At 35.2% G+C, this 115,343-nt stretch carries 86 protein-coding genes and 6 tRNA genes (1 of these 92 only partly in view); 55 read left to right on the top strand and 37 right to left on the bottom strand.

Annotated features, from left to right (window positions below):
• Positions 1-420 precede the first annotated feature (420 nt).
• From E0W73_RS09860 to E0W73_RS09855, 3 genes are all read right to left on the bottom strand, one after another.
• Positions 421-600: a hypothetical protein gene (locus tag E0W73_RS09860; RefSeq protein WP_135221906.1), complete on the bottom strand. Its 180-nt coding sequence runs from the start codon at positions 598-600 to the stop codon at positions 421-423.
• 62 nt (positions 601-662) lie between these two features.
• Positions 663-836 carry a hypothetical protein gene (locus E0W73_RS21580; RefSeq protein ID WP_244248463.1) on the bottom strand — a complete coding sequence of 58 codons (174 nt, stop codon included), beginning with the start codon at positions 834-836 and terminating at the stop codon, positions 663-665.
• Positions 837-839: 3 nt separating this feature from the next.
• Positions 840-1,238 carry a hypothetical protein gene (locus E0W73_RS09855; protein ID WP_244248462.1) on the bottom strand — a complete coding sequence of 133 codons (399 nt, stop codon included), beginning with the start codon at positions 1,236-1,238 and terminating at the stop codon, positions 840-842.
• Between the two features lie 284 nt (positions 1,239-1,522).
• On the opposite strand from E0W73_RS09855, the gene E0W73_RS09850 reads away from it, so the two are divergent.
• From E0W73_RS09850 to E0W73_RS09835, 4 genes are all read left to right on the top strand, one after another.
• On the top strand, positions 1,523-2,323 hold the full coding sequence (locus E0W73_RS09850) for an XRE family transcriptional regulator (RefSeq protein WP_135221905.1): 801 nt from the start codon (positions 1,523-1,525) through the stop codon (positions 2,321-2,323).
• Between the two features lie 339 nt (positions 2,324-2,662).
• Positions 2,663-2,914, top strand: a complete 252-nt coding sequence (locus tag E0W73_RS09845; RefSeq protein WP_135221904.1) for a hypothetical protein — start codon at positions 2,663-2,665, stop codon at positions 2,912-2,914.
• A gap of 12 nt (positions 2,915-2,926) precedes the next feature.
• A complete protein-coding gene (locus tag E0W73_RS09840; protein WP_135221903.1) occupies positions 2,927-3,667 on the top strand; it encodes a DUF3667 domain-containing protein in 741 nt (246 codons plus the stop codon).
• Between the two features lie 101 nt (positions 3,668-3,768).
• Positions 3,769-4,512, top strand: a complete 744-nt coding sequence (locus tag E0W73_RS09835; RefSeq protein ID WP_135221902.1) for a hypothetical protein — start codon at positions 3,769-3,771, stop codon at positions 4,510-4,512.
• Positions 4,513-4,579: 67 nt separating this feature from the next.
• Here the strand turns inward: E0W73_RS09835 and E0W73_RS09830 are convergent, their stop codons facing one another.
• Both E0W73_RS09830 and E0W73_RS09825 read right to left on the bottom strand, forming a co-directional pair.
• Entirely contained in the window at positions 4,580-5,671 is a 1,092-nt protein-coding gene (locus tag E0W73_RS09830) for a Ppx/GppA phosphatase family protein (protein WP_135221901.1), read from the bottom strand.
• A 359-nt stretch (positions 5,672-6,030) separates the two neighbouring features.
• Positions 6,031-7,548 (bottom strand): hypothetical protein, encoded by a 1,518-nt coding sequence (locus E0W73_RS09825; RefSeq protein WP_135221900.1) that lies wholly within the window; start codon positions 7,546-7,548, stop codon positions 6,031-6,033.
• A 127-nt stretch (positions 7,549-7,675) separates the two neighbouring features.
• On the opposite strand from E0W73_RS09825, the gene yiaA reads away from it, so the two are divergent.
• Entirely contained in the window at positions 7,676-8,143 is a 468-nt protein-coding gene (gene yiaA / locus E0W73_RS09820) for an inner membrane protein YiaA (RefSeq protein WP_135221899.1), read from the top strand.
• 72 nt (positions 8,144-8,215) lie between these two features.
• On the top strand, positions 8,216-8,533 hold the full coding sequence (locus tag E0W73_RS09815) for a hypothetical protein (protein WP_135221898.1): 318 nt from the start codon (positions 8,216-8,218) through the stop codon (positions 8,531-8,533).
• Between the two features lie 55 nt (positions 8,534-8,588).
• On the opposite strand, the gene E0W73_RS09810 is transcribed toward E0W73_RS09815, so the two are convergent.
• The 7 genes from E0W73_RS09810 to E0W73_RS09780 all read right to left on the bottom strand — a co-directional run bounded on the left by E0W73_RS09810 (position 8,589) and on the right by E0W73_RS09780 (position 24,626).
• Positions 8,589-9,503 carry a PorP/SprF family type IX secretion system membrane protein gene (locus tag E0W73_RS09810; protein WP_135221897.1) on the bottom strand — a complete coding sequence of 305 codons (915 nt, stop codon included), beginning with the start codon at positions 9,501-9,503 and terminating at the stop codon, positions 8,589-8,591.
• A gap of 3 nt (positions 9,504-9,506) precedes the next feature.
• Positions 9,507-16,889, bottom strand: coding sequence for an HYR domain-containing protein (locus E0W73_RS09805; protein WP_135221896.1), 7,383 nt, complete (start codon positions 16,887-16,889; stop codon positions 9,507-9,509).
• Positions 16,890-17,041: 152 nt separating this feature from the next.
• Positions 17,042-17,113 (bottom strand) — tRNA-Glu (locus E0W73_RS09800).
• Between the two features lie 588 nt (positions 17,114-17,701).
• The gene (locus E0W73_RS09795; RefSeq protein ID WP_135221895.1) at positions 17,702-18,271 is read right to left on the bottom strand and encodes a hypothetical protein; all 570 of its coding nucleotides are present in this window, start codon (positions 18,269-18,271) and stop codon (positions 17,702-17,704) included.
• Positions 18,258-18,752: an RNA polymerase sigma factor gene (locus E0W73_RS09790; RefSeq protein ID WP_135221894.1), complete on the bottom strand. Its 495-nt coding sequence runs from the start codon at positions 18,750-18,752 to the stop codon at positions 18,258-18,260. Before E0W73_RS09790 ends, E0W73_RS09795 begins: the two co-directional genes overlap by 14 nt.
• 4 nt (positions 18,753-18,756) lie before the next feature.
• Positions 18,757-19,590 carry an alpha/beta fold hydrolase gene (locus E0W73_RS09785; protein WP_135221893.1) on the bottom strand — a complete coding sequence of 278 codons (834 nt, stop codon included), beginning with the start codon at positions 19,588-19,590 and terminating at the stop codon, positions 18,757-18,759.
• A gap of 185 nt (positions 19,591-19,775) precedes the next feature.
• Entirely contained in the window at positions 19,776-24,626 is a 4,851-nt protein-coding gene (locus E0W73_RS09780; RefSeq protein WP_135221892.1) for a RecQ family ATP-dependent DNA helicase, read from the bottom strand.
• Positions 24,627-24,979: 353 nt separating this feature from the next.
• Between E0W73_RS09780 and E0W73_RS09775 the strand changes: the two genes are divergently transcribed.
• Positions 24,980-26,992: a M13 family metallopeptidase gene (locus tag E0W73_RS09775; protein ID WP_135221891.1), complete on the top strand. Its 2,013-nt coding sequence runs from the start codon at positions 24,980-24,982 to the stop codon at positions 26,990-26,992.
• A gap of 263 nt (positions 26,993-27,255) precedes the next feature.
• Positions 27,256-27,753: a BTB/POZ domain-containing protein gene (locus E0W73_RS09770; protein ID WP_135221890.1), complete on the top strand. Its 498-nt coding sequence runs from the start codon at positions 27,256-27,258 to the stop codon at positions 27,751-27,753.
• Positions 27,754-27,865: 112 nt separating this feature from the next.
• On the opposite strand, the gene E0W73_RS09765 is transcribed toward E0W73_RS09770, so the two are convergent.
• Positions 27,866-27,938, bottom strand: a tRNA-Met gene (locus E0W73_RS09765).
• A 117-nt stretch (positions 27,939-28,055) separates the two neighbouring features.
• On the opposite strand from E0W73_RS09765, the gene era reads away from it, so the two are divergent.
• The 4 genes from era (at position 28,056) to E0W73_RS09745 (ending at position 34,165) form a co-directional block, all read left to right on the top strand.
• Positions 28,056-28,937, top strand: a complete 882-nt coding sequence (gene era / locus E0W73_RS09760; protein WP_135221889.1) for a GTPase Era — start codon at positions 28,056-28,058, stop codon at positions 28,935-28,937.
• A 134-nt stretch (positions 28,938-29,071) separates the two neighbouring features.
• On the top strand, positions 29,072-29,665 hold the full coding sequence (locus E0W73_RS09755) for a CHAP domain-containing protein (RefSeq protein WP_135221888.1): 594 nt from the start codon (positions 29,072-29,074) through the stop codon (positions 29,663-29,665).
• 285 nt (positions 29,666-29,950) lie between these two features.
• The gene (gene der / locus E0W73_RS09750) at positions 29,951-31,264 is read left to right on the top strand and encodes a ribosome biogenesis GTPase Der (RefSeq protein ID WP_135221887.1); all 1,314 of its coding nucleotides are present in this window, start codon (positions 29,951-29,953) and stop codon (positions 31,262-31,264) included.
• A gap of 135 nt (positions 31,265-31,399) precedes the next feature.
• Complete coding sequence (locus E0W73_RS09745) at positions 31,400-34,165, top strand: outer membrane beta-barrel protein (RefSeq protein ID WP_135221886.1); 2,766 nt, start codon at positions 31,400-31,402, stop codon at positions 34,163-34,165.
• 123 nt (positions 34,166-34,288) lie between these two features.
• Here the strand turns inward: E0W73_RS09745 and E0W73_RS09740 are convergent, their stop codons facing one another.
• The 8 genes from E0W73_RS09740 to E0W73_RS09705 all read right to left on the bottom strand — a co-directional run bounded on the left by E0W73_RS09740 (position 34,289) and on the right by E0W73_RS09705 (position 41,809).
• A complete protein-coding gene (locus E0W73_RS09740) occupies positions 34,289-35,032 on the bottom strand; it encodes a DUF2490 domain-containing protein (protein ID WP_244248461.1) in 744 nt (247 codons plus the stop codon).
• Between the two features lie 155 nt (positions 35,033-35,187).
• Complete coding sequence (locus E0W73_RS09735) at positions 35,188-37,734, bottom strand: TonB-dependent receptor (protein ID WP_135221885.1); 2,547 nt, start codon at positions 37,732-37,734, stop codon at positions 35,188-35,190.
• A gap of 248 nt (positions 37,735-37,982) precedes the next feature.
• Positions 37,983-38,396: an RrF2 family transcriptional regulator gene (locus E0W73_RS09730; RefSeq protein ID WP_135221884.1), complete on the bottom strand. Its 414-nt coding sequence runs from the start codon at positions 38,394-38,396 to the stop codon at positions 37,983-37,985.
• Between the two features lie 94 nt (positions 38,397-38,490).
• Entirely contained in the window at positions 38,491-39,318 is an 828-nt protein-coding gene (locus E0W73_RS09725; RefSeq protein WP_135221883.1) for a TPM domain-containing protein, read from the bottom strand.
• A 4-nt stretch (positions 39,319-39,322) separates the two neighbouring features.
• Complete coding sequence (locus tag E0W73_RS09720; protein ID WP_135221882.1) at positions 39,323-39,760, bottom strand: TPM domain-containing protein; 438 nt, start codon at positions 39,758-39,760, stop codon at positions 39,323-39,325.
• Between the two features lie 71 nt (positions 39,761-39,831).
• Positions 39,832-40,416, bottom strand: coding sequence for a LemA family protein (locus E0W73_RS09715; RefSeq protein WP_135221881.1), 585 nt, complete (start codon positions 40,414-40,416; stop codon positions 39,832-39,834).
• A 33-nt stretch (positions 40,417-40,449) separates the two neighbouring features.
• On the bottom strand, positions 40,450-40,782 hold the full coding sequence (locus E0W73_RS09710) for a MerR family transcriptional regulator (RefSeq protein ID WP_091492704.1): 333 nt from the start codon (positions 40,780-40,782) through the stop codon (positions 40,450-40,452).
• Between the two features lie 49 nt (positions 40,783-40,831).
• Positions 40,832-41,809 carry a peptidoglycan DD-metalloendopeptidase family protein gene (locus E0W73_RS09705; RefSeq protein WP_135221880.1) on the bottom strand — a complete coding sequence of 326 codons (978 nt, stop codon included), beginning with the start codon at positions 41,807-41,809 and terminating at the stop codon, positions 40,832-40,834.
• A 277-nt stretch (positions 41,810-42,086) separates the two neighbouring features.
• Here E0W73_RS09705 and alaS point away from each other — a divergent pair, with 277 nt between their 5' ends.
• Entirely contained in the window at positions 42,087-44,723 is a 2,637-nt protein-coding gene (gene alaS / locus E0W73_RS09700; RefSeq protein WP_135221879.1) for an alanine--tRNA ligase, read from the top strand.
• Positions 44,724-45,200: 477 nt separating this feature from the next.
• Here alaS and E0W73_RS09695 read toward each other — a convergent pair whose 3' ends face one another.
• Positions 45,201-46,946 carry an ABC transporter ATP-binding protein gene (locus E0W73_RS09695; RefSeq protein ID WP_135221878.1) on the bottom strand — a complete coding sequence of 582 codons (1,746 nt, stop codon included), beginning with the start codon at positions 46,944-46,946 and terminating at the stop codon, positions 45,201-45,203.
• Between the two features lie 257 nt (positions 46,947-47,203).
• Between E0W73_RS09695 and E0W73_RS09690 the strand changes: the two genes are divergently transcribed.
• From E0W73_RS09690 to E0W73_RS09665, 5 genes are all read left to right on the top strand, one after another.
• Positions 47,204-47,944 (top strand): hypothetical protein, encoded by a 741-nt coding sequence (locus E0W73_RS09690; protein WP_135221877.1) that lies wholly within the window; start codon positions 47,204-47,206, stop codon positions 47,942-47,944.
• An 89-nt stretch (positions 47,945-48,033) separates the two neighbouring features.
• Entirely contained in the window at positions 48,034-48,990 is a 957-nt protein-coding gene (locus E0W73_RS09685) for a GSCFA domain-containing protein (RefSeq protein ID WP_135221876.1), read from the top strand.
• A 286-nt stretch (positions 48,991-49,276) separates the two neighbouring features.
• Positions 49,277-54,376: a translocation/assembly module TamB domain-containing protein gene (locus tag E0W73_RS09675; protein WP_135221875.1), complete on the top strand. Its 5,100-nt coding sequence runs from the start codon at positions 49,277-49,279 to the stop codon at positions 54,374-54,376.
• Positions 54,360-56,678 (top strand): translocation and assembly module lipoprotein TamL, encoded by a 2,319-nt coding sequence (gene tamL / locus E0W73_RS09670; protein ID WP_135221874.1) that lies wholly within the window; start codon positions 54,360-54,362, stop codon positions 56,676-56,678. Before E0W73_RS09675 ends, tamL begins: the two co-directional genes overlap by 17 nt.
• Positions 56,679-56,850: 172 nt before the next feature.
• Positions 56,851-57,480: a DUF4230 domain-containing protein gene (locus E0W73_RS09665; RefSeq protein ID WP_135221873.1), complete on the top strand. Its 630-nt coding sequence runs from the start codon at positions 56,851-56,853 to the stop codon at positions 57,478-57,480.
• A gap of 222 nt (positions 57,481-57,702) precedes the next feature.
• Here E0W73_RS09665 and E0W73_RS09660 read toward each other — a convergent pair whose 3' ends face one another.
• Entirely contained in the window at positions 57,703-59,475 is a 1,773-nt protein-coding gene (locus E0W73_RS09660; protein ID WP_135221872.1) for an aromatic amino acid hydroxylase, read from the bottom strand.
• A gap of 227 nt (positions 59,476-59,702) precedes the next feature.
• On the opposite strand from E0W73_RS09660, the gene E0W73_RS09655 reads away from it, so the two are divergent.
• Complete coding sequence (locus E0W73_RS09655; protein WP_135221871.1) at positions 59,703-60,782, top strand: DKNYY domain-containing protein; 1,080 nt, start codon at positions 59,703-59,705, stop codon at positions 60,780-60,782.
• Here E0W73_RS09655 and E0W73_RS09650 read toward each other — a convergent pair.
• The 5 genes from E0W73_RS09650 to E0W73_RS09630 all read right to left on the bottom strand — a co-directional run bounded on the left by E0W73_RS09650 (position 60,779) and on the right by E0W73_RS09630 (position 66,401).
• The gene (locus tag E0W73_RS09650; protein WP_135221870.1) at positions 60,779-61,162 is read right to left on the bottom strand and encodes a group III truncated hemoglobin; all 384 of its coding nucleotides are present in this window, start codon (positions 61,160-61,162) and stop codon (positions 60,779-60,781) included. The two genes, E0W73_RS09655 and E0W73_RS09650, sit on opposite strands and share 4 nt — an antisense overlap.
• Before the next feature lie 298 nt (positions 61,163-61,460).
• Complete coding sequence (gene ilvA / locus E0W73_RS09645) at positions 61,461-62,705, bottom strand: threonine ammonia-lyase IlvA (RefSeq protein WP_135221869.1); 1,245 nt, start codon at positions 62,703-62,705, stop codon at positions 61,461-61,463.
• Between the two features lie 365 nt (positions 62,706-63,070).
• Entirely contained in the window at positions 63,071-63,607 is a 537-nt protein-coding gene (locus E0W73_RS09640; protein WP_135222011.1) for a DUF4136 domain-containing protein, read from the bottom strand.
• Between the two features lie 30 nt (positions 63,608-63,637).
• On the bottom strand, positions 63,638-65,614 hold the full coding sequence (locus E0W73_RS09635) for a urocanate hydratase (protein ID WP_135221868.1): 1,977 nt from the start codon (positions 65,612-65,614) through the stop codon (positions 63,638-63,640).
• 601 nt (positions 65,615-66,215) lie between these two features.
• Positions 66,216-66,401, bottom strand: coding sequence for a DUF5522 domain-containing protein (locus E0W73_RS09630; protein ID WP_135221867.1), 186 nt, complete (start codon positions 66,399-66,401; stop codon positions 66,216-66,218).
• Between the two features lie 116 nt (positions 66,402-66,517).
• Here E0W73_RS09630 and E0W73_RS09625 point away from each other — a divergent pair, with 116 nt between their 5' ends.
• The 6 genes from E0W73_RS09625 (at position 66,518) to E0W73_RS09600 (ending at position 72,871) form a co-directional block, all read left to right on the top strand.
• Positions 66,518-66,853 (top strand): hypothetical protein, encoded by a 336-nt coding sequence (locus E0W73_RS09625; RefSeq protein WP_135221866.1) that lies wholly within the window; start codon positions 66,518-66,520, stop codon positions 66,851-66,853.
• Complete coding sequence (locus E0W73_RS09620) at positions 66,850-67,758, top strand: 1-aminocyclopropane-1-carboxylate deaminase/D-cysteine desulfhydrase (RefSeq protein WP_135221865.1); 909 nt, start codon at positions 66,850-66,852, stop codon at positions 67,756-67,758. The genes E0W73_RS09625 and E0W73_RS09620 overlap by 4 nt, the downstream gene beginning before the upstream one ends.
• On the top strand, positions 67,751-68,617 hold the full coding sequence (locus E0W73_RS09615; RefSeq protein WP_135221864.1) for a glucosaminidase domain-containing protein: 867 nt from the start codon (positions 67,751-67,753) through the stop codon (positions 68,615-68,617). The genes E0W73_RS09620 and E0W73_RS09615 overlap by 8 nt, the downstream gene beginning before the upstream one ends.
• Positions 68,618-68,658: 41 nt before the next feature.
• On the top strand, positions 68,659-68,910 hold the full coding sequence (locus tag E0W73_RS09610; protein ID WP_135221863.1) for a hypothetical protein: 252 nt from the start codon (positions 68,659-68,661) through the stop codon (positions 68,908-68,910).
• 40 nt (positions 68,911-68,950) lie between these two features.
• A complete protein-coding gene (gene hemL, locus E0W73_RS09605) occupies positions 68,951-70,237 on the top strand; it encodes a glutamate-1-semialdehyde 2,1-aminomutase (RefSeq protein WP_135221862.1) in 1,287 nt (428 codons plus the stop codon).
• Between the two features lie 162 nt (positions 70,238-70,399).
• Complete coding sequence (locus E0W73_RS09600) at positions 70,400-72,871, top strand: zinc-dependent metalloprotease (RefSeq protein ID WP_135221861.1); 2,472 nt, start codon at positions 70,400-70,402, stop codon at positions 72,869-72,871.
• A gap of 148 nt (positions 72,872-73,019) precedes the next feature.
• On the opposite strand, the gene E0W73_RS09595 is transcribed toward E0W73_RS09600, so the two are convergent.
• Positions 73,020-73,433, bottom strand: coding sequence for a hypothetical protein (locus E0W73_RS09595; protein WP_135221860.1), 414 nt, complete (start codon positions 73,431-73,433; stop codon positions 73,020-73,022).
• Positions 73,434-73,630: 197 nt separating this feature from the next.
• Here E0W73_RS09595 and E0W73_RS09590 point away from each other — a divergent pair, with 197 nt between their 5' ends.
• Together E0W73_RS09590 and E0W73_RS09585 are read left to right on the top strand one after the other, a co-directional pair.
• The gene (locus tag E0W73_RS09590; protein ID WP_135221859.1) at positions 73,631-74,632 is read left to right on the top strand and encodes a 2-hydroxyacid dehydrogenase; all 1,002 of its coding nucleotides are present in this window, start codon (positions 73,631-73,633) and stop codon (positions 74,630-74,632) included.
• Between the two features lie 85 nt (positions 74,633-74,717).
• On the top strand, positions 74,718-75,317 hold the full coding sequence (locus E0W73_RS09585) for a hypothetical protein (RefSeq protein ID WP_135221858.1): 600 nt from the start codon (positions 74,718-74,720) through the stop codon (positions 75,315-75,317).
• Positions 75,318-75,531: 214 nt separating this feature from the next.
• Here E0W73_RS09585 and E0W73_RS09580 read toward each other — a convergent pair whose 3' ends face one another.
• From E0W73_RS09580 to lysS, 6 genes are all read right to left on the bottom strand, one after another.
• Positions 75,532-75,762: a DUF433 domain-containing protein gene (locus E0W73_RS09580; protein WP_135221857.1), complete on the bottom strand. Its 231-nt coding sequence runs from the start codon at positions 75,760-75,762 to the stop codon at positions 75,532-75,534.
• Positions 75,763-75,866: 104 nt separating this feature from the next.
• The gene (locus E0W73_RS09575; RefSeq protein WP_135221856.1) at positions 75,867-78,674 is read right to left on the bottom strand and encodes a VIT domain-containing protein; all 2,808 of its coding nucleotides are present in this window, start codon (positions 78,672-78,674) and stop codon (positions 75,867-75,869) included.
• 83 nt (positions 78,675-78,757) lie between these two features.
• Complete coding sequence (locus E0W73_RS09570) at positions 78,758-79,903, bottom strand: S1 family peptidase (RefSeq protein WP_135221855.1); 1,146 nt, start codon at positions 79,901-79,903, stop codon at positions 78,758-78,760.
• A 320-nt stretch (positions 79,904-80,223) separates the two neighbouring features.
• The gene (locus E0W73_RS09565) at positions 80,224-80,718 is read right to left on the bottom strand and encodes a hypothetical protein (RefSeq protein ID WP_135221854.1); all 495 of its coding nucleotides are present in this window, start codon (positions 80,716-80,718) and stop codon (positions 80,224-80,226) included.
• Positions 80,715-82,064, bottom strand: a complete 1,350-nt coding sequence (locus E0W73_RS09560; protein WP_135221853.1) for an AAA family ATPase — start codon at positions 82,062-82,064, stop codon at positions 80,715-80,717. The genes E0W73_RS09565 and E0W73_RS09560 overlap by 4 nt, the downstream gene beginning before the upstream one ends.
• Before the next feature lie 88 nt (positions 82,065-82,152).
• Complete coding sequence (gene lysS / locus E0W73_RS09555) at positions 82,153-83,856, bottom strand: lysine--tRNA ligase (protein ID WP_135221852.1); 1,704 nt, start codon at positions 83,854-83,856, stop codon at positions 82,153-82,155.
• Between the two features lie 280 nt (positions 83,857-84,136).
• Here lysS and E0W73_RS09550 point away from each other — a divergent pair, with 280 nt between their 5' ends.
• From E0W73_RS09550 to E0W73_RS09530, 5 genes are all read left to right on the top strand, one after another.
• Positions 84,137-84,862, top strand: a complete 726-nt coding sequence (locus tag E0W73_RS09550; RefSeq protein WP_135221851.1) for a hypothetical protein — start codon at positions 84,137-84,139, stop codon at positions 84,860-84,862.
• A 94-nt stretch (positions 84,863-84,956) separates the two neighbouring features.
• Positions 84,957-85,709, top strand: a complete 753-nt coding sequence (locus E0W73_RS09545) for a hypothetical protein (RefSeq protein WP_135221850.1) — start codon at positions 84,957-84,959, stop codon at positions 85,707-85,709.
• A 5-nt stretch (positions 85,710-85,714) separates the two neighbouring features.
• Positions 85,715-86,413, top strand: coding sequence for a lipoyl(octanoyl) transferase LipB (gene lipB / locus E0W73_RS09540; RefSeq protein WP_135221849.1), 699 nt, complete (start codon positions 85,715-85,717; stop codon positions 86,411-86,413).
• A 666-nt stretch (positions 86,414-87,079) separates the two neighbouring features.
• Positions 87,080-90,184: a SusC/RagA family TonB-linked outer membrane protein gene (locus E0W73_RS09535; RefSeq protein ID WP_135221848.1), complete on the top strand. Its 3,105-nt coding sequence runs from the start codon at positions 87,080-87,082 to the stop codon at positions 90,182-90,184.
• A gap of 9 nt (positions 90,185-90,193) precedes the next feature.
• Positions 90,194-91,774, top strand: coding sequence for a RagB/SusD family nutrient uptake outer membrane protein (locus E0W73_RS09530; RefSeq protein ID WP_135221847.1), 1,581 nt, complete (start codon positions 90,194-90,196; stop codon positions 91,772-91,774).
• A gap of 86 nt (positions 91,775-91,860) precedes the next feature.
• Here E0W73_RS09530 and E0W73_RS09525 read toward each other — a convergent pair whose 3' ends face one another.
• Entirely contained in the window at positions 91,861-92,529 is a 669-nt protein-coding gene (locus tag E0W73_RS09525) for a ribonuclease HII (protein WP_135221846.1), read from the bottom strand.
• 306 nt (positions 92,530-92,835) lie between these two features.
• On the opposite strand from E0W73_RS09525, the gene E0W73_RS09520 reads away from it, so the two are divergent.
• The 6 genes from E0W73_RS09520 (at position 92,836) to E0W73_RS09495 (ending at position 102,752) form a co-directional block, all read left to right on the top strand.
• Positions 92,836-95,946 carry a SusC/RagA family TonB-linked outer membrane protein gene (locus tag E0W73_RS09520; protein WP_135221845.1) on the top strand — a complete coding sequence of 1,037 codons (3,111 nt, stop codon included), beginning with the start codon at positions 92,836-92,838 and terminating at the stop codon, positions 95,944-95,946.
• 10 nt (positions 95,947-95,956) lie between these two features.
• Complete coding sequence (locus E0W73_RS09515; RefSeq protein WP_135221844.1) at positions 95,957-97,510, top strand: RagB/SusD family nutrient uptake outer membrane protein; 1,554 nt, start codon at positions 95,957-95,959, stop codon at positions 97,508-97,510.
• Between the two features lie 176 nt (positions 97,511-97,686).
• The gene (locus E0W73_RS09510; RefSeq protein ID WP_135221843.1) at positions 97,687-99,651 is read left to right on the top strand and encodes a putative porin; all 1,965 of its coding nucleotides are present in this window, start codon (positions 97,687-97,689) and stop codon (positions 99,649-99,651) included.
• A gap of 40 nt (positions 99,652-99,691) precedes the next feature.
• Positions 99,692-101,053 (top strand): pyridoxal-phosphate dependent enzyme, encoded by a 1,362-nt coding sequence (locus E0W73_RS09505; RefSeq protein WP_135221842.1) that lies wholly within the window; start codon positions 99,692-99,694, stop codon positions 101,051-101,053.
• Positions 101,054-101,185: 132 nt separating this feature from the next.
• Complete coding sequence (locus tag E0W73_RS09500) at positions 101,186-102,457, top strand: DUF2851 family protein (protein ID WP_135221841.1); 1,272 nt, start codon at positions 101,186-101,188, stop codon at positions 102,455-102,457.
• A 67-nt stretch (positions 102,458-102,524) separates the two neighbouring features.
• Entirely contained in the window at positions 102,525-102,752 is a 228-nt protein-coding gene (locus tag E0W73_RS09495) for a PspC family transcriptional regulator (RefSeq protein WP_008466940.1), read from the top strand.
• 43 nt (positions 102,753-102,795) lie between these two features.
• Here E0W73_RS09495 and E0W73_RS09490 read toward each other — a convergent pair whose 3' ends face one another.
• Positions 102,796-104,262, bottom strand: a complete 1,467-nt coding sequence (locus tag E0W73_RS09490; RefSeq protein ID WP_135221840.1) for an APC family permease — start codon at positions 104,260-104,262, stop codon at positions 102,796-102,798.
• 274 nt (positions 104,263-104,536) lie between these two features.
• Here E0W73_RS09490 and E0W73_RS09485 point away from each other — a divergent pair, with 274 nt between their 5' ends.
• From E0W73_RS09485 to rpoB, 17 genes are all read left to right on the top strand, one after another.
• Positions 104,537-105,421: a ComEA family DNA-binding protein gene (locus E0W73_RS09485; protein ID WP_135221839.1), complete on the top strand. Its 885-nt coding sequence runs from the start codon at positions 104,537-104,539 to the stop codon at positions 105,419-105,421.
• A 14-nt stretch (positions 105,422-105,435) separates the two neighbouring features.
• Positions 105,436-106,578: an acyl-CoA dehydrogenase family protein gene (locus tag E0W73_RS09480; RefSeq protein ID WP_135221838.1), complete on the top strand. Its 1,143-nt coding sequence runs from the start codon at positions 105,436-105,438 to the stop codon at positions 106,576-106,578.
• A gap of 137 nt (positions 106,579-106,715) precedes the next feature.
• Positions 106,716-106,910: a 30S ribosomal protein S21 gene (gene rpsU / locus E0W73_RS09475; protein WP_026730435.1), complete on the top strand. Its 195-nt coding sequence runs from the start codon at positions 106,716-106,718 to the stop codon at positions 106,908-106,910.
• A gap of 100 nt (positions 106,911-107,010) precedes the next feature.
• Positions 107,011-107,907, top strand: a complete 897-nt coding sequence (locus E0W73_RS09470; protein WP_135221837.1) for a tyrosine-type recombinase/integrase — start codon at positions 107,011-107,013, stop codon at positions 107,905-107,907.
• Between the two features lie 31 nt (positions 107,908-107,938).
• A complete protein-coding gene (gene hpf, locus E0W73_RS09465; RefSeq protein ID WP_125722466.1) occupies positions 107,939-108,241 on the top strand; it encodes a ribosome hibernation-promoting factor, HPF/YfiA family in 303 nt (100 codons plus the stop codon).
• A gap of 91 nt (positions 108,242-108,332) precedes the next feature.
• Positions 108,333-108,406 (top strand) — tRNA-Thr (locus E0W73_RS09460).
• Positions 108,407-108,518: 112 nt separating this feature from the next.
• A tRNA-Tyr gene (locus E0W73_RS09455) sits at positions 108,519-108,599 on the top strand.
• Between the two features lie 82 nt (positions 108,600-108,681).
• Positions 108,682-108,753: transfer RNA gene (locus E0W73_RS09450), tRNA-Thr, on the top strand.
• Between the two features lie 55 nt (positions 108,754-108,808).
• Complete coding sequence (tuf, locus tag E0W73_RS09445; protein WP_135221836.1) at positions 108,809-109,996, top strand: elongation factor Tu; 1,188 nt, start codon at positions 108,809-108,811, stop codon at positions 109,994-109,996.
• 60 nt (positions 109,997-110,056) lie between these two features.
• Positions 110,057-110,127 (top strand) — tRNA-Trp (locus E0W73_RS09440).
• Positions 110,128-110,145: 18 nt separating this feature from the next.
• On the top strand, positions 110,146-110,343 hold the full coding sequence (gene secE, locus E0W73_RS09435; protein WP_135221835.1) for a preprotein translocase subunit SecE: 198 nt from the start codon (positions 110,146-110,148) through the stop codon (positions 110,341-110,343).
• 9 nt (positions 110,344-110,352) lie between these two features.
• Complete coding sequence (gene nusG / locus E0W73_RS09430) at positions 110,353-110,904, top strand: transcription termination/antitermination protein NusG (RefSeq protein ID WP_135222010.1); 552 nt, start codon at positions 110,353-110,355, stop codon at positions 110,902-110,904.
• Positions 110,905-110,969: 65 nt separating this feature from the next.
• Positions 110,970-111,407, top strand: coding sequence for a 50S ribosomal protein L11 (rplK, locus tag E0W73_RS09425; protein ID WP_008466923.1), 438 nt, complete (start codon positions 110,970-110,972; stop codon positions 111,405-111,407).
• 13 nt (positions 111,408-111,420) lie between these two features.
• A complete protein-coding gene (gene rplA / locus E0W73_RS09420; RefSeq protein ID WP_135221834.1) occupies positions 111,421-112,110 on the top strand; it encodes a 50S ribosomal protein L1 in 690 nt (229 codons plus the stop codon).
• Between the two features lie 22 nt (positions 112,111-112,132).
• A complete protein-coding gene (rplJ, locus tag E0W73_RS09415; protein ID WP_135221833.1) occupies positions 112,133-112,636 on the top strand; it encodes a 50S ribosomal protein L10 in 504 nt (167 codons plus the stop codon).
• A gap of 93 nt (positions 112,637-112,729) precedes the next feature.
• Positions 112,730-113,101 (top strand): 50S ribosomal protein L7/L12, encoded by a 372-nt coding sequence (gene rplL / locus E0W73_RS09410; protein ID WP_135221832.1) that lies wholly within the window; start codon positions 112,730-112,732, stop codon positions 113,099-113,101.
• 266 nt (positions 113,102-113,367) lie between these two features.
• A protein-coding gene (rpoB, locus tag E0W73_RS09405) for a DNA-directed RNA polymerase subunit beta (RefSeq protein ID WP_135221831.1) crosses the window boundary here: on the top strand, positions 113,368-115,343 show its 5' portion. 1,837 nt of this gene lie beyond the right edge of the window; 1,976 of the gene's 3,813 nt are visible here — the first part of the coding sequence; the start codon lies at positions 113,368-113,370; the stop codon falls past the right edge of the window.

The raw sequence follows: 115,343 nt of genomic DNA, 5'->3' as shown, positions 1-115,343 counted from the left end.
TGCGTCTTTTTTTTTGCTCTTCCAGTAAGCAAGCAAATCGAATTCTTCGATAATTTCTGCTAATTTCTTCCCGAACTGAAGGAAAAAGCGAATCAATGTGTTTTTTGTTGTTTGATCTAAGCTGTCTGCATAAATTGTGTGTGTTTTGATTTTGGATTTTTACTCAAAAAAGGGCATAAGTATAGCTGTAACAAATGGTTGAATTTGTTAGTATCGATAGTTTATTTTCGAAATGCGATTTGTGATTTTAGTACAAAATGCAGTATGTTTTTATTTTTTTAGAAATCTTCTTTCCGAAGATTGAGCGTAATTTTACCGCAGGCCTTATGGTAAAATTTTTATTTTTTCCTAGAACAAATTTAGTTCTCAAGGCTGCTTTTTCCAATTTTTCAGAAGGGCAAAAGCTGTAGTTTCAGTCTTTTAAGCTTTGGCTTCCAAAGAAAGACCTTCGCTGATAATAGTATAAATAGTGCGTTCAGTTAAGAACAAACTGTCTGAAAGTTCGGCAACTACGACTTTCATTTGTTTGGCTTGATTTGTATTAATGTAATTTAAAACATAATCTCTCCTTTTTTCTAATAATGTTCTGCTTCTTTTCATGATATGAGGTTTATGAGATGATAAAATTTGTTTAGGTTTTGTTTTTGGTTGTTTGGTTTAGATTAAGGAGCGATGTCTAGATTTATATTTCCTTCCACTTGATTTGTGTTTATGCCGATTATTCCAGAAGTCAGGTTGTATCCAAGTTTTTCTAGTTCTGTATTGCTCATGCCATTGTTGAAGAGAATGTATTTCTTTTTTAACGCATTTTCGATCAGGGTTGTTTTGTACGTCATTTCCTAAATAAAATAATCGTTTTTTGGCCAATACACTTCTTGGTTGCAATATTGTTTTTCTTTTACTTTAAAAGTTGAATTGGTGTCTATAAAAGCGTTACTGTTGTCTCCAGACAAAATGGCTTTATCTATGCGAGAAGCAATTTCGAACGCTTCTTCGTAGTTCAGTATCGAAACATTTCCTACCGGAAGAACAATCGAAAGAGAGAAAGATACATCTGCCTTGTAATTTTTTTCTGAGGACGTTTCCCAGTTTACAGCATCGTACTTAAACATTATTATAGGAGTTTCTATCGCGGTTTTAAAAACGGCATCGCTGTAAAGCTGTACTTTTGGCGCAATCGAAACAAGTTCTGTTTCTATTGCATTTTTTTCCTGGTTATAAAATTCTTTTAAAATCATATGTTGGATTATTTTTAAGCAAATATAAAACATATGTTTGATTATTGCAAACATATTACATATAAAAACGCAGTAATTTCAGTAATATGATTTAAGTATCTGAGCCTGAATCTGTATGATATTTCATAGAAAATGGATTCTTTAAGTGTTGAAAATCAATGATTTTTAAAATAAATCAAGAACAGATGTTGTTATTTCCCATATATTACGTAGCTTTGCAACATATACTTGAAGTTTTGCTTTAAGTAAAACATATTACATAAAAATCGAAACCGAGTTGCAACATGGAAATACACGATAAAATAAAACGCATTATAGACGAAATGAAGTTAAACAATAACTCATTTGCCAAACTAATAGGAGTTACAAGCACAACGATAGATAGTATTACTATTGGAAGATTACAATCTGATGGTGAAAGAAAAAGAACCAAACCAGGTTTTGATCTCCTTCAAAGTATTATTACACATGCTAAGGTTAATCCGGACTATTTTTTTGGAGATAGTGCAGATATTTTCATCAATAAGTCAAACAATGCTGTTAGTCTGCATATACCTAAAATTATAACGGTAAACGAAGAAGGAGATGAAAACATTAACTTTGTTGGAGTAAAGGCCCGCGCCGGTTACCTTGACGGTTATGCTGATCCGGAATATATGGAAAGCCTTCCTTCTTTTAGTATGCCGATGCTGAAAAACGGTACTTATAGATGTTTTGAAATTAAAGGAAACTCGATGTCCACAACAATTCACGACGGAGATTATCTTTTCGGGAAATATGTTGACAATTTTGATGACATTCTCGACGGAAGAATTTATGTAATTGTCAGCAAAAATGATGGAGTAGTAGTAAAAAGGGTTTTAAACAGAATTAGAGAAAGCGGAAAATTAATCCTGAAATCAGATAACCGCGACGGAAATTACCCAATGTATTCTATTTATGCCGAAGATATTCTAGAGGTTTGGTACGCGAGCATGTATGCCTCTAGACAAATGCCCGATCCGGTTAATATTTATGAAAAGATTCACGATCTAGAAAGTAAATTCTATGAAATGGAAGAGACATTGAGAAAGAAATTGAATTAAGTAATTAAAGTTGATTCCAAAAAAAAAAGAGAAAGTCTTATTGTTTAAGGCTTTCTCTTTTTTTGTTTGCATTGTTTTGACCTTTGTCTTTTGTTTGGTTTTGCAGCAACATTATTTCAGATTTATAGTGTTATCTTTTTAGGGGCGCTTTTACCAAAAACATTTAAAGGTAAATTAGCTGTAACTCTTTTAAATCAATCAAAGAAGACCATTTTATTGGTCTTTTTTTATGCGAAAAAATATAGTAGTCATAAAAAAATGACTGCTTGTGAGACACGATTTATTAATTGATTTTTGTTTGCTGTAAATCAAACCAGTTTATAACTTAAATCTTTTTTCATGAAAAAAAAATTAACCGAACTAACTACAGCAGAATTAGATAGAAGAAAAAAACTGCTTACCGGAATTTTAATCGGCACTGCTGTTTTATGGCTGTTTTTAATTGGAGCCGTATTTTTTCTTTTAGTCAGCAAATCAAAAAGTCTGGTTGCTGGATTTGTTCCAATTCTAGTTTTGCCGGTGGTATTGATGCCGCTTTTTATTTATTGGAATCAGTTGAGCGCTGAAATCAAATCCAGAAAAAACGGTTAAAACGGCTGGATTATGACTATCGAATACTGCTTAAACTGCGAGCAAAAAGTTTCTGGAAATTTCTGTTCAAACTGCGGACAGAGTACTCATACGCATCGTTATTCTCTACACCATTTTTTTGTGCATGATTTTATACACGGAATTTTTCATTTTGACAACGGTTTTTTCTATACCATAAAAGAGCTTTTTACAAGGCCCGGCCATAGCATAAGAGAGTTTATTCAAGGAAAAAGAGTAAAGCATTTTAATTTTTTTGCAATGGTAATCATCCTGCTGGCCCTAAACTATTTTCTATCAAAATGGACAAAAACTGAACTGACCGATGTGTTTAATAAAGAAAGCGTTTCGGGGCTTTCTAAAGTTATAAAAGGCTATTCTAAGCTGGCAACTTTTCTCATAATTCCGATTAATGCTTTACTCAGTTTTTTCATTTTTAGAAAAAGCAGACAGAATTACACCGAAAATCTGGTGCTCAATATCTATTTGCTGGCAGGAATCATTAGTTTTCGGGCAATTCTCTATCTGACTATGATTGTCACAAACGATGTTGAGGTGATCAGGGCCACAAATCTGGTAGTTGTCTTTTTAATTTTTGCTTATACAGCAATTTTCTTTTACCAGTATTTTTCGGCTTACAGTTCTAATCGTATCAATCTGGTGTTGAGGGTTCTGCTGATTTCTGTTTTGTTTATTATTACCAAACAAGGAATCAATAATCTGATTAACGAAATCGGAATTAAATACCTGCATTAACCGAGAAGAAAATCAGAAAAGAATTTATTCCAGCAAAACAGCTTCGTTAGATTTTGACTAATTTTAGCCCCCAAGTAAACATGCCCAAATCTAACAACCTTATGAAAACTACTTTTAAAATTGTATTACTGTGTTTTTTGGTTTTCTCTTGTAAAGAAACGCCAACGAATCTGAATCAAAAAACAACTAAAAAAGTTGCGGTTGCACAAAAACAAAACTTAGCAGATGTTCAACCCGTAAGTCAAGATTCTGACAGAGATTTTAGAATAAAATTCCCCGATTTGACACTTATCCTGAAAGATATTGATATGAGCTGTCGGGAAGAATACAATGAAATAGATAAAAGCTACGAAACCACACAAGATACTATTTTCTTTGACCTTTTTGCTGGTGATTGGATGAACGAAAAATCGTTTAAAATTGAACAACCTCAAGTTGCCGAAATAGAATTTTATGGAAGGTATGAAATGAGGATAGGAATAAATACAGAACGAGAAATAGAAGTTCCTTTTTGTGTTTTGGAAGATTGGAAGAAATACACTTCAGAATGGGTAAAAATTGACGTTGATCAGGATGACTTAAGATTCCCGATTACAGATATAGTAGAAAATCATTCTAAAATGCCTAAGAATCCGATAGCTTATACTCTTGACGAATTAAAAGCCGCCGTAAACAAACATTGTGGAGCTGATTGGTATGATGAAATTAAAAACGTCGAATCTGTTGATAAATTGCCGGTTGATTTTTTTGAATATCGATACATTTATAAAATAAAGACAAGAAACATCAAAACCAATAAAGTAATCGAAAAATACCTTGTTTTTTATACTCCGACAAGCTGTTAAGAATTCATTCTAAACAAAAAAGCTTCAGATTTTCTCTGAAGCTTTTTTGTTTGTTTTATATTGATAATTAGAAATTAGTGTTTACCTTTTTAGAACGATCTGCAATGTGCGAAATCAACCAAGTAACTTGTCCTTCTTTTACAAAATAAACTTTCTTTGAAGCTAAATTCGGAATGCTTTCTAACAGCGAAACCAAGATGTTATTTGCCGAAATTAGATATTTCTGATCGTAAGTGCTCAAAACTCTAGCGGCTTCTTTATTGTTTTTGGCCAGCGAATTGTACTTGCTGAAATTGTTTTTCAGAATCGCATCGTAATTGATGACGTCTTCTAAGGTTAAGGTCACGTAATGTTCTTTTACATTTTCGTTATAATACAAAGTCGCAAAAGCCCAAACAGCTCCTCCAGATAAATAGATTTTGTCTTTTTTCTGTAAAAGCGGATTAGAATCCAGCATTTCCTTAATCTTTTTACGAAGGATTTCGTTGTAATTAAAAGACTTTTCCTGAAAGGTCGACATATCATTAATCTGGCTCTGGTTTACAACTGTTTTTTGTACTGCATCTGTAAGCGTCATAGTACCAAAATCAAGTTCTAGCGGAATGAATTCAAGCTTGTTGTCTGGCTCATCGATATAACCGCCTTTTGTAGTTTGTGCTCCGATATCAAGCAAAAGGGCACTAGCATAATCAACCGGCGGAATAGCACCTTTTACTAATGTTTTCGCTTCTTCGTCAACATTCATAACTTCAAAGCTTTTGTTGGTAAGCGTCGTTATTCTGTTTTTCAGGGCATCAATATTTCGTGCAGACGCAAAAACAGGAGCGGCAACGATAATAATATTTTCTTCTAGAATCTTGAATTCTTCTCTAATTCTCTTCAGCTGATCAACAACTACAGCACTAATTTTGTTGATGTCTTCCTGAGGAAGCTCACCTTTTGCGGCTATGTGTTCGGCAAAATTTACTCTGTCTGTAGCAAAAGATAGAATTTTGTAATCGGCTTTTTTGATATTATTCACCTCTAAAACCGAAATTTTAATGGCTCTACGCCCGATTTCGATTCCGGCATAAACATTTTTTTGAGAAAAGGAATTAATAGAAAAAATTAAATTTAAAAGAATAAAAATTAGAACTTGGGGTTTGTTTTTTTTAAGCATTATTTTTAATTGTGGTATTAATAAAATTTGATACGCCTTAAAACGGTCATTATCAATTTAAAGTATGTGAAGTGAAAAATTAATTTGAGGTTGCAAATTTATAAAAACAGATACGAATATGAAATCTGAGACCAGTAAAATCGGGTTATCAAATCATTAAATCGCTTGTGAAAAATAGATTTGTTTTCTTTGCGGTTTGTCGGAAATAATGAAATTTAACATGCCTCCTAAATTATATTAAACAAATGAATAAAAGGATTGTAATACTTCTAGTGTTTTGTGTTGTAGGCTGTAATAATGAGAAAACAACACTTTCTGAAAAAATTAATAAAAAAACTTCAGAAAAGTTCGATTTAGTGCTAAAGGGAATCGGAAGGAAAATAGGTTTTTAAAAGTTTCAAAGTTGTTTCGTAAACGGGCTTTTGTCTTGTTTCGGCCAGCAGCAAAGCCAAAAAGCTCATGATTAAGATGTCTTTTGGTCCGTTTTGTGCGGCAATAATAAAATCTTCAATCGAATTTTGAAATTTTGCTGTCTTAATAATTTCGGGTTTCAGTACATACTGCTCTACAAACGACAGGTAATGCACAACGCGTTCTTCGTTTACCGTTAAAAGATATTTTTTGTAGCGTCGTTTAAAACTTTTTATTCGAGACAAAGCCAATTCGATGTTTTCCTGTTGTACATTCAATAATATTTCGACCAGACATTTTTTTATGGTCCAATCCAGACTCATTTTTTTTTCATACCAGCTATCTGTATGGTTCAGTTTTGCCATTTCTTTTGCAGCATTGCGCACGGCATTTTGCTGAATGTAAAAAACAATCAGCATAAGACGAATGTCATTGTGGTCTCCTGGATCTGTTTTTTTATTTGAGCTTAAAGTTTTTTCGGCGATTTCTATTGCTTTTTGAGGATTTCCAAGATAATTTTCATTAAAAGCCAACAGTAAAAAATACCTCAAACAGAAACGCTGATAGTATTTTCCAGATTGTTTCTGCATTTCCGAAAACATCGAATGTAAATAGGATAACGACTCGGCAAACGCTCCATTCCTAAAATAAAAATTGGCTATAAAATAAAGTATGTAAATGTGGTAATATAAATGTTTATCTCTTAACTCTGTTTTTTTGCTTATAAACCTATAGCTTTTAACCACAAAAGGTTGTATAAGCGAATAATTGTTGTTTATAGAAGCATATTCATTGGCGATAAACAGTATTTGATAGAGCGATTTAAAGGTTAAACCCTGTTTTAGTGATATTCCGTAAGTTTCAATAGTATTTTTTATAAGTGCCTGAAAATCGACTATACGTCCTTCATGATAGATAGCAGCCAGTTCGCGACGCAGTACTGCATAGCCGAGATTGAGCTGTTCTTCGTATTCCAGCTTTTTTTTATTGGCTTTGAATTTCTGAATTGTTTTTTCAATAGGCTGCGACAGATTAAAATGTGCGAACTGCAATTGGGTGCGGTAGATTTCGTTGAGAAGACTAAAATGCTCAATTCCGATTGCGATTTCTTCGGCTTTTGCCAAGCATTTAAAAGCGGTCTTTTCAAGTTTATGTTCAAAAAACAAACGGCTTACTACAATTAGACGCAATATTGCATTTTCTTGAGAAGTATCATTTTCAAAACTTCGATTAGCCATGAACTCAATCATGTTATCGTACAGTCTTTTTCTAAGAGCATGATACGCATCTGCACTTTTTTTGTCTTTATAATTCTTTTCTTTAAACTTTATATCGTCAGTTTTTAAAGAATTGAATAATTGTATATTGCTGGTATCTTTACGTTTGTTTTTTTTGGATAAATACTGTACGAATGCCCTTTTTTCGTTTTCATTCATTATATCCGATAGCTCTTCAAGTGCATTCATAAGGATTTTTTTGAAGTGTAAAAATAGTAAAATGAATTTTTATATCGTCAGTTTTTTAGATAAATTGATTTTTCCAGCTCCTGTATCAGCCTGATATTTGCCTCATAATTCTAAAACATAAAAAATTATGGAACCGCTAAAACCAAATGAATCAAACAACAATTCAGAATCAAAAAATGCAAGATTTACCAATGCATATCCTCTAAAACCGAGTGCCGCTTTCGTTGGCGCATCTTGGATGACATTAATTATCGGAATGACTTCGTACTGTATCGGTCTTTACAATTCTGATATGGCCTATAATGAAAAAGGGTATTATTTTACAATTCTCCTTTTCGGATTATTCTCTGTCATATCTGTACAAAAAAGTGTTCGAGACAGGCTAGAAGGCATACCCGTAACCGATTTGTATTACAGCATAAGCTGGTTCAGCACAATAGCTTCTGTAGCACTGCTGATAATTGGTCTTTGGAATGCCGATTTGCTCTTAAGCGAAAAAGGCTTTTTCGGAATGTCGTTTGTACTAGGATTGTTTTCTGCTCTGGCTGTACAAAAAAATACCCGAGACCTCAAACAATTTGAATCTGCTGTATAACTCTTTAGCGGGCCTCATTACTGTCGCAAATTGCGCAGTTTTGAGGTTTTTTCAACTTTAATCCGAATGATTATGAAATCGAAATACAAATCGTTTATTTACACTATTGGTGTGCTGTTTTTTGCAACTGGCGTTTTGAATATGAGTAGCTGGATGTATATATGTACAAAGCACACTGATTTTGAAGAAACCAAGAAGGCTTATCTCGGTCTTTTTCCCGAATTTCTACAGAATGCTTTTTTGTTAACTGCCATCACTATATTGCTGTTTGCAATAGCTGCATTCATTTTTTACAAATCTAAAAATGCGGGATATTTAAAAAAGACGTCACAAATTTTGATGGTATTCTCTTCAATTTTGTGCGGATGGAATATTTTTTCTTTGATGTAAAATCAAGAAAAGCTTCAGAGAAATCCGAAGCTTTTCTTTTTTAGAAATCCAATTGTCACTCAAATCCGTTTCCGAAACGGTAGTTCAAAACGAGACCGAAAGTATCGGGAAGCACGATTTTTTCCATTGATTTGCTGTAGGTAAAAATCAATCTCGAATTTCTGCCCATATGAAAACCAGCCAATAGGTTTAAATGATTTGAGGTTCGGTAGCCTCCGCCAAGCTCGATTTTATTCTTGTAGTTGATCAAGAGATTCAAATCTGCCTGAAATGGAGCTCCTTCAATATATTTTGCCATAAAACTCGGCGTAATTACGATATCTTCAAACCTATCTGTAAAAAGTCTATAACCAAAATAACCATAATAGACATTTTTTAAATTGGTATTGTTTTTATTGTTAAAGGTGCTGCTCAAGACATTTGGTGCAGACAAACCCAAATAAATACGATTTCGGCTGTACAAAAAACCGATTCCGAGAGTTGGGGTAAAGCTGTCTATGTTTTCCTGAAATTCTGGGTCATTATCTATTCCGAGCTTGGTGAGGTTTTCATTATAAAGCTGCGCTCCAGCTGTTATTCCAAACGAAACAACATTTGGATTGTACGACCACCATCTTCCTTGATTGTAATCGTCAAAAAAAATCTTATACGAATACGAAGCAAAAAAGTTAGTCGTATAGGTTACGCCAATCTGGTTATGCGCGATACCGCCAGCCAATCCCATTTTTTCGGAATTGCTTGGGGTATTAAAAGTAAAATCTGCGTTTCTCGGACTTCCTTCAACCGAATTAAAATATCCGTTTGCGGTTAGAACAAGATCACCATTTTCGTAATAGCCAGCATGAGCCGGATTTATTAGTACAGTATTGTAATTATAACTCGAGAAAACAGGCGTCTGCTGCGCTGAAATGTTGTCTGAGAACAAAGCAGCACTAATCAGTATAAAAACTGCATTTATTTTATTTGTCATGAATTAACGTTTTAAAACTACGTATCCTTTTAGTTTCTTGAAATGATGAGGTTTGTCGACATTGATTTCGAAGAAATAAGTTCCTTCTGGCAATTCATCGGCACCAAGGTTTCGTTTTCTGTTGGCTATACCAGTAAAAACATTTGTAGTATTGTTGTAGCCTTTTGTCTGAAAAACCAAATCTCCCCAGCTGTTGTAAATAGAAACTACGTTTTCAGGATGCTTTTCTATTCCGTCAATATTCCAAAAGTCATTAATGCCATCGTTGTTAGGAGAAAAACCATATTTCGTTTTATCCTCATCGTCTGTCGGAACTACGTTTATCGTAACAGAATCTTCTGCCTCGCAACCATTTTTGTTTTTAAAACGAACGGTATAAGTAGTGGTTTCCAGAGGCGTAACGGTTGGGTTAAATACCAGATTGTTATTCATATAGATTGAAGGTTTCCATTCAAAAGTTCCGCTGCTCGTTGCAATTCCCAATAAATCTACAGATTGGCCTTTTTCGATTTGCAAATCATCTCCAGCGTCGACAAGAACTATTTCAGCATTCACTAAAAAACGGCACGATGCGGTATTGTTGCTTTTGTCCGACGCTTTGATTTCTACAGTCATTCCGTCAACAAAAGCACTTCCCGCAACAGGATGCTGCGTAATTGTCGGATTCAGATCCTTGTTGTCTGTTACGGTCACCAGTTTGGTGTAATCCGGAATCGTCTTGGTGGAGCAATCCAGATTTTGGTCGCTCAGGCAAGTGATTTTTGGCGCTTCGGCATCGGGAACGATGTTCTGATTTATTTTGAATGAACAGCTTTCGGTATTTCCCGATGCGTCTTTTGCCGTGATAGCAACGGTCATTCCGTCCGTAAAGGCAGTTCCTGGAGCTGGATTTTGCGTTACGGATGGCGATGCATCGCAGTTGTCGGAAACAGTCACCAGTTTTGTGTAATCGGGCAAAACGGCTCCAGAAGATAGAGTCTGATTTCCGATGCAGGTGATTACCGGTTTTGCAGCATCCGTGGAAGCGTTGATTTTAAAACTGCATTCGGCGCTGTTGCCTGATGCGTCTTTGGCGGTAATGGTTACAGTCATTCCGTCAACAAAAGCACTTCCTGCTGCAGGATGCTGCATAATTGTCGGATTCAGATCCTTGTTGTCTGTTACGGTCACCAGTCTGGTGTAATCCGGAATCGTCTTGGTGGAGCAATCCAGATTTTGGTCGCTCAGGCAAGTGATTTTTGGCGCTTCGGCATCGGGAACGATGTTCTGATTTATTTTGAACGAACAGCTTTCGGTATTTCCCGATGCGTCTTTTACTGTGATCGCAACGGTCATTCCATTCGTAAAGGCAGTTCCCGCAGCAGGATTTTGCGTTACGATTGGCGATGCATCGCAGTTGTCGGAAACAGTCACCAGTTTTGTATAATCGGGCAAAACGGCTCCAGACGATAAGGTCTGATTTCCGATGCAGGTGATTACCGGTTTTGCAGCATCCGCGGAAGCGTTGATTTTAAAACTGCATTCGGCGCTGTTGCCTGATGCGTCTTTGGCGGTGATCGTAACGGTCATTCCGTCAACAAAAGCACTTCCCGCAACAGGATGCTGCGTAATTGTCGGATTCAGATCCTTGTTGTCTGTTACGGTCACCAGTTTGGTGTAATCCGGAATTGTCTTGGTGGAGCAATCCAGATTTTGGTCGTTCAGGCAGGTGATTTTCGGGGCTTCGGTATCGGGAACGATGTTCTGATTTATTTTGAACGAACAGCTTTCGGTATTTCCAGATGCGTCTTTTGCCGTGATCGTAACGGTCATTCCGTCCGTAAAGGCAGTTCCCGGAGCAGGATGCTGCGTTATAATCGGCGATGCGTCGCAGTTGTCGGAAACAGTCACCAGTTTTGTATAATCGGGCAAAACGGCTCCAGAAGATAGAGTCTGATTTCCGATGCAGGTGATTACCGGTTTTGCAGCATCCGCGGAAGCGTTGATTTTAAAACTGCATTCGGCGCTGTTGCCTGATGCGTCTTTGGCGGTGATCGTAACGGTCATTCCGTCAACAAAAGCACTTCCCGCAACAGGATGCTGCGTAATTGTCGGATTCAGATCCTTGTTGTCTGTTACGGTCACCAGTTTGGTGTAATCCGGAATCGTCTTGGTGGAGCAATCCAGATTTTGGTCGTTCAGGCAAGTGATTTTTGGCGCTTCGGTATCGGGAACAATGTTCTGATTTATTTTGAACGAACAGCTTTCGGTATTTCCCGATGCGTCTTTTGCCGTGATCGTAACGGTCATTCCGTCCGTAAAGGCAGTTCCCGGAGCAGGATGCTGCGTTATAATCGGCGATGCGTCGCAGTTGTCGGAAACAGTCACCAGTTTTGTATAATCGGGCAAAACGGCTCCAGAAGATAGAGTCTGATTTCCGATGCAGGTGATTACCGGTTTTGCAGCATCCGCGGAAGCGTTGATTTTAAAACTGCATTCGGCGCTGTTGCCTGATGCGTCTTTGGCGGTGATCGTAACGGTCATTCCGTCAACAAAAGCACTTCCCGCAACAGGATGCTGCGTAATTGTCGGATTCAGATCCTTGTTGTCTGTTACGGTCACCAGTTTGGTGTAATCCGGAATTGTCTTGGTGGAGCAATCCAGATTTTGGTCGCTCAGACAAGTGATTTTTGGCGCTTCGGTATCTGCATTGGATACTATTTTGAATTCGCAAGTTTGCGTGTTTCCGCTTGCGTCTACAGCAGTGATTTTTACCTGCTGTTCGGTGCCAGAAAAGATTGTTCCTGGCTCGGGAATTTGCGTAATAACAGGATTGGCGTCACAATTGTCAGTTACTGAAACTGTTTTTGTATAATCTGGTATTGGGCTTCCAGAGGCGAGAACTGCATTTGAAGGGCAGTCCTTAAATACTGGTTTTTCTTTATCGCTTGCGTTTCTTCCGAAAACTATGTAAGCTTCACCCGGATTTGTATTTACTTTGAAATTCGAGTGCGATGAATCAAATCCTCTTCCCATAATGATATCGGCTAATCCGTCATTGTTAACATCTCCGGCATAAGCAATATCGGTTTTCCCACCATAGCCTACGGCAACTTCCAATGCTTTTTCAGAACCAAGCGTTGCTGGCCATTCTTTTTTTCCAGTAAATACCAGTATCGTATTAAATGAACTGAGAAAAGCAAAATCATCAATTCCATCGCCATTAAAATCTCCTACATTTGTAAATTTTCCGTCACTCATATAGCTGATTTTAAAACCATTTTTTCCGTCAAGATTGTTTAAATCGACTGTAGAAGTAAATGACGATCGTCCGAATAGAACGTATTCATTGCTAATTGCAATATCTTGAAATCCGTCGCCATTAATGTCTCCCGCATTTCTTATTGGAGTGTAAGTATTTAGAGTAGTAACAGAATCTTCTAATAAAAACCCGTTGGTTCCATTTAGCATATTGATGCTCAAATTTGCGGGAAAATTAGAAGAACGGCCAAAAATTACATACTTGTATTTTTGTTCAGAACTATTATAACTGTTAAGGGCAAAATCGGCAATACCGTCTCCGTTTACATCTCCGAGTCCGAATACTTTTCCTCCTAATTTTCCAATGCCTGTACTGCCGGAAATAGTGAATCCATTAGTTCCATTTAAATCGCCTATTTTTAGTAGAGGGGCAAAACCGTTACGTTTTCCATAAACTACATAACATTCTCCATTTTCTACATCTGGCCTAGATCGCATAATGGCAATATCATCTATTCCGTCTCCATTTATGTCTTTCAAAGACGAAATGCCTCCTCCTAATCCTGTATTTCTTGATTTTCCGGAAATAGCAAAACCATTTGTTCCATTTAAACTAGAAATATTAAGATTTGGGCTAAAACCTGATTTCTTTCCAAAAATTACAAAGACATAACCAGCATAAGTGTTGTCAGGAGAATCCCGTTGATGATCGCTTATCATAAAATCATCTATACCGTCTCCATTGATATCGCCAGCCGTGCTGACATTGTATCCAAAAGGCGAGTGCCTAGTGTCTGATTTGTCATCTCTTACTGCAAAGCCGTTGGTTCCATCCAGTAATCCTAAATCGATATGTGGAGGAAATCCTGACGATTTTCCAAATACAACATACGCAGCACCAGCAATCGCTCTGTATTTTTTAGCATTTCCGTACATGGTGCTGTAGCCACCAAGTGCTCCGATTATAAAATCTGAAATCCCGTCACCGTTTATATCTCCAGCATTGTTGACACTAAAACCAGCTTCTCTTGTAAGCTGTTCGCCATAAATTTTAAAACCTTGTGCCCCGTTAAAATTAGCGACCGCAATTTGCGTGGCATTACAATTTACCGATTGGGAATCTTTTTTCAGTTTTACAGTAAACGAACATGAGCTTGATGCTCCTGAATTATCTGTTGCTGTAATGGTAACCTTTGTATCTGCAGTAAAAAGAGTTCCGTGCGGAGGGTCTTGAGTAAAAATTAAATCAAGATCGTCGGTATAATCATCTGTTACATCAGTCAGAAACGATACATAGTTTGGCAGTCTAGAGCCTGCAAATAATTCCTCATTTGTTGGACAAGATAGTACTGGCGGTAAGGTAGTTCCTGATAAGATTATTTTGAATGAACAAGTCGATGAATTGCCAGATTGGTCTCTTGCCGTAATGGTAACCGTTTCACCATCGGCTGCCGCGGTTCCCGCCACAGGAGTTTGTGTTATTACGGGTGCAGGGTCGCAGTTGTCTGTTACAGTAACCATCGAAACGTAATTGGGTAAAACACTGCCAGGGCTGAGGTTCTGGTTTCCGATACAGGAAATGACTGGCTTCACCGTATCAGGATTTCGATATACTGTAAAAGACTGTGAGTAAGTGTTTCCAGAAGCATCTTTTATCGTAAGGGTCACAGCCATCTCTGGTACAAATGGAGAACCAGGTGCGGGAGTCTGTACAATAGATGGATTAGGATCGCATGATTCGGTTATAATTACTACTTTAGAATAATCAGGCAACATATCGCCACATGATAAATATTGGGAGTTCATATAACTAAAATAAGGACTTGTTGTGTCTGGATTTACCTTTACTGGAATAGTAAGTGATGATTTGTTTCCGCTGTCATCTATAGCAGTTAAAGTGACATTTACAGTTCCTGCCTTCACAATAGTTCCGGGTTCGGGAGTTTGTGTGATTTTTATATCTGAGCTGCATTTGTCTACGGCAATTGCAGCAGGGCCATAAAACGGTAGCGTGGCACCACAATCCAATGTATGTTGGTAGGTAGGATTTGATAAGTAAAATTCAGGTGCTACGGTATCAGGCGCGAATGTTATATTAAAATTGCATGTCGAACTGTTTCCAGAAGCATCTGTTGCAGTAACTGTTACTGGCATACCCGCTGTCAAAGCAGTAAATGCGTTTGGTGTCTGCGTTATTTTTGGCCTTGGGTCACAATTGTCTTTTATCTTTAAGATAGAACTGAAATCAGGCAAATACTTGCTTTCGCATGGTATGGTAACAGTAGAAGAGCATTCGATGACAGGAGGGACAGTGTCACTTCCGTAATTTACCTTAAAATAACAGGCCGGAGTGCTGTTTCCTGAAGCATCTCTTGCCGAAATCCATACTTCCATTCCGGGCACAAAAGGGCTTCCGGGAGCAGGTACCTGCTGAATTTCTGGCGAGGGATCACAATCATCTTTTGCATTAAACAAAGGCCCGTAATCGGGAAGAAGATTGCCGCAAGATAAAATTTGATCTCCGATACAGGTGTATGTTGGCGCCCTCACATCACGTCTTCCATCGATTACCACACTGCACGAAATGCTGTTGCCTGATGAATCGGTAGAAGTAAGTACCACTGTCATTCCAGGTGTAAATGGCGTTCCGGGTGCAGGACTTTGTGTTACTTTCGGATTCAAATCGCATCCTGTGTTGTATAAAAGGGAGGTGTAATCTTTTAAAAGACCACATTCCTGATTTTGATTGGCAGGACAAGTCGAATTTACAATTATGCTGCAGGTAGAGGTGTTGCCTGAAGGATCTGATGCTGCAAATACAACCGTCATTCCAGGTGTAAATTGCGTTCCTGCGGCCGGACTTTGTATTATTTTTACAGTGCTATCACAGTTGTCTGTAGCTCTAACCAAATAAGTGAAATCTTTTAACGAACTGCAATTTTGAGTTTGATTTCCAGGGCAGGATGTTATTACAGGAGGTGTTACATCATTTAAGGCATTTACAACAAAAGTGCAGGTCGTTCGGTTGTAATCTTTATCGGTGGCAGTCAGCTGGATGCTCATGCCGCTTCTAAAAGAGGTTCCCGGTAAAGGATTTTGGGTGATGGTAACAGCTCCTCCACAATCATCTGATGCCGAAGCAAGTTTAGTATAATCTGGAAGTGTAGAACCGCAAGCCAAAGTCTGATTTGGGAGACAATTTAAAACAGGAGGAACATTATCAAATGCCTGCCTCACATTAAAACTGCAACTATTGGTGTTTCCAGATGGATCTGTAGCAGTCATGGTTACGAGCATATTATCGACAAATGCACTTCCGGGTGGAGGCGATTGTGAAATTGTAACCAGCCCTCCACAATTGTCAGAAGCAGTAACAGTAGCTCTATAATCGGGAAGGGCAGCGCCACAGGGCACTCTATCCGGAAAAGAATTACAACGTATTTCTGGTTTCGTAGTATCAGGTTTGTCTAATCTTACGACAAAATCGCAGGAAGATTTGTTTCCGGCCATATCCATATATTCAATATGCACCGGAATGCCATCATAAAACAATGTTCCTGCTGGAGGTGTCATGGTATGGGTGATATAGGCATCTTCGGTGCAGTTATCGCTCATATTGAGCATGCTCAAAGTAGGATAGTATGGCAGTTTTGAACCGCAGCTTAAACGTGCATTTGTCGGGCAGGTAAACGTCGGAGGCTGCACATCAGGAACCGTAGACCTAATCGTGATTTCGCATTCACTTTTATTTCCCGATGGATCAGTAGCCGTAAAAACCACTTTCATTCCGTCGTAGAAATCAGAATTTCTGCCGGGAGTCTGTGTGATTATAATTTCTCCTCCGCTATTGTCCCTAACCGTCAGTAAGTGAAAATAATTGTCAATTTTGCCGCCACAGGGAACTTTTTGGTCAGGAGGACAAATGATAGTGGGCGGTTCTGTATCTGCAGCTTTTTTAGCCGTTTTTGCAGAAGTATTCGAAACAGCATTAAGCGAATTGTCTGAAGGAACAGACGCAATTACAGAGGTATCGGTTGTTTTTTTTTCGGGGCTTCTTTGCTGGCTGTGCAAACTGCTTAAGCCCGATAGCAATATAAAAATGATGTGAAACCATTTTTTTGGTAGCGTAATTTTTAAATTTCCCATTACAGTCTATATGTTTTGAAGCAAAAATAGATTGTGAAGAAATTTCAAACATCACTATAAATAATGATTTAGCTGTAGCCTTGCATTGAAGTAAAAAGATGAAATAAGCACAAATTAAAAAAGCTCCAGATTTCTCTGAAGCTTTGTGTTTGTAGTCCGTGGGGGAATCGAACCCCCCTTACCAGGATGAAAACCTGGCGTCCTAACCGATAGACGAACGGACCTGCTTTGCTATTGCGGGTGCAAAAGTGCAATTATTTTTGGAATGTGCAAAAGAATTCAGGAAAAAGTTTTCTGGAATTTCTTATCAAGGAGCATTTTTATTGATGAGTTTTACCAAATAAAATTAATTAAGAAACACGTATTTGTTTGATTAATAAATGTTTGTTTGAATCGAAAAGAATGCGAAAAAGGACGTTTTATTTGAATAATAAATTTTAAGCAAAAGTGAAGTTTTTGATTTTTGAAAGAATATTCTTTTAAGATTTTGTTCTGTTTTGCCTAGATAGTCTCGCCATAAATTTTACTAGTATCAAGAAGGTACAAGTAAGACCGCAAGCCAATCAGTAAATGGCTGTAGTTTTAGATGCGAATAGTTTAATTTTGTGGTTAACCCGTTAGGTGAAATTATTTTTTTTCAATTCTATTAAATCAGCTTAGATATAAAGCTGTCTTAATCTGTTTGAATCTGCGTGAAAAATTTATAAGCAAAAGGATTTCACACAGATTTTAGCAGATCAAATTAGATTTTAATTCTTGAATGAAGCTATTTTATTCTATTTCACCCAACGGGTTTCAAACAGTAAATCGGTTTAAGAAATGTTTTTCAAGAAATTCAAAAGCTTAATTTCTTTTTTGATTATTCTTATCATAAAAAATCCGAAAACCAATAAAAAAATATAACCGCTTAATAGAATGTAAAGATAAAATCCTCTTGAGAAATTGGCTTTAAAAACAGGTAAAAGCAAGGTAAAACCAGCGGTATAAGTCGCATAAATGATGGGAGTGAGGATGTAATGTATTTTTTTTCTCCATTCGTAAAATCGATGTGCCAGTTTGCTGTATTCCATCAAATTAACATCGGTATTTAGGTTCTCTAATTTTTTTGCGCTGATCCATTCAAGGGCGATGCGAACAAGAAGCATTATGATCATAACGCATAATCCAAAACTAAATAATGTTTGTTTATACGCGCCTACCCAAATGTAATAAGAGATTAATATTATTGAGGTTAAACCTAAAATCGCTTTGGTCCAAAAATGGCTACGTTTAATTTTTTTGGTATGTTCCTCTGCTTTTTTGATGATTGCAGCGGCTGTTGGTTTTGTATCAGATTCTTTCTGCTGATTCCAGATATTTTGTAATTCGTCAAATGTTTTCATTTTGTACGCATTGAGTTAAACTTTTTTTGATTCGGTGGATTCTGACACGAAGGGTTTCTTCGGTTATCCCGATTACTTCTGATATTTCCTGATATTCTACGCCGTCTAAAGTCATTAAGATTATCATTTTGTTTGTTTCTTCAAGCTTTTGTATGCATTGATACATCTGTTGAAGCCGCTCGTCTTTTTCGCTCGAATAGTTTTCGGAAACAGCCTGGGGCAAGACATCTGTCCTGATTTCCTTTTTGGAAGATGATTTTCTTAAATAAAGAAGGCAAGTGTTTACGGCAATCCTGTAGATCCAGGTGCTGATGCTCGAGTCATTTCGAAAAGTGTCTAATTTCTCCCAGACTTTGATAAAGATTTCCTGAGCTGCATCAGAAGCCAATTCAGAATCTCCACAAAAATAACCTTTGCACAAACGAAATACTTTATCGTAATGTTTGTTGTATATCTCGTTAAATTGTTCTTTGCTGGCCACTTTATTATAATTCTGATGTAACTTTTTCCATAAACCACTCTGGCTGATCGTACATTACAAAATGTGCTGATTTTGCCGCGTAATGGATTTTTACAGATGGCAGATTTTCGTACTGAGCTTTATAGGTGTTCTGCACCGTATTTAAATCTGGATTTGTTGCGGCTAAAATTACGACTGGAATCTTAATTTTGGCGATTTCTTTTCTCAGGTCTAAGTTAAGCATATCGATGTAACCGTAAACATACGTTTTTCTGTCGGCAATGCTCATCCATTCATTGATTGATTGTTGTTTTTCTTTGTTCAGGCACATAAATGAAGTCGATTGTGAATTCATTGCATTAAAAGACTTTTGGTCCATAGCCAGCATCATTTTGCTCTGCGGATTATCATACGGAATCGTTTCTCCTTTGTAGTTTGGAATCATTAAAGCTGCACTTGCCGGCAAGGCATCAACTAAAATTATTTTTTTGAATAAATCAGTTTCTTCAGACGCCAGCCACAAACTTAAAGTTCCTCCGAGACTATGACCGATTAAGGTCGCGTTTTTCAGCTTTTTAGTTTTTACATAAGAAATGACCTGATTTTTTATAGTAGACAACCAAGGACTTTCAATTGGAGGAACATTTCCAAATCCAGCAAAAGTAAAAATGTGGCATTCATGATTTTTAGAAAGTTCGGCCACCGTTTCGTTCCACACTTCTCCCGTACAGCCAAAACCAGGGAATAACAGGACAGGAGCTCCTTTTCCTTTAACATCTACCTTAAAGGCAGTTTGAGAAAAAACAGCTTGTGAAATGAGAAGGATGAATGCAATAATTAAAATAGATTTCGTTTTCATAAGATTTAATTTTTTAAGGTTTACCTTTTGATACAGTGCTATTGTAATTGTTACCTCAAAAAAGTATATTTTTTGAAATTATTTTTATAAATATTATTTTGTGTCTGATAAACAGTGGTTTAGTGGAGCGAAAAGAAGCCTATTTTTGTTTTCTGAGAATTAAATGAAAGAAACAAATTCACTATTTAGCTTTCATTTTTGGTCGCAGCCTCAAAATAAAGTTCAGGCAAAATTATTTTGATTTCAGAAGTTCCTTCTTTAAGCCAATACAATATGAAATTCACATTTACACTTTTTAATTCATAGTGTCTAGATCTCATTTCGTCAATTTTTTTAAGGAGTAGTTTTGAAAATTTCAAAACAGATTGGCCATTTGAATTTAAGCATTCGTCACCCGTAAAATGTAATTGTTCCCCAGAAGTTAATTGTGAAATTAAATCCTGTCTGTTGATAAAATAGTCTAACCAGATGTCTCTAAAAGTGGCATGTACAGCAATTTTATCGGGAGCGATGTAAGTTTCAAAATCGTTTTTTTGTTCGAGGTTTTCGGCAGTCAAATGATTGAGATAGTCTGCATTTAGATGAATAGTTAGATTACGTTTAGCTCTGGTCATAGCTACGTACAATTGCCGTTTGGCTTCATCTGCAGCAACATTCAAATTCTCCAGCAATAAAAATATCGTATCAAATTCTTTACCTTTTGCTTTGTGAATGGTCGATACAAAAATGGTTTCGCCGTTTTCATTATAGAAATCTTCCAATTTTGATTCCCGGACTAAAACTTCTAAATCAGATTTGTACTTTTTATGAGGATTAGTGGCTTCAAAATCTTTGATGATATTCAGGCAAATCTCCAATTTATTGCTGTTGCGAAAAGTATTGATTAACTCTCGCTTGGCGTGGTCCCAAACCTCGTCGCTTATCGTGAAAACAGTGTCATCTACATCTACTTTATCGAGTAAAAAACGAACTTCAATAAGATTGCATAAACTAAATTCGTCGTTAGATTGTATAATTTTTGCTTTGATGCCGTTTTTTAAAAGTAAGCCTGTAACTTTTACAGCTTCTTCGTTTGTCTTTGTGAGCACACAGGTAGTTCCAGAAAAATCGGTGTTGACTATATCAGTTACCAATGGTGTGATAAGATTATTGCTTTGATACTTAACAACTTTTATTTTTCCGTTATCGGTTTGATTCGCAATGATAGGCGTTTCTTTTAGTCTATGTCTAATTTGCCTAACAAATTCATTCGTAAAGGCAACCAGATTACTTTTACTGCGGTAATTTTCTACCAATTCATGTTTTATAGCCTTGTTATCATAAATAAACTGTTCCAGATATTTAGAACTTGCTCCTCTAAACTCATAAATATTTTGGTCGTCATCTCCCACAGCAATAACCCTCATTTCTTCATTCTGTTCCATCAATGCATTAACAAGAGCAAACTCATCTGCATTCATGTCTTGGGCCTCGTCAATTACCAAAACAGTTTTGGTGATTTTATTAGGCTCGACGTCGCCGTTTTTAATTCTTTCGACAGTAAGCTTCAAAATATCGGTCGATTTTTCTAAGCTGCCGATTTTGCCTAATAGGTCAAAACAGTAAGAATGGAATGTCTTGATTTCAATAAAGTTTGCCGCATTGCCAATTAACTTCAACAAACGCTTTTTGAATTCGGTCGCTGCGCCCCTCGAAAAGGTCAGCATGAGTAATTGTTCGTGTTTGACATCTTCCATTAAAAGAAGCGATGCCAGTTTATGGACTAACACTTTTGTTTTTCCGCTTCCAGGACCTGCTGCCACGACGATATGCTGCGTTTCATTATCATTGATTATCTTCAATTGTGTAGGAGACAATTCTCCAAAAAGCTGTCTGAATTTTGCTGGTGTAATATTTCGCTTAATCTCATTCTGTCTGCTGCCTTTGAAATATTTGTTCAAAAACGATTCATAATTGAGCTGGAAATAATCTTCTACAAACTGAAGCGCATTTCTGTAATCGTTTATCATTCTTTGGGCATATTCGCCTACAATATGGATTTGCTGCACTTTGCTTTCGTAAAATTGGTTAAGCTTTTGATAATCATCTTTAGTATAGCGCTTTTTATTATCTTGTTCGGTGCGCTCAATGGTCAAGGCATTATACACCACAAGAAAACCGCCTTCTATCTTAATGGCTTCAATTCTTGAAAGATAAAACAGCGTATCCTCAATGTCGTAAATGCTAATTTCCTTTTTGAAAAGGCTGAAGCTATTCTCATATGCGTATTTGAGCTCATTTACTGAAAACTCAACCAAAATTTCATCTTTTTCAGTCTGACCTTTTACTGCCTCCGTGGTGGTTTTGTTATAAAAGAATTCAATAATAAACGCAGCGAGTTCATGGCGTTTTTCGAGTTTGTCTTTTAGAAGCTCTTTGCTTTGAAGGCAGAGTACCGCAATATGGTTTCTCGAATACTCCAAGTACTTTCTTTTAATCCAGTTTTTAATAGACCAAAAGTTGATTATCGTTTTTAGTTTATTGGTATTTATACCTTCACAGCCATTTTTTTCAGCTTCTTCATTCAATTCTTTTAAATGAAAATTACTTTCTTCTTCTTTGAAAGCCAGAAGTAAAAAGTTTTCTATTTTGCTATATGCCTCGACTATGGCAAGAGAACGGTTTTTATTGTCTGTATTCTTTATAAATGCAGTCAAATCTTTGGCATCGGCTAAGATGTTTTCTTCACGCAACAAGTTTATCACATTGATGACCTCTTCTTTTACAATCCCCAAATGGTCGCTAATATAATCCACTCTTGATTCGGCCGTTTCGCTATTGTCCTGTTTTCTGCTTTTACTAGAAAAGAGTTTTTTTATGATACGAATGCCTTGCTCTTTTTGGTTCTCCTCAAATTTTTTAGAAGCATTTATTTTGTTAATAGCTTCTTGCGCATTTTCAGACAAAATGCTGTTTGCAAATATCCTCGGCATATTTTGTCCGCGTTTTAGATATCCTGCATCTTCAAGCGCTGCAATTGCAGTAGTTACACGCGTTTCTATTTCTACAACATTATCATCCCAGCCAGCCTTTCGGGCAATTTCTAAAGCAGAATTAGATACTTTAGAACGAAATCTTGTAATGTTTTTTATCGCTTTCCAAACTTGCTGAATTTCTTTAATGGAAAGTTTGGTTTGATTAAGCAGAATAAAGTGTTTGCTGAGGTCTTCTTCGTTAAAAAGCACAAAACAATCTGCTGAGATATTTTCATCTCTTCCTGCGCGCCCGGCTTCTTGCACATAATTTTCAAGTGAATCTGAAATTTCATAATGAATGACCAAACCAACATCTTTTTTGTCTACGCCCATGCCAAATGCAGAAGTAGCCACCATAATTTGTGTTTCGCCGCTTAAAAAAGAATTCTGATTCTCGGTTTTGTCCTGCTTATCCATTTTTCCATGGTAAGGTTTTGCATTAAAACCGTCTTTGACTAATTGTTCAGAAAGTTTGTAAGCTTTGAGCGTTCTGGACACATAAATGATTGTCGGACAATTTTTCTCTTCAATGAGATTCCGTAAAGCCAAATATTTTTCTTCTTCATTTTGTTTTTCATACACTTTATACTGAAGGTTTGTCCTAGAAGCTTTAGACGAAAATACTTCAAGATCCAACGATAACTTACGGTTGAAATAATCTCGTATATCTTCAATCACTTTTTGTTTGGCAGTTGCGGTAAAGCACGAAACAGGTATGCCGTCTTCAAGGTTTTTCTTTTCCTGAATTTGTTTGATGAAATCGCCAATATACAGATAATCCACCCTAAAATCTTGTCCCCATGACGAAAAACAGTGGGCTTCATCAATTACAAAACGAGCTATTTTCCGGCCGAGAATTAGCTTTTCGATAGTCTTTGAACGCAATGATTCTGGAGAGATATAGAGAATAGAAGCAGAGCCGTCTTCAATTCTTTCCAAAGATTTGGCCCTTTCAATTGGGTCTAATAATCCGTTAAGTGTGACAGCTTCTGTTATTCCGTTTTTTTCAAGATTGTCTACTTGGTCTTTCATCAACGACTGAAGCGGAGAAATTACAACGGTCAAACCCTTAGAATTTTCAGCACTCATAAGCGCCGGAACCTGAAATGTAATTGATTTTCCGCCACCCGTTGGGAAAACCGCCAGAACCGATTTGTTGTTTACGGCCGCCTTGACTGCTTTTTCCTGAAGCGGTTCGCCACCATAAGTTCGATAGGAATCAAAACCAAAGAATTTTTTTAGTCCTTTGTGAATGTCCAAAGCCTGATTGCAATAATTACAGCCCGTTATACAGGGTTTACTTCTCAATAACAACATTATGCGCTCTACTTCGGGATAGTTCCTAAGAACCCATGGAGGCGTAATCGAGTGAACTTTTCTATGGACTATAAAAGAATTGATTAATGATAAGCAATAGGCCAATTCTATTGGATGTTCGGTAATTATTTTGGTTAAGTCAGACTGCTCGCAAATTTCTCCTCTGAACTTTTGTTTAATCTTTGCTTCTGCATCAGAATGGGTATTTCTATAATTTACAAACCGAAAAAAAGCTCCAAATTCTTTGGTATGCTGTAAGAGCAGATAAAATATATCTTTAAGCGTTTCCTCAATCTGCCAGAAAGCGGCGACTTCACTATTAAACAAATCTCGTGCTTTAACAGAATCGTTCAACGGATTATTTCTGTGTTCTGTTTGAAGTTTATCATCCTTGAGCAGCGCATGATAAGGATTTGTTGGAAATAATAACGGAGAAAGATACAAAGTATCGATTATGTTGAAAGGACTAATGCCGGCATCGTAGATCGCTTTTCCGATGTATTTTATATCGTGATTCAGAATATTGTGCCCGCAGATGTACTCACTCCCTTTCAAGAACTGGGTAAAATCTGCCACAGAAGTTCTATGGAAATGATTGCCGTTTTCCTTAGTGGCACCTATATCAAGGATTTTGCCTTTTGTAGGCTCGATTTCGGTGTCAATAAATGTAACTAATCGGGTACTATTTTGTTCCTCTATCAGCATTAAATTCAACGAGATTATGGTTTGGTTTGGCTATCTTAACTGTAAATCAATAAATGGTTAATAGCTAGGATGATAATATGCTAATTTAACATTTAATTCTTACAATTTAAAGTGTTTATCAGAAATCAGGTTTTTAGAGGCTTTTAGCATTACAAATCGCATTTATTCGCTTTTAATTCTATTCTTGAAAACATATTTTTCGTGAATAATTAGAAGTGACTCTAAGAAAAACTTTATAATTTAAAAGCGAATTCATATATTGTTCTGCTAAATTAACGATGCTCAAATATCAATTTTAAAAGAGCTGCCTTCAAAACGTAATCCAGCTCATTTTAATGCAAACCCTCTAGCTTATGAAAAATTCATTAATGCTCTTTATAGCATTCTTAGCTTTGACAGCCTGCTCAAAACATCAAGGAAAAAAAAATGTTGCGATTACAGGAATAGATTCCACATTACGACCGGGTGATGATTTTTTCAGATATGTAAATGGCAAATGGTATGATTCGGTATCAATTCCTGCCTCTCAAGCCGGAGTGGGCGCTTATATGTTTATGAATTTCCCGCAACGAATGAAACTGCAAGGAATATTAGACAGTATTTCAAAAAGCAACAATCCCAAAGGAAGTATAGCGCAAAAAGTAGGAGACTTTTATGCATCGGGTATGGACACTGTAACCATTAACAAACGCGGTTACGAGCCTATCAAACCTTTGCTTGCCAAAATTGAAGCAATCAACGATTTGCCTTCTCTAATGGATTTTGTGAGTAATGAAGTAAAAGCAGAAAATTATTCGATTATAGCTTTTGGCGTATCACCGGATCAAAAAAACAGCAGTATGAATATTGCTGAAATCTATCAAACAGGAGTAGGTTTGCCTGACAGGGATTATTATTTCAAATCAGATTCATCGACTGTTGCCATACAGAAAGCGTATAAAAAATACCTGGCATCATTGTTCCAATTAACAGGCAGCAATGCCGATGAAGCAAAAAAGAATGCTGATTTGGTTTACAGTATTGACAAACAAATAGCCGTTTCGCATAAAACCAAGGTCGAACTTCGAGATGTACAGGCAAATTACAATAAAATCGCTGTTACAAATCTCGTAAAAAGACATCCAAATATCGACTGGACTACTTTCTTAAAAAATGTAGGGGCCAAAACCGATTCTATCAATGTTTGCCAGCCTGCCTATTATGATGCTCTCAATAAGCTTTTGAAAACAATTCCGATTAATAATTGGAAAATTTACCTGAAAGCAAATTCTATAGAAAGATATGCGGAATATTTAAGCAAGCCTTTTGCAGATGCTTCATTTGAATATACTAAAGTGCTTTCTGGTCAAGCTGTTCAAAAATCGCGAGGCGAAAAAATGGCAAATGTGATTGACAATTATTTAGGCGAAGCGCTGGGCGAATTGTATGTAAAGAAATATTTTTCTGAAGATGCCAAAAAACGAATGCTGACTCTTGTGAATAATTTGCAGAAAGCTTATGCCAACAGAATTGATAAATTGGAATGGATGAGTCCTGTGACCAAACAAAAAGCCAAAGAAAAATTGTTTGCCATAACCAAGAAAATAGGATATCCGGATAAATGGAGAGATTACAGTAAGGTACAAATTGCTAGAAATACTTATTTTGAGAATGTGGTTTCGGCCTCTAAAGCTGCTTATCAATTTCAATTGGCAAAAGTGGGCAAAGCAGTCGATAGATCAGAATGGTACACTACAGTTCCAACAGTTACGGCCTATAATAATCCTACCGCAAATGAAATTGTTTTTCCTGCGGGAATTTTGCAGCCTCCGTATTTTGATAATAATGCCGATGATGCTCTTAATTATGGCGGTATCGGAATGGTGATAGGCCACGAAATAACGCATACTTTTGATGATCAAGGGGCGCAATATGACAAGGATGGCAACCTGAAAGACTGGTGGACAAAAGAAGATTATGCACAATTTAAGTCGAGAATACAGCAGGTTATCGATTTGTACAGCACCTATACTGTTTTGAATGATTTACACATTAATGGCGCAATGACGGTTGGCGAAAATACAGCCGATATTGCCGGAATCGCTGTTGCCTACGATGCTTTTAAAATGACCCAACAAGGAAAAGGAAATGAAAAAATTGACGGTTTTACCCCGGATCAACGCTTCTTTATTTCAATAGCCAAAATTTGGAGAGTAAAAATGAAAGACGAATTCCTTCGTTTATGGATTAACAATAACCCGCATTCTCCACCAAATTGGCGTGTAAATGGCCCTTTAATGAACACGACGCCATTTTATGATGCCTTTAATGTGAAACCTGGAGATAAAATGTTTTTACCGAAGAAAGATAGGATAACGATTTGGTAGTATAATTTGCCAAAATCTTCCCATGAAAAACTGCGCAACTGTCTAAGATGGACTTTGCGCATTTTTTTATTTGTTTTGAAATTGTAACAGCCGCAATTGTGGGTATTTGGTTGTTGAGTTTTGCATTCATGTAGGTATGGAATATCAGCAAATTAAAAAACATTTTGATTGTTTATAAGAATTATCTATTACATTTGGTATAAAATCACGATGAGGTTTGTCATGCATATATGTAAGTTGCCACAAATAACAAAAACGACCATATGAAATCAGAAACGAAAATTCAAAACCTATTATTTGCAATTTTAGTTCTCGTAACAGTTTCTTGTAACAGAGACGACGAAAATCAGGCAGAGGACCTCAATTGCAAGCCAACCAGCATATCAATGGTGGTGAACGGCACACCTCAGACTTTCCAAGCCTTAGGCTATGGAATCGATTTAAGGTCAAAAGGATACGAATTACATTTAAATGGCGACAGAAGAAGCAATGATCCTTTAAGAGAACAGGGGATTGCAGTTATTTTGCCGTATAAAAAAACGGGTAAAAATATAATTCAACAATTTCATTACCATCAATATATTGATAAGGTATCATTTGATGGAGATTTTCTTAAAGGGGAATTTACAAGTGATGTCATAATTAATAGAAATTCCTGTTTCTATGCAACATTCTCAGGAAAACTAAGTGATGGCAAACAGGAAATAATTATAACAGACGGTATTATTAGTTACCAATATGATAAGGCTTTTGATGATTAAAATTCAACTTCGCTAGCGCGAACGTCACGCTCGTGAATGCAACGGAATGTTGAGACTAAGAGGTTTGTAAAACAAAAAAACACCAACTTTTTCAAGTGGTGTTTTATCTTAGTAGCGGGAACAGGACTCGAACCTGTGACCTTCGGGTTATGAGCCCGACGAGCTGCCTACTGCTCTATCCCGCGATGTTTCGGGTGCAAAGATACGTCGTTTTTTGAGAAAAACAACGAAAATTTTAAAAAATGTTTTATTTTCTCTATTAACTTGATATGACTACCTTTGCAGAATAAATTATACTCAAAATGTCACACAAAGCAGGGTTCGTAAATATTATCGGAAATCCAAATGTTGGAAAATCAACACTGATGAATGCGTTCGTCGGAGAAAGATTGTCAATCATTACATCAAAAGCACAAACTACTCGTCATAGAATTCTGGGAATCGTAAACGGAGAAGACTTTCAATTGGTTTTATCAGATACTCCAGGAATCATCAAACCAGCTTACGAAATGCAGGAATCGATGATGAACTTTGTAAAATCGGCTTTTGAAGATGCTGATATTTTAATTTATATGGTCGAAATAGGCGAGCAGGACCTTAAAGACGAAGATTTCTTCAAGAAAATCATTCATGCAAAAATTCCAGTTTTATTGCTTTTAAATAAAATCGATAATTCAAATCAAGAACAGTTAGAGCAGCAAGTTACTTTTTGGAAAGAAAAAGTGCCAAATGCAGAAATTTTCCCAATTTCGGCATTGCAGAATTTTAATGTCCCAGAAGTTTTCGGAAGAATTATTGATTTATTGCCAGAATCACCAGCCTATTATCCAAAAGACCAATTAACAGACAAACCAGAACGTTTCTTTGTTAACGAAACCATCCGTGAGAAAATCTTATTGAATTACGCTAAAGAAATTCCATACGCAGTAGAAATTGTAACAGAAGAATTTCATGAAACCGAAAATATCATCAGAATCCGTTCTGTGATTATGGTAGAACGCGATACACAGAAAGGAATTATCATCGGGCATAAAGGTGCAGCGCTTAAAAAAGTAGGAACCGATGCTCGTGCCGACTTAGAGAAATTCTTCGGAAAACAAATTCACATTGAGCTTTACGTAAAAGTGAATAAAAACTGGAGAAGCAATGCCAATATGCTGAAACGATTCGGTTATAATCAGTAAGATGACTTGGACGTGCCCCTCCGGGTCGGGCTTTCGGCTTTATCTTTTGTTCCGTTTCACTTCACAAAAGGATATCGCCTCAATCCCTCACGCAAACAAAACTCAACAAAGATTCGGTTTTTTTAAGAAAGTAAATGAAAATTAAAAAAATTACGCTGGTAATCATTTCAGTTTTTGTTTTGGTATACGCCGGAATAAAAGTGGTTAAAAGATTAAATCTTAACAGCGACTACGAAATAGGACAACCGCTCGACAGTTTAAATGGCGTAAAGGTCTATTATAATGGAGGAGTTGACCATGTTTCTGGCAGAAATATCACAAAAGACAGCTATAATCTAGGGCTGAAATACCAATGTGTTGAATTTGTAAAAAGGTATTATTACCAATATTACAAACACAAAATGCCAGATGCGTACGGCCACGCAAAAGATTTTTTTGATTCGAAAACACCAGATGGCAGTTGGAACAAAAGCAGGGGATTGGTGCAATATAAAAATCCGAGCAACTCAAAACCTCAAGTAGGAGATTTAGTGATTTTTTCAGGTTCGCTGCTAAATAGATTCGGACATGTGGCTATAATTTCTAATGTATCTGAAAACGAAATCCAAATTATACAGCAGAATCCGGGACCTTTCGGCAGTTCAAGAGAGGTTTTTGACCTGAAAAACCAAAACGGAAATTATAAAATAGACAATGAAAGACTGTTAGGTTGGTTGAGAAAAGAATAACGATAAACGTTCTTGAAACCTATAAGCTCTAGCCCAGATAGGAGCGGTATCCTTTTCCTGGTATCGTTTTTTTATAACGAGACCAGGAAAAGATAAAGCGGATAGCTGGAAATTGCTCCTAAAAATAACAATAAAAAACTTAGGTACTTAGAATCTTAGCAACTTAGCGACTTTTTTACATACCTTTGCAAAAAATTTAAACAAAGCATTTTGGATTACAAGCAATTAGATTTTTAGGAAGCTAAGAATCTGAAATCTAAAATCTAAAATCTAAAATTCAAAAAAATGAGTAATAACATTGTTGCGATAGTAGGAAGACCTAATGTGGGGAAATCAACCCTTTTCAATAGGCTGATACAAAGAAGAGAAGCTATTGTAGATTCAGTATCTGGGGTTACCCGCGATAGAAACTATGGTAAAAGCGAGTGGAACGGAAAAGAGTTTTCTGTCATTGATACCGGTGGATACGTACGCGGAAGCGACGACGTATTTGAAGGCGAAATCCGTAAACAGGTAGAACTTGCTATCGATGAAGCCGATGTTATTATTTTTGTAGTTGATGTTGAGGAAGGAATCACTCCAATGGATGAAACCGTGGCGAAATTGCTTCGTAAAGTTACAAAACCAGTTTTATTGGCTGTAAACAAGGTGGATAACGCCATGCGCGAAAAAGACGCTGTAGAGTTTTATAACCTTGGTTTAGGCGATTATTACACTTTTGCAAGTATTTCTGGAAGCGGAACAGGTGATCTATTAGATGCCTTGATAGAAGCTTTCCCAGAAAAACCAGAGCCCGTTGCGCCAGAAACAGAATTGCCTCGTTTTGCAGTTGTAGGAAGACCAAATGCCGGGAAATCTAGTTTTATTAATGCCCTGATTGGTAAAGACCGTTATATTGTTACCGATATTGCAGGAACAACTCGTGATGCTATTGATACCAAATTTGATCGTTTTGGTTTCGAATTTAATTTGGTAGATACTGCAGGAATTCGTCGTAAAGCAAAAGTAAAAGAAGATTTAGAGTTTTATTCTGTAATGCGTTCTGTACGTGCAATTGAGCATGCCGATATCTGTATTCTGGTAATCGATGCAACACGCGGATTTGAAGGTCAGGACCAAAGTATTTTCTGGTTGGCTGAAAAGAATAGAAAAGGAGTTGTAATCTTGGTAAACAAATGGGATTTGGTAGAAAAAGATACCATGTCTACTCGTGATTACGAAGCAAAAATCAAAAAAGAACTACTGCCTTTTACAGATGTACCTATTTTGTTTGTGTCGGCTTTAACAAAACAGCGTCTGCTTAAAGCTCTTGAAACTACAGTTCAGGTTTTTGAAAACAGAAAACAAAGAATTCCAACGTCTAAGTTTAATGACTATATGCTGAAAGTAATCGAGGCTTATCCGCCACCGGCTACAAAAGGGAAATACGTAAAAATTAAATACTGTATGCAATTGCCAACAGCGGTACCACAGTTTGTATTTTTCGCCAATATGCCGCAGTATGTAAAAGAGCCTTACAAGCGTTATTTAGAAAATAAAATCAGAGAAAACTGGGATTTTTCGGGAGTTCCGATTGACATTTATATCAGAGAAAAATAATAAGAATAAGGTCCCCAGATAACGGGGACTTTTTTTTGCTCATTTTTTAATGGCACGTTATTTGAATAAATGTAAAAATTACAATTAAACCTTTTTTGTTTTTTGTAGTCTAACCAGTCTAACTAACCTAATTTTATGACCAAATTTATTTCATTTTTATCGCTTTTTTTTCTTTTCGTTTTTACTGCGAATGCACAGAACGATATTACTGTTAAAGGGACAGTTCTCGATGTAAATACACAATTGCCTTTAGAACTTGCCACCGTTTATTTTACCACCGTAAAAGATTCTACTGTAATAGAATATGCTACTACAGACAAAAACGGTGCTTTCCGTATGAACATCAAAAAGTTCGACAAACCCGTATTTCTAAAAGTGAATTATATGGGATATCAAACCTATTACGAAGAATACAAAGGCCTTACAGAAAGCAAAGACTTCGGGAAATTATACTTAATAGAAAATGTAAATGCATTAAATGATGTTGTAATTAAAACCGAAGCCGCGCCAATTACCATCAAAAAAGATACTTTAGAATTTAATGCTGCTTCTTATAAAGTCCGTCCAGACTCTAATGTTGAAACACTTTTGAAACAGCTTCCCGGCTTTGATGTCGATAATGACGGAAAAATAACTGTCAATGGGCGAGAGGTCAACCAAGTTTTGGTAAACGGGAAAACTTTTTTTGATAAAGACGGAGCTATCGCAATCAAAAATCTTCCCGCAGATATCATCAAGAAAATTCAGGTTTCAGATTTTAAAACTAAAAAAGAAGAACTTTCAAAACAAGAGTCGACTTCCGATTTTTCGAGCATCAATATTACAATCGACGAAAAGAAGAACAAAGGTTATTTTGGTAAAGTTATGGGGGGTTACGGTACCGATGATCGTTATGAAGCCAATATCAATCTGAATTATTTTAATAATCAGCAAAAAATAAGTTTGCTGGCGTCTTCCAATAATATCAATTCAACCGGTTTTTCTATGGATGATGTTTTTGATAATATGGGTGGAGGACGAAATAGCAGCGGAAGAGGAGGAGGTTCAACTTCTGGCGGAAGCGGAAGAGGGATTACGCAATCTAATTTAGTCGGTCTTAATTATTCTGACGACTGGACTAAGAAATTACTGGCGATGGGAAGTTACAATTTTTCGAATACAGTCAATAATAATGATAATAAATCGAATGAAGTTATTTTTCAGCCTACAGGAAATAATATAACACAAAGTGAGTCTAAGTCAAGAAATGAAAATACGGGTAATAATGCCAATTTTGAGTTAGAGTACAAATTAGATGCGAAAACACGAATTGTTTTTGCACCAAAAGTAAATCAGTCAAGAACCAATGGTCGTTCGTCATCTTCAAGTTTTGCTGAAGATGAAAATGGGAATGCCCTAAATAAAAGCGAAGGAAGTTCTTTTTCTGAAGGCACAAATACAAATTTTTCTAATTCGATAAATTTCAATAAAGCTTTTGATAAAAAGGCCCGTAATTTAAGTTTTGTTTTTACCAACAATAATACAGATAGTGATAATAATGCATTGAATATTTCTGAGACAATTTACTACGTCGGAAATAGACCTGATGATTCAAGAAATCAGAACATAAAAAAGAGAGCTGTAAGTGATGCTTATTCGGCAGATATTGAGTATACCGAACCAATAACCGATTCATTACGAATAAGAATTGGTGCCGATTTAGATTGGAGGAGCAATAGTAACGATCAAAAAACGTATAATTTCAATGAAATTTCTCAGGAATATACGGATTATGATTCAAGATTTAGTAATTATACAAGCTCAATTCAAAATTCGGTTACGCCAAAAGTTGGAATTACGTTGCAAAAAAATAAATTTACCATTAATCTAGACAGCCGCACTTCGATTGTAAGGTTTGATAATTATTCATTTTATCAAGATGCAGCGACAGATTTAAGCAAAAAGTATGCACTCCCTTTTGCAACTGCTTTATTAAGATATAAATTCAATCGTTCTAAAAATCTATCATTCAAATATGATTATTCAAATGCATTACCGTCAGCCAATCAGTTAATGCCGATTATAAATTTGAATAATCCATTAAATACCATTACTGGAAATCCAGATTTAAAACCGGTTGAAAAAAACAGCGTTAATTTCCAATTTAGGAATTATGATTTTAGATCTCGTTCAGGTTACAGCTTTAATTTAAAAGGAGATTACTATAATAATGATATTGTTTCTATTTCAAGCTTTGATACAAGCGGACAAAAGTTTACTACCTATACAAATATTTCTGGTGTTTACAATCTTTCTGCAGGAGCAAATTGGAATCAGCAGATTAAAAAAGATGCGCATATATTCCGATATGGTGTTGGTTTAAGCGGAAATTATTCTTTTGATAAAGGATATACCAATGATGTTCTGTATAATTCCAAATCAATCGGAGTGACTCCAAAAGTTTATATGTCTTACGATTATGGAGAAGTATTAACCATTGCGCCATCGTATAATTTGTCATACAGTGAATCTAAATATGAAAATTATTTATTGGGTCAGACATCTAATGTGGTGCATAGAGTTAATGTGCAAACTACAACATACTGGCCGAAAAATTTAGTTTTTGGAAATGACTTTGGATACACATACAATTCAAACATTTCGGATGGCTTTAAAAAGGATTTTTTCCTTTGGAACACTAGTTTGTCTTATGGGTTTTTAGATAAAAAACTTTATGCGAAAGTCAAAGTTTACGATGTTTTGAACCAAAATTTAAGTGCAACAAGAACCATTACCGCAACCTCGATTCGAGATGAAGAAAATACAGTTCTAAGAAGATATGCAATGTTTTCTTTGGCATACAAAATCGGAAACTTTTCTGAAGGGAAAAAGGGAGGAAGAGGAAGACAGAGGGAGTTTTAGGTTTCAAAGTTTTAAAGTCGCAAAGTAGCAAAGGGACAAAGAGACAAAGGGACAAAAAATAAAAAAACGGCAAATCATTTATAATTTGCTGTTTTTTTTATAGTAAAATCTAAAATCTAAAATCTAAAATTTACGATTAATTCTATGATAAACGGTAAATCTGATAATATCTCGATCATAAAAATCGACACCGCTGGCACGTCTTTGGAAGTTTTTGAGATACCCCAATTCTAAACCAAGATTAGGAGTGAAATGATAGCGTAACGCAGCATAGATACGGTTTTGATCAAAAGTATTTCTTTTGTTGTCTTTTCCGTAATTGAATAAAATTTCATCAGAAATAGTGCCTTTTAAACTGTTTTGCTCTTTTTCCCAAAGTGTAAAAGTCGATTGCAGACGGTATCTAAATCGGTATGCAAAGGAGAATTCGTCTAAAAGCCCATTCTTGTCCGCTTTTTGAATAAAGCGTTCTTCCAATTGAAAGCGATTATGAAAGGTAATTTTAGCAATGTCATTAATAAAAGTGATGTCCTGTTGTGTACGGTATTCGGGAATTGAATAATCAGGATCGGCGTCCGGATTCTGTGTATTTACGTTAAAGTAAGCAAATCCGCCTCCGAGTTCTATAATTTTGCTGGTACGATATCGGCCTTGAATTCTGATGACAAAAAGGTTTTCGTGAATTGGATTTACAAAGCTCCTATTGTCAAATTCCGAATGCAGCGCCCACTTTTCGGTCAGCGGCAAAACATTGTAATACCGAATCCAAGTCAAGGTCTGATGGTCGATTTTCTTTTGATTCTGCCCCGCTGAAAATTGGTAGGCAAAGAGAAGTGTAAAAAGAAATAGTTTAAAAGATTTTTTCAACGCTGTAAAATTCAGGTTGCGAATTTATACAAACAAAATTAGTTCCAGATAGTGTAAAAAACTGTTTTAGAATATTTTTTGTGATTTGTTTCAAAAGAAAAACGAGATTCATTAAAAAAATGAATCTCGTTTTCTAACTAAAACTAACCAACCGCTTACAGCGAATACTTAAATGTAATTCCGTACGTTCTTTGATCACCAAGAACACCAGCATACTGTCCAGCATTTCCACCAGCAGGAAGCAACTGCTCATAATAATCTTTATCAAAAAGGTTACGTCCCCAAATGTGAATAGATAAACCTTGCGAAGCGCGGAAACCTAAACGAGCATTAAAGATAGCATATCCTTGAACTACTAAATATTTTGAAGCCGAAGGGCTTGAAGAAAATTCAGAACGCGCATATCCGTCGGCAGCAAAGAAGATTTTTCCTGAGTTTCCAAAAAATCTTGCTCTGTCAGAAAGTTCACCTCCCAAAGATCCTGCCCATCTTGAAGCTCCTGGCAATGCAGACCCTGAAACATCTTTGAAAGATACTGGTGCTCCAGTTTCTTCCAAAGGAAGTGGCGCATTGGTAAATTTATCATATTTACCATCTGTGTAAGTAGCTGCACCGTTGATGGTTAAATGTTCGCTTACATAAAAGCTTGCGTCTAATTCAACTCCTTTTACGCTAACTTTATCAGCATTTGCTAGGTAACCTCGATTTACACCTAATTCTGCAGCCTGAACGTTGGTCTGGAAATCTTTAATTTCTGTGTTAAAGAATGTCAGGTTGAATATTGAGTTTTTGAATGGTGATGTTTTTACTCCCAATTCGTAATGGTATACTTTTTCTGGTTTAATAACCGCCAGTTCAAGCAAGGGTTGACCAGCAGAGTTATTAGGAAGACCAGCTACGTTTACACCCACTGGTTTGTAGCTTTTAGCAAAAGTTCCGTAAATGTTGATTTTATCTGTTGCTTTGTAGTTAACAGTAATGTTTCCTGAAAAGTCTGTGTTATCTGTGCTTGAGTCAAATGCTTGATCAGAATACACCAATTTTTTCAAAGCCAGTAATTGTGGATCGGTCGTCTGCAGACCACCGTATGTTGTACGAGCATAGTGCGCATCCTTTTTGTCAAAATTATATCTCAAACCAGGTAAAATATGCAGGCGTTCTGTAATGGCCCAGTCCAATTGTCCAAACACTGCCGCACTAGAGGCTCTGATTCTTGCATCAGTTTTAATTCCGTATCCTTCAAATAATCCCGGTGTTTTCCATAAGTTGCTTGTTGTGCTTTGAGAAAATCTCCATTGTGCGTTTCCTGATTCTTCTGTACCGTCTGTCTGAGAAGTCTGATCAATAAAGAATACTCCTGCAACACCACTAATTTTTGAAGTTAATTGTCCAGCATAACGAACCTCTTGTGTAACCTGTGTTTGTCTTGTTGGGTTTTGAGATTTTGCCAAAACCTGTAATCCTGTAAAATCTCTATCATTTGATGGATCCCAGTTCCAAAAACGCCATGCAGTTGTCGAGGTAAGGGTACCGCCACCAATTTTAGTGTCGATATTAAGAGAGATACCTCCTAAATCTTGTCCAGAACGCCAAGGAGTATCTTGGTCTATTTTACGATCAAAGGCATTCTGGCTTGGAAGCTGATAGTTTAAATCGGCAATAATTGCGTTAAATTGTCTGTAAGCTGCTCTTTGTGTCGGAGCTACTCCTGCGATTACTTGGGCATATCCGTCAGGACGCTGTGTAGTTAAATCTCCAGAAAAAATGATATTGGTGTTTTGAGTCGGCGTCCAAAGCAATTGTCCTCTAAAACCTTGATTGTTGAGCGTGTTGGTGGCTCTTCCGGTTGCAACGTTGTCAACTAAACCGTCACGCTGTGTGCCTGAAAAAGACAAACGCCCAGCCACTTTTTTTCCTAATGCTCCCGTAACAGAAGCTTTTGCCTGCAGAAAAGCATAGTTACCATAACTCACCTCAAAATCGGCTCCTGATGTAAAACTTGGTTTGCGCGAAGTAATGTTAAAAGCTCCCGAAGTAGTGTTTTTTCCGAATAAAGAACCTTGAGGACCTCTTAAAACCTCGATTTGTTCAACATCGATAAAATCTAATGTGGTTGCAGCCGGACGTGCATAGTAAACTCCGTCTACATAAAATCCAACTCCTGGATCGATACCGTCGTTTGTTAATCCGAAAGGAGAACCCAAACTTCTAATGTTGATTCCGGTATTTCTTGGGTTAGAAGAGTATAATTGTACTGATGGAACTAATTCTTTAATGCGGTTTACGTTAAAAGCGCCTTGCTGTTCTGCCTGTTTGCCAGTTACAACCGATACGGCGATTGGCACATCCTGAACCTTTTCGATTCTTCGTCTTGAAGACACGACTACTTCAACCAGTTTGTTTTCTTCATGTAGCGTAATGTTGATAGGAGAGGCGGGGATAGCGCCGATTTCTAGTTCAGCAGTTTTATAGCCTACGTATTGCACTAATAATGTTACGGGTAATTTTCCTCGAGAATCAATAGTAAAACGTCCTTCTGAATCTGTTATTGTGCTGAATGTAGTTCCTTTTATTACGACATTCGCCGCTTCTAGTGGAACGTTTTCATTATTGATTACAACTCCCTCTATGTTTTGTGCAAAAGAAATTGAGAAGGTTAAAACTGCAAGTATGGTAAAGATATTTTTTATAGATGTTTTCATTTTTTATATTAAGTATATGTGATTAGTAGAGTTTAAAAATAAATTTTTTTACCAGCACATACACATCATAGAAGATGCAGTTTTCACCGTTGTGAATTGTTTATTTTGTTTTTGCAAAAGATTTGTGACACCTGATGAATTTGATTTTACTTTCATGGGGTTAAAATTTTGTAAATGATTAGTTAAATATTTTTTGGCAAATATATATATAAATTCTATCGATTTACTAGGAATTAGAGAAAAATTTTTTATTTTTTTACAAGTGAGGCAATTGTAATACCTTCCATCGCCTTTAGAGTCTTGTCTCTAATCAGCATTAAACCGTGACGCAGATTGCATTCAGACTCGGTTTTGCAGTCTGAACAAGGCTCATAAAAATTTAAGGAAGCGCATGGCAAAAGTGCAATTGCACCGTCAAATAATCGGTGAATTTCTGCCAAAGTAATGTCATTTTTTGATTTTATCAGATAATAACCGCCAAATTTTCCTTGTTTGCTGCTTACAAAACGACCGCGTTTTAGATCCAGTAATATCTGTTCTAAGAACTTTTTGGGTATATTGGCTCCGTCAGCAATTTCCACTGTTCTAGAAATGTGATTTTCGTCTTGTTCTGCTAAATAAAGTAAAGCTTTAAGGGCGTATTTTGCTTTATGCGATAACATCTGTTAAATAATTGTAAAGTGTAAATGTATGATTTTTTAAACTTGAAACCTAAACTTCAAACCTGAAACATAAAAAACTTGAAGCGAAATAAATTTACCAGCTTCCGCTTGATCCACCTCCTGAGAAACCTCCTCCGCCAAAACCACCGCCGAAGCCTCCGCCTCCGCCAAAGCCTCCACCAGATGATCCTCCGCCGAAACCTCCAAATCCGCCACTGCTTCTTCCAAGATTACTCAAAATAATAACGTCTAGAAGGCTAGGACCGCCTCCGCCGCTGTTTCCTGAATTTCCGCCGCCTTTTTTATTTCGCGCCAGCAAAATTAATATAATAACGACAATTATGATGAAAGGCAAAATCGGAAAGCTTTGTCCTTGGCTTTTTTTGCGTTCGCCTTTGTATTTTCCTTTAAATACATCAAAAAGAGCGTCGGCTCCTTTATCAAGTCCTCTATAGTAACTTCCTGCCTTAAACTCAGGAATTATAATATTACGAATAATGGTTCCGCCAATACCGGCAGTCAGTCGATCTTCTAGACCATATCCAGGATTAATAGCGATTTTCTTTTCGGCTTTAGCCAATAAAATAATTACGCCATTGTCTTCTTTTGCTTGGCCGATTCCCCAAGTATGTCCCCATTTTGTCGCCAACTGACTTACATCTTCGCCTTTTAGACTTTCAATGGTAATGACTACAATCTGTGTTGAGGTCGAATCTGAATAACGAATTAGCTTTTGTTCCAACTGCGTTTTTTCAGAAGCGCTTAAGACATTTGCGTAATCGTAAACAGAAGTTTGAAAACTGGGTTTTTTCGGAATTTCAAATTGTGCAAAAATAACATTGCAGGTAAAAAATCCGATAAACAAAAGGGTAAACTGAAAAATTCTATTGGAATTTGAGATTTTATTTTTGGAATTTTTCATTCTTTTATCCTTTTGAGATTTCGTTAGATAGTTCGTTTGTATCGTCTTCTGTAGAAGGGAAATATTTTTTTAGCTGTTCTCCTGCATTCAGAATTCCGTCTACTATTCCCTGTTTAAAGTTTCCTGCTTTAAAATGGTTCACCATGATGTCTTTGGTACAGTTCCAAAAGTCATCTGCCACAACATCGTTGATTCCTTTATCACCACAGATTACAAAGTTTTGATCTTCTACGGCAAAATAAAGCAATACGCCGTTCTGCAGTCTGGTTTCGTCCATTTTTAAATCATGAAAAACTTCTAAAGCTCTGTCGAAATGAGCTTTAGAAGTTGTTTTTTCTATATGTACTCTAATTTCGCCCGAAGTGTTTTTTTCAGCCTCAACGATGGCATTCACAATTTCTTGCTCTTCTTCTTTGGTTAAAAAATCTTCTACTTTTGACATTTTATAATTTTAGAGTTTTAGATTGTTGATTTTAGATTTCCAACGGTTACGTTTTTAATCTAATTCTTTTTTTAGAATTTTACTTCAACTGGTTTATCTGCACCTGTAGAAGCTTCAAAATATGGTTTTTCTTTGTATTCGCTCAAGAACCAGTTGTTCGGAATCTTTAAAACATATCCGTTGTAAACTTGTACAGCTTCATTAAAACGAGTTCTAGCAGTTAAAATCTGGTTTTCGGTACTTGCCAATTCGTCCTGCAATTTCAAGAAATTCTCGTTTGCTTTTAAGGTCGGATATTGCTCCACAGAAACCAATAATCTAGATAAAGATGAAGATACTCCGCTTTGAGCTTGATTAAAGGCAGCCAATTGTTCTGGTGTAACGTTGGCTGGGTCAATTGTCACAGAAGTTGCTTTTGCACGTGCTTCGATTACAGCGGTCAATGTTCCTTTTTCAAAGTCAGCTGCTCCTTTTACGGTGTTTACTAAATTACCGATAAGGTCATTTCGTCTTTGGTAAGCTGTCTGTACATTTCCCCATTCCTTGTTTACTGCTTGGCTATGCTGTAAAGCTGTATTTTTAATTCCAATTGACCAAAAAGCAATTATCGCAATCAGTGCTACAATAATTCCTACGGGGATTAACCATTTTTTCATATTAGTTTAATTTAAGTTTATTTCAATTTTTAATTACAATTCGTTTTTAATGTCGTTCAATTGCGTTTTTATCGATTCTAATTTACGTATTATTTCGAATTTATCTAACGTTTTCTTCTGACCTTCTTTTAAATGTATTTTAGCACCTTCTAGCGTAAAACCTCTTTCTTTCACCAAATGATAAATCAGCTGCAGGTTTGTAATGTCTTCGGGCGTAAACATCCTGTTTCCTTTGGCATTTTTTTTAGGTTTGAGGATGTCAAATTCGCTGTCCCAAAAACGTATCAATGATGCATTGACATTAAAAGCCTTGGCCACTTCGCCAATGCTGTAATATCTCTTGTCTTTGGAAAGTTCAATATGCATGATCTGTTTTTTTCTATTTTATTTCAAAAATACTATTTTTTTAACAATACTAATCTAATGATTGATTTTCTTGATTAGCCATCTGCGAAATAGCCACATATTCTACAGCCGAAATATTTCCGTAGTAAAAATTCAGCGGGTTCACGACTTTTCCGTCCTTATGTACTTCGTAGTGACAATGCGGACCTTCAGATCTTCCTGTACTTCCAACATAACCAATTACATCACCACGTTTCACACGTTGTCCTGGTCTGCAATTGTATTTGCTTAAATGGGCGTACAAGCTTTCGTATCCAAAACCATGCCTGATTACGACATGATTTCCGTAACCAGATGCTGTATTATCTGCCCTCTCAACAACTCCGTCGCCAGTCGCGTAGATTGGAGCGCCAGTGTTGGCGGTAAAATCCATTCCGTTATGCATTTTTCTCACTTTCGTGAAAGGATCAATCCTGTATCCAAATCCAGAAGCTACACGCTTTAAATTCTCATTCTGCACAGGCTGAATCGCCGGAATGGCAAGCAGTAGATTTTCTTTGGCTCCGGCCAGTTTCAAAATTTCATCTAACGATTTTGATTGAATGGCCAGTTGTTTAGAAAGCTTGTCAATTCGTTTCGTGGTGTTTAAAACCAATTGAGAATTGTTATATCCTTCAAGAGTTTTGTATTTTTCTGAATTCCTGAATCCTGCTTTTCTGATTGAATCCGGAATTTCGGTTTTGTTAAAATATACTCTGTAAATATTGTTGTCACGTTCTTCGAGAGCATCTGCAACTTCGTCAATTTCATCGAGTTTTTTATTTAAGATAGCATATTGAAGCTTTAAATTTTCGATTTCACGTGCCTGCAAGCGATCTTTTGGTGTTTCGAAATAAGGCGTGTTGATTAAAAGAACAAAAACTAAAAATCCGAATAATGCAGAAGCCAGTAAAAACAATAATGCATAACCTGCTTTTATTCTTTTTCTGGTTTTTATTTTCGTATAAGCCAGATTTTCTGAGTCGTAATAATATTTTACTTTCGCCATATTTTAAAATACGCTATTTTTGCAGCTTGTAAAATAAGTGAGACGAACAATGTTGCTAAATGTTTCAATTGTACGTGGCTTTTTTACAAGAATTAATGATTAGATATTGGGGCTATTTTTATCATTAGATAATGCGCAAAATAGACAATTTATTGTTTATATAATAAGTTTTTTGATTTCATTATAAAAAACTTAACGCATCATCAAATGAAACATTTATCTAATTGTCTAATTTTCAAATTGACACATTAAACAGACACATTTTTCTAATTTAAATATGAAATCACAAGACGTACGTAAACAATTTTTAGACTTTTTTAAAAGCAATGGACACTTGATTGTTCCATCGGCTCCTATCGTTCTTAAAGACGATCCGACCTTAATGTTTAATAACTCGGGAATGGCCCAGTTTAAAGAATATTTTTTAGGTAACGGAACTCCAAAAAGTCCAAGAATAGCCGATACGCAAAAATGTCTTCGTGTTTCAGGAAAACATAACGACCTTGAAGATGTAGGTTTTGACACTTATCACCATACGATGTTCGAAATGCTGGGCAACTGGTCTTTTGGTGATTATTTCAAAAAAGAAGCAATCAACTGGGCTTGGACATTGCTTACAGAAGTTTATAAGATTCCAAAAGAAAATCTGTATGTTTCTGTTTTTGAAGGAAATCCCGAAGAAAATGTTCCGTTTGACCAAGAAGCTTGGGATATCTGGAAAACGCTAATTGACGAAGACAGAATTATTCTCGGAAATAAAAAAGACAATTTCTGGGAAATGGGTGATCAAGGACCGTGCGGACCTTGTTCTGAGATTCACGTTGATTTGCGTTCTGAAGAAGAAAAAGCACAGGTTTCGGGTAAAAGCCTTGTAAATAATGATCATCCGCAGGTAATCGAAATCTGGAATAACGTATTTATGGAATTCAACCGTAAAGCAGACGGATCTCTTGAAAAACTTCCGGCACAGCACGTAGATACCGGAATGGGATTTGAGCGTCTATGCATGGCTTTGCAAGGAAAAACATCAAACTATGATACAGATGTTTTTACCCCTCTAATCGAAAAATTAGAACAAATTACAGGTTTAAAATATATTTCAAACGAAGTTAAAAATATCAGCGAAGAGCAGGATAAAACCAATATTGCGATTCGTGTTGTGGTAGATCACGTACGTGCGGTTGCGTTTGCAATTGCAGATGGACAATTGCCGTCTAACACGGGCGCAGGTTACGTAATTCGTAGAATTTTGCGTCGTGCAATTCGTTACGGATTTACGTTTTTGGGTACAAAAGAGCCTTTCATCAATAAATTGGTGGAAGTTTTGGCAGATCAAATGGGAGAATTTTTCCCAGAAATCAAATCGCAGCAACAATTGGTTACCAATGTAATTCGTGAGGAAGAAGCTTCTTTCTTGAGGACACTAGAACAAGGATTGCAATTGTTGGAAAATGTGGTTGCCGAAACATCTGGAAAAGAAGTTTCAGGAACTAAAGTTTTTGAATTGTACGATACCTTCGGATTTCCAAAAGATTTGACCGCTTTGATTCTGAAAGAAAAAGGTTTCTCTTATAATGAAGATGAATTTGAGTCGGAACTGCAAAAACAAAAAGCGCGTTCTCGTGCGGCTTCTGAAGTTTCTACAGAAGACTGGTCTGTTTTGATTCCTGGAAATGTGGAAACATTCGTTGGTTATGATAAGACAGAAAATGAAGTAAAAATTACCCGTATCAGAAAAGTTGATTCTAAAAAAGACGGTATCTTGTATCAAATTGTTTTAGACAATACCCCTTTTTATCCAGAAGGTGGAGGACAAGTAGGAGATAAGGGAACATTGGTTTCTGCAAACGAAACAATCGAAATTATTGATACCAAGAAAGAAAACAATTTGATTCTGCATTTTGCAAAACAGCTTCCAGAAAATCTAGAGGCAGGTTTTGTCGCAAAAGTAAATACCGATCTAAGAACATCGACGTCTAAAAACCACTCGGCTACGCACTTGATGCACTTGGCTTTGAGAAACATTTTAGGAACACACGTAGAGCAGAAAGGATCGTTGGTGAACCCAAATTATCTGCGTTTTGACTTTTCGCATTTCAGCAAAGTTTCTGATGAGGAAATCAAAAAAGTTGAAGCTGCTGTAAATGCTCAAATCGAAGCACAATTGCAATTGGTAGAACACAGAAATATTCCAATTCAAGAAGCATTAGACAAAGGAGCAATGGCTTTATTTGGAGAAAAATACGGAGATACTGTTCGTATGATTGAGTTTGGAGACAGTAAAGAATTGTGCGGTGGTATTCACGTAAAAAACACTGCTGATATCTGGCATTTCAAGATTATTTCTGAAGGTGCTGTGGCAGCTGGAATTCGTCGTATCGAAGCAATTACGGGAGATGCAGTGAAAAACTTCTATGTAAATCAGGAAAATACACTTTCTGAAATAAAAGAAACACTTAAAAACCCGCAAGACATTTTAAAATCTGTTGCTTCTCTTCAGGATGATAATGCGAAATTGAAAAAACAAGTTGAGCAATTGTTAAAAGAAAAAGTAAACGCTCTGAAAACTGTTTTAGAAAATGATTTTGAGGAAGTAAATGGTGTAAATTTCCTTGCCAAACAGGTAGATTTAAGTATGGCTTCAACAAAAGATTTGGCTTCTGCCTTAGGAAGTTCGAAACCAGATGCTTTTGTGTTTCTAGCTTCTGTAGAAGACGGTCTGCCAAACATTCACTGTTATATCTCAAAAGAATTGGTTACAAGCAAAGGCTTAAATGCAAATGCAGTAATCAAAGAATTAGGTAAATATATTGAAGGAAATGGAGGAGGACAGCCTTTCTTCGCTTCTGGAAAAGGAAAAAATGCAGGAGGAATTGCCGAGGCGCTTTCTAAAGCAGTTGAGTTTGTTAAATAAGTTTCTAAGATGCTAAGGAGCTGAGCTTCTAAGTTTTCTTTGGAATTATCCATATTCAGACCCGATAGGTTTTTAAAACCTGTCGGGTTTTGTGTTTGTAGTGATTTCTCATTTTATGTCATTTCGACTGAAAGGAGAAATCTCCGCAAGTAACTCCGCAATCGAAGGCAATAATCTTTGTCGAGCTTCTTGTGGAGATTTCTCCTTCGTCGAAATGACAAATAGTACGTTTATTGATTGTTTTTGTACTTACTAAAAAGTATTTTAAGTTATTATAATGTCATTTAATATTTAATTCAATTGCGTCCAGCTTTAGCTGGATGAAAAAAAGGAAAGAATTAGAAAAGGGCTTTAGCCAAACTATCATGTTTGGCTAAAGCCCTTAATTTAAATTATGATCCATCCAGCTAAAGCTGGACGCAATTCATAAAAAACTTAGAATCTTAGCGCCTCAGCAACTTAGCACCTAAAGAAAATTTACTTTCTTTCCCCAATCTGCTGGCGCCACATCGCGTAATACAATCCTTTCTCGACAATCAAATCTTCGTGTTTGCCTTGTTCGATGATTTTGCCTTGTTCTAGAACAAAAATCCTGTCGGCGTGCATTACTGTTGACAATCGGTGCGCGATTAAGACCGTGATTCTATTTTTGTCTGAGATGTTTCGAATAGTGTCATTAATCTCTTCTTCGGTAATAGAATCCAGAGCAGAAGTTGCTTCATCAAAAATCAATAAATTCGGATTTCTTAAAATGGCTCTGGCAATTGACAAACGTTGTTTTTCGCCACCAGAAACTTTTATTCCTCCTTCGCCGATTGTGGTATTTAAGCCGTCTTCTGCGCGTCTTAAAAGTTTATCGCAGCTGGCACGTTTCAGCGCGTCATATAAGTCGTCATCGGTGGCATTTGGCTTAACAAAAAGTAAGTTTTCGCGTATTGTTCCCGAAAATAATTGCGCATCCTGTGTTACAAATCCGAGCTGTTTTCTTAAATCAAGCAAATCAATATCAGTAGAATCGATATCATTATAAAGTACCTGACCCTCGGCGGGCGTGTATAAGCCGACTAGTAATTTCACTAAAGTTGTTTTTCCGGAACCAGATGGCCCGACAAAAGCAACAGTTTGTCCTTGTTTGATTTCAAAATTGATGTTTTCAACGGCTTTGAATTTGGCTGTTTTATGCTGGAAACTCACATTGGTGAAAAGCAGTTTCTGGATTGCGCCAATATGTTTTGGATTTTTAGGACGGAATTCCTTTGGGGCATTCAATAAATTTTTGAAATTTTCCATCGAAACTTTTGTTTCATTCAAGGCGATAATAAAGTTTCCTAATTCCTGTAAAGGACCAAAAATAAAAAACGTAAAAAATACCATTGTAAGTAAATCACCCACTATGATTTTTCCTCCGAATAAGAAATAATACAAAGCAAAAACAACGCACGTTCTTAAAAAGTGAACCGTTGTTCCCTGAATAAAACTCAAACTTCTGATGAAACGAATTTTCTGTAATTCCAATTGCAGGATTTTAAATGTATTCAGGTTCAGACGTTTTTCTTCCTGATAGGTTAATCCAAGGCTTTTTACCAATTCGATATTTCGTAAACTCTCGGTTGTGGAACCCGCCAATGCATTGGTCTGATTTACAATTTTACGAGAAACGATTTTGATTTTTTTTCCTAAATACAAACTTACCAAAGCGATAATTGGAGCCGTAATTAAAAAGATAATCGAGATGCGAAAATCGATTCGTGCAACATAGACAATAACAAATACAAATCCGATAATGGTCTGAAAAATTAAGGAAATCGAAAGTGTAATCAGTTTTTCAGAATCGATTCTAACTTTTGTTAGTTTGCTTAGGGTTTCACCGCTTCGCTGATCTTCAAATTCGGCATACGGAAGGTCAAGAGATTTTTTGATTCCGTCTGTGTACATCTGCGCTCCTGTACGCTGAATGACAACATTCGTAAAATAATCCTGAAAGTTTTTGGTAATTCTGGAAATCATGGCCGCTCCGAGTGAAAGTCCAAGCCAGAATGCTAAAGATTTTATAAATCCGATTTCGTTTCCTTTGTATTTTGCGATTCCGACACCGCAGTCTTGCATTAGTTTTCCGGTAATGATCGAATCTGATAAACTGAAACAGATATTGATTGTGGCCATAATCAAAGCAAAAAACAAGAGCATTTTATGTTTGATGATGTAAGTATAAAGTAATTTCATAAGTGATTTAAAAAAATGGGAGATGCAAAAATAAGCAATTGTTTTAGTTTGTGATTGTGTTTTTTGTTATTAAAAATGTAATTTTTTAACGCTGTTAAGTTCTAGTAAAAGTTGATGATTTTTGTTTTTATACAAAGTTTGTTTTTTAAGATTTTAGTATAAAAAAAAGAAAAGTATTTGTTAATGTGGAATGCCGTAAGGTTTTGATTTTTGATAGTATTACGTTTGTATTAACAATAAATTTAACCTGAAAAAAAATGAAAAAACTTTTACTCCTTTTTGGAGCTTTGACGCTGTCATTGACCTCTTGTTCAAGTGATGACTCTTCTTCAGAATCAACTGATGCTGTTTTGTTGAAAAAAACAATTTTGACAGATTCTGATGGCGAAAAAATTACCACAGTTTATACCTATAACGGGAATAAAATTGTTAGTATGGTTGACGATTCCGGAGATGTAAATCTTTATTATACTTACACAGATGACTTAATTACCAAAATAGAATTTAAACTTCCTAACGGAACTCTTGAGCAAGTAAACACTTATACTTACGATTCAAACAAAAGACTCTCTGTTTTTGTTCGATCTGAACCTACAGATAAATTGGGTTCTAAAACGGTTTATACTTACAATACCGACGGAACTGTTTCTGCAAAAAATTACAGAGGAGATGATAAAACACAAACCACTCTTAATGGAGAGTCTAAGGTGTTTTTTGATAAAGGAGAAGTAGTAAAAATAACATCTGATTACAGTCCAAATAAGACTTTTACTCATGATGATAAATTCAATCCTATGAAAAATGTTTTAGGAATGGATAAACTTGCTTTTGAAGATAGCGATGCTGATGGAGTGGTGCATAACATTATTTCTGAAAAGAATTCAGATAATAACGTAGTAACGTCAACTTACGTTTTTACTTATAATGCGGCTAATTACCCAACAAAAAGTGTAGATACCGAAGAGGGAGAAACTACAACTACAGAGTATTTCTATTAATAAAAAATACAATTATCAAGAAGCCAGAACTATTAGTTCTGGCTTTTTTGTTTCTAAAAAATAACCGAAATTTGCTTAAAACGCTAAAAATGCAATTCAGAACCCAAATACCAATTCAGAAAAGTAATACTTCAATCGATTATCATTCGAAAATACTTTCTATGGGGTCTTGTTTTGCAGAAAATATGGCGGAGAAATTTGATTATTTTAAATTTCAAAACGAAACCAATCCGTTTGGGATTATCTTTAATCCGGTTTCGATAGAGAAATTATTTCGAAGAATTTGCAATCAGGATTTATTTGGAGAAAAAGATGTTTTTTTTCACAACGAACGCTGGCATTCTTTTGAAGTACATTCTGATTTAAGTAATGCCGACCGACAAGAGTTGCTGGAAACACTTAACAAAGCTATTTCAGAAACAAACAAACAACTAAAAGAGGCAACGCATCTCATTATCACTTTTGGAACTTCTTGGATTTATAGAAGTACTGAAAGCAATGAAGTTGTGGCGAATTGCCATAAAGTACCACAAAAACAATTTTTAAAAGAATTGTTATCGGTAGAAATAATCCAGAAAAGCATTCAGAACATAATGGACTTAGTTCAGGCTTTAAATCCGAATATCAACTTCATTTTTACCATTTCTCCTGTCAGACATATTAAAGATGGTTTTGTAGAAAATCAATTGAGTAAATCACATTTGTTTACGGCTTTACACTCCGTTCTGAATACTGAACACTCAAAACGGAACACTGCCTACTTTCCCTCATACGAAATCATGATGGATGAACTTCGTGACTACCGTTTTTATGGAGAAGATATGCTTCATCCCAATCAAATTGCTATTGATTATATCTGGAAGCTTTTCAGCGAGAATTATATTGCTGAAACCGAATTTTCAATAATGAAAGAAGTAGACGAAATCCAGAAAAGTCTTCGTCACAGAAGTTTCAATCCCGAATCAGAACAGCATCAAAAATTCTTAGCAAAACTCCAGCAGAAGATAAATCGATTGGGAGAAAAACTACCACATATTAAATTCTAATCATCTCTACGCACTTAGCGAGCTTTTTTTTAAAGCCACAGATTAAAAAGATTTTAAGGATTAGTATAAATAACCTAGCTTAATTTTAATCTGTGTTAATTCGTGCAATCTGTGAAAAACCAACTCAAAACTTCGCCCCGAAGCGCCTTCGTGGCAAAAACAACAATAAAATTTTAGAATAATTGCGCAGAATTATGTAAATTGTTACTAGTTAAATTTTACATTTTTGTAAGATGTGTAACCCTGCTTTTTTAAGAAGCAATCTAATCTTGTGTTTTATTGGCGTATGAATAAGAAACCTGTTTATTTTCTTAAAAAAACAATTCGTATACTTTTGTGGTGCGTAGGTTCTGTTATCGCACTTTTATTACTGCTGATCATCTTAATTCAGATTCCGTCAATTCAAAATTTCGCCAAGAACAAAGCCGTTTCTTATCTTCATAATAAAATAAAAACAAAGGTTGCATTAGACCATATTTCGATTAAATTCCCAAAAGATGTAGTGCTTGAAGGTTTTTATTTCGAAGACCAGAAAAAAGACACGCTGCTGGCAGGAAAACGTCTAGAAGTAGATGTCGATCTTTTTAAACTGGTGAGCAGCGAACTCGAAATCAATTCGGTTTCTTTAGAGAATACTACAGCCAATATTTCAAGAAACAAAGATGGGGTTTTTAATTTTGATTACATTATAAAAGCATTTGAATCGAAAGAACCCAAAAAAGAAGATCCAGACAGCAAACCTTTTAAAATTTCGGTTGTAAAAGTCAATCTTGATAAAATCAATTTCAATTTTAAAGATGATTATTCGAAAAATGATATTCGCGTAAAACTGACGCACTTTGATACGAAATTCAACAATTTTGATTTGGATAATATGGATTTTAATATTCCGAATATCAATCTTGATGGTTTGAAACTGGTTTTGAATCAAGATGTTGTCGAAAAAATTGCAGTAGTATCGGTAGAGACTGTAGACACCATTTCGAAAAGAAAAGATTTTAAATTAAAACTCGGAAAAATTGCTTTATCAAAAATTGATATTGCATATGACAATAAAGATTCCAGATTAGATTCCGGAATCCGATTAGGAAACTTAAATTTAACAGTAAATGAGATCGATCTTACTAAACAGCTTTTGGATTTTGATACTTTTGAAGTTAAAAATCTTAAAGGAAATTTACGTCTGGGTGCAAAAGATAAGCAGATTCAGGCACCAAGCCTCGACACCGCAGCAATAAAACAAGCAGGTTGGAAGGTAAAACTAAACCAAACCGAACTAAGTGATATTGACTTCAAATTTGATGATATGCAGTCGAAACCAGTTTCAAAAGGAATCGATTACAAACACTTAGACCTTAGCAAATTTAATTTTAAAGCCGAAAAACTCTATTACGGAAACGATACCATTTCTGGAAATATTCAGGCACTCACGGTAAACGAAAAAAGCGGTCTCCAGCTTCAGTCATTAAAAACCAATTTCTTTTACGGCCCTAAAAATGCTTCTTTAGATAATCTGTATTTGAGAACCCCGCAGACATTGGTCAAAGACAAAGTTACAGCCTCATACCAGTCACTTGCTTCGCTTCAGAAAGATTTGGGGAATCTTGCAATCGATGCCAATTTGAAAGAATCTAAAATCGGATTTAAGGATATTCTTTTGTTTGTTCCGAATTTGCAGCAAACCAATCCGTTTAAGGATAATCCGAATGCGATCTTGTATGTTGATAGCCGTGTAAACGGAAAAGTAAAAGACTTGAATATTTCGAGATTTGAAATGAGCGGAATCGGCACGACAAAAGTTTCCCTTTCGGGGAAGATTAAAGGACTTCCAGATGCGCAAAAAGCCTATTATGACCTAGATATCAAGAAGATTTCGAGCACGTCGAAAGACATTAATTCGTTTGTGCCGTCAGGAACAATTCCGAAAAATATTCAATTGCCTTCTCAATTAAATGTAAACGGAAAATTTAAAGGTTCGGTACAGAATTTCAAAACCAACCTAGCCTTAAACAGCAGTTTCGGAAATGCAAAAGTCGATGCGCTATTTGACCAACGAGTTAAAAAAAGAGAAAAATACGATGCCACGGTCAGTTTAACAGATTTTGACCTTGGAAAGGTAATCAAAAACGATTCGATTGGAAAAATTACGCTTAATGCGAAAGTCAAAGGAAACGGATTAGATCCAAAAACGGCAAATGCAGCGATTGATGGTGTAGTACAGAAAGTCGTTTTTAATCGCTATACCTACAGAGATTTAAATTTAAAAGGAAATATCGAAAATGGATCTTTTGCGGTAAAATCGGGAATGAAAGATCCGAATCTTAATTTTGATTTAACGGCCAGCGGCGATACAAAAGACAAATATCCTACTGTAAAACTAAAACTCAATCTGGATATAGCCGATTTAGAAAAATTGAACCTACATGCCGGCCCGATGAAATTGCGCGGGAATGTTGACGCTGATATTGCCAACAGCAACCCCGATTTCTTGAACGGAAAAGTATTTCTGTCCAACATTCAGATTTTGAAAGAGGCAGAACCAATTGTTCTAGACTCGATTCGTGTTTTTGCCTTCGCAGATAAAGACAGCAATTCGATTAAGATTTCGTCTCAATTTTTAAAAGCAGAGGTAAGCGGAAAATACAAGTTGACCACCTTGGCAAATTCGATACAGAAATCGCTTTCCAAATATATTGATCTTCAGAATCCAAAAGTAAATTCAGAAGCAGATGAACAGCGTCTTGCGTTTACGCTAAAGGTAGACAATGATTCAATTTTGTTTAAACTGCTTCCAAAGTTAACAGGTTTAGAACCTTTTACCATAACTGGAAATTACAATAGCCAAACCGACTCTTTGCAGGTTAAAGGAACGATCCCGAGAATCGTATATGCAGACAACACAATTTCTGACGGAAGAATAATTATCGAAGCCAAAGAAAATGCTCTCGAATATCTAGTTTCTGTAGCAGGAATCGAAAGCGGTTCTATGAAAATTCCGTTTACGAGTTTGTCCGGAAATGTTCAGAATAATATTTTGACGTATGCTTTAGAAGTGCAAGATGCCAAAGAAAATCAACAGTATTATATCGCTGGTAATCTGGCGCACGAGAATTCAAAAAACATTTTTAAAATAGATGCCGAGTCTTTTGTTTTAAATTATGAAAAATGGAACATCGACCCTGAAAACGCTGTTGAGTTTGGAGACAAAAGGCTTTACATCAACAAGTTTTATCTGGATAATGCCGGAAATGAACTCAAAATTCAGTCGCAGGGAGATCAGAATAATGCGCCGATGCAGGTTGATTTTGTGAATTTTAAAATAGAAACGATATTAAATATTGTCAAAAAAGACAAATTGCTGATGCAAGGTTTGATCAACGGAAACGCTTTGGTCGAAAATGTCATGACGAACCCAACTTTTACCTCAGATTTAAAAATTGATGATTTTGCTTTTAAAGGCGAAAAAGTGGGTGACCTAGAAATAAAAGTTGATAATAAAACCGCTAATACGCTTGCTGCAGACGTTGTTTTAAGCGACGAAGGAAATGATTTAAAACTTACGGGAGATTATCAACTTGATGCAGGAACTTTTGATTTTGATGTAGACATCAACAAGCTGAATATTAAAAGTATTCAGGGATTTAGCATGGACAATATCGAAGACGGGAGCGGATATTTGTCTGGAAACTTTAAGATTACAGGAAACACTTCTGCACCAAAAATCAATGGTGAACTTAATTTTAACGATGCCGCTTTCAGGGTAACACAGCTCAATTCGTATTTCAAGGTTAAAAACGAGAAAATTTCTTTTAATGAAGGAACAATTTCATTTGATAAATTTTCACTTTTAGACGAAAATGATAATGAATTATTTGTAGACGGAACTATTCAGTCGCCTGATTTTACGAAATTCAATTTTAATTTATTGGTTGAAGCCAACGATTTTAGAGCCATAAATTCAAAAGCCGCAGACAATGATTTGTTTTATGGCGACTTGTTTCTGGATACCAAATTAAACATCAAAGGAGATTTGGATAGCCCTGTAATAGACGGAACCATCAAAATCAATAAAGAAACCAAGTTTTCGGTAGTATTGCCGCAATCAGATCCTTCCATAGCGGATCGTGAGGGAATCGTAGAATTTGTTGATGAAGACAATATGTATCTGAAGCAGACAGTTGAAATGCAAAATACACTCAACCAATCTGAATTGAAAGGAATGAATGTAAATGTTGCCATAACAATAGACAAAGAAGCCGAACTGAATCTGATTATTGATAAAGGAAACGGGGATTATTTAAAACTGAAAGGCGAGGCAGAACTTGTGGGAGGAATCGATCAATCGGGAAAAACTACTTTAACAGGGAAATATGAGTTTAATGAAGGTGCGTACGAAATGAATTTTAACGGTATCAGAAGAAAATTCGATTTGCAGAAAGGCAGTTTTATTACCTGGAATGGTGAGCCGACAATGGCTAATGTAAATATAACGGCGGTTTATAAAGTAAATGCCGCACCAATTGATTTGCTTGGAAATCAGTTATCAGGAAAGGAACAGGCTGAGCAAAACACCTATAAACAAAAATTGCCATTTCAGACGTTACTGAAAATGAATGGGGAATTGATGAAACCAGAAATCTCGTTTGGAATCGTATTGCCAGAAGGAAATTATAATGTTTCTTCAGATGTTGTTGAATTGACACAAACCAAATTGAAACAATTAGAACAAGATCCAGCAGAATTAAACAAGCAGGTTTTTGCCCTTTTGTTATTAAACCGATTTGTGGGTGAAAATCCTTTTGCAAGCGAAAGTGGCGGCGTTAATGCTGAATCTTTTGCAAGACAAAGCGTGAGCAAAATACTTTCGCAGCAATTGAATAATCTGGCTGGGCAGCTTATTTCTGGATTTGAGGTAAATTTCGATTTGGAGTCAACCGAAGATTATACTACAGGAACGATGCAAAACAGAACCGATCTGAATGTAGAAGTTTCTAAAAAGCTGTTGGATGACCGATTAAAAGTAACCGTAGGAAGCAGTTTTGGCGTAGAAGGTGCAGAACGCGCCAATGAAGAAAGTACCAATATTGCCGGAGATGTCGCTCTAGATTATCAATTAACAAAAGACGGTCGATACATTGTTCGTGCTTACAGAAAAAATCAATATCAAGTCGCGGTAGAAGGACAGGTGGTCGAGACAGGTGTCGCTTTTATCATCACGATGAGTTACAACAAATTTAGAGAGCTTTTCCATCGTTCCGAAAAAGAAAAAGAATTGATCCGAGAAGAAAAGCTTCGAAAAGAAAAAGAAAAACAGAAAAAAAAGGAAGAGCAAGAAAAGAAGGAATTGCAGGAAAATCAAATTGAAGGAAATGAGCAAAAAACATAATCAAATAAAAAATCATTTTATAAAGTATTTTGTACTGATGTCCCTGTTTTTTGTTTTCGGATGCAGTAATACAAAATATCTTCCAGAAGGCGATTTGCTTTACACAGGAGGTTCGGTAAAAGTGAAAGATTCTATCATGAAAAAGAAAGATAGAAAAGCGCTTGAAACCGAGCTTAAAGGACTTCTTCGCCCAAAACCAAATAAAACTTTTCTAGGCCTGCGCCCAAAATTATGGTTTTATAATATTGCAGGTGAACCCAAAAAAGAAAAAGGATTTAGACATTGGCTTCGTACTAAAGTCGGAGAAGAACCAGTGCTTTTTAGTAAAGTCGATTTAGATTATAATGCTTCGGTTTTACGAAATTTCGCAGAAAACAGAGGATATTTCAAAACTCGTGTCAGCGCCGATTCTACGGTAAGAAATAAGAGAGTGACTGCAGAATATACCGTTGTTCCAAAAAAACAATACATTATTAAAAGCGTGACTTTTCCGGATGATTCTTTAAAAATGTCAAAAATTATAGCAAGATCCAGCCGACGCAGTTTGTTGAAAGTGGGAAATCCTTATGATTTGGATGTCATAAAAGCAGAAAGAGAACGTATCGATGCTAGACTTAAAGAAAAAGGGTATTATTATTTTAATCCTGATTACCTTTTGGCAAAAGTAGATAGCAGTAAAGGTGATCATGAGGTAAAAATTAGACTCGTTATTAAAGATGAAACGCCAGCAAAAGCGTTAAGGGCTTATACTATAAACAACATTTTTGTGTATCCGAATTATTCTCTGGCAAACGATAGTATGGTTTATAGAAAAAAGAATATTACCCAGTATAAGGATTTTACGATTATTGATACTGCTGAGACTTTTAAACCAAGAGTTTACGACAGAACAATTTATTTCAAAAAAGGAGATTTGTACAACAGAAAAGACCACAATCTGACTTTGAACCGTTTTGTAAATCTCGGAACTTTCAGCTTTGTTAAAAATGAATTTAAGCCATCGGATAGCATCGACAATGCGTTGGATTCGTATTATTACCTAACGCTTTTGCCAAAAAAGTTTATTCGTGTTGAGGTTTTGGGTAAAACGAATTCTGCAAGTTATACGGGTTCTGAAGTAAATTTGAACTGGAATAATAGAAATTTCCTTGGTGGCGCAGAATTGTTTACAGCATCTATTTTTGGAGGAGCCGATTTCCAGTTGGGTGGTGCCAATAAAGGAAAGAATATTTATAGACTTGGAGGGGAAGTCAGTTTGACTTGGCCAAGATTTATTACGCCTTTTAATATTGAAGGCAACAGTGAATATGTACCAAGAACCAAAGTAGCGCTTCGTTATGAATATCAAAAACGAACGCAGTTATATGCACTAAACTCTTTTAATACTTCTTTTGGTTATTTGTGGAAAGAAAATATTCGTAAAGAACATCAATTGAATGTAATCGATGTGACGTATGTAAGTCCGAATCATGTTACGGACGAATATTTAGAAGATATTCAACAAGATCCGGCTTTAGCAAGAGTAATCGAAAAGCAGTTAATTTTCGGGCCAACCTACAATTATACCTACACCAATACCATGCAGAAACGCCGAAAAAATACAATCTATTTTAACGGTGAATTGGATTTGGCAGGAAATATTACTGGTCTAGTAACTGGTGCTGATTATCCGGATAAGGTTAAAACAATATTTGATGTTCCGTTTAGCCAATATGTAAAAATTAAAACCGATTTCAGACATTATCTAAAACTAGGAAAAGAAAGTGAACTCGCCAGCCGATTAATCGTTGGTGCCGGATTTGCTTACGGAAATTCGAACGTGATGCCAACGTCAAAACAATTTGTTGTGGGTGGAACGAATAGTATTCGTGCTTTTAGAGCAAGAACTTTAGGTCCTGGAAGTTATGTGATTCCAGAAACGACAACAAATATTAGTTATACACCAGACCAATCAGCCGATTTGAAATTGGAATTTAATACAGAATACAGAGCCAAACTTTTCAGCGTTGTACGGGGAGCCGTGTTTTTGGATGCCGGTAATATCTGGCTTTTGAATGCCGATCCCAACAAACCAGGAGCTGAAATCTCAAAAGATTTTATGAAAGAGATTGCAGTTGGTGCGGGAGTAGGTCTTCGTTTTGATTTATCTTTCTTAATTCTAAGAACAGATTTGGCTATTCCGCTTAGAAATCCTTCATTGCCTGATGGACAAAGATGGGTTATTGATGATATTAATTTCGGAAGCAGTTCCTGGCGAAAAGACAATTTGATACTGAATATTGCTATTGGCTATCCGTTCTAGGTTTTGTTAGCCACGAATTTCACGAATTTCATCTTTTGCTTATCTTTGATTTCATGACTAAAAATTCGAAGAATTTTTAGTTTAAGTATTCCAAAAAATTAGTGCAATTAGTGAAATTCGTGGCAAAAAAAACTAAAAAAAGAAGTAAATTGGTCTAAAATATTTTAGAGGAATGCAAAACTTAATCAAAAGAATTATTGGTGTTGGCGTAATCGTTTTACTTATTGTTCTGGCTTTTAAATACTGCCAGTTCAAAAAAGACGATGATTCAGGAATCGAGTATAATTCCAATTTAATTCAGCAGCAGATTCTAAATGTTGGAAAATTGGTGGTTACAGAGGGCCATTTTTCTGAAGTTGTGACGTATAAAAACCAGCAGAAATATTTTTTAGACATGATTTCTTTTGAAAAGAAAGCTTTAATTGTCGTAAATGCCAACGTAACTGTTGCCTACGATTTGCATCAAATGAAATACGATATAGACGAAAAAAATAAAACGATTACCATCTTAAACATCCCAAAAGAAGAAATCAAAATCAATCCAGATATCAAGTTTTATGATGTGGAGCAAAGCAAACTGAATCCGTTTACGGGCGACGATTACAATAAAATCAATAAATCGGTAAAAGCAAACTTAGCCAAGAAAATCGAAAAATCTACCCTAAAAACAAATGCTCAAAACCGTTTAATCAGCGAATTGTCAAAGATTTTGATTCTAACCAACTCAATGGGCTGGAAACTGCAATACAACGGAAAAACAATTGAGTCCGAGACTGAGTTAAGTCAGGATTTGAAGCTCTGAGGTTTGCCACAAAGCCGCTAAGACACAAAGTTTTTTGTCACAGATTATGAGGATTTAATCTGATTTTTTTTAAATAAAGATTTTCCCGCAATCTTGTCATTTCGACTGAAAGGAGAAATCACACTCGTATATCTACAAAGATTGGTACTTTTCTTTGCGGAGTTTCTAGTGTGATTTCTCCTTTCAGTCGAAATGACATAAAATGAGGAAAATCTTTGCGTCTTAGTGTCTTAGTGGCAAATTAGGCAAATTATCAAAAATCAAATCCAGCCCACCAGAAATTAAATGTGCAATTTCAGGACGTTTGACTTTCAATTGATCTAAATGAATCAATACTTCCTCTAAAAGCTGTTTTTCATCAGAATCTTTCAGAAGCTCAGCAATTTCAACAGACAATAACCAATCGTTTGAATGATTATTTTTAAGTTTTTCAAAAACGTTTTTAAGTTCTGTTTTAGAAGATTTATTAGTTCTGATTTCACGTACAGTTGCATATAAATGCTCCAATTCATCACGTTCATCAGTATGTTTTGCTTTGATGGTTTTAGTTGACGGAACAATATTAATTAAGTCAAAACTATTAACATCAGCAGGGCCAGAGAAAGCAGAAATCACTTTCTTGCCAATTGCCATATCATAATTACCCCATTCAGGTTCAAACAAAACAGTTTCACCATGAGTAACCGTGCAATTTTTGAAACTAATTAAGATAATTTCTCCATGAAGATTTCTAGAACCCGTAATGATTTCGCCTTCCACAATAATATTGCCTTCAAATTCCAGTGTAATCTTTTCGCCCTCTACAATGCTGTAAGCCTGTAAATCTTTTGGACTCATATCTTCAATGGCGAGATTAAAACCTTTCAGTTTCCCAATCGGACTTCCAAATCCGTGTGGATGTGTTAAAGTTCCGTGTCCGACTAATTCTTTTTCACGGTAAGCCAAAGCCGTTTTTCCAGTGGTCTGAATGTAAACCGGTTTTCCTTCTTCTTCAATAACATTTGTAAAAACTCCTGAAATCTGTAAACCAGTACTCAATTCAATTGTTCCTAAAGCATTTGATTTAATCAGTTTTTTAATTCCCGACAGACCTCCGGTACGTAAAGCCATTTTATTAGCAAATTCTTCCAAAATCAAACTCAAATGAGAAAAAGTCGGCGTTACATAAAGCTGAGGCTGTAACTGTGTAATGTCAAAATTCTGATTGGCTGCCGAAATATCATAAGAGATTTTCTTCACATTATCGGTCATACAATGTGCACTTTCGCCAATTGAAGAAAGTAATCCTGCCCCATAAATTTTCGGATTTTCGACTGTTCCAATTAAACCGTATTCCACTGTCCACCAATGCAGGTTTCGAATTTGAGCCATTTCAGATAATTCGCCCATATCATTCTGTAAATCAGCAACTGCTTTTTCAGCTTCGTCGATTTTTTCCTGTGGCGTATCTTCGGCTTCTTTTAAAATCGAAAGCAGACGAATCGCCTCATACATCTGATAATCTTTATGAGAAGAAATCGCTTTACAGCCAATTTCACCAAAACGTCTTAGATATTCAGCATACTCAGGATTAGCAATAATAGGAGCGTGGCCGGCACCTTCGTGAATGATGTCTGGAGCAGGAGTATATTCAATATGTTCCAATTGTCTAATATCCGAAGCAATCACCAAAACATTATAAGCCTGAAATTCCATAAAAGCATTTGGCGGAATAAATCCGTCAACGGCAACGGCTGCCCATCCGATTTCGCTTAGAATTCGGTTCATGCCATACATACTCGGAATCGAATCAATTTCGATTCCCGTTTTACGTAAACCCTCCAAATAAGAATGATGCGCTACTTTCGAAAGATAATCTACATTTTTACGCATCACATATCGCCAAACCGCCTGATTGATAGGACTGTAGTCACTATAATCTTGAGGTTTGATAAATTGCTGTAAATGCTTAGGCAATCTTTCTAATAACGGATTAGTTTCAATATTTGGATTCATTTCGAAAACGTTGTAGATTAAAATGTAAAATTACGAATTTCAAGTGCTAAAATAATTTTTTTTAGCATAGATTTTTAAAAATAAGATTGTTTTATTGCGCAATCTTTAAATTGTTGGCTTTGTTGTGAAAATCCAATTTTATTTTTCTCTTTATCTGTCAATCTTACTATTTCTCGCAATAAAATAGTTAGTTTTACACTACTTGACATTTAGAATTCATCCATATCATGAACATTTTTTTTATAGTTTTAGCAGTAATCGTTTTGATTTTTTTAGGGGCACGATATTTTCTTTTTAGAATCGGGAAACCTGTAAAATTAGAAGTATCCAACTCTTATTTTCATCATTATAGAAAAAATTTGATTGTTTATTCCCCAATGGGAAATTGGTTTGAGTTAGGCTATTTTGAATCTCAGGCTGATGTTGCTACTTTTTTGCCGATAAGCGAAGATTTCGGAAAAGATAAAAACAATGTTTTCTGGAAAGGAAGAAAACAATTAGTTGATTACGATACGTTTGAAGTTGAGGATTTTTACATCGTTAAAGACAAAAATCATGTTTATAACTTGAACGGCAAAAAGTTTTACGAGTTAGAAATAGTAAATGATGCCGACCCCAAAACGTATGAACTATTAGATGCATCTATTACAGATTACCGACGTCATTTCTGGACCAAAGATGCCTATTCTGTTTATTACAAGAATAAAAAAATCAATGTAGACCCAGCGACTTTTAAGCCTCTAAATAACGCAATTGCTGTTGACGCCGATTTTATTTACGCAATTCTCAGCTATAGAGGAGAAGGCAATGAAATGGTTGAGGTTGATGAGGTTGTTCCAAAACACAAAATGATTGAGGGGGAGATTCAGACGATCAACGAAACCTACGCGAGAATCGGTAATTCGATAGTTTCTGCTTTTACAAAATCTGAATTTGAAATCAACACTTTTGATTTTATAGCAACAACTAAGGAAATTGATTATTGGAACATTATAGTCAATGATGTCTTGATAAACAAAGGGACTATGTATCCCGAAATCGATGCAAAGACTTTTGAAACATTACGATACGATTTTTCAAAAGACAAAAGCGGTGTTTATTACGCTTTCAAAAAAATCGATGGCGTAGACTATTCCAGCTTCGAAATTCTTTCAGATCAATATTCTAAAGACAAGCAGCATGTTTATTTTGAAGATGTTATGTTAGAAGGGGCAAATTCTGAAAAATTTAGATTCTCGTCTCAAAACGGAGTTTGGGAAGATGGAAAAAACCAGTATAAAAACGGGCAAATCATAACCTTGAACTAAACTTCCTGATTCCTGAAATACTCAATTTTATGGCTGAACATATACGCCATATTAGTTGCTCTCATTTTGGCTTCTTCTGTAAGAGGGCCGGCAAACTGCGCATCGATTGTGGTATTAAAAATCTGAATCCAACGATCAAAATGCGTTTTGTCGACAGGTAATTGTTTGTGTGGCGGAAATGGTGTTCCAGAATAAGCGCGCACATCAAACAAGATGGTCTGCCAGAATCCGTACATTTTCTGTAGATGAGGTTCCCAGCGATTTTGAAGTTTGTCATTAAAAATAGGGCCTATAAGGTCGTCTTTACGAACGTTTCCGTAAAAGGTATCAACCATTTGTTTGATGTCTTCTATTGTAGAAATATCTTTGAGTGTTTCCATGTTTTTGTAAATTAAAATGAATTGCAAAAATACAAGATAGTGTGTTTTTTATTTTCTGACATTTATCATGCCTTAAAAAAATAACCAAATCAGTTGGGTGAAATTATTTTTTCAATTCTATTAAATCAGCTTAAATATAAATCTGTCTAAATCTACTTTAATCTCTATGAATCTGCGTGAAAAATTTATAAGCAAAAGGATTTCACGCTCCCGATAGCTATCAGGATTAAAGATTTTAGCAGATCAAATTAGATTTTTATTCTTGAATGAAGCGATTTTATTCTATTTCACCAACAGGCTAACCAATTAATTGCGTAAACAAATCCTGATTATCATTTAGATACTGAAACTCAAAACCATTTTGGGTCATTTTTAATTTAATTGGCATAATGTCTTTTTTGTTTTTCAATTCTAAACCAACAACAACCGAACCTTTTTCTCGGCTGTTTTTCTTGGCAAACTGAAAATAAGTGATATCATCATCCGGACCTAAAATATTATTTACAAATTCCTTTAGAGCTCCGGGACGTTGCGGAAACTGAATCATGAAATAATGCATCAAGCCTTCATAAAGCAAAGAACGTTCTTTGATTTCGGCCGTTCTTTCGATATCGTTGTTACTTCCACTTACAATACAGACTACATTTTTGCCTTTGATTTTATCTTTGTAAAAGTCTAAAGCAGCAATAGTCAAAGCTCCTGCAGGTTCTACCACCATAGCTTCTTCATTATACAATCTTAAAATGGTCGTGCAGACTTTTCCTTCGGGAACCAGAATAATATCTTCCAAATTATAACGGCAGATTTCAAAAGTCTTATCCCCAACTTGTTTTACAGCAGCGCCGTCTACAAATTTGTCGATTGTTTTTAATGGCGTGTTTTTGTTTTCTTCTATTGAAGTTTTCATTGAGGGAGCACCTTTTGGCTCAACACCAATTATTTTAGTGTTTGGACTCAAATGCCTAAAAACTTCAGACAATCCAGAAGCCAGTCCGCCGCCGCCAATGGGTACAAAAACGTAATCGATTGGTTCTTTGTAGTTTTCCAGTATTTCTAATCCAACGGTTCCTTGCCCGGCAATTACTTTTTCATCATCAAAAGGATGTATGAAAGTTTTATGATTTTTGATGGCATCAGCAGTTGCCGAGGCATAAGCATCGTCAAAAGTATCTCCGGTCAAGACAATTTCAACAAACTGTTTTCCGAACAATTGCACTTGTTTTACTTTTTGTTTCGGAGTTGTTTTTGGCATATAAATTTTACCATTTATTTGAAGAAGATTACAAGAATAAGCAACGCCTTGAGCATGATTTCCTGCACTGGCACAAACAATCCCGTTTGCTTTTTCTTTTTCATTTAACGAAGAAATCTTATTGTAAGCGCCTCTGATTTTATACGAACGAACAATCTGTAAATCTTCTCTTTTTAATAAAATAGTCGATTCAAATTCGTCCGAAAGATTCAGATTTTGGGTTAGAGGAGTAGCAGCAACTACATTTTCAAGCTGCTTTTTAGCATTAAGCACTTCGTTAAATAAACTCATATTCTTTTTGTTTTTTGCCACGATTACACGAATTGACACTAATTTTAATTATTTTAAGGAAAAAATAATTCGTGGAAATTTGTGTAATTACTACGTCTGTTCCCTTCGGTCGAGTCGTGGCGACTTTAAATTGTTTTTAAAATAAAAAACCTCCCGATGGGAGGTTCTTATACATTATTTTTACAAACTTATATAACACCTCGCCATTACTGCTGAATTGCAATAATGCTAATAATAGCGATAATAATGTTGTTAAAGTTTTTCATTTTTAGTTTGTTGAGCAACAAATGTATTAATTATTCTTGGAAAGTTCATAACTTTTTCAAGTTTTTACAAATCTCAAAACGGCCCAATACTACAGATTACTATTTTTTAACTGGTGGATATTGAGCTAAAATTTTGCCCACAAACGCAGCAACTTTTTCGTCTTTTTTGTCGACATTTTTAGTCAGAGTACCAATTCCTTCACCCTGCCAAATCATTTCTTTCTTTTTCGCATCGATAAGGTCAATGTAAAGCGTTCCTTCCGTAGAAGTAGAAACAGAAGTCTGATTGCCGTACATCATCCACGGATTCCAACCCCATCCCCAGCCGTAACCCCATCCAGCACTGAATTGGTTTACGTTTACCTGCTCTCTCGATTTGGTGAAAATATTAATCAATAAATCAGGATTATCACTTTTAGTAAATCCTTTAGCCTGCATCTCGTTATCTATAGCATGAAGAATTCTTCTTTTGTCAAGATCAGATATTTCAACCTTATCAATTCCCGGCTTAAAATAAGCATAAGTCTTATAAGGCGCAAAATCTACATTTTTATCGTAATCAGAATAAACAGTAATACTGCTGCAGGAAGCCAGTATTAAAAGCAAAAAGACAGGAATTAATTTTATAGCTCTCATATTTTTATAATTAAGTGTTCTCATATTTAGTTAAAGTAAACTTTCATCCACCAAATTTGGCAAAGTCACTTTTAGTAAAGGCTCAACTTCCATTGCTCTTTTTATGGCAAAAACAGCACCTTCATTTCGAGCCCAGCTTCGTCTTGAAATTCCGTTATTAACGTCCCAGAAAAGCATTGACGCTAAACGTTTTGAAGCCTCATTAGAACCATCAAGAACCATACCAAATCCGCCGTTTATAACCTCTCCCCAGCCAACACCACCACCGTTATGAATAGAAACCCAAGTTGCACCTCTAAAACTGTCTCCAATTACGTTATGAATTGCCATATCGGCTGTAAAACGAGAACCGTCATAAATATTTGAAGTTTCTCTATATGGCGAATCCGTTCCGGAAACATCATGATGATCACGTCCTAAAACCACTGCGCCAATTTCGCCTTTTGCAATCGCCTGATTAAAGGCTTCTGCAATTTTAATTCTTCCTTCGGCATCGGCGTAAAGAATTCTTGCTTGTGAACCTACAACCAGTTTATTTTCCTGTGCACCCTTAATCCATTTGATGTTATCCTGCATTTGCTGCTGAATTTCGTTTGGAGCCGTTTTAGCCATTTCTTCTAAAACATCACAGGCAATTTTATCTGTTTTTAGTAAATCTTCAGGTTTTCCAGAAGTACAAACCCAGCGGAAAGGACCAAATCCGTAATCGAAACACATTGGCCCCATAATATCCTGAACGTAACTCGGATATTTAAAATCGATATTGTTTTCGGCCATTACAGCCGCACCAGCACGAGAAGCTTCTAATAAAAAGGCATTTCCGTAATCGAAGAAATAGGTTCCTTTTGCGGTGTGTTTGTTGATAGCGTCTGCATGACGGCGTAAAGATTCCTGAACTTTTTCTTTAAATAATTCCGGATTTTCAGCCATCATTTTATTGGCATCTTCGAATGAAATTCCAACCGGATAATAACCTCCAGCCCACGGATTATGAAGTGAAGTCTGATCTGAACCTAAATCAATTTTAATATTTTCCTGATCAAAACGTTCCCAAACATCGACTACATTTCCTAAATAAGCAATCGAAACAGTTTCTTTATTCGCTTTCGCCAAAGCTACTCTGGCGACTAGTTCATCTGTAGAAGTTAAGACTTCATTAATCCAACCTTGCTCATGACGAATTTTAGTGATTTTCGGATTTACTTCAGCGCAGACCGTAATACAACCTGCAATATTTCCAGCTTTTGGCTGCGCACCCGACATGCCGCCGAGACCAGAAGTGACAAATAAACTTCCTTCAGGATTTTGTTTTATTTTTCTAAAACCGTTTAAAACCGTTATCGTAGTTCCGTGTACAATTCCCTGCGGGCCAATATACATATAACTTCCCGCTGTCATTTGTCCGTATTGTGAAACTCCAAGCGCGTTCATTTTTTCCCAATCGTCAGGTTTAGAGTAATTCGGAATCACCATTCCGTTAGTTACTACAACCCTTGGAGCTTCTTTATGAGAAGGAAATAATCCCATTGGATGGCCTGAATACATGGTTAATGTCTGTTCATCTGTCATTTCAGATAAGTATTGCATCGTCAATAAATATTGTGCCCAGTTTTGAAAAACCGCGCCATTTCCGCCATACGTAATCAATTCATGAGGATGTTGTGCCACAGCATAATCCAAGTTATTCTGAATCATGTGCATAATCGCTTTTGCCTGCAATGATTTCCCTGGATATTCCTCAATCGGGCGAGCATACATTTTATAATCTGGACGAAGGCGATACATGTAAATACGCCCATATTTCTCTAATTCTTCTGAAAACTCAGGAATTAATTCAGCGTGATGTTTTGGGTCAAAATAACGTAGGGCATTTTTAAGAGCCAGCTTTTTCTCTTCTGCCGAAAGAATCTCTTTTCGTTTCGGAGCATGATTAATTGCTGGATCGTATGTCGTCTTTGGAGGTAATATAGAAGGAATTCCTTGTTGTATTTGTTCTTTGAAAGTCATTTTTTTTAAAGATGCTAAGGTGCTGAGGATCTAAGATGCTAAGATATTGCGGTTAGATTAACAGCAGATTAATTTTTTGTTTTTATAATGTCGCTCCTCTGGAGCTTAAATGTGACAAACGGTTGAATTATTTCTATAAATATTTTGCTCCTCGCGGAGCTTATGAAATGCGCAATTTGCGAAATAAAGATTTAGAGCCTTGCAATCATAAAATGCTAATGAATAATTTAATCTTTATAAAATTTATTAAACTCAGATTGTAAAGCCTTGGAAAGGCGTAATATTTATAGAAAACAATAATCACCCAATACAAAAGCTCCAGCGGAGCGAAATATTAGTCGATGTAATTTGAATTTGGCATTTATTCAAATTGTCTAATCCCCAAATTGTCACATTATATAATAAAAAACTAGGGATAACGGATATCCGGCCTGTGATACGATTTATAAATCGTAATCCTAAATTTTCTTGAACGAATATCCATCTTTAATTTTTAGATTGTTGATTTCAGATTGGAATTTGGAATTTGGCATTTAATAATTGAAATTTGGCATTTAATAATTTGAATTTTAATTATCTAATTGACACATTTTCAAATTGACTAATTAACCTTCTTTCTTATTTCTCCTGTTTTTTTATCATATCCGTACGGACAATGACGACAGCCACTTTTACAGCAGTAGCCGCGTTTTAAATGATGTTTTTCAGTAAAGCATTTATAACCTTCGGGCGTATAGTAAAAATCTTCTCCTTCGATTAATTTATTTTCATTACTTTGCTCTTTCATAAATCTGCTTCGTGTTCTGTTTCGCTAAACTATACATTCAAAAATATAAATATTTGATTGTGATTTTAGTGAAATCGAACAATTCTATAGCTACAAATTTATAAATTTTACAGCCAATGTTTCTGATTGTTGCCAAATATTTAATTCCGAAAGGATATCGAGGGATGGCTGTATTTCCGTTTGTAATTGCAAAATACGATTTTGATAAGACGAATGAAGTTTTTGTTAATCATGAAAAAATCCATTTAAGACAACAATTAGAACTTTTGGTGATTCCGTTTTTTGTGTGGTATTTTTTAGAATATTTAATTCGTTTAATTCAATACAAAAACAGCGCTTTGGCGTATCGAAATATTAGTTTTGAAAGAGAAGCTTACGCTAAAGAAAGAAATTTAAATTATCTGAAAAACCGATCTTTTTTTCAGTTTTTACATTACATCAAATTAAAATGAATTCAGTTTTCAATCAATCTATAAATATTGATTTTCCGAATGCTATTTCGTTGACCATAAAACGTGAAGATTTAATTCATCCGTTTGTTTCGGGAAATAAATTTAGAAAGCTAAAATACAATTTACTTCAGGCGAAAGCCCAAAATAAAGACACTTTGCTGACTTTTGGTGGCGCATTTTCCAATCATATTGCAGCGGTGGCTTATGCAGGAAAAGAGCACGGTTTTAAAACTATCGGAATCATTCGCGGAGACGAATTGTTTGATAAAATCGAAGAAAACCCAACTTTGAAATTTGCTCAGGAAAACGGAATGCAGTTTGAGTTTGTTTCGAGAGAAGAGTACCGATTAAAAAGTGCAGAATCTTTTTTTGAAAAGCTAAAAGACAAGTTCGGCGATTTTTATTTAGTTCCCGAAGGAGGCACAAACGAACTGGCTGTAAAAGGCTGCGAGGAGATTTTAACGGATGACGATTCTGTCTTTAATTACGTATGCTGTGCAGTTGGAACGGGCGGTACGATTTCTGGATTAATCAATAGCGCATTGCCAAATCAGAAGATTTTGGGTTTTCCGGCGTTAAAAGGTGACTTTTTAATCGATGAAATTCGTATTTTTGCAAAAAAAGATAACTGGAATTTAATTTCTGACTATCATTTTGGAGGTTATGGCAAAATAAATTTAGAATTAATTGAATTTATTAATGCTTTTTTTGAAAAAACAAAAGTGCCCTTAGATCCAATTTATACAGGAAAGATGGTTTTTGGCGTTATAGATCTAATCAGCAAAAATTATTTTCCTGCACATTCAAAAATTTTACTCATTCATACCGGCGGATTGCAGGGAATTGATGGAATGAATATAAAATTGAAGCAGAAAAAATTACCAATACTCAAAACAGATGATTAAAAAAATCGTATTGCTCTTTACAGTACTAATTTTGGCAAGTTGTTCATCAAGCAAACCTGCTATCGCAACGACCCAAAAAGCGGCAGCGCAGAAAGCGAGAGTTACTGCAGCTAAGAAACCCGTAAAAACCGTTAAAAGTTATCCTACTACCAACAATACTACTGAGGTTATTCAGTCAACTTCAAAAACGGTTGTCACCAACAGCATAATAACAGATTATGTATTGCAGTATAAAGAAATTGCAATGGGAAATATGAAAACTTATGGGATTCCAGCAAGCATCATTCTAGCTCAGGGAATTTTAGAATCGGGTGCTGGTAGAGGAGATTTAGCAGTAGAAGCCAATAATCATTTCGGTATAAAATGCCACAAAGATTGGTTAGGAGAAAGTGTTCGCCATGATGACGATGCCGCTCAGGAATGTTTCAGAAAGTATCCGCAGGCATCAGAATCGTATAGAGATCATGCCTTGTTTCTGGTGGGTAAAAAAAGATATGAATCGTTGTTTGCTTACGAAAAAGACGATTACAAAGCTTGGGCAAAAGGTTTGCGAGCATGCGGTTACGCCACAGATCCAAATTATCCGGATAAGTTGATCAGCTATATCGAGCGTTACAATCTTCATCAGTACGATTGTCAGGTTACCGGAAAAAATTATACCCCAATCAACACATCGGCTCCAGCAAAAAGTAGTCCATCCAATTCAAATTCAAACGATCCCAATTTATACGAAGTGCAAAAAGGCGATACCTTGTACTCGATTTCAAAGAAATTCAATTTATTGGTTGATGACTTAAAAAGAAAAAATAATTTGACTGACAACGCCATCTCGATAGGACAGAGACTTAGGGTTAAGTAGCTAGTGTTCAGTTTTTAGTGTTCAGTCTGAATTTTTAATAAATGAAGAAGAAAGTCTTAATTGTAGTTTTTATTTTGTCGGTTGGAATAACAACTAGACTTTTTGTTGGAGTTTATGAGCACGATGAATTTGCTGAAACAGATTTTTTCATAAAACATCGACCAACTTGGAAATGGAGATTTTATTCTCCGATAGGAATGTCGGATCTACGAATGGAGGATCTTTCAAAAGAAGAACAAACAGAACAACAATATTTCAATGAGTTTGTAAGAGACCGAGGTTTAAGTCGCTAAATTAAATCTAAAATCTGAACTCTAAAATCTAAAATAAAAAATGTTATATAAAAGAAGTAGTCAGCTTTTTGCTGCAGCAGAAAAAGTAATTCCGGGAGGAGTAAATTCACCAGTAAGAGCATTTAAAGCGGTTGGCGGAACTCCGATTTTTGTAAAAAGTGCCAAAGGTGCTTATTTATATGATGAAGACGGAAATAAATTAATAGATTACATCAACTCTTGGGGGCCAATGGTTTTGGGTCACGCATATCAGCCGGTTGTTGATGCGGTAATCGAAAAAGCAAAACTGGGAACTTCATTTGGAATGCCGACAGAATTGGAAACCGAAATTGCTGCTTTAGCCGTTTCTATGGTTCCGAATATCGATAAAATACGTTTTGTAAATTCAGGTACAGAAGCTTGTATGAGCGCCATTCGCCTAGCTCGAGGATTTACAAAAAGAGATAAAATCATCAAATTTGCAGGTTGCTACCACGGACATTCAGATTCATTTTTGATTCAGGCAGGAAGCGGGGCTGTGACTTTTGGCTCACCAAACAGCCCAGGAGTTACGCAGGGAACAGCAAAAGATACTTTGTTGGCAAAATACAATGATTTAGAAAATGTAAAAACATTAGTTGAAGCCAATAAAGGAGAAATCGCAGCCATTATTATCGAAGCTGTTGCGGGAAATATGGGTTGTATTCCGCCTGCAAAAGGTTTCTTAGAAGGCTTAAGAGAATTATGTACAGCAAACGGAATCTTATTGATTTTTGATGAGGTAATGACAGGCTTCCGTTTAGCTCGTGGTGGCGTTCAGGAATTGTACGGAATTGACGCTGATATTGTAACCTTTGGAAAAGTTATCGGTGGCGGACTTCCAGTGGGAGCTTTTGCGGCTCGCGAAGAAATCATGAATCATTTAGCGCCTCTTGGACCAGTTTACCAAGCAGGAACATTATCTGGAAATCCGTTGGCAATGGCAGCGGGATTGGCGATGCTTCAGGCTTTAGATAATGACAGAGAAATTTTTACTCGTTTAGAAGAAAAAACAGCTTATTTAGAAAAAGGTATTGACCGTGTTCTAAAAGCTAACAATGTTGTCTTTACCATCAATAGAGTAGGTTCTATGATTTCGGTTCACTTTGATGCAGATTCGGTTACAGATTTTCAAACGGCAGCAAAAGGAGATAACGAAACGTTTAAGAAATTCTTTCACGGATTATTACAAGAAGGAGTTTATATCGCGCCATCTGCATACGAAACGTGGTTTATTACAGATGCTTTGACTTATGAAGATCTAGATTTTACGATTAATGCAATTGATAAAGTTTCAAAGACATTTTAAATTGTAAATAGTATATCTTAAGGCTCGCTTTTTTGAAAGTTGAGCCTTTTTTTTATGCTTATATAAATTAGTTAATAAAAAGTTAATACGAATAGGTTTTGCTGTATAATTGTAGGCAAAATTTATTTTTGTTTGTCAAATAATTAACTAAACCCGCAGTAAATGAAGAAATTTTTCATTTTATCAACAATAGCTGCCTTGGCACTATTTCCCTCTCAGCAATTTGCCCAAAGTAAGAAGAAAAAAGACCAGAAAGAAGCTTCTATTGCTCCTTCAGAAAAGAAAACAGAATCCTCCATTAAAGATTACAGCAAAGTTATCACGAAAGATGCTGTTTCAGACGAAGGACTTTTTACGGTTCATAAAGTCGATAAAAAATACTACTTCGAAATTCCAAATAAATACCTGAACAAAGACATGCTTTTGGTCAGCAGAATAGCAAAACTGCCGTCTAATCTGGGTGGAGGTTATGTAAATGCAGGATCAGAAACCAACGAACAATTAATTGTCTGGCAACGCTTTCAGGACAAGATTTTAATCAAGTCAAAATCATTTCATGCTGTTGCAAATGATACGCTGCCAATCAGCATTTCTGTTAAATCGAATAACTACGAACCAACTTTGTTTGCTTTTGACATTGTAGCTTTCAGCAAAGATTCTGCAAATACGGTTATCGATGTTACTAAATTTTACAGTACAGATGTAAAAGCAATAAGCGGTATTTCTGCAGCAATGCGCGAGACTTACAAAGTAAAAGGACTTGACGATTCGAGAACTTTCATTACTGCCATGAAAAGTTTTCCGATGAACATTGAAGTGATTCAGGACATGACGTATAACGCTTCAAAACCATCAATGCTTGAAGATACAGAAACAATAAGCATTCAGATGAACCAATCTATGGTTTTATTGCCTGAAGTTCAGATGAAACCAAGAATTTTTGATCCGCGTGTAGGCTGGTTCACCGTAAGCCAATACGATTACGGAAGCAACGAATTAAAATCGGATCTTAAGACTTATATCCGCCGTTGGAGATTAGAGCCAAAAGACCCAGAAGCATATGCCAAAGGAGAACTGGTTGAGCCAGTAAAACCAATTGTTTATTATTTGGATCCTGCTACACCAGAAAAGCTAAGAAAGTACATCAAACAAGGTGTAGAGGAGTGGCAGAAACCTTTTGAGAGGGCAGGATTTAAAAATGCAATTATAGCAAAAGACGCACCGACAAAAGAAGAAGATCCTGATTTTAGTCCAGAAGATGTACGTTATTCTGTTATTCGCTACGTTGCCAGTACTACCAGAAATGCGGTCGGACCAAGCGTTTCAGACCCTAGAACAGGCGAAATTATCGAGAGTGATGTGATTTGGTATCATAATCATCTGCGTTCGTATAGAAACAGATATTTGCTGGAAACAGGAGCGGCAAATCCGAAGGCGAGAACTTTGCAGACCAGCGATGAAGAAATGGGTGAAATGATGCGAATGGTTATTGCGCATGAAGTAGGTCATGCATTAGGTTTTCCGCACAATATGGGAGCGAGTTGTGCATACGACACCGAAAGTTACAGAAACGGAAAATTTACACAAGAAAATGGTATTTCTGCAAGTATCATGGATTATGCACGTTACAATTACATAGCACAGCCAGGAGATCAAAACATTCGTTTTATCAGAAAGATGGGCGAGTACGATTATTATGCCTTAAATTGGGGCTACAGAGTGATTCCGGAAGCAAAATCTCCTGAAGCAGAAAAAGCGATTTTAGACAAATGGATTTTAGAAAAAGCAGGAAATCCAATTTATAGATTCGGAAAACAAAGCAGTACGTTTGATCCTTCATCACAAACAGAAGATATTGGAAATAATTCGATGAAAGCAAGTTCATACGGACTTAAAAATCTGGAATATGTCGCTGCACATCTTAGCGAGTGGACTAGCGCAGTAACGAATAATTATGAAGATTTAGACGAATTATACAGGGAATTATTAGATGTTTGGGGACGTTATGTAGGACATGTGGTTACTAACGTTGGCGGCGTTTACGAAAATACAAAACGACCGAACCAGAAAGGAAACGTTTATGAAGTGGTGCCAAAATCAAAACAAATTGAAGCGATGAACTGGCTCCAGGCAAATGCCTTTTCTTCTCCAACTTGGATTGTGAATCTAAATAACTTAAAAAATACAGATTATGCCGGTTATACCGAGAAGTTTAGGAATATACAGGTAAGGCATTTGAATAATCTGATGAGCTTGGCGCGTATAGGAAGATTAATGGATAACGAAATTCTAGGTGTAGATACCTATAAGGCTTTAGATTTCTTTAAAGATTTGAGAAAGGGAATTTGGAAAGAAACCGCAGCTGCATCAAATGTAACTATCTACAGAAGAAATCTGCAGCGCGCATATATTGATAGAATGGCCTTTTTAATGACTGAAGAAATGAAGCCAAACGAAAGATTTACGGTTTATTATAACGTTTCGCAGTCAGATCTGAGAGCACTGGTGCGAGGCGAACTAACATCATTAAAAAAATCACTCTCTGTAGCAAAAGCTGGAGCTGTAAATACGGAGACAAAATACCATTACGAAGATTGCATCAAACGAATTGATTTGATCTTGGATCCGAAATAATAGATTATAGATAAAAAAAAGAGGCTGTCCAAAAAGTCGAAGTCAACCTCTGAGAATTGCATAAATGAAATTTCTCTCCAATAGGAGTCCGAATATTTAGTATAAAAAAGAGGCTGTCCTTACTATTTTCGGACAGCCTCTTTTTTGTTTAAATTTTTTCTTTGCGTTCTTTCATTTTATCTCTCATCTTGTCTTTTTTCTCTTCTTGCAGTGTTTTCCATTTGGTATATTGGTCTGTTTTTAAGATTGATTTCATTTTGGCATCATTTGCCGCTGCTTCGTCTTCCATTTGTTTTTTGAAAGCTGCTCTTTCTTCAGCAGTTGGCTTTGTGTTGCTTTCTTTTCGCTCTTTTCTTTCTTCTCTTAATTTTTCAGCCTTAGCACTTCTTTCCGCTAAAAGCTGTTTTACTTGAGCCTGTTGGCTGGCATCCAGAGTCAATTCTGAAGTTAATTTTTGAAGTTGTTTTTCATTGCGCTGTTCTGGAGTTAATTTTTCTCTTCTGTCTTGTGCAAAACCCGCTATTCCAACAAATAACAAAGCAGCAATTAGTAGTTTTTTCATGATGTAAGTTTTTTAATTGTTTATAGGAATTAGACTTTTAAGGGGTTAATTGGTTTAATGAGAATTTCAGAATTATAAATTATTTAACAAATTGAGAGCGAATCTCTTAAAACTAAAGGTCTTGTTTAAAAGTACGAAAAATTTGCGTATTTTTAAGGTGTAACAAATTTAAAACCAAGAATTAATACGAAATCCCAATGAATAAAATAGCCTTTTTTTCTACCCAGCCTTATGATAAAACCTTTTTTAATCAATACAATTCTGACTTTGGTTTTCAATTGGAATTTTTTGAAACCCAGCTCAATCCACAAACCGTTGCTTTAATCGAAGAATGTGAAATTGTATGTGTTTTTGTAAACGATATTGTCAACGAAATTGTCATTAAACAATTGGCAGAAAAAAACGTAAAGATCATTGCCTTGCGATGTGCCGGATTTAACAATGTAGATTTAGAAGCGGCGAAAAAATACAATTTAAAAGTATGTCGCGTGCCAGCTTATTCTCCTCAGGCCGTTGCAGAACATGCTATGGCCATGATTTTGACATTAAATAGAAAAACGCACAAAGCTTATAATAGAGTCCGCGAACAGAATTTCTCTCTAAACGGTTTATTAGGTTTTGATTTATACGGAAAAACAATCGGAATTATCGGAACCGGAAATATCGGAAAAGCCTTTTCTAAAATAGCATTGGGCTTTGGTTGTAAAGTCGTGGCTTATGATATTGTTGAGAGTGAAGAAATGAAAAAAGATGGTGTCTCTTTTGTGGGACTGCAAGAGATTTTTGAATCAAGCGACATAATTTCGTTGCATTGCCCATTAAATGATCAGACGAAACATATTATCAATCAAACGTCGATTTCACTTATGAAACAAAATGTGATGATCATTAATACCAGCCGAGGCGGATTGATAGAAACTGCTTGCGTAATTGAAGGCCTAAAAGCAGGAAAAATTGGTTATCTCGGAATAGATGTTTACGAACAGGAAGAAAAGCTCTTTTTTAGAGATCTTTCTGCCGATATCATTCAGGACGATGCCATTCAGCGTTTAATGAGTTTTCCGAATGTTTTAGTAACAGCCCATCAAGCATTTTTTACGAATGAAGCCTTGACACAGATTGCGCTGGTGACTTTTAATAATATTAAGTCTTTGTTAGCGAAAAACGATATTGAAAATCAAACAGCCCTTCTGGTATAAGAGGGGCCTAGAATTTAATTTGTCAATATTTTTTTGTAATTTAAATGAATATAAGCAAATGTAATGTGAATTTAAATAACAAATCATGAAACCATTAATTGTAATTATAATAGGATTTTTGATACTGTCTTCCTGTCAAAACAAAGTAAAGACAAAAGAAAATATTGTTAAGACTATTGCCTTGGATACTTTGTCGAAAACCGTTGCAGGAACGGCAGATTTAAGTGAAGCTCCTTCAAAAAACAGCGATGCAGTTGAGCGAATTAGGAAGCAGTTAAGACTTTTGCTTAAAAATGATTTTCAGGCAATGACAAAAGAAGATCGTTTCTTTTTTTACGGAGCTTTTGATTTGAACAATGACGGTAAAGATGAATATTTTGTTGGTTTCTCCAATTCCTATTTCTGCGGAACCGGAGGTTGTTCAGGTTATATTTTGAATAATGATGGAAGTGTAATCAACAAATTTACTGTAACCGATTTCCCGATTTATGTAACTACTTCATCAACTGAAAAATTTTATGATTTGGTATTTGAAAGTGCAGGAAAATTTCATGTTTTAAAAATGAAAAATGGAAAGTATCCTTCTAATCCGTCTGTTCAAGAAGTTTTAAAAGGAGATGTTTCAAAAGAAAGTACAAAGGTTTTGGATATTGAAGGAAAGAAAATGGAGAAGTATTCTTTTTAGCAAAATCATTTTATATGAAAAAAAGTTTTTTAGAATTCTTTTAGGTAGTTGTACTATTGTGATATAAAAGATTATAAATATTGTTCGTTATTGAAAGAACCTTATTGGTCGAGGAAAGTGATTTTTTTTCAATTGCATGTTTCGCTGACTAGTTATTTCAAAACTATCTAATTCAATCAATGAGTGTTTAGAAAGTAAGCATCTACAACAAACTTCATGCAACCTTACTTAATATTTTTACATCAGTTAGTTTTGAAGCATATGCTAAACAAGCTAATATGTCTTTGTTTTCAAGAGCAGGATAATCTTCAATGATTTCTTGAAATTCCATTCCAGAGGAAAGTAAGTCCAAAATCATTTCTATAGGGTAACGCATATTTCTCACTGTCGGTTTTCCATGACAGACATCAGGATTTATTGTGATTCTTGAAATTAGATTTTCCATAGTATTAACTTTATTCAAATATAAAGATATTATTCTATATAAAAAAAGAGCCTCTCATGAAGCTCTTTTGTAATTTAACTTAAACTTTATTCATTTTAGAATTTCTAAAATTCAAATTCTCCAATTAGAATCTTACTATCATTTTCGCGTTTGTTTTCTTTCTGACTCTGGAAAACAGCAATTTTGCGCTCTTGTCTTCCGTCAGAATAATACAGATAAACTTCTGCCATTATAGTCGTTGGACCAGAAAGAATATTCTGTCTCTCGCCAAAGAAATTGGTTTTAATTTTATATTTCCCTTTGATGGCTTTTTTTAATAAAAACTGTTCCGGGCCAAAACCTTGCGTGAAATCGTTGCTTAATCTTCCTCCAATTTCTGTTGATTTATGAGAGTAAGAACAATCTTCACCTCTTGGATCTGTAACCCAAAGATCGATGTCGGTATTGTCTTTATTCCAATTGATGACAACTCGAATATCGACAGGGAGATTTGCTTTTAGACGATTATCTATCTTGCTTCCATCAACATTCTTGTTTTGACTCAAAATGTTATTGATTTCCATAATCAAAATCTCTTCAATACCAGTGTCTCTTACAGAAATCTCATCGGTATATTCCTGATAAAGCATTGATTTGTATACATTAAGAGCTTCTTGAGGTTTTTTGTTGTCAACCAAAGCCAATGCATAATCCCTATGACTTTGAGGGTCGAAAGGTCTCCATTCTAGAATCTTTTGAGTAATCCACAATTCTTTATCATAATTACCTCTTTGTTTCAGCAGATAAGATATCGTTTTGTATAATTCTTCATTCTCCAAATCCAGTTCAGCTAATGTACTTAAAACCTTTAGAGAAAGAACTTTATCTCCTTTTCTGAATAGCAGTTTTGAAACATCAAAATAATAGGTAACCTGTTTTTCATATTTAGGACGATTTTCAAGATATTTCTGGTAAATCAATTCAGGAGATTGTAAAGATTGAAAATCTTTCATATACTCTTGAGTACTTTCAACCTCTATTAAAGTTATTTTGCCCGTGGATGATTTTTTATTGGCATCGCTTACTTGTTCACGTCCATATGCAATATTGTCACTGACAGCATCTTGTTGTGTGGTCAATTTTTGCGACTGTTTAGAAATTTTAGGATACTGTTTTTTTTCTGTAGCCTTAAATTCGCTATTCCACCAAGTTGCCAATTCACGTGTTTTATCAAAAGCTTTGGACAGCAGATTTTTTCTTTGTTCTAAAATTTGTCTTTTGTTCTGTGAAACGATTCTGTTGTATTCTGACAACAATTCTTGTGGAGGAGTGATTCCAAAACGTACATAATCATTAACGTCTTCCAATACAATAAGACTGGTATTCTTGCTTACTACTCCAAACTGTTCGCTCAAGTTTCTTATTTCATCGCGGTTTTGAGTCGAATTAAGTTCAAGATCATTAATTTTTCGTTGTGCCCAAAATTGTGCAATAGGCCAGTTATCTACTTGTACAGCGTTAGTGAAATCTACAGGAACTTCAAATTTCTTGTTTCCTACTGAAAAAACAGCAGTAAGTTTTCCCAAATTTGGAGATGAAATTCCAAATATATTCACTGGTTCGTTTACGGCAGTTCCAATGTTTGGGAACAATTCCTGAGTACTATTGGTTTCTTTAAAACCTAAAAACAGAATAGGAAGTCTATTGTACGTTTTTAAAGCAGATTGAGTGTCTAATTCGTTAAGATTGATAAAATTTCCTCCAGATTGTGATGCTAAAAGTTTAAGTAAATTAAAATCAGAAGTTGGTGTGCTTGTTATGCTGTTGACAGGTTTCTTGAATTTTAAAGTTAAATCACCAAAATTCGAAATTCCGTCAGAAAATAAAAGATATTCGTCTATTTGAGAGATTTCTTTTAAAGCGCCGAAATCGGTTCCGCCGTCGTATTTAAGATTGAGAATTCTGTCTTTTAAAGCACTCCAGTTTCCTCCAGAAACAGTAAATTCTTCTGTTTTTTCAAGAATATTATTTAAAAGGACAAAAAATACTGAAATGTTCTTGTTCTCTAAAAAATAAGCATTAAGAAAGTCTAGTTCTTTTTGATGATCTCTTTTGGATCCGCTGAATGAATTGTCCCAAATAATAGCAATTTTTTGAGATTTCGATTTTTCTTTTACGGGGAAATTCATCGAAACACTTGCTGCAAAATAAAATTTATTATCAGAGGCTTTTTGAAGCAATACACTTGAAGACTCATTAACTTTTGGAATCGTTATTTTGAGACTTTCATTTGGCGTAAAATTCGTTTTACTAATTTCTGCTATCCATTGATTTCCTTTTTTCTGAAAAGCAAAACTGCCATCTGGATTTTCCGTAATTTTAGGAGTTGTCAGACTTTCATTAATCAATACTTTTAAATTAAATTTTGGAATATTGACTGCATTGGCAAAACTTAGAAAATACAGATAATCAGTAGTAGCATTTTTTAATTCCTGATTATAAGTAATCTGAATCGTTCTGCTGCCTCTAGCTGGAATAGGGTAGATTCTGGTTCTGAAATTGTTTCCTTCTACTTTTTCAATAATACCAGGATCGACATTTCTTCTTTCGATACTTTCAAATACTTCTTTAGCTCGTTCTTTTGGAACAGGAACTGCATCTCGCAGACTTCCGTTGATGTCTAAAGCATAACCGCTTACATTTACGCCTTCAGGCAACGGAATGGTAAGTTTTCCTTCTAAAATTCGGTCACTAGAATTATAAAATATATAAGTTGCAGTTGTTGTTGCAAGATTTCCTAAAATTTTAGTTTCAATTTTTAAATCCTGCAAGGTTACAGAATTCTTTTTCTGATTCTCGACATCCAGATTTGGAATCTGTGAAAAAACGGCACTAAAGAACAGTAGTGCACAAATAGTAAAAATTTTATTCATGATTAATAAACGTGATTTTTTATTTGGCTATAAACGTAGGAAAATTCATTTGTTTTAAAAAAGTATTTTTGATCTTTTTAAAATTAAAGAGAATTAATATGTTTAGCCACAATTCCAAAATTGATACCTTGAACCTGATCGACTCCACTGAAATTTACTGCAATCAGCTGGCCACATTCGTTAAAGACTGGCGCACCGCTTGCACCATGTGTAGAAGTTATGCTGTATTGAATTTTATTGCCGTCTGATTCTTTACTTATTTGACCATTATAAAGCTGTACTTTTATTCCAGAATCTGTCTGTGCCAAATCCATTCCTAACGGATACCCCACCATAATTGCTTTTTGGCCTGGAGCCAAAGAAGAATCGTTGTCAACTGCATTATCAAGATTTATAACATGGCTAACATTTCCCGGAGTTATATGATTTGCTAGCTGTAAAATACCTAAATCAATATTGGTATCTTCGGATACTTTTTTTACTTCACAATTAAGCCACTCATCATTAGAGTCATGAAGGGCTACTTCAATATCTAAAGTTTTTACATATACTTCTATATTATCTATAGAAACATATTCTTTTACAGGGATTGATGCAGCAATATCGGTTGATGATGTATCAGTTTCGGTTTCTGCTTCGCTTGAACTAACAAATTCTTCACCTGCAGAATCACTTTCGTTACTCGACTCTTCATAATCGCCCTCTTCTCCTCCTTCGTCATATGATATCGAAGCATGTGTCCAGTTTCTTTCAATAAAACTTTGATACTCATCTTCTGCAACATCAGTAGTAAGAATAGAAGCAATCTTCATTCTTAGGTTTTGTATTGTGGTATTTACTTTTTCAGTCTCTTCATCAGATGCGTTCCATGGTTGCAAAACATGCCTATTGGTTATCATGTTTCCGTTTGTATCTACAAAAAAGCCAGTTCCGTAAATTGTTTCTTCCTTAGCGTCTTGGACCGTAAGCGGAATTTCATTTCCATTAATTTTTGCGAAATAACCGTATCTGTGTTTTATAAGTACAACGGCTTCTTTGTATGTATCATAGATTTTGGTATCGGTACCTAGACAAACAGTTTCAGTTTTAGGTTTAAAATATTTAAATCCAAAAAAGCCTGCGGCTGAGAGAAAGATAATTCCGATGATGGCAAATTTGTAGCGATTTCCTTTTTTTTTAGTTGTAGCCGAGGCCAAGTCTTCGTTGGGAGCGATTTTTCTAATTTTCATTTAGAGTATTGGTTGAAAAATGTTAATTGAATGGTTTTGGGTTTGAAAAATTAGACTTTTTTAACAAGTCAAATTGAGGTCAAATGTAGTAATTTGTTTGCTAAAAAAAAGTAAAATTAAAATCAATTCTGTGTTCAATTTTGCCCAGATTTCGACTTGTTTTTTTGCATTCAGAATGTATGCAGTTTGAAATAATTTTTAAGATTGTAAATTGTTGATTTATAAATATTTAAGGTGTATTTTGTTCTTTCAATAAATATTGCTAAAGCACCAATTTGAAATAGAAAAACCCGACAGGTTTAAAACTGTCGGGTTTGAAATTATTCGAAAGAAATATAATTACTTTCAATAAGATTTAATTTATATAAATCTTTGAACTCTTTTCTTTTTGTAGAAGCACTTGCTTTTATAATTCTTCTTTTACTTGGAAGACAAACAACGGCATTAAGGCTGTATGGATTGAAATCTATTAAACTTGAATAATGTTTAAATGTATTTTCTAATTGAGAATAAGCATCTTTTCTGTGATTTGCCTGATTCCCTTTGGCAACTTTAACTTCTGTAAAAAATACATCTTTATTGTTGCAAATAACATAATCACATTGACCGCCTTTAACCTTTTTCATTACACAATCATCATTTTGAACAAAATAAAACTCATCATTTGATTTGTTTTCAATATGTAAATGCCAAGGCTCTTTTACTGTAACAAATAAAACAGGATTAGATTCAAAGACAAATGTATGCTTGTCAGTAATAGTTTTTAGACAATTTTCTTCAATTTCAGGAAATGCTTCTCTAAGACGTGGAATCATAAATCAAGTAATTTATCAAATTCATTTGCAAAAGCATCTGAAACCCCATCAATCATATTTTCAGAAATCTGCCCTAATTTATCATTCATAATCTTTTTTGCTTTTCCATTTTTCAATTCGTAAGCAATAAAATTTTTAGGATTTAGCCAAGATTCTTTCTTTATAATTTTATTTACTTCTTTAGGATTGTTTTGACCTTTATCATGAGCTAATAATAAATTATTTATAGATGCTAGAACAAATGGACTATGAGTTGTTAATATTAAATTCTTTCTTTCATGCAAACAATTTTTAATTAAATATTTAATTAGTTCATGTTGCGCTCTAGGATATAAATTTAATTCAGGTTCTTCTACAACAAAATTGAAATTGTATTCTTCTTTTAAAGATTTTGAATACTCTACTAAAAGTAAAATTGGAATTACTGATTGTAAACCTGAAGCAGATTCTAATAAATTAACTTTTTCATTTTCATTATGATAGATAAACGAACTTTGTCCTTCTCTTCTATATTTTATTTTATTATCAATAATTCGAAGAGGTAATTCAGTTATAGTATTGATTGCTTTTTCATATTCTTGCCCACTGTTTAATAAGTATTTAGGAATTTGGATGTTATTATTAATCAAACCTAAAATATTTGTTTGGATTATTTGAAGAATATTTCTTTCTGTTGGGATATAGATAGAATCATATAGAAAAATAGCCGGAAATATTTCTACTAAAGCCTCATACAAGTATAAATAATTTTCAAAAACGTGTTCTTTTCCTAAAATTGATAAAATTTCATCAATGTGTATTTCATTTAGAATTTCTTTAGAACCATTGAAAAAAAGGTCTTTAAATTTTTCTTTTTGTTCTTTTAGCGGAAATAAATTATATATATTTTTATTGAAATCTTTATCATAAAATTTACAGTAATAGAGGCTCCCTTTTATTAAAGATTTGAATTTTTCATTTGCGCCATGTTTATTAGAAATTAGAAGAGGATCATCTTTAACTTCTTTATACATTTTAATTAAATGCGCTGGAGTTTGTTTTATAAAAGTTTCTGATGAATATTTTAGGAAGAAAGGAGTTGTAGATCGAAGTTGGCTGTTGTAATTAGTATATTCTATAAATGTTTCTTTCTTTAAATATGAAAGAATATTATACTTTTTTAATTCTTCTTCAAAAGAGATCGTATCATCTCTTCTAAATCCTTCATCTTCAAATATTGAAAGTAGTTTAGCCAAAGTACTTTTACCAGAAGCCTGCGCACCAATAAAAGTGACCATTTCTCTAACTTCAATATCAATATCTTTTAGAGGCCCGAAATTTTTAACAATAAGTTTTGCTCTTTCCATGTTTTCAAAATTAAGGAAAATATTTATATATGAAAAAGGAGCTTCAATAAAAGCTCCTTTTTAAATTTTTGTATGATTTTAAAGGAATTTACCCCACCAATTCAACAAATTTAAACTCGCCGTCAACGACAACTTTAGTCAAACCGTGTTTAGATAAGTTTTTCATAGAAGCATCCCATTTTTTACCGCTTAAGTTAGCAGAAACTTTAAGTTGTCCTAAATCCATTTTGTTTTCATTTCCTTTCAATAAAGTAATAATTACTTTTTCTTCCTCAGTCAATTCAATTTGAGCTTGTTTTTTCTCAGGACGCATTTGCGGGAACAATAAAACTTCCTGAATAGAAGCATTGTTTGTCAAATACATAATCAAACGATCCATTCCAATTCCCATTCCAGACGTTGGAGGCATACCGTACTCCAGCGCTCTTAAGAAATCCTCGTCGATAATTCCGTTTGCTTCATCATCACCTTTTTCAGAAAGACGCATCTGATCTTCAAAACGCTCTCTTTGATCAATTGGGTCGTTCAATTCAGAATAAGCATTTGCAATTTCTTTACCGCAAACCATTAATTCAAAACGCTCCGTCAAATCTGGATTATCGCGGTGTTCTTTACAAAGCGGCGACATTTCTTTTGGATAATCAGTAATGAAAGTTGGCTGAATATAATTTCCTTCACATTTTGCTCCGAAAATCTCATCAATCAATTTTCCTTTACCCATTGTTTCGTCAACCTCGATTCCCATTCCACGTGCTGCTTCAAACAATTCCTGTTCTGTTTTTCCAGAAATATCAAAACCAGTAAAATGTTTGATAGAATCGGTCATGGTAACACGTGCATAAGGCGCTTTAAAGTTGATTTTGTGCTCGCCAAAAGTAACTTCGCTAGTGCCATTTACAGCAATCGCACAATGCTCTAATAAACCTTCTGCAAACTCCATCATCCAGTTGTAGTCTTTGTAAGCTACATATATTTCCATTGCAGTAAATTCAGGATTATGCGTTCTGTCCATACCTTCGTTACGGAAGTTTTTAGAGAACTCATAAACACCTTCAAATCCACCAACAATTAATCTTTTTAAATACAATTCGTTTGCAATACGCATGTAAAGCGGAATATCAAGTGAGTTATGATGTGTGATAAAAGGACGTGCCGCAGCTCCACCCGGAATTGGCTGTAAAACGGGAGTTTCAACCTCCAAATATCCTGCATTGTTAAAATACTCTCTCATTGCACTAAATAGCTTGGTGCGTTTAAGAAAAGTTTCTTTAACCTGCGGATTAACCGTTAAATCTACATAACGCATTCTGTAACGCAACTCAGCATCATTAAAAGCATCGTGTACATTTCCTTCTTCATCCACTTTTGGCAACGGAAGCGGGCGCAACGTTTTACTTAAGAACGTAAATCCGCTTACACGAATACATTTTGCACCAACTTGAGTCGTAAACAATTCCCCTTCAATACCAATAAAATCACCTAAATCGGTTAATTTTTTGAATACTTGGTTGTATAATGTTTTATCATCACCTTCACACAAAACATCGCGATTCACGTACAATTGAATACGCCCTTCGCTGTCTTGTAACTCAGCAAAACAAGCTTTACCTTGATCACGAACACTCATCAAACGTCCCGCAACAATAACCTTCTTACCTTCCTCAAAAGTTTCCTTTATCTGCTTCGAAGTATGATTTACAGGAAAAAGATTAGCTGGATAAGGATTGATTCCCAGATTGCGTAAATTTTGAAGTTTTTCTCTTCTGATGATTTCTTGTTCTGATAATGCCATTTTATGCTATTTTTTTTAAGTGTGCAAAGATAAAGAAAAGAATGTAGATTTTAGAATGCAGGTTTTAGATTTTTTGAAGCAGCAATTTGTTGGGTTTCAATCCCCTTTAGTCCCGCTATTCATTCCAATCTTTTATGCCGAACGCCGGCATAAAAGGATTTCCATTTCTATCGGGGCTAGATAAGAAGATTTAGTTTTCAGAAGAACTTTGTATTGTAAGAAAATTAAATGTAAAACTAGCTATCTTAGCATCTTTTAAAATCAAAACCTTTTACCAAAAATGAAATATTTATTAATTGTATTACTTCTGATTTTAGCATCAAGCTGTCAAATAACCGAAACCATTACAATCAATCCTGATGGGAGCGGTAGTATAGAGCTAGAACAGTTTAGAGAAGAAAATAGTTATATTCAATTGGCTGGCGAAGAATATTCAAAAGAAAATGTTTTTCAGGATACTACCTATGTTTTTAGGGATTACATTAGTAAATACAAAGAAAATTTTTTGCAATATAAACCAAACGAGCAGCAATTATTCCAGAAATATGCGAATGTAAAAACACATATAAAGAGAAGTTCTTTTGAGAAAGAATTTAGAACTTCGTTCAAACTTGACTTTAATAAAGTCTCAGAAATCCCAGATTTATTTAAAACAGAAGATTATGCTTCAGACATTCAACATAATTATGCTTTAACAGCGGAAAGACATTATTTCAGGATTGGGTATTCTTTTGATGGAAAAACTTTTAAACGTTCGGTTTCAATTATAAATAATCTTGAATTAGAAAAGGCAAAAGAACAATCTGAAAATTTTGAAAAAAAATATGGTTCTTCAAAACTGGAACAATCTTATATATTAAGGTATAATTTCCCAAAAAAGATAAAATCGGTTTCCAATTCAAAAGTTATAATCAATTCGGATAAAAAATCGTTAACATTAGAATTTAAATTGTCAGATTGTTTAGGCAATCCGGAAATAACAAATCTCGAAGTAGTTTTAGAATAATAAAAAAGCCAAAAACGTGACATCTCAGTAACTTAGAATCTTAGAATCTCAGAACCTAAAAAACTTCGTATCTTTGATGAAAAATTGTACTCTTATGAAATTATATAAATTACTAAGCTTTTCTTTTTTAATAGCAACATTAACGAGTTGTACTTTCACTGAAAATATTACGATTAATGAAAACGGAACTGGAAAATTCTCTGTAGACATGGACGGTTCTGCTTTAATGGAAATGGCAGGCGACCAAATAGGAAGCCAAATGGGAGCCGATGCTAAAAAAGACATTGACTCTACATTTACTTTTAAACAACTATTTGAAGAGAAAAAAGACAGTATCGCAAAATTGTCTCCAGAAGCTCAAAAAGACTTGAAAAAATTGGAGAATTTTGTAGTGAGCACTAAAATGAGTTCTGAAAAAAAGCAGTTTTTAATGAACTTTGCGACAGATTTTAAAAATGTAAACGAATTACAAGATATTTTACAGACTATAAGTGCACTTCAAAAATTAGAAGGCGGCGCCAATGCTAGTCCGTTGGGAAGTGGTTTTGGAAGCAATAATAGTAAACTAAGTTATACTTACGACGGAAAGAAATTTACGAGAAAAGCGGTAATAGATAAGCAGAAACTGGCTGAAATTAAAAAAGATTCTACAGCAGGTATGACCAAAATGATGTTTGCGTCATCTAGTTACATTGTAAAGTATAATTTTCCCAAAAAGATTAAGAAAGTCTCTAATCCATATGCATTGTTTAGCGACGACCGAAAATCAATTACAATTCAATACTCTTTTACGGATTATATGGAGAATCCAGACAAACTCAACTTCGATGTTGAGTTTGAAAAATAATTAAAATGAACAAAAAAATCCAACTTCAGGATCTGGGTAATAAAGACTATAAATCGACTTGGGAATATCAGGAAGAATTATTTAAAGACATAGTCAATTTAAAAATCAAAAACAGAAGGGAAGAACTTGATCTGCCAACTCCAAATTATTTATTATTTGTAGAGCACCCGCATGTTTATACTTTGGGGAAAAGCGGCGATTTTGAGAATTTATTATTAAATGAAAAACAGCTCGAAGCCAAAGGAGCTTCGTTCTATAAAATAAATCGAGGAGGTGATATAACGTATCACGGGCCAGGACAAATTGTAGGGTATCCGATTTTAGATTTGGAAAATTTCTTTACAGATATTCACAAATATCTTCGCTACCTCGAAGAATCTATTATTCTTACTTTAGAAGAGTACGGTCTAAAAAGTGGCAGAAGTGAGGGCGAAACAGGAGTGTGGCTCGATGTTGGAACTCCGTTTGCGCGGAAAATATGTGCGATGGGCGTTCGAGCTTCGCGCTGGGTAACCATGCACGGCTTTGCGTTAAATGTAAATGTAGATTTGGGATATTTTGACAACATTATTCCGTGTGGAATCCGCGGAAAGGGAGTTACTTCTCTAAATGTAGAAATTGGTGTTGAAAAGGTAAACGAATCTGAGGTAAAAGAAAAAATCTTGAAACATCTTTCAAACTTGTTTGAAGCAGATTTTGTTTAAAAGAAATTAGAAAGGTTATCATGCCGGAAAAGTTAGTCCTAATAACTTTTCCGGTTTTTTTTGCTATTTATTAATAGATAAAAAATTTTAAAAGAGGTATTTTGAGAATTCTAGTTAACGTTTAAATTATAAAATTATTGCGTTTAGGTTAATTTTTTTGCTCAACTGGCGTTTTTATTAGGCTTAAATATTTTTTTATTCATAAAATACTGTATAAAATAGCCAAGATTAAGTTTGGTTTTAGTAGGTAAATACTAGTGAAAATAATACTTTTGTCTAATTTTGATAAATTTTTGAAGATTTTTTCGTTTTCTCGTTTAAGATTAATTTTAAAAGCATTTTTCTTTTTCGAAATCACTTAAATTTTACGAATAATTCAAAAATTAAAATATATTTTATGGTTTTGTTAAATTCTACGACAACTTTTTAATTAGTCCTCAATTTGTTGCAAAAGTGGTCTAAAAGCCTGTTAAAGCACGAAATTACGATATAATAGAAATAACGGCTTATTTTTATGAAATATGTTTTTTTAGGCTTTAAAAATTACGATTTAGTAATCAACTGTTAAAGTGTTATTAAAGAATTACAACTTTTATCTTCAAAAATGTTTGTTATTTTAAGAAATAATTAAGATGTTTGCCATCTACTAATTCAAAATAAATTAAAATGAAATTAAAATTTAAATGGATTTTTACGCTATTTATGGCGTTATCTATGCAGTTTTCTTTCGCTCAAGAGAGAACTGTAACTGGTACGGTATCTGATAAGACAGGTGCTATTCCAGGTGTGAACGTTCTGGTAAAAGGAACAAAAACGACTACTCATACAGATTTTGATGGTAGTTACTCTATTAAAGCAAAAACAGGAGATGTTTTAGTTTTCTCATACGTTGGTATGTCAAACAAACAAGTAACTGTTGGAACTTCAAATTCTGTTAATGTGGTTTTAGAATCTGAAGCTCAGTTAATGAATGAGGTAGTAGTTGTTGGTTACGGTGTTCAGAAAAGAAAAGAAGTAACAGGGTCTATTGCTAAAATCGCAGGAAAAGACATTTCTAACTTGGTAACTCCATCTTTCGAGGGTGTTTTAGCAGGTAGAGCGACTGGGGTTCAAGTATTGACTAACACGGGCCTTCTTGGTGCTGCTCCAAAAATTAGAATTAGAGGTATTGGGTCTATTTCTGGTAGTACAGAGCCATTAATTGTAGTAGATGGTATTCCAATTTATTCTGGTGATATTGGAGGGGTTTCAGCAACTAACGGTTTAGCTGATATTAACCCAGAAGACATCGAATCTTTTGATGTATTAAAAGATGGAGCTGCAACGGCTATTTATGGTTCTAGAGCTGCAAACGGTGTAATCTTGATTACAACTAAGAGCGGTAAAAAAGGTACTTTGAAAGTTGCTTACTCAAGTGTTTTTGGTGTTGCTAGTGCAGCTAAAAAATATGATTTGTTACAAACTCCTGACTTTATTACAATCTCTAATGAGAAAAGAGCAAATGCTGGAGCTACTCCGTGGGCAGCAGGTAGTACTTTCAATACAGACTGGCAGTCTGCAGTTTTAAGAAATGCTCCTCAAATGACGCACAACCTTAATTTCAGCGGAGGTTCAGAAAAAACTAAATACTATTTGTCTTTAGGTCTTTCTGATATGGAAGGGATCAACCTTTCTAATAGTATGAAAAAGTATTCTATTAGAGCAAACATTGACCAAGATATCAACAAATGGTTAAGTGTTGGTACTAACGTAGCTCTAAGCAGAACGGAATATAGCGGATTGAACAGCAATGCTAGTGGTCTTTCTGGAAACATCTTTAATACAATCAGACAGCTTCCAAATATCCCTATATATGATCCTGCAGATCCAACTGGATATAACCTTTCTCCTAACAACGCAACAGTTGGTAGATGGGACAACTTAGCTGAAGCAGGAGATAATATTACTAATATTATTTACGCTCTTGATCACAACAAATACAAATCAAAAACAACAAGAATTATTGCTAGTGCTTACGCAAATGCAAAAATTACTTCTGATTTGAGTTATAAATTACAAGTAAGTGCTGATAATGCATCAACAGACGGTTTCCAATACTGGAATCCTGTTCATGGAGATGGACGTACTTCAAACGGTATCGCATACCAAGAAAACAGAAATCTTTTAAGATGGAACTGGCAAAATATCTTGAACTACAAGCATACTTTTGCTGAAGATCATAATATTGGTTTAACAGGAGTTATGGAATATCAAAAATCTAGAGACCAATTATTATGGGGTCAAGGAAGTGATATTATCAGTGATTTCTTTGATGAAAACCTTGTAACAAATAGTTTTAATACTAAAGATACAGGTGGTGGTATTTCTGAAAAAGGTATTATCTCTTACTTAGGGCGTTTTACTTATAACTTTAAAGAGAAATATTTCTTACAAGCTTCTCTTAGACGTGACGGAATTTCTCAATTTGAGAAAGATGTTAGATACCATAACTTCCCTGGAGTTTCTGCAGGTTGGACAGTTTCTAAAGAAAGTTTCATGGAAGGAATCAGCAACGTAGTTTCTGATTTCAAATTAAGAGGTTCTTATTCAGAAGTTGGTAATGTTGATGTATTAAATGGAGCTGCTTATCCTTCAAAAGATCTTACAATTGGTTCTCCATATGCTACTTCAAACGGTATTGGTTACTATCAGTTCTCAAATCCGTTATTGCAGTGGGAAACTTCTACAAAAGTTGACTTTGGTGTGGATTTTGGATTCTTGAATAATCGTTTGACTTTAGCATTTGACTATTTCAAAAACGATATTGATAATTTAGTTCTTGCTGCTCCAACTCCTCCTTCTATTGGTATTCCTAACAATACAATCAACCAAAACGTTGGTAAAATGTATAACCAAGGATATGAGTTCGCAGTTAGCTTTAAAGCAATCAACAACGCAAACTTCTCTTGGGATCTTGCATCTAACTTAACGCTTACTAAGAATAAAGTTACTACTTTATATCAAGGACAAGCTATCGTAGGTGGATCTTCTACAGATACAAACATTGCTCCAAATATCATTATTGCTGAAGGTGAATCGATCAATTCTTTATATGGTTTCAGATATTGGGGAGTTAACCCTGCAAATGGTAACCCAGTTTATTACAAAGCAAACGGTAGTTTAGTACAAGGTAATATTAATACGCAAACTTATGCTGTATACGACCCTGCTAATCCAGCTAATGTGGGGACAACTGCAACTTTAACAACTGCTGATAAAACTATATTAGGAAACACATTGCCAACATATTATGGTTCATTTTCATCTAATATGAAATACAAAAACTTTGATCTTGGATTTATGTTCAGATTTAGTGGTGGAAACAAAATTTTCAACTCAACTAGAAGAGAGTTAATGAACCAAAACTTTAACAACAACGGAACTGAGATTTTAGGAAGATGGCAAAGTGCTGATAATCCTGGAGACGGATGGACACCAAAATTATATGCAAGTTCAAATACATTTACTAACCTTTCTGGAAGTGCTAGTACACGTTTCGTAGAAAAAGGTGATTTTATCTCACTTGATAACATTAGTTTAGGGTATACATTGCCTAAAATGTTACTAGATAAAATAGGCGTGGATAGTTTCAGACTTTTTGTTCAGGGACAAAATATCTGGTTAATTTCAGACTATAAAGGTTTAAATCCTGAAATGGAAACATCTGGAGTAGATATTAATGGTACTCCACGTGCTAAAGTAATATCTGTAGGATTAAATGTAAGTTTATAATAAAGACATATGAAAAATATAATAAAAACAATTTTGCTTTCTGCAGCGGTGCTTGGGATGAGTGCTTGTACAGAAGAAAAAATAGTGGATTTAAAACCAATCAACAATATTCTAAGTCCTGATGCTTTTACAACTCCTACGTTGATAGCAACATACATGAATGGTGTTTACAATGCAGCCGCAGTTGGACAGTACAATGCTGTTCCAACAAGTCCAAACGGTGGACGTGGATATATCTGGGGAGCTGCCTTTGTTGAGCAAGGAGAAACTAGAGGAGAAGATGTTGTAAATATGCAAACTTTTTATGAGTTAACATATAGAAGTACATATGATCCAACTACTGCTAATAACGTTTACTACTGGGTTGACGGTTACAGATTGATCAACAGATGTAATCTTATGATTGAAGGTACTAATGAAGCTGTATCAAAAGGTGTGATTACTAAAGCAATAGGTGATAATTACATCGGACAGTGTAAATTTTTAAGAGCTATAACACACTTAGAGCTTCTTACTTATTTTGCAAGACCATATCACTTTACAGCTGGTGCAACTCATCCTGGTGTGCCTTACAGAGAAGTAGGGGTAAATACCTTTGAAGAAATCAATTCAGAATCTGCAAAACCAAGAAATACAGTTGCTGAATGTTATGATAAAATTTTGGCAGACTTAAACGATGCTGAAGCTCTAATCACTACTGGTAGTAGTGCTACATTCTCTTCAAGAGTTATAGGAAGAGCTTCTAAATGGGCTGCAATTGCGTTCAAAACGAGACTTTATCTTCAAAAAAGAGATTGGCCAAATGTATTGGTTGAAGGTGCTAAATTAAATGGCGCTTTTGCTTTAACTGTTGACCCTTATGCTCCATTCCAAGGAACTACTGGTACCGCACCAAGCAATAGTGAATCTATTTTTTCTATTCAGCATTCAGCAATTTCTAATCCAACTGTTAATGGTGCTTTGGCTCCTATCTTAAAAGACAGAGCTTTAGTATGTATCAGTCCAATTCTTTGGAGAGATGCACAATGGCTTGCGGATGATAAGCGTAGAGAAGATGGAAAGTTTATTTACACTGCTTCAGGTGTTAAGTATACTAATAAATATACTGATGTTACTAATAGAACAGATGCAGCTCCAGTTATCAGGTATGCTGAAGTTGTGTTGAATATGGCGGAGGCTAATGCTCGTTTAGGAAATTTAGCAACTGCTTTGACTTTGTTGAACTCTGTTAGAGACCGATCTTTGGCTAATCCTGCAACTCAATCTTATACAACTGCTTCTTACGCAACTAATGCTGATTTAGTGGCTTTAATTCTTAAAGAAAGAAGAATTGAGTTTTTACAGGAAGGACGTAGATGGACAGATATTCATAGATTGATTAATGATCCAATCACTTCAGTAGCTACTAATGGTATTCCTGCAAAAGTTGCTAACGGTTCAGTTCCTGCGGCTGCGTTCGTATTAAGTACTCCTTATACGATTACTACTCCGATTGCGGCAATTCCTGCATCTGATCGTAGATTCTTGTGGCCATTACCACAGTTAGAAATGAATACTAATCCAGGTTTAGGTCAAAACCCAGACTGGTAGGATTAAAAATAATTATTGTAAAAAGCCCTCAATCTTTAGATTGAGGGCTTTTAGTTTTTAGAAGTTTTATGTTAGTTTTTTTATTATTATAAATCTAAAAAATCGAGCTGTAACTGTTCTGGTAGTAATCTAAAACTCATTCTATGATATTTTGTAGTTCCGTACTTTTTAATAGCCTCCCGATGCTCTTTTGTCGGGTAACCTTTGTTTTGTTTCCAATTATACATCGGAAATTCTTCATGAATTGTATTCATAAATTCATCCCTATATGTTTTTGCTAATATAGAAGCAGCGGCAATACTCAGAAATTTTGAGTCTCCTTTTATAATGCTTTGATGCGGAATTGATTTTAATAATGCTATTTCGTCTAACGAAAATTGTTTCCCGCAATTATTTTTCATCCCGAGTTTTGAATTTAAGGAGCGATTACCGTCGACAATAATAAATTCTGGCGTATGAGCCAGTTTTAAAATGCATTCCTGCATTCCTTTCATAGAGGCATTTAGAATATTTATTTCATCAATTTCATCTGCATGAAGATGGGTAACCGCATATGTTAGAGCTTGCTCTTCTATTAATGGCTTTAAAAGAAATCTGGTTTTCTCAGACAATTGCTTACTATCATTTAGTAATTGATTTTCGAAGTCTGCAGGTAAAATTACGGCTGCAGCAGTAACTGGTCCAGCAAGACAGCCTCTTCCAGCTTCGTCTGTGCCAGATTCTAAAATAAATCCCGAAAAATTTAATTGCAGCATTATATTTTTTTTAGTACTGCAAATATCAAGCTATTTTCCCAAGATGACAATTATTTTAATATTAACCTACAATTAGGAATTTTAAGGCATGTTAAAGTTCTAAATTTTAATATTATTCTTTTTTGTTTTAAAGCACATTAAACGACTGATTGTTATTTGTTTATGAGCGTTCTTTTGCTATTTGTAATCTTTGGTTTAATTTTAATTTATTTATATGTAAGAAAAAGGTTAAAATTTAACATTTAAATATTTTAATGTAAGATAAATAACTCATTTTTGTCGATTATTAACTCAAAATAATTTAACATGAGATTTAAATTTACATTTATTTTAACATTGCTTTTAATGTTAGGGTTACAGTTCGCCTTTGCTCAGGAACGAACTGTGACTGGTAAGGTCACTGACAAGACAGGAGCTATTCCGGGAGTCAATGTTCTTGTTAAGGGGACTAAGACAAGTACGCACACTGATTTTGATGGAAGTTATTCTTTAAAAGTAAAAACAGGGAATGTTCTAGTTTTCTCATACGTGGGAATGACAAATAAAGAAGTTACTGTTGGCGCGTCAAATACCATTAATGTGGTTTTAGAATCAGAAGCGCAACTTATGGATGAAGTTGTTGTTGTGGGTTACGGTGTTCAGAAAAAAAGAGAGGTGACAGGCTCCATTTCTAAAATTTCAGGAACTGATATAGCAAATTTAGTTACTCCCAGTTTTGAAGGAGTATTAGCAGGTAGAGCAACTGGAGTTCAGGTTTTGACTAATTCAGGGATTATCGGTGCAGCTCCTAAAATCAGAATTAGAGGTATTGCATCTATTTCTGGATTAACCGAACCTTTAGTCGTAGTAGACGGAATGCCAATTGTGAGCGGAGATATTGGAGGTGTCGCAAACACAAATGGTCTTGCAGATATTAATCCTGCAGACATAGAATCGTTTGAAGTTCTAAAAGACGGTGCCGCAACTGCTATTTATGGTTCAAGAGCCGCAAATGGTGTCATTTTGATTACCACTAAAAGCGGTAAAAAAGGAACAATGAAACTTAATTTCTCAAGCACTCTTGGTGTTGCTTCGGTTTTTAAAAAGTACGATGTGTTACAAACCCCTGATTTCATTACAATTTCTAATGAGAAAAGAGCAAATATTAATGCTTCTCCATGGGCAGCAGGAACCACTTATAACACAGATTGGCAAGGTGCTGTTTTCAGAAATGCTCCTCAAATTACTAATAATCTTTCTATAAGTGGTGGTACAGACAAAACTAAATATTATTTATCTCTAGGAATTACCGATCAAAAAGGTATCAATTTGGCAAATGAGATGAATAGATATTCTATTAGAGCTAATATTGATCAAGAAATAAACAGATGGCTTAGTATAGGCACAAATTTAAGCGTTGCTAGAACAGAATATAACGGATTAAATACCAATACAAATGGACTTTCTGGAAATATTTTTAATACACTAAGACAACAGCCAAATGTACCTATTTATGACGCAAGCAATCCAACGGGTTATAATCTTTCTAGTGACAACTCTACAGTTGGAAAGTGGGACAATAAAGAAGTTGTAGGAGAAAATATCACTAATATCGTTTACATTTTAAACAATAATAAATATTATTCAAAGGTAAACAGAACATTGGCTAATGTCTTTGCTAATGCTAAAATCACTTCAGACTTAAGTTATAGATTGCAGGTAAGTGCAGATAATGCTATTACAGGAGGATTGCAGTATTGGAATCCGGTTCATGGTGACGGACGTTCAAGAAACGGAATTATTTATAACGATAATACTGAATATACAAGATGGAATTGGCAGAATATAGTGAACTACAAGAAAACATTTGCCGAAAATCACAATTTGGGAGTGACATTTGTTTCAGAATATCAAAAACAAAAATATCAGAATTTCTGGGGACAAGGGAGCGACTTGTTGAGTGATTTTTACAATAAAAATCTTGTGACCAATTCTTATTCTACTAAAGATTCAGGAGGTTCTGTTCGTGAAAAAGGGATTATTTCTTATTTAGGAAGATTCAATTATAATTATAAAGAAAAATATTTTATTCAGGCATCGTTAAGACGTGATGGTATCTCTCAGTTCGAATCAGATGTAAGATGGAATAATTTCCCTGGAGTTTCTGCCGGATGGACTGTGACTAAAGAGAAATTTATGGAGGGAATTCAAGGTACGCTTTCTGATTTGAAATTAAGAGCGTCATATTCTCAAGTAGGAAACGTAGATGTTTTAGGAGGAATTGAATATCCTTCAAAAGGATTGACAATTAGTTCTCCATACGGTAGTTTAAATGGTATAGGCTACTCACAATTTGGGAATAGTGTCTTGCAGTGGGAGACTAGTAAGAAAATCGATTATGGAGTTGATCTAGGACTTTTCAACAATCGTTTAACATTAGGTTTTGATTATTACAAAAATGATATAGACGGTTTAGTGTTAAAGGCACCAGTTCTTCCATCATTAGGAATTCCTGATAATATTATTAACAGCAATGTTGGAAATATGTATAATGAAGGTTTGGAGTTTGCATTGACATATAAGGCAATAAATACACGAAATTTTTCATGGGACATTTCTTCTAATTTAACGCTTTCTAAGAACGTGGTAACTTCTCTTCCAAGCGGTGATATGATTGGAGGATCGTATGTTGGCGATTCCAATGTAAACATCGCACCAAATATTATTATCAGAGAAGGAGAATCAATTAATTCATTATATGGATACAAATACTGGGGAGTAAACAAAGCCAATGGTAATCCAGTTTATTATAAAGCAAACGGAAGTCTAGTACAGGCAAATTTGCCAGGTACATCTTATTCTGAGTTTGATCCAGCCAAACCGACAGATGTTTCTAAATCATCTTCTTTGGCTTCAACAGACAAAGTAGTTTTAGGAAATACGCTTCCTAAATATTTTGGTTCATTTAGTTCTAATATGAAATATAAAAACATTGATTTAGGTTTTATGGTGAGATTCAGTGGTGGTAATAAAATTTTTAATGCGACCAGAAGAGAGTTAATGAACCAAAACTTCAATAATAATAGTACTGAAATTTTAGGCAGATGGCAGAGTGTAGACAATCCTGGAGACGGATGGACACCAAGATTATATGCAGGTAGTAATAATACAACTAATCTTAATGGTAATGCAACTTCTCGTTTTATTGAAAGTGGAAATTTCATATCGTTCGATAATATCACTTTAGGATATTCATTACCAAAAGGGCTATTGGACAAAATTGGAGTAGACAGTTTCAGGATTTTTGCTCAAGCGCAAAATTTCTTCATGATTACCAAATATAAAGGTGTCAATCCAGAAATGGAAACTGCCGGAGTCGATGTAAATGGAACACCGCGTTCTAAAGTGATGTCGATGGGAATAAATGTAAGTTTATAATACAAAAAATATGAAAAATACAATAAAAACAATTTTGCTTTCTGTTATAGTATTTGGGATGAATGCATGTACAGAAGAGAAAATATTGGATTTAACCCCGATTAACAGTATTTCTGAAGCTGAGGCTTTTTCTACTCCCTCACTAATTGCAGCTTCTATGAACGGGGTTTACAACGCCGCAGCGATAGGAGCCTATAATAGTGGTTCTCCAAATGGAGGTCGAGGTTATGTTTGGGGAGCGGCTTTTGTTGAACAAGGTGACTGTCGAGGCGAAGATGTTATAAATACAGCCGCTTTTTACCAGTATACTTATGAAGGTAGTTATGATGCTACTACACCCAATAATGTATACTATTGGATTGACGGTTACAGACTGATTAATAGATGTAACTTAATGATTGAAGGTGTAAATGGAGCATTGGCCAAAGGAATTATAAACCAGTCTGTAGCAAATGACTATATCGGTCAGGCTAAATTTTTAAGAGCTATTACGCATTTTGAATTGTTGACTTATTTTGCCAGACCTTATAATTTTACAGCAGGGGCATCACATCCTGGAATTCCGTATAGAGAAGTGGGTGTGAATACAGCTGCAGAAATTGCTTCAGAAACTCCAAAACCAAGAAATACAGTTGCGGAATGTTATACAAAAGTTTTAGCAGATTTGACTGATGCTGAAAATATGATTACTACAAAAAACACAGCAAAAGCATCTAAAAATGCTGCGATCGCTTTTAAAACAAGAGTATATCTTCATAAGAGGGATTGGGCGAAAGTTATAGAAGAAGGAACTAAGCTAAACGGAGCCTATTCTTTAACAGCCAATCCAGGAGATCCTTTTATCTTGGCAAATAATTTGACAAATAGCGAATCTATTTTTTCAATTCAGCATTCATCAAGTGCTAACCCTAATACAAATGCTGCTTTGGCGAGTATTTTAAAAGGAAGAACTCTAGTAACGATAAGTCCAATTATTTGGAAAGATCCGAACTGGCTAGCTGATGATAAAAGAAGAGAAGAAGGTAAACTTGTTTTTACTGTTAGCGGAAGAAAATATACTAATAAGTATACTGATGTGACCAATTTCACTGATGCCGCTCCAGTTATTAGATATGCAGAAGTATTGTTAAATATGGCTGAAGCTTATGCACGTTTGTCTACCCCAAATACAACTGAATCGTTGAATTTGCTAAATAAAGTGAGAAACAGATCTTTAGCCAACCCATCAACACAAGCTTACACTGCTAGCAGTTTTGCTACATCTGCAAATTTGGTAAAAGCAATTTTAGCAGAACGTAGAATTGAGTTTGTTTTTGAAGGTAGAAGATGGTCGGATATCCACAGATTACAAGGCGATGACATTGCTCCAATCGATGGCATACCAGCTAAGATTACTAATGGCACTCCTGATGGAAGTTTATTTGTTTTGGACGGGAAACCGTATAGCGGGCCAAAAGGAGTTGCTGCGATACCTGGCAGCGACTATAGATTTTTATGGCCGATTCCGCAGGTCGAATTGAGCATATTCCCAGAATTAGGTCAAAATCCAGGATGGAATAAATAAAGATTACATAGTTATTTTCAAAGTCCTCAATCGTCTAGATTGAGGACTTTTTGATTATATAAAAAGAGGTTTCGAAAAAAAAGTTAATACTTACCTATAGATTTTTATTTATATGCGATTATCTTTTACCTTTGCTTGACAAATTTTATCAAAATATTTATATATAAAGCCATCAAATGAGAATTTTCATTTTTCTATATCTTCTAGTTATCCCATCTTTATTGTTTTCGCAAGAGAAAAACACCTCTAAAAATAATTTGGATATGAATACGAAATATTCAAGTATTACAGATACTGTAAAAAAGAAAAAATCTCTTGTGGCAAAAATTGATCAATATAAAATTATTACACTTGAACATGATACTATTCATGCAGATACTTCATTAACAATAAAAAGTGCTTACAAGCAAAATCATATAAGAAGAGATGAATTTGGGCTTTTGGCTTTTTCAAATATCGGGCAGCCCTATAATACATTGCAATACAGCCTCACTAGTTTTTCACCATATCCAGAAATTGGTTTTAAAGGAAAACATTTTAATTATATCGAAGCCGACCAGATTCGTTACTATTCTGCGCCGACTCCATTAACTGAACTGTTTTTCAATACTACCATTAATAAAGGTCAGAATGTTGATTCTTTTTTAACTTTAAATATTTCAAAAAATCTTAATTTGTCTATTGCATATAGAGGTTTGCGATCTGAGGGAGATTATATCAATCAGCTTGTAAGTGCAGGAAATTTTAGGTTCACCACTAGTTATGCCACCACCGATAGGAGATACGCAATTAATGCGCATTACACCTATCAGGATGTTTTAAATGAGGAAAATGGCGGAATTACTACGCCTTCAGACTTTGAAAGTGATAATAAGGATTACAAAAATCGTCAAAGGCTTCAGGTTTTCTTGACCGACGCACAGTCATTTTTAAAGGGGAGACGATTTTTTATTGACCATGCTTTTAGAATAAATCCACGAAACGCAAACAACAATTTGTATGTAACGCATCAGTTTAATTACGAAAATAAGGTTTACGAGTACAGACAGCCAACAGTTATCTCTGCAGCAGATGCACTGCGTATACAGCGTTTTGGAAATTCGTATGTGACTAGCGGAATCAACGACCACACCAAATTCGAAAGACTTTATAATAAAGTGGGAGCTACGTATGAAAATTCGCTTCTGGGAAAATTTAATTTTTTTATAGACGACTACAGGTCTAATTATGAGTACAATCGTGTAATTATTAGGCCTGGCAATATCATTCCGGATAATTTGTATTTGCAGATTAACAATGTTGGAGGTCAGTATGAGTATCAGAAGAATAAATGGAACGGGAGATTTTTGTATTCAAGGTCAATCACAAATCAGTCGCTTTCTGATTTAGATGCTAAACTGCGATACGATATGAACGAAAAAATTAAGTTTGATTTCAGGTATCGCAATATAAACAAGTTGCCAAACAATAACTACAATTTATTTCAAAGCAGTTGGGTAGAGTACAATTGGTCAGAAAATTTTAAGAATGAAAAAATTAATTCTTTAAGTGCAGAAATAACAACACCGTGGCTTAATGCGCAGGTTCAGTATACAGTTCTGAAAGATCATTTGTACTTTAAGGATGCGGCGACTCAGTCTCAAAAAGACAGTCTCATCCAGATTGTGAAACCTTTTCAGTATGGAAATGTGATTAATTATTTGGAAATAAAAGCCAATAGAGAATTTAAATTCGGAAAATTTGCTTTAGATAATACTCTTTTATATCAAAAAGTTGATCAGTCTGACCTTATTTTAAATGTTCCTGATTTTGTGACTCGAAATACATTGTATTATTCTGGGTACTTTTTCAAAAAGGCACTTTATATGCAGAGTGGTTTTACCTTTAATTATTTTACAAAATATTATGGCGATGGTTATAATCCTGTAGTGGCTGAGTTTTTTGTACAACAGGAAAAGAAAATAGGAGGCTTCGCTGCATTTGACTTCTTTATAAATGCAAGAATCCGTCAAACGAGATTTTATTTGAAAGCAGAACATTTTAATGCCGCTTTTTCTAAAAGCAATTATTTTTCTGCACCCAATTATCCGTATCGCGATTTCGTAATCCGATTTGGTCTGGTTTGGAATTTCTTCCAATAAACCGGGCAATTCATTCAAACCAAATTAATAATTTAAATAAATGGACTTTTCAAAAAATATTTTAGAAACAATAGGCAACACCCCGTTGGTAAAACTCAATAAGGTTACTGCCGAAATTGATGCGTTAGTATTAGCAAAAGTCGAAACTTTTAATCCCGGAAATTCTGTAAAAGACAGAATGGCCGTAAAAATGATTGAAGACGCCGAAGCTGATGGAAGACTAAAACCGGGAGGAACGATAATTGAAGGGACTTCAGGAAACACTGGTATGGGACTTGCTCTTGTTGCAATTGTAAAAGGTTATAAGCTGATTTGCGTGATTTCTGACAAGCAATCTAAAGAGAAAATGGATATTCTTAGAGCGGTTGGAGCAAAAGTAGTTGTGTGCCCTACAGATGTAGAGCCTACAGATCCACGTTCGTACTATTCTGTTTCAAAACGTTTGGCCGAGGAAACTCCAAATTCGTGGTATGTAAATCAGTATGATAATTTGTCCAATTCATTGGCGCATTACGAACAAACAGGACCGGAAATCTGGAAACAAACAGAAGGCAAAATTACACATTTTGTAGTGGGAGTTGGAACTGGTGGAACAATTTCGGGGGTTGGAAAATATTTGAAAGAGAAAAATCCGAATATTAAAATCTGGGGAATCGACACTTATGGTTCTGTTTTCAAAAAATACCATGAAACGGGAATTTTTGATGAGAACGAAATCTATTCGTATATAACAGAAGGAATCGGAGAAGATATTCTTCCTAAAAACGTTGATTTCTCACTTATTGATGGATTTACAAAAGTAACTGATAAAGATGCCGCAGTTTATACCAGAAAAATAGCTTTGGAAGAGGCAATTTTTGTTGGAAATTCTGCTGGAGCTTGTATAAAAGGTTTGTTGCAGTTAAAAGAACATTTTAAGCCTGATGATGTCGTAGTGGTCCTTTTTCACGATTCAGGAAGCCGTTATGTTGGAAAAATGTTTAATGACGACTGGATGCGCGAACGAGGATTCTTAGAAGAAAACGTGACAAAAGCAGAAGATGTTATTAAGGACCATATTGATAAAGAACTTATTGTGGTTCGTACCGAAGAATTGGTTTCTCATGCTATTGAGCGTATGAGAAAATACAAAATTTCTCAAATTCCAGTAGTAGATATTAATGGTTTTGTTGGTTCTGTAGACGAGACAGATTTGTTTAGAAGTTATGTTGCCGACAAAAATGTTGCCGAAAAACCTATCAAAGAGGTTATGGGCAAGCCGTTTCCAATTGTAAAATTAGGTACTCCGATTGAAGAAGTTTCAAAACTTTTTACCAAAGAAAATGATGCCGTTTTAGTTGATTTGCAGAACGGACATCATCACATTATTACTAAATACGATATTATTGGATCAATAAAATAATATTCGCAAATATTTACAAAAACCTCAATTTCTAGAAATCAGAAATTGAGGTTTTTTATTTCGTGTAAAAAAAATGTAAGATTAGTATTATTTTATTAGATTTGGTTTTTGTAATTCTATAAAGCCTTTGACATGAAAGAAGATTTTCTTCATTATTTGTGGAGATTTAAAAAATTTGAAACTCTAAATTTAAGAACGGCTGAAAATGAAGAACTGATTATAGTGCATTCAGGCGATTATCTAGAAAATTCTGGTCCGGACTTTTTTAATGCTCAAATTATTATCGGAGGACAGAAATGGGCTGGAAATGTTGAGATTCATCTCAAATCGTCTGATTGGTATAATCATTTTCATGAAAGGGATAAAGCTTATGATAATGTAATCCTGCATGTAGTATGGGAAAATGATATGGCAGTTTTTAGAGAAAACAATACCGAAATTCCTGTTTTAGTTTTAAAAGAATATGTTTCTGAAAATGCTTTGGAAATGTATCACCAATTGACAGCGCCTAAATCTTGGATTTATTGCGAAAAACAGCTGACACAGCTAGATGATTTCGTTCTAAAAAACTGGCAGGAAAGATTGTTTTTTGAACGACTAGAACGAAAGTCGAAATTTATTTATGATCTACTCAAAGAAACCAATCAAGATTGGGAAGCGGTTTTGTTTATTCTTTTGGCTAAAAATTTTGGCTTAAATACCAATGGTCAGGCATTTTTGCAAATAGCAAAATCGATACCTTTTTCTGTAATTAGGAAAGAAGGTTTTGAAGCCGAGAATCTAGAAGCACTACTTTTTGGCATTGCAGGATTGCTCGATTCGCATTTTGAAGATGTTTATTTCTTGGATCTTAAGATTCGTTATTTGTATCTAATCAATAAATATCAAATTGAAAAAAATCCTGTAGAACAAGTTCTGTTTTTTAAACATCGACCAGATAATTTTCCAACTATAAGACTTGCGCAACTTGCAGGTTTGTATAATAAAAATCAGAATCTGTTTTCGGAAATAATTAATTTAAAGTCAACCGAATCAGTATACAGATTGCTTAAAGCTGCGCCAAGCCCCTACTGGCAAAGTCATTACTTGTTTGACAAGGCAAGCTCATGGAAAGCAAAGTTTTTATCTAACTCTTTTATCGATTTACTGATTTTAAATACGATAATTCCGATTCAGTTTGCATACGCCTCTATTATGGGAGAATCAATTTCAGATCGCTTAGTAGATTTTTTGATGGAAGTTCCGCCAGAGAAAAATGCCATCATAGATAAATTTGCCTTATTTGGAATAAAATCTAAAAATGCTTTTGAAACACAGTCTATGATAGAGCTTAAGAATGAATACTGCAATAAGAAATCGTGTCTGAAATGTGCTTTGGGATTAGAACTTTTGAAGAATAATTAGAAATGGAAAAATAGAAATTGTCATGATCGGATAATTTGTAATTTTACAATCTAAAGTTTATAATAAAATGTCAGCAATCTTAAAACTTAAGTTTTTTTTCGAGAAATATGGTTTTCATGTTTCATCTCGTTTGGCCGATAAATTGGGAATGCGTGTAACAAGTGTACGTCTCTTTTTTATTTACATTTCATTTGTTACAGCAGGTCTTGGTTTTGGCGTTTATCTAACGCTTGCTTTTTGGATCAGACTAAAAGATTTAATCCGTTCTAAAAGAACTTCGGTTTTTGATTTGTAAAAAAAAACTCCAAACTTAAATTTGGAGTTTTTTTTAATAGTATTTATTCTTGATTTGAATCATTAAGTCTTGATCTTTTCTTGCTGTATCCAAAGTAAACCAAGATACCAATGGCTAGCCACCCAAGAGATAATAATTGTGCGTCTAAACTTAAATTGATGATAAGATAAGTGTTAATCGCAATTCCTAAAACAGCAATAACTGGTAAAGCTGGCACTTTAAAAGTTCTGTTTAATCCAGGTTGCTTAACTCTTAAGATCCAAACTGCGATACAGACCATCGTAAAAGCGAATAGAGTACCAAAACTGGTCATGTCGGCTAATTTATTGATTGGTGTGAATGCTGCTACAGTTGCAATAATACCTCCTAAAATCATTAAGTTGGTTTTTGGTGTTCCAGAAATAGGATTTACTTTAGAGAACACAGATGGAATCAATCCGTCTTTAGACATCCCAAGGAAGATTCTCGATTGTCCCATAATCATTACCATTAATACAGAAACTAAACCAATAGTAGCGGCCACAGTGATGATAAAACCTGCCCAACCTTGTCCAGCGATATCAAAAGCATAAGCAACAGGAGCTTTAATAGCTTCAGGATATTTTCCAAGTGGATTAAAATCTTGGTAGTTCATCATTCCGGTTAATACTAAAGAAACCATAATATATAAAGAGGTACAGATTAGCAAAGAAGCGATGATTGCAAACGGAACATCCTTCTTAGGATTAATCGCTTCACCAGCTTGTGTAGAAACAGCATCAAAACCAACATAAGCAAAGAAAATTGCAGCGGCTCCAGAGATAATTCCTCCAATTCCGTAAGCATTGTGAGTAGTTTCTTTTTCAACAATCTGAGTAGCATCTGGAATAAATGGGCTCCAGTTTGCTGTATTGATGTAGAAAAGACCTGCTATAATTACAAAAATTACGGCAGAAACTTTAAGAATTACAATCGCATTGTTTGCTTTTGCAGCACTTTTTGTTCCTTTAATAAGTAATGAAATGACTAAAATAACAATCAAGAATGCTGGAAGATTCATCGAAAATCCTTCTCCAGTATAACTTGCTGGATCGGTTGTTAGCCATTCTGGAAGTTGAATGTGAAATATTTTGAGTAATTTATTAAAATATCCTGACCATGATACGGCGACCGTCATGGATCCCATCGCGTATTCGAGAATAAGACCCCAGCCAATTATCCAGGCAAAAATTTCCCCGATTGTACCGTATGCATAGGCATAAGCAGACCCTTCTACAGGTAAAATTGAAGCAAATTCAGAATAGCATAGAGCTGCAAAAACGCAGGCAATACCTGCAATAATAAATGAAATCGCTAATGCTGGACCCGCATGATAATAAGCCCCTGTACCAGTAAGTACAAAAATTCCACCACCGATAATGGCACCAACTCCAATGGCAGTAAGACTCCATTTTCCGAGGACTCTCTTTAAATCACTTTTTTTCATATCAGCCTCAAAGGCAGATATTGGTTTAACTCTCCAGATTGACATACTATTTTATTGGTTTATTTGTTATTAAGCTCCAAATGTATCGTTTTTTATAAAAAATAAAAACAATTATCATGTTTTAAGTTATAAAATGTTTATTTTTTTTACAGAAGATGCAGAATATATCGGTTAATGGTTGAATTTCATTAATTTAATTCTGATTTATACACGGAATAAATAATTTCACTAAACTCATAAAAATTACTATTTTTCTTAATAATTTTACTAAATATATTTCAAAGCTTTGATGTTTATTTAATAGTTAATCGTGTTATTGATGAGTTTACGTTTTTTGAAGCCTTATTTTCAATATACTAATCAGCAAAAAAAGGGATTGTTGTTTTTGTTTCTAGTTATATGTATCCTGCAATTAGCTTACTTCTATTTAGATTTTGATGATCCTGAGGAAAAATTTCCAGAACAAGAAAAATGGCTCGGTCTGCAATCTCAAGTCGACAGTCTAAAATCTGAAAAATATAAAACAGAGACCAAAGTGTATTTGTTTAATCCTAATTTTATTTCAGATTATAAAGCTTATAAATTAGGGATGTCTGTTGCAGAAATAGATCGGCTTTTGGCATTTAGAAAACAAAACAAGTTTGTCAATTCGGCTCAGGAGTTTCAACAGGTTACCAAAATCTCAGATTCTTTATTGCGTGTGATTTCGCCTTTGTTTAAATTTCCGGAATGGACACAGCATAAAACATCAGAAAAAAATAAGGAAATTTATACCTATAATAATAGTGTCAAAAAAGAGAAAATCGCAATAATGAATCTTAACGATGCCAGTCAAGACGATTTAATGAAGATTTACGGAATCGGAGAAGCGCTTTCAAAAAGAATTTTGAAACAAAAAGAAAGCTTAGGCTGTTTTGTTTCAATGGAACAACTTAATGATGTTTGGGGGCTTTCGCCGGAAGTAATCACTGAATTAAATGCTCATTTTAAAATTACGGTTTCAGATAATATCAAGAAAATAGATCTTAATGAAGCATCACTAAAAGAAATAAGTCAGTTTCCGTATTTTAATTACGGACTTGCAAAACAAATTGTGACATATCGCAGCATGAACGGAAATTTTAATAATATTGAAGATTTAGCAAAAATTAAAGGTTTTCCTGTTGAAAAAGCAAAAATAATTAGTTTATATTTGAAGTTCTAAAAAAGAAGTTTATTATGAATTTTGAATATAATGAAACGCAACTGCTGATTAAGCAGTCAATAAAAGATTTTGCCGAAAAAAATATCAGACCTAATATAATGGAGTGGGATGAAGCGCAGATTTTTCCAGTTCCTTTGTTTAAGGAACTTGGCGAAATGGGATTTATGGGCGTTTTGGTGCCAGAAGAATATGGAGGTGCAGGTTTAGGGTATCATGAATATATTACAGTTATTGAAGAAATCTCAAAAGTAGATCCGTCAATCGGGCTGTCTGTCGCGGCACATAATTCGTTATGTACAAACCATATTTTGACTTTCGGTAACGAGGAGCAAAAAAAGAAATGGCTTCCTAAGTTGGCTACCGGAGAATTTATTGGCGCTTGGGGATTGACAGAACACAATACAGGTTCTGATGCCGGCGGAATGAATACTACTGCTGTGAAAGACGGAGACCACTGGGTAGTAAACGGAGCAAAGAACTTTATTACTCACGCTATTTCGGGAGATATTGCCGTGGTGGTGGTAAGAACGGGGGAAAAGGGGGATTCTAAAGGAATGACAGCTTTTGTTTTTGAAAAAGGCATGAAAGGATTTTCATCCGGTAAAAAAGAAAATAAACTCGGAATGCGCGCCAGCGAAACTGCAGAATTGGTTTTTGATAACTGCCGAATTCCCGACGAAAACCGATTAGGAGAGGTTGGAGAAGGTTTTGTGCAGGCTATGAAAATTTTAGACGGAGGCAGGATATCGATAGGAGCTTTGTCACTTGGAATTTCGAAAGGGGCTTATAAAGCCGCTCTTAAATATTCAAAAGAGAGGCATCAGTTTGGTCAAGCAATCGGTAATTTTCAGGCTATTGCTTTTAAGCTGGCAGATATGGCGACAGAAATCGAAGCCTCTGAGCTGTTATTGCATAAAGCGGCATTTTTAAAAGAAAAACACAAACCTGTGACGGTAAATGGCGCAATGGCAAAAATGTATGCATCGGAAGTTTGTGTTAAAATAGCAAATGATGCCGTGCAAATTCACGGTGGCTACGGATTTACGAAAGATTATCCAGTAGAGAAATTTTATAGAGACGCAAAACTTTGTACAATAGGAGAAGGGACAACAGAAATTCAGAAACTTGTAATTTCGAGAAATCTGCTTAAAGAGTAAATATAGAATATATTTGAGTGATGGTCTATGTTCTTTTTTCTGTTTTCTATTCTCTTTGAAAAAAAGCAGCAAAAAGATATTGTATTTCATAATTAATTTTTACATTTGCAGCCTTAACGAAAGGAGGTGTCTATATTATGTTAATTATACCAATTAAAGACGGAGAAAATATCGATAGAGCATTAAAGCGCTATAAAAGAAAATTTGATAAAACAGGAACTGTTCGTCAATTAAGAGCACGTACTGCTTTTATTAAGCCTTCTGTTATCAAAAGAGCTCAAATTCAAAAAGCTGCTTATATTCAAGGTTTGAAAGATAGCTTAGAAAGTTAGTATACAGCTTAGTTTAAAATAAATTACCGTTAGTGGTCAAAATGAGTTAATTTTGATGCTGACGGTTTTTTTTATGTCGTATTGTTAGGTAAGTGTGGATATGAAAACAAATAAGGAAGCTTTTCGAAATTATCTAGAAATGGAGAAGAAATATTCTCCTCATACTGTAGCGGCATATCTGAATGACATTGTGTTTTTTGAGGCCTTTAATAAAGATCGTTTCGAGCAAGATTGTATTGATAAGGTGAGTTATGGTCAAATAAGAAGCTGGATTGTTTCGCTGGTTGATGATGGTGTTTCTAATGTTTCGATAAATAGGAAAATGGCTTCGCTGAAGGCTTTTTTTAAGTTTCTTTTAAAAACAAAACAGATAGACGTGAATCCGATGGTGAAGCATAAGGCTTTGAAAACGCCGAAAATCGTTCAGGTTCCTTTTTCTGAAAAAGAACTTGGTGATTTGATGAAAGAGGTAAGTGAGGCTTCTGGCTTTGAAGAGGTGAGAGATAGGCTTATAGTCGATTTGTTTTATACTACTGGCGTGAGGAGGGCAGAACTGATACATTTGATGGTTTATAATGTGGATTTGTCCTCAAATGTGATTAAGGTTTTAGGGAAGCGGAATAAAGAGCGTCTTATTCCTGTCCTTCCTGTTGTGGCAGAAAATGTAAGGATGTATTTAGGCGAGAGGCAATCGTTGGAAAATGTAATAGATTCGGATTATTTTTTTCTTTCGAAAAAAGGGTTAAAATTGAGTGAATCTTTTGTGTATCGATTAATAAATTCTTACTTTAGTAGGGTTTCCGAAAAGGTGAAAAAGAGTCCGCATGTGCTTAGGCATACCTTTGCGACTCACTTGCTGAATAATGGAGCGGATTTAAATTCAGTTAAAGAATTATTAGGGCATTCTAGTCTTGCTTCGACACAGGTTTATACTCATAATAGTTTGGCAGAATTAAAAAAGGTATACGGTGACGCGCATCCTAGGAATAAGCGGTAATTCTTAAATGTTTAACCCTAAAATAAGTATTATGAAGGTAGATGTTCATGCAGTTAACTTTACTGTTGACAGAAAGTTGGTCGATTTTATCCAAGAGAGAATGGGTAAATTAGAAAAATACTACGATCGTGTAGTCTCGTCTGATGTTTTTCTGAAAGTTGAAAGAACCAGTGATAAAGAGAATAAGATGGTGGAGATAAAGATTAATGTTCCTGGAGATGATTTTTTGGTTAAAAAGCAATGCAAGACTTTTGAGGAGGCGGTTGAACTTTCGGCAGAATCTTTAGAGCGTTTACTTGTGAAAAGGAAAGAAAAAATAAGAGCACATATTTAATTGAAATTTTTTTTCAAAAAATGTTTTGATTAAAAGATAAAATAGCTACATTTGCAGTCCGTTAGAAATAGCGGACTTTTTTAATGTATTCGCCGATGTAGCTCAGCTGGCTAGAGCAGCTGATTTGTAATCAGCAGGTCGTGGGTTCGAGTCCCTCTATCGGCTCAGGAAATGTTCTGAATTTGATTTAGAATTTGTTCTTTAAAATATTGAAAAATAATAATTTAAGGGAAGGATTGAGTTTTTTAAAATTAAAATCTAAAACCATAAATTATCGGGGGAGATACTCAAGCGGCCAACGAGGGCAGACTGTAAATCTGCTGTGAGAACTTCGCAGGTTCGAATCCTGCTCTCCCCACAAAAAAAGAAGAGGTAAGGTTTTAGTTTTTAGATTTTTAAAAATCTGAAATCTAAATTCAAAAATCTAAAATCGAAACTCTGCCGGTGTAGCTCAGGGGTAGAGTGCTTCCTTGGTAAGGAAGAGGTCTCGGGTTCAAATCCCGACATTGGCTCAAGTAAGTAGGAAATTGAAAATTAATATATAACTAAGATTAAAAATTAAGTAAAATGGCAAAGGAGAATTTTAATCGTTCCAAACCGCACTTAAACATAGGTACAATTGGACACGTAGATCACGGAAAAACTACATTAACTGCTGCAATTACAAAAGTATTGTCTGATGCAGGTTACTGTCAAGCAAAATCGTTTGATCAAATCGATAACGCTCCAGAGGAGAAAGAAAGAGGTATTACTATTAATACATCACACGTAGAGTATGAAACAGCTAACCGTCACTACGCTCACGTTGACTGTCCAGGTCACGCGGATTACGTAAAGAACATGGTTACTGGAGCTGCTCAAATGGACGGAGCTATCTTAGTAGTTGCTGCTACAGATGGTCCAATGCCACAAACTCGTGAGCACATCCTTTTAGGACGTCAGGTTGGTATTCCAAGAATCGTTGTTTTCATGAACAAAGTGGATATGGTTGATGATGCTGAGTTATTAGAGCTTGTTGAAATGGAAATTAGAGATTTATTATCTTTCTACGAATATGATGGAGATAATGGTCCAGTTATCCAAGGATCTGCTTTAGGAGGATTAAATAATGATGCTGCTTGGGTTCCTAAAATTTTAGAATTAATGGATGCTGTTGACAACTGGATCGAAGAGCCAGTTCGTGACGTAGCTAAACCATTCTTGATGCCAGTTGAGGACGTATTTACAATTACAGGTCGTGGAACTGTTGCTACAGGTCGTATCGAAACTGGTATTGCTAATACAGGAGATCCTGTTGAAATCATTGGTATGGGAGCTGAGAAATTAACTTCTACTATCACTGGAGTTGAGATGTTCCGTAAAATCCTTGACAGAGGAGAAGCTGGAGATAACGTAGGTTTATTGTTAAGAGGTATTGATAAAGCTGATATCAAAAGAGGTATGGTTATTATTAAGCCAGGTTCAGTAAAACCACACGCTAAATTCAAAGCTGAGGTTTATATCTTGAAAAAAGAAGAAGGTGGACGTCACACTCCATTCCACAATAACTACCGTCCACAGTTCTACGTACGTACAACTGACGTAACTGGAGTTATTTCTTTACCAGCAGGTGTAGAGATGGTAATGCCAGGTGATAACTTGACTATCGAGGTTGCTTTATTAAGCCCAATCGCGATGAACGTAGGTTTACGTTTTGCTATCCGTGAAGGTGGTAGAACAGTAGGTGCTGGTCAGGTTACTGAAATTTTAGAATAATTTCTATAAATACAAAAAAAAGCCAGATGATTTTCTTAATAGAAATCACTGGCTTTAATTACGGGCGTAGTTCAAGGGTAGAATAGCGGTCTCCAAAACCGTTGATGGGGGTTCGAATCCCTCCGCCCGTGCAATAAAAAATAGATCAAATGACAAAAGTTACTAATTATTTATCAGAGGCTTTCGAAGAGTTAAAGTCAAATGTTACTTGGCCTGCATGGGCTGAAGTTCAGAAATTGACAATTGTTGTAGCTGTATTTTCGGTTCTATTTGCTTTGGCAACTTGGGGAGTAGACGAATTTTTTGCAAAAGCTTTAGCTGGATTTTTTAAATGGTTAAAAGGGTAATTTTTTGTGATGGCAGATAATAATGTGAAAAAATGGTACGTAGTTAGAGCGGTTAGCGGTCAAGAGAATAAGGTAAAAGCTTATATCGAGACTGAGATTGCGAGATTAGGTATGGAAGATTATGTTTCTCAGGTTTTGGTTCCTACCGAAAAAGTAGTTACTGTAAAAGATGGGAAAAAATCATCTAAGGATAAAGTTTATTTTCCTGGATATGTTATGATCGAGGCTAACTTAGTTGGTGAGATACCTCATATTATTAAGTCAATTACAAGTGTTATTGGATTTTTAGGAGAAACAAAGGGAGGAGAACCTGTTCCTTTGAGACTTTCTGAGGTTAATCGAATGCTAGGTAAGGTTGACGAGCTTACTGTTAATACAGATACTCGTTCTATACCATTTAGTGTTGGAGAAACTGTAAAAGTAATTGATGGACCTTTCAACGGATTTAATGGTTCTGTTGAGAAAATCAATGAAGAGAAGCGTAAACTTGAGGTTATGGTTAAGATTTTCGGAAGAAAAACACCATTAGAGCTAAGTTTTATGCAAGTTGAAAAAGTATAATTTTGTTACACTATAATAAACCATCGTAGTCGCTTCCATTGATTGCGGTGTTAAATTTTTTAAAAATGGCTAAAGAAATTAGTAAGGTAGTTAAACTACAAGTTAAGGGAGGTGCTGCGAATCCGTCGCCACCGGTTGGACCTGCTTTAGGAGCTGCTGGGGTTAATATCATGGAGTTTTGTAAGCAATTTAATGCTAGAACTCAGGATAAACCTGGCAAAATTTGTCCAGTGCAAATCACTGTGTACAAAGACAAATCATTTGATTTTGTTGTTAAGACTCCTCCAGCAGCAGTTCAGTTAATGGAAGCTGCAAAGCTAAAATCTGGTTCTGGTGAGCCTAATCGTAAAAAAGTAGCTAGCGTTACTTGGGAACAAATTAGAACTATCGCTGAAGACAAAATGCCAGACTTAAATGCTTTCACAATCGAGAAAGCTATGAGTATGGTTGCTGGAACAGCTAGATCTATGGGTATAACTGTATCAGGAGATGCTCCTTTTTAATTAAGAAAAAGACATGGCAAAATTAACAAAAAAGCAAAAAGAGGCTGCTTCAAAAATTGAAAAGAACAAATTATACACTTTAAAAGATGCTGCTGCATTAATTAAAGTTGTTGCTTCTGCAAAATTTGATGAGTCTGTTGATATCGCAGTTCGTCTTGGAGTAGATCCTAGAAAAGCGAATCAAATGGTGAGAGGTGTAGTTACTTTACCTCATGGAACAGGAAAAGACGTTAAAGTATTAGCATTGGTTACTCCAGATAAAGAAGCTGAAGCAAGAGAAGCTGGAGCAGATCACGTTGGTCTTGACGATTACTTACAAAAAATTAAAGACGGTTGGACAGATGTTGATGTGATCATTACTATGCCTGCTGTTATGGGTAAATTAGGTCCGTTAGGTCGTATTTTAGGACCTAGAGGTTTAATGCCAAACCCTAAAACAGGTACTGTAACTATGGATGTTGCTAAAGCTGTTCAAGAAGTTAAAGCTGGTAAAATTGACTTTAAAGTTGATAAAACTGGTATCGTTCACGCTGGTATTGGTAAAGTTTCTTTCGGAGCTGAGCAAATCGTTGAGAACGCACACGAAATTATTCAAACATTAATAAAACTTAAGCCAACTGCTGCTAAAGGTACATACATCAAAGGTATTCACCTTACAAGCACAATGAGTCCTGCTATTGCATTAGACCCAAAAGCAGTATAATTGGTAGTTAAAAATTTTTAGTATGACTAGAGAAGAAAAATCAATCGCGATTGAAAATTTAACTGCGCAGTTAGCTGGTACAAATATCATTTATGTATCTGATATTTCTGGTTTAAACGCAGAGACAACTTCAAACTTACGTAGAGCTTGTTTTAAAGCAGGTATCAAATTAGAAGTTGTAAAGAACACTTTGCTTGCAAAAGCAATGGAGGCTTCTTCTAATGATTATGGCGATTTACCTACAGTTTTAACAGGTAACAGTGCTATATTTATTTCTGATGTTGCTAACGCTCCTGGAAAAATTATCAAAGATTTCCGTAAGAAATCTGATAAACCAGTTTTAAAAGGTGCTTTCATTAATAATGAAATCTATATTGGAGATAACCAATTGGATACATTAGCAACTATTAAATCTAAAGAAGAGCTTATCGGAGAAATCATTGGATTATTACAATCTCCAGCTCAAAGAATTATTTCTGCTTTACAAAACAAATTCGCAGGAAGCGAAGAAGAAGGAGCAGAGTAATTATCAACGTAAGAGAGAATACTTTCTTACTGCTTAATTAGCGCACAATAAATAAATTATATTTTTTACAAATCATTTTAAACGATAGAAAAAATGGCAGATTTGAAACAATTCGCAGAACAATTAGTTAACTTAACAGTTAAAGAAGTTAACGAATTAGCAACAATATTAAAAGACGAGTATGGTATCGAGCCTGCTGCTGCAGCTGTAGTAGTTGCTGCTGGTGGTGGAGAAGGTGCTGCTGAAGAAGCACAAACTGAATTTACAGTTGTATTGAAAGATGCTGGAGCTTCTAAATTGGCTGTTGTAAAATTAGTTAAAGAATTAACTGGTTTAGGTCTTAAAGAAGCTAAAGATGTAGTTGACGGTGCTCCTGCAAACGTTAAAGAAGGTGTTTCTAAAGAAGAGGCTGAAGGTCTTAAGAAAGCTTTAGAAGAGGCTGGAGCTTCAGTTGAGCTTAAATAATTAAACTAAGTTTAAGAACTAGGTTTAGGTCTTGAGTTAACGCTCAATGGCCTAAACCATTTTTCGTATAATAAAATACATTAAATTTTATTTACAAATAGTTTAAAATACAAAGAAGTTTTTGATCAATACGAAGAAAGAAAATTTAAATCGAATTTTATCGATTTTGTTTTTAAAGATGTATTGGTTACAAAAAGAAAGTATACATTAAACAGTGTGTTTTTACACAAAAATCTACTTTTTTTTAATCAAAATTTTGTCCATTGATGATAACAAATCAGACTGAAAGATTGAATTTTGCCTCTACAAAAAATATCCCTGATTATCCGGATTTTTTAGATGTTCAGGTTAAATCTTTTAAGGATTTCTTTCAATTAGAAACGAAATCTGACGAAAGAGGCAACGAAGGATTGTACAACACCTTCATGGAAAACTTCCCAATTACAGATACAAGAAATAACTTTGTATTGGAATTCCTAGATTATTTTGTTGATCCGCCACGTTATACAATTCAAGAATGTATAGAGAGAGGTCTTACGTATAGTGTGCCTTTAAAAGCAAGGTTAAAACTTTACTGTACAGATCCGGAACACGAAGATTTTGAAACTATTGTACAAGATGTTTATCTTGGAACAATTCCTTACATGACTCCTAGTGGTACTTTTGTTATTAATGGTGCCGAGCGTGTTGTAGTATCTCAATTACACCGTTCTCCAGGGGTTTTCTTTGGACAGTCATTCCACGCAAATGGAACTAAACTTTATTCTGCCAGAGTAATTCCTTTTAAAGGTTCTTGGATAGAATTCTCTACAGATATCAACAGCGTGATGTACGCGTATATCGATAGAAAGAAAAAATTACCTGTAACGACTTTATTCCGTGCTATTGGTTTTGAAAGAGATAAGGATATCCTTGAAATTTTCGACTTAGCTGAAGAAATCAAAGTTTCTAAAACAGGAATTAAGAAATATATTGGAAGAAGACTTGCTGCGCGTGTTTTGAACACATGGCATGAGGATTTCGTTGATGAGGATACCGGAGAGGTAGTTTCTATCGAACGTAACGAAATCATCCTTGATCGTGATACCATTATTGACAAAGATAATGTTGAAGAGATCATTGATTCTAACGTAAAATCTATTTTGTTGCACAAAGAGGATAATAACCAAGCTGATTATGCTATTATCCACAACACGTTACAAAAAGATCCAACTAACTCTGAAAAAGAAGCTGTAGAGCACATTTACCGTCAGTTGCGTAACGCTGAACCGCCTGATGAGGAAACTGCTCGTGGTATTATAGATAAATTGTTCTTCTCTGATCAACGTTACAACTTAGGTGAAGTTGGTCGTTACAGAATGAACAAAAAATTAGATTTAGATATCCCTATGGATAAGCAAGTGCTTACTAAAGAGGATATCATTACAATCGTAAAATATTTAATCGAGTTGATCAACTCTAAAGCAGAGATTGATGATATCGACCACTTATCAAACCGTCGTGTTAGAACAGTTGGTGAACAATTGTCTCAACAATTCGGTGTTGGTTTAGCACGTATGGCTAGAACTATTCGTGAGAGAATGAACGTTAGAGATAACGAGGTGTTTACACCAATTGATTTGATCAATGCTAAAACATTATCATCAGTTATCAACTCTTTCTTTGGTACTAACCAGTTATCTCAATTTATGGATCAAACGAATCCATTAGCGGAGATTACACACAAAAGAAGACTTTCTGCACTTGGGCCAGGTGGACTTTCGAGAGAGAGAGCTGGTTTCGAGGTTCGTGACGTTCACTATACTCACTATGGTCGTTTATGTCCGATTGAAACTCCTGAGGGACCAAACATTGGTTTGATTTCATCTCTTGGTGTTTATGCAAAAGTTAACGGAATGGGATTCATCGAAACTCCATACCGTAAAGTAACAGATGGTGTTGTTGATTTAGAAAGCGCGCCAATCTATTTAAGTGCTGAAGAAGAAGAAGGTAAAATGATTGCTCAGGCAAACATTGATATGGATGCTTCTGGTAAAATTACAGCTAGTAACGTTATTGCTCGTGAAGAGGGTGACTTCCCAGTTGTTGAACCAAGTTCAGTACATTATACAGACGTTGCTCCTAACCAAATTGCATCGATTTCTGCATCTTTGATTCCTTTCTTGGAGCATGATGATGCGAACCGTGCATTGATGGGATCAAACATGATGCGTCAGGCAGTTCCTTTGATCCGTCCTGAAGC

The sequence above is a fragment of the Flavobacterium foetidum genome (assembly GCF_004634245.1).
GTDB lineage: Bacteria > Bacteroidota > Bacteroidia > Flavobacteriales > Flavobacteriaceae > Flavobacterium > Flavobacterium foetidum.
The sequence above is the reverse complement of the archived record's forward strand: the minus strand, read 5'-3'. Positions and strand labels throughout refer to the sequence as shown.

Excerpts from the sequence above, each read along its gene's own strand:
- E0W73_RS09705 (WP_135221880.1), bottom strand. The coding sequence starts at position 41,809 with ATGGCGAAAGTAAAATATTATTACGACTCAGAAAATCTGGCTTATACG.
- E0W73_RS09630 (WP_135221867.1), bottom strand. The coding sequence starts at position 66,401 with ATGAAAGAGCAAAGTAATGAAAATAAATTAATCGAAGGAGAAGATTTT.
- rplJ (WP_135221833.1), top strand. The coding sequence starts at position 112,133 with ATGACTAGAGAAGAAAAATCAATCGCGATTGAAAATTTAACTGCGCAG.
- E0W73_RS09570 (WP_135221855.1), bottom strand. The coding sequence starts at position 79,903 with ATGAAAATTAGAAAAATCGCTCCCAACGAAGACTTGGCCTCGGCTACA.
- E0W73_RS09575 (WP_135221856.1), bottom strand. The coding sequence starts at position 78,674 with ATGAATAAAATTTTTACTATTTGTGCACTACTGTTCTTTAGTGCCGTT.
- E0W73_RS09595 (WP_135221860.1), bottom strand. The coding sequence starts at position 73,433 with ATGAAAAAACTACTAATTGCTGCTTTGTTATTTGTTGGAATAGCGGGT.
- E0W73_RS09835 (WP_135221902.1), top strand. The coding sequence starts at position 3,769 with ATGAAAACTACTTTTAAAATTGTATTACTGTGTTTTTTGGTTTTCTCT.
- E0W73_RS09470 (WP_135221837.1), top strand. The coding sequence starts at position 107,011 with ATGAAAACAAATAAGGAAGCTTTTCGAAATTATCTAGAAATGGAGAAG.
- E0W73_RS09735 (WP_135221885.1), bottom strand. The coding sequence starts at position 37,734 with ATGAAAACATCTATAAAAAATATCTTTACCATACTTGCAGTTTTAACC.
- E0W73_RS09695 (WP_135221878.1), bottom strand. The coding sequence starts at position 46,946 with ATGAAATTACTTTATACTTACATCATCAAACATAAAATGCTCTTGTTT.
- der (WP_135221887.1), top strand. The coding sequence starts at position 29,951 with ATGAGTAATAACATTGTTGCGATAGTAGGAAGACCTAATGTGGGGAAA.
- E0W73_RS09560 (WP_135221853.1), bottom strand. The coding sequence starts at position 82,064 with ATGGAAAGAGCAAAACTTATTGTTAAAAATTTCGGGCCTCTAAAAGAT.
- E0W73_RS09840 (WP_135221903.1), top strand. The coding sequence starts at position 2,927 with ATGACTATCGAATACTGCTTAAACTGCGAGCAAAAAGTTTCTGGAAAT.
- E0W73_RS09585 (WP_135221858.1), top strand. The coding sequence starts at position 74,718 with ATGAAACCATTAATTGTAATTATAATAGGATTTTTGATACTGTCTTCC.
- E0W73_RS09830 (WP_135221901.1), bottom strand. The coding sequence starts at position 5,671 with ATGCTTAAAAAAAACAAACCCCAAGTTCTAATTTTTATTCTTTTAAAT.
- E0W73_RS09815 (WP_135221898.1), top strand. The coding sequence starts at position 8,216 with ATGAAATCGAAATACAAATCGTTTATTTACACTATTGGTGTGCTGTTT.
- E0W73_RS09620 (WP_135221865.1), top strand. The coding sequence starts at position 66,850 with ATGAATTCAGTTTTCAATCAATCTATAAATATTGATTTTCCGAATGCT.
- rplK (WP_008466923.1), top strand. The coding sequence starts at position 110,970 with ATGGCTAAAGAAATTAGTAAGGTAGTTAAACTACAAGTTAAGGGAGGT.
- lipB (WP_135221849.1), top strand. The coding sequence starts at position 85,715 with ATGAACAAAAAAATCCAACTTCAGGATCTGGGTAATAAAGACTATAAA.
- E0W73_RS09785 (WP_135221893.1), bottom strand. The coding sequence starts at position 19,590 with ATGAAAACGAAATCTATTTTAATTATTGCATTCATCCTTCTCATTTCA.
- secE (WP_135221835.1), top strand. The coding sequence starts at position 110,146 with ATGACAAAAGTTACTAATTATTTATCAGAGGCTTTCGAAGAGTTAAAG.
- E0W73_RS09860 (WP_135221906.1), bottom strand. The coding sequence starts at position 600 with ATGAAAAGAAGCAGAACATTATTAGAAAAAAGGAGAGATTATGTTTTA.
- E0W73_RS09710 (WP_091492704.1), bottom strand. The coding sequence starts at position 40,782 with ATGCATATTGAACTTTCCAAAGACAAGAGATATTACAGCATTGGCGAA.
- E0W73_RS09565 (WP_135221854.1), bottom strand. The coding sequence starts at position 80,718 with ATGATTCCACGTCTTAGAGAAGCATTTCCTGAAATTGAAGAAAATTGT.
- E0W73_RS09725 (WP_135221883.1), bottom strand. The coding sequence starts at position 39,318 with ATGAAAAATTCCAAAAATAAAATCTCAAATTCCAATAGAATTTTTCAG.
- E0W73_RS09690 (WP_135221877.1), top strand. The coding sequence starts at position 47,204 with ATGAAAAAACTTTTACTCCTTTTTGGAGCTTTGACGCTGTCATTGACC.
- E0W73_RS21580 (WP_244248463.1), bottom strand. The coding sequence starts at position 836 with ATGACGTACAAAACAACCCTGATCGAAAATGCGTTAAAAAAGAAATAC.
- E0W73_RS09770 (WP_135221890.1), top strand. The coding sequence starts at position 27,256 with ATGAAATCAGAAACGAAAATTCAAAACCTATTATTTGCAATTTTAGTT.
- E0W73_RS09550 (WP_135221851.1), top strand. The coding sequence starts at position 84,137 with ATGAAATATTTATTAATTGTATTACTTCTGATTTTAGCATCAAGCTGT.
- hpf (WP_125722466.1), top strand. The coding sequence starts at position 107,939 with ATGAAGGTAGATGTTCATGCAGTTAACTTTACTGTTGACAGAAAGTTG.
- E0W73_RS09780 (WP_135221892.1), bottom strand. The coding sequence starts at position 24,626 with ATGCTGATAGAGGAACAAAATAGTACCCGATTAGTTACATTTATTGAC.
- yiaA (WP_135221899.1), top strand. The coding sequence starts at position 7,676 with ATGGAACCGCTAAAACCAAATGAATCAAACAACAATTCAGAATCAAAA.
- E0W73_RS09655 (WP_135221871.1), top strand. The coding sequence starts at position 59,703 with ATGAACATTTTTTTTATAGTTTTAGCAGTAATCGTTTTGATTTTTTTA.
- E0W73_RS09650 (WP_135221870.1), bottom strand. The coding sequence starts at position 61,162 with ATGGAAACACTCAAAGATATTTCTACAATAGAAGACATCAAACAAATG.
- hemL (WP_135221862.1), top strand. The coding sequence starts at position 68,951 with ATGTTATATAAAAGAAGTAGTCAGCTTTTTGCTGCAGCAGAAAAAGTA.
- era (WP_135221889.1), top strand. The coding sequence starts at position 28,056 with ATGTCACACAAAGCAGGGTTCGTAAATATTATCGGAAATCCAAATGTT.
- E0W73_RS09625 (WP_135221866.1), top strand. The coding sequence starts at position 66,518 with ATGTTTCTGATTGTTGCCAAATATTTAATTCCGAAAGGATATCGAGGG.
- E0W73_RS09850 (WP_135221905.1), top strand. The coding sequence starts at position 1,523 with ATGGAAATACACGATAAAATAAAACGCATTATAGACGAAATGAAGTTA.
- E0W73_RS09480 (WP_135221838.1), top strand. The coding sequence starts at position 105,436 with ATGAATTTTGAATATAATGAAACGCAACTGCTGATTAAGCAGTCAATA.
- E0W73_RS09500 (WP_135221841.1), top strand. The coding sequence starts at position 101,186 with ATGAAAGAAGATTTTCTTCATTATTTGTGGAGATTTAAAAAATTTGAA.
- E0W73_RS09525 (WP_135221846.1), bottom strand. The coding sequence starts at position 92,529 with ATGCTGCAATTAAATTTTTCGGGATTTATTTTAGAATCTGGCACAGAC.
- E0W73_RS09490 (WP_135221840.1), bottom strand. The coding sequence starts at position 104,262 with ATGTCAATCTGGAGAGTTAAACCAATATCTGCCTTTGAGGCTGATATG.
- E0W73_RS09510 (WP_135221843.1), top strand. The coding sequence starts at position 97,687 with ATGAGAATTTTCATTTTTCTATATCTTCTAGTTATCCCATCTTTATTG.
- E0W73_RS09610 (WP_135221863.1), top strand. The coding sequence starts at position 68,659 with ATGAAGAAGAAAGTCTTAATTGTAGTTTTTATTTTGTCGGTTGGAATA.
- E0W73_RS09685 (WP_135221876.1), top strand. The coding sequence starts at position 48,034 with ATGCAATTCAGAACCCAAATACCAATTCAGAAAAGTAATACTTCAATC.
- rplA (WP_135221834.1), top strand. The coding sequence starts at position 111,421 with ATGGCAAAATTAACAAAAAAGCAAAAAGAGGCTGCTTCAAAAATTGAA.
- E0W73_RS09600 (WP_135221861.1), top strand. The coding sequence starts at position 70,400 with ATGAAGAAATTTTTCATTTTATCAACAATAGCTGCCTTGGCACTATTT.
- E0W73_RS09530 (WP_135221847.1), top strand. The coding sequence starts at position 90,194 with ATGAAAAATATAATAAAAACAATTTTGCTTTCTGCAGCGGTGCTTGGG.
- alaS (WP_135221879.1), top strand. The coding sequence starts at position 42,087 with ATGAAATCACAAGACGTACGTAAACAATTTTTAGACTTTTTTAAAAGC.
- E0W73_RS09855 (WP_244248462.1), bottom strand. The coding sequence starts at position 1,238 with ATGATTTTAAAAGAATTTTATAACCAGGAAAAAAATGCAATAGAAACA.
- rpsU (WP_026730435.1), top strand. The coding sequence starts at position 106,716 with ATGTTAATTATACCAATTAAAGACGGAGAAAATATCGATAGAGCATTA.
- E0W73_RS09715 (WP_135221881.1), bottom strand. The coding sequence starts at position 40,416 with ATGAAAAAATGGTTAATCCCCGTAGGAATTATTGTAGCACTGATTGCG.
- E0W73_RS09755 (WP_135221888.1), top strand. The coding sequence starts at position 29,072 with ATGAAAATTAAAAAAATTACGCTGGTAATCATTTCAGTTTTTGTTTTG.
- tamL (WP_135221874.1), top strand. The coding sequence starts at position 54,360 with ATGAGCAAAAAACATAATCAAATAAAAAATCATTTTATAAAGTATTTT.
- E0W73_RS09485 (WP_135221839.1), top strand. The coding sequence starts at position 104,537 with ATGAGTTTACGTTTTTTGAAGCCTTATTTTCAATATACTAATCAGCAA.
- E0W73_RS09810 (WP_135221897.1), bottom strand. The coding sequence starts at position 9,503 with ATGACAAATAAAATAAATGCAGTTTTTATACTGATTAGTGCTGCTTTG.
- E0W73_RS09545 (WP_135221850.1), top strand. The coding sequence starts at position 84,957 with ATGAAATTATATAAATTACTAAGCTTTTCTTTTTTAATAGCAACATTA.
- E0W73_RS09825 (WP_135221900.1), bottom strand. The coding sequence starts at position 7,548 with ATGAATGCACTTGAAGAGCTATCGGATATAATGAATGAAAACGAAAAA.
- rplL (WP_135221832.1), top strand. The coding sequence starts at position 112,730 with ATGGCAGATTTGAAACAATTCGCAGAACAATTAGTTAACTTAACAGTT.
- E0W73_RS09730 (WP_135221884.1), bottom strand. The coding sequence starts at position 38,396 with ATGTTATCGCATAAAGCAAAATACGCCCTTAAAGCTTTACTTTATTTA.
- E0W73_RS09640 (WP_135222011.1), bottom strand. The coding sequence starts at position 63,607 with ATGAGAGCTATAAAATTAATTCCTGTCTTTTTGCTTTTAATACTGGCT.
- E0W73_RS09720 (WP_135221882.1), bottom strand. The coding sequence starts at position 39,760 with ATGTCAAAAGTAGAAGATTTTTTAACCAAAGAAGAAGAGCAAGAAATT.
- E0W73_RS09795 (WP_135221895.1), bottom strand. The coding sequence starts at position 18,271 with ATGAAAACATTTGACGAATTACAAAATATCTGGAATCAGCAGAAAGAA.
- lysS (WP_135221852.1), bottom strand. The coding sequence starts at position 83,856 with ATGGCATTATCAGAACAAGAAATCATCAGAAGAGAAAAACTTCAAAAT.
- E0W73_RS09660 (WP_135221872.1), bottom strand. The coding sequence starts at position 59,475 with ATGAATCCAAATATTGAAACTAATCCGTTATTAGAAAGATTGCCTAAG.
- E0W73_RS09805 (WP_135221896.1), bottom strand. The coding sequence starts at position 16,889 with ATGGGAAATTTAAAAATTACGCTACCAAAAAAATGGTTTCACATCATT.
- ilvA (WP_135221869.1), bottom strand. The coding sequence starts at position 62,705 with ATGAGTTTATTTAACGAAGTGCTTAATGCTAAAAAGCAGCTTGAAAAT.
- E0W73_RS09675 (WP_135221875.1), top strand. The coding sequence starts at position 49,277 with ATGAATAAGAAACCTGTTTATTTTCTTAAAAAAACAATTCGTATACTT.
- E0W73_RS09590 (WP_135221859.1), top strand. The coding sequence starts at position 73,631 with ATGAATAAAATAGCCTTTTTTTCTACCCAGCCTTATGATAAAACCTTT.
- E0W73_RS09635 (WP_135221868.1), bottom strand. The coding sequence starts at position 65,614 with ATGACTTTCAAAGAACAAATACAACAAGGAATTCCTTCTATATTACCT.
- E0W73_RS09505 (WP_135221842.1), top strand. The coding sequence starts at position 99,692 with ATGGACTTTTCAAAAAATATTTTAGAAACAATAGGCAACACCCCGTTG.
- E0W73_RS09515 (WP_135221844.1), top strand. The coding sequence starts at position 95,957 with ATGAAAAATACAATAAAAACAATTTTGCTTTCTGTTATAGTATTTGGG.
- nusG (WP_135222010.1), top strand. The coding sequence starts at position 110,353 with ATGGCAGATAATAATGTGAAAAAATGGTACGTAGTTAGAGCGGTTAGC.
- tuf (WP_135221836.1), top strand. The coding sequence starts at position 108,809 with ATGGCAAAGGAGAATTTTAATCGTTCCAAACCGCACTTAAACATAGGT.
- E0W73_RS09665 (WP_135221873.1), top strand. The coding sequence starts at position 56,851 with ATGCAAAACTTAATCAAAAGAATTATTGGTGTTGGCGTAATCGTTTTA.
- E0W73_RS09845 (WP_135221904.1), top strand. The coding sequence starts at position 2,663 with ATGAAAAAAAAATTAACCGAACTAACTACAGCAGAATTAGATAGAAGA.
- E0W73_RS09495 (WP_008466940.1), top strand. The coding sequence starts at position 102,525 with ATGTCAGCAATCTTAAAACTTAAGTTTTTTTTCGAGAAATATGGTTTT.
- E0W73_RS09580 (WP_135221857.1), bottom strand. The coding sequence starts at position 75,762 with ATGGAAAATCTAATTTCAAGAATCACAATAAATCCTGATGTCTGTCAT.
- E0W73_RS09615 (WP_135221864.1), top strand. The coding sequence starts at position 67,751 with ATGATTAAAAAAATCGTATTGCTCTTTACAGTACTAATTTTGGCAAGT.
- E0W73_RS09775 (WP_135221891.1), top strand. The coding sequence starts at position 24,980 with ATGAAAAATTCATTAATGCTCTTTATAGCATTCTTAGCTTTGACAGCC.
- E0W73_RS09745 (WP_135221886.1), top strand. The coding sequence starts at position 31,400 with ATGACCAAATTTATTTCATTTTTATCGCTTTTTTTTCTTTTCGTTTTT.
- E0W73_RS09520 (WP_135221845.1), top strand. The coding sequence starts at position 92,836 with ATGAGATTTAAATTTACATTTATTTTAACATTGCTTTTAATGTTAGGG.
- E0W73_RS09535 (WP_135221848.1), top strand. The coding sequence starts at position 87,080 with ATGAAATTAAAATTTAAATGGATTTTTACGCTATTTATGGCGTTATCT.